The organism is Pseudomonas sp. AF32, from assembly GCF_022342325.2.
Taxonomy (GTDB): Bacteria; Pseudomonadota; Gammaproteobacteria; order Pseudomonadales; family Pseudomonadaceae; genus Aquipseudomonas; species Aquipseudomonas uvaldensis.
The window spans coordinates 1-113390 of record NZ_RQJK02000005.1; the positions used below are offsets into that span (position 1 = coordinate 1).

At 60.1% G+C, this 113390-nt stretch carries 109 protein-coding genes and 1 pseudogene (1 of these 110 running past the window's edge); 53 read left to right on the forward strand and 57 right to left on the reverse strand.

Going from position 1 to position 113390, the window contains the following annotated elements; genetic code table 11:
- The 4 genes from EGM97_RS06095 to EGM97_RS06110 all read left to right on the forward strand — a co-directional run.
- The coding region (locus tag EGM97_RS06095; protein ID WP_477788789.1) for an RHS repeat domain-containing protein at positions 1-1896 on the forward strand (1896 nt) is incomplete at its 5' end.
- Positions 1897-1904: 8 nt separating this feature from the next.
- Positions 1905-2324, forward strand: coding sequence for a hypothetical protein (locus EGM97_RS06100; protein WP_238965525.1), 420 nt, complete (start codon positions 1905-1907; stop codon positions 2322-2324).
- 179 nt (positions 2325-2503) lie between these two features.
- Complete coding sequence (locus EGM97_RS06105) at positions 2504-2902, forward strand: hypothetical protein (RefSeq protein ID WP_238965524.1); 399 nt, start codon at positions 2504-2506, stop codon at positions 2900-2902.
- On the forward strand, positions 2880-3296 hold the full coding sequence (locus EGM97_RS06110) for a hypothetical protein (RefSeq protein WP_238965523.1): 417 nt from the start codon (positions 2880-2882) through the stop codon (positions 3294-3296). The genes EGM97_RS06105 and EGM97_RS06110 overlap by 23 nt, the downstream gene beginning before the upstream one ends.
- 77 nt (positions 3297-3373) lie before the next feature.
- Here EGM97_RS06110 and EGM97_RS06115 read toward each other — a convergent pair whose 3' ends face one another.
- The 3 genes from EGM97_RS06115 to EGM97_RS06125 form a co-directional block, all read right to left on the reverse strand.
- Positions 3374-3739 carry a DUF6124 family protein gene (locus tag EGM97_RS06115; RefSeq protein WP_238965522.1) on the reverse strand — a complete coding sequence of 122 codons (366 nt, stop codon included), beginning with the start codon at positions 3737-3739 and terminating at the stop codon, positions 3374-3376.
- Positions 3740-4062: 323 nt separating this feature from the next.
- A complete protein-coding gene (locus EGM97_RS06120; protein WP_238965521.1) occupies positions 4063-5832 on the reverse strand; it encodes a bifunctional diguanylate cyclase/phosphodiesterase in 1770 nt (589 codons plus the stop codon).
- 127 nt (positions 5833-5959) lie between these two features.
- Positions 5960-8038, reverse strand: coding sequence for a carboxy terminal-processing peptidase (locus EGM97_RS06125; RefSeq protein WP_238965530.1), 2079 nt, complete (start codon positions 8036-8038; stop codon positions 5960-5962).
- A 139-nt stretch (positions 8039-8177) separates the two neighbouring features.
- Here EGM97_RS06125 and EGM97_RS06130 point away from each other — a divergent pair, with 139 nt between their 5' ends.
- Positions 8178-9140, forward strand: coding sequence for an NAD(P)H-quinone oxidoreductase (locus EGM97_RS06130; protein WP_238965520.1), 963 nt, complete (start codon positions 8178-8180; stop codon positions 9138-9140).
- Positions 9141-9231: 91 nt separating this feature from the next.
- Here the strand turns inward: EGM97_RS06130 and EGM97_RS06135 are convergent, their stop codons facing one another.
- Complete coding sequence (locus EGM97_RS06135) at positions 9232-10779, reverse strand: hypothetical protein (RefSeq protein WP_238965519.1); 1548 nt, start codon at positions 10777-10779, stop codon at positions 9232-9234.
- 278 nt (positions 10780-11057) lie between these two features.
- On the opposite strand from EGM97_RS06135, the gene EGM97_RS06140 reads away from it, so the two are divergent.
- From EGM97_RS06140 to EGM97_RS06150, 3 genes are all read left to right on the forward strand, one after another.
- Positions 11058-11303 (forward strand): hypothetical protein, encoded by a 246-nt coding sequence (locus EGM97_RS06140; protein WP_238965518.1) that lies wholly within the window; start codon positions 11058-11060, stop codon positions 11301-11303.
- Between the two features lie 139 nt (positions 11304-11442).
- Positions 11443-12126 (forward strand): hypothetical protein, encoded by a 684-nt coding sequence (locus EGM97_RS06145; RefSeq protein WP_238965517.1) that lies wholly within the window; start codon positions 11443-11445, stop codon positions 12124-12126.
- Between the two features lie 236 nt (positions 12127-12362).
- Positions 12363-12908 (forward strand): Ig-like domain-containing protein, encoded by a 546-nt coding sequence (locus EGM97_RS06150; RefSeq protein ID WP_238965516.1) that lies wholly within the window; start codon positions 12363-12365, stop codon positions 12906-12908.
- 25 nt (positions 12909-12933) lie between these two features.
- Here EGM97_RS06150 and EGM97_RS06155 read toward each other — a convergent pair whose 3' ends face one another.
- The 6 genes from EGM97_RS06155 to EGM97_RS06180 all read right to left on the reverse strand — a co-directional run bounded on the left by EGM97_RS06155 (position 12934) and on the right by EGM97_RS06180 (position 18306).
- Positions 12934-13587 carry an HAD family hydrolase gene (locus tag EGM97_RS06155; RefSeq protein WP_238965515.1) on the reverse strand — a complete coding sequence of 218 codons (654 nt, stop codon included), beginning with the start codon at positions 13585-13587 and terminating at the stop codon, positions 12934-12936.
- A 45-nt stretch (positions 13588-13632) separates the two neighbouring features.
- On the reverse strand, positions 13633-14622 hold the full coding sequence (locus EGM97_RS06160) for an ABC transporter ATP-binding protein (protein ID WP_238965514.1): 990 nt from the start codon (positions 14620-14622) through the stop codon (positions 13633-13635).
- On the reverse strand, positions 14619-15419 hold the full coding sequence (locus tag EGM97_RS06165; RefSeq protein WP_238965513.1) for an ABC transporter permease: 801 nt from the start codon (positions 15417-15419) through the stop codon (positions 14619-14621). The genes EGM97_RS06160 and EGM97_RS06165 overlap by 4 nt, the downstream gene beginning before the upstream one ends.
- The gene (locus EGM97_RS06170) at positions 15406-16242 is read right to left on the reverse strand and encodes an ABC transporter permease (RefSeq protein ID WP_238965529.1); all 837 of its coding nucleotides are present in this window, start codon (positions 16240-16242) and stop codon (positions 15406-15408) included. Before EGM97_RS06170 ends, EGM97_RS06165 begins: the two co-directional genes overlap by 14 nt.
- A gap of 5 nt (positions 16243-16247) precedes the next feature.
- A complete protein-coding gene (locus tag EGM97_RS06175; RefSeq protein WP_238965512.1) occupies positions 16248-17054 on the reverse strand; it encodes an alkaline phosphatase family protein in 807 nt (268 codons plus the stop codon).
- 184 nt (positions 17055-17238) lie between these two features.
- On the reverse strand, positions 17239-18306 hold the full coding sequence (locus EGM97_RS06180) for an ABC transporter substrate-binding protein (protein WP_238965511.1): 1068 nt from the start codon (positions 18304-18306) through the stop codon (positions 17239-17241).
- A gap of 352 nt (positions 18307-18658) precedes the next feature.
- Between EGM97_RS06180 and EGM97_RS06185 the strand changes: the two genes are divergently transcribed.
- A complete protein-coding gene (locus tag EGM97_RS06185) occupies positions 18659-19390 on the forward strand; it encodes a UTRA domain-containing protein (protein ID WP_238965510.1) in 732 nt (243 codons plus the stop codon).
- Between the two features lie 6 nt (positions 19391-19396).
- Here the strand turns inward: EGM97_RS06185 and EGM97_RS06190 are convergent, their stop codons facing one another.
- The 7 genes from EGM97_RS06190 to minC form a co-directional block, all read right to left on the reverse strand.
- Positions 19397-19579, reverse strand: coding sequence for a hypothetical protein (locus EGM97_RS06190; protein ID WP_238965509.1), 183 nt, complete (start codon positions 19577-19579; stop codon positions 19397-19399).
- Positions 19580-19702: 123 nt separating this feature from the next.
- Positions 19703-20992: a M18 family aminopeptidase gene (locus EGM97_RS06195; protein ID WP_238965508.1), complete on the reverse strand. Its 1290-nt coding sequence runs from the start codon at positions 20990-20992 to the stop codon at positions 19703-19705.
- Between the two features lie 100 nt (positions 20993-21092).
- Positions 21093-22196, reverse strand: coding sequence for a hypothetical protein (locus EGM97_RS06200; protein WP_238965507.1), 1104 nt, complete (start codon positions 22194-22196; stop codon positions 21093-21095).
- 47 nt (positions 22197-22243) lie between these two features.
- Positions 22244-22879, reverse strand: a complete 636-nt coding sequence (locus tag EGM97_RS06205) for an RluA family pseudouridine synthase (protein ID WP_238965506.1) — start codon at positions 22877-22879, stop codon at positions 22244-22246.
- A 102-nt stretch (positions 22880-22981) separates the two neighbouring features.
- Entirely contained in the window at positions 22982-23236 is a 255-nt protein-coding gene (gene minE / locus EGM97_RS06210; RefSeq protein WP_007960071.1) for a cell division topological specificity factor MinE, read from the reverse strand.
- Positions 23236-24048 carry a septum site-determining protein MinD gene (gene minD, locus EGM97_RS06215; RefSeq protein ID WP_024779631.1) on the reverse strand — a complete coding sequence of 271 codons (813 nt, stop codon included), beginning with the start codon at positions 24046-24048 and terminating at the stop codon, positions 23236-23238. The genes minE and minD overlap by 1 nt, the downstream gene beginning before the upstream one ends.
- A 201-nt stretch (positions 24049-24249) precedes the next feature.
- Complete coding sequence (gene minC / locus EGM97_RS06220; RefSeq protein ID WP_238965505.1) at positions 24250-24987, reverse strand: septum site-determining protein MinC; 738 nt, start codon at positions 24985-24987, stop codon at positions 24250-24252.
- A 118-nt stretch (positions 24988-25105) separates the two neighbouring features.
- Here minC and EGM97_RS06225 point away from each other — a divergent pair, with 118 nt between their 5' ends.
- Together EGM97_RS06225 and EGM97_RS06230 are read left to right on the forward strand one after the other, a co-directional pair.
- Positions 25106-26038, forward strand: a complete 933-nt coding sequence (locus EGM97_RS06225; protein WP_238965504.1) for a lipid A biosynthesis lauroyl acyltransferase — start codon at positions 25106-25108, stop codon at positions 26036-26038.
- Positions 26039-26074: 36 nt separating this feature from the next.
- Entirely contained in the window at positions 26075-27235 is a 1161-nt protein-coding gene (locus EGM97_RS06230) for a patatin-like phospholipase family protein (protein WP_238965503.1), read from the forward strand.
- A 190-nt stretch (positions 27236-27425) separates the two neighbouring features.
- Here EGM97_RS06230 and EGM97_RS06235 read toward each other — a convergent pair whose 3' ends face one another.
- The 6 genes from EGM97_RS06235 to puuE all read right to left on the reverse strand — a co-directional run bounded on the left by EGM97_RS06235 (position 27426) and on the right by puuE (position 33093).
- Positions 27426-28211: an outer membrane protein OmpK gene (locus EGM97_RS06235; protein WP_238965502.1), complete on the reverse strand. Its 786-nt coding sequence runs from the start codon at positions 28209-28211 to the stop codon at positions 27426-27428.
- A 389-nt stretch (positions 28212-28600) separates the two neighbouring features.
- A complete protein-coding gene (locus EGM97_RS06240; protein WP_238965501.1) occupies positions 28601-29899 on the reverse strand; it encodes a urate hydroxylase PuuD in 1299 nt (432 codons plus the stop codon).
- A 51-nt stretch (positions 29900-29950) separates the two neighbouring features.
- Entirely contained in the window at positions 29951-30454 is a 504-nt protein-coding gene (locus EGM97_RS06245; protein WP_238965500.1) for an ureidoglycolate lyase, read from the reverse strand.
- Positions 30455-30574: 120 nt separating this feature from the next.
- Positions 30575-31570, reverse strand: a complete 996-nt coding sequence (gene alc / locus EGM97_RS06250) for an allantoicase (RefSeq protein WP_238965499.1) — start codon at positions 31568-31570, stop codon at positions 30575-30577.
- Positions 31571-31639: 69 nt separating this feature from the next.
- Positions 31640-32155, reverse strand: coding sequence for a 2-oxo-4-hydroxy-4-carboxy-5-ureidoimidazoline decarboxylase (gene uraD, locus EGM97_RS06255; RefSeq protein WP_238965498.1), 516 nt, complete (start codon positions 32153-32155; stop codon positions 31640-31642).
- Positions 32152-33093: an allantoinase PuuE gene (gene puuE, locus EGM97_RS06260; protein WP_238965497.1), complete on the reverse strand. Its 942-nt coding sequence runs from the start codon at positions 33091-33093 to the stop codon at positions 32152-32154. The genes uraD and puuE overlap by 4 nt, the downstream gene beginning before the upstream one ends.
- 384 nt (positions 33094-33477) lie before the next feature.
- Here puuE and uraH point away from each other — a divergent pair, with 384 nt between their 5' ends.
- The gene (gene uraH, locus EGM97_RS06265; protein ID WP_238965496.1) at positions 33478-33831 is read left to right on the forward strand and encodes a hydroxyisourate hydrolase; all 354 of its coding nucleotides are present in this window, start codon (positions 33478-33480) and stop codon (positions 33829-33831) included.
- Positions 33832-33927: 96 nt separating this feature from the next.
- Here uraH and EGM97_RS06270 read toward each other — a convergent pair whose 3' ends face one another.
- From EGM97_RS06270 to EGM97_RS06290, 5 genes are all read right to left on the reverse strand, one after another.
- A complete protein-coding gene (locus EGM97_RS06270) occupies positions 33928-35346 on the reverse strand; it encodes a hypothetical protein (protein WP_238965495.1) in 1419 nt (472 codons plus the stop codon).
- A 331-nt stretch (positions 35347-35677) separates the two neighbouring features.
- Positions 35678-39394 (reverse strand): calcium-binding protein, encoded by a 3717-nt coding sequence (locus EGM97_RS06275; protein WP_238965494.1) that lies wholly within the window; start codon positions 39392-39394, stop codon positions 35678-35680.
- A 92-nt stretch (positions 39395-39486) separates the two neighbouring features.
- Positions 39487-40116, reverse strand: coding sequence for a LysE family translocator (locus EGM97_RS06280; protein ID WP_238965493.1), 630 nt, complete (start codon positions 40114-40116; stop codon positions 39487-39489).
- A gap of 64 nt (positions 40117-40180) precedes the next feature.
- Positions 40181-41530, reverse strand: coding sequence for an NCS2 family permease (locus tag EGM97_RS06285; protein ID WP_238965492.1), 1350 nt, complete (start codon positions 41528-41530; stop codon positions 40181-40183).
- 336 nt (positions 41531-41866) lie between these two features.
- Complete coding sequence (locus tag EGM97_RS06290) at positions 41867-42298, reverse strand: MarR family winged helix-turn-helix transcriptional regulator (protein WP_238965491.1); 432 nt, start codon at positions 42296-42298, stop codon at positions 41867-41869.
- Between the two features lie 81 nt (positions 42299-42379).
- On the opposite strand from EGM97_RS06290, the gene EGM97_RS06295 reads away from it, so the two are divergent.
- Positions 42380-43546 carry an aminotransferase-like domain-containing protein gene (locus EGM97_RS06295; protein WP_238965490.1) on the forward strand — a complete coding sequence of 389 codons (1167 nt, stop codon included), beginning with the start codon at positions 42380-42382 and terminating at the stop codon, positions 43544-43546.
- 127 nt (positions 43547-43673) lie between these two features.
- On the opposite strand, the gene EGM97_RS06300 is transcribed toward EGM97_RS06295, so the two are convergent.
- The 5 genes from EGM97_RS06300 to EGM97_RS06320 all read right to left on the reverse strand — a co-directional run bounded on the left by EGM97_RS06300 (position 43674) and on the right by EGM97_RS06320 (position 46435).
- A complete protein-coding gene (locus EGM97_RS06300) occupies positions 43674-44045 on the reverse strand; it encodes a glutathione S-transferase N-terminal domain-containing protein (protein WP_238965489.1) in 372 nt (123 codons plus the stop codon).
- A 102-nt stretch (positions 44046-44147) separates the two neighbouring features.
- Positions 44148-44693: a GTP cyclohydrolase I FolE gene (gene folE, locus EGM97_RS06305; protein WP_011333202.1), complete on the reverse strand. Its 546-nt coding sequence runs from the start codon at positions 44691-44693 to the stop codon at positions 44148-44150.
- Positions 44694-44770: 77 nt separating this feature from the next.
- On the reverse strand, positions 44771-45328 hold the full coding sequence (locus tag EGM97_RS06310) for a Smr/MutS family protein (RefSeq protein ID WP_053149863.1): 558 nt from the start codon (positions 45326-45328) through the stop codon (positions 44771-44773).
- Positions 45329-45402: 74 nt separating this feature from the next.
- Complete coding sequence (locus EGM97_RS06315) at positions 45403-45723, reverse strand: hypothetical protein (RefSeq protein ID WP_238965488.1); 321 nt, start codon at positions 45721-45723, stop codon at positions 45403-45405.
- Positions 45724-45844: 121 nt separating this feature from the next.
- Positions 45845-46435 carry a cysteine hydrolase family protein gene (locus tag EGM97_RS06320; RefSeq protein ID WP_238965487.1) on the reverse strand — a complete coding sequence of 197 codons (591 nt, stop codon included), beginning with the start codon at positions 46433-46435 and terminating at the stop codon, positions 45845-45847.
- Between the two features lie 254 nt (positions 46436-46689).
- On the opposite strand from EGM97_RS06320, the gene prmB reads away from it, so the two are divergent.
- On the forward strand, positions 46690-47598 hold the full coding sequence (prmB, locus tag EGM97_RS06325; RefSeq protein ID WP_238965486.1) for a 50S ribosomal protein L3 N(5)-glutamine methyltransferase: 909 nt from the start codon (positions 46690-46692) through the stop codon (positions 47596-47598).
- 170 nt (positions 47599-47768) lie between these two features.
- On the opposite strand, the gene EGM97_RS06330 is transcribed toward prmB, so the two are convergent.
- Both EGM97_RS06330 and EGM97_RS06335 read right to left on the reverse strand, forming a co-directional pair.
- On the reverse strand, positions 47769-48557 hold the full coding sequence (locus tag EGM97_RS06330) for a hypothetical protein (RefSeq protein WP_238965485.1): 789 nt from the start codon (positions 48555-48557) through the stop codon (positions 47769-47771).
- A 98-nt stretch (positions 48558-48655) separates the two neighbouring features.
- On the reverse strand, positions 48656-49609 hold the full coding sequence (locus tag EGM97_RS06335) for an alpha/beta hydrolase (RefSeq protein ID WP_238965484.1): 954 nt from the start codon (positions 49607-49609) through the stop codon (positions 48656-48658).
- A 126-nt stretch (positions 49610-49735) separates the two neighbouring features.
- Between EGM97_RS06335 and aroC the strand changes: the two genes are divergently transcribed.
- Genes aroC through EGM97_RS06350 form a run of 3 tightly spaced genes read left to right on the forward strand, consistent with a single transcriptional unit; the run spans position 49736 to position 52587 of the window.
- Positions 49736-50827, forward strand: coding sequence for a chorismate synthase (gene aroC, locus EGM97_RS06340; protein ID WP_238965483.1), 1092 nt, complete (start codon positions 49736-49738; stop codon positions 50825-50827).
- 34 nt (positions 50828-50861) lie between these two features.
- On the forward strand, positions 50862-52007 hold the full coding sequence (locus EGM97_RS06345) for an MFS transporter (RefSeq protein WP_238965482.1): 1146 nt from the start codon (positions 50862-50864) through the stop codon (positions 52005-52007).
- Positions 52008-52041: 34 nt separating this feature from the next.
- Positions 52042-52587: a 1,2-dihydroxy-3-keto-5-methylthiopentene dioxygenase gene (locus EGM97_RS06350; RefSeq protein WP_238965481.1), complete on the forward strand. Its 546-nt coding sequence runs from the start codon at positions 52042-52044 to the stop codon at positions 52585-52587.
- 133 nt (positions 52588-52720) lie between these two features.
- Here EGM97_RS06350 and EGM97_RS06355 read toward each other — a convergent pair whose 3' ends face one another.
- On the reverse strand, positions 52721-52999 hold the full coding sequence (locus EGM97_RS06355) for a DUF3509 domain-containing protein (protein ID WP_053149889.1): 279 nt from the start codon (positions 52997-52999) through the stop codon (positions 52721-52723).
- A 350-nt stretch (positions 53000-53349) separates the two neighbouring features.
- Between EGM97_RS06355 and EGM97_RS06360 the strand changes: the two genes are divergently transcribed.
- The 4 genes from EGM97_RS06360 to EGM97_RS06375 all read left to right on the forward strand — a co-directional run bounded on the left by EGM97_RS06360 (position 53350) and on the right by EGM97_RS06375 (position 56697).
- The gene (locus EGM97_RS06360) at positions 53350-55176 is read left to right on the forward strand and encodes a long-chain-acyl-CoA synthetase (protein ID WP_238965480.1); all 1827 of its coding nucleotides are present in this window, start codon (positions 53350-53352) and stop codon (positions 55174-55176) included.
- A gap of 95 nt (positions 55177-55271) precedes the next feature.
- Positions 55272-55790, forward strand: coding sequence for an ankyrin repeat domain-containing protein (locus EGM97_RS06365; RefSeq protein WP_053149895.1), 519 nt, complete (start codon positions 55272-55274; stop codon positions 55788-55790).
- A 114-nt stretch (positions 55791-55904) separates the two neighbouring features.
- Entirely contained in the window at positions 55905-56435 is a 531-nt protein-coding gene (locus EGM97_RS06370) for a hypothetical protein (RefSeq protein WP_238965479.1), read from the forward strand.
- A 70-nt stretch (positions 56436-56505) separates the two neighbouring features.
- Positions 56506-56697 carry a PLDc N-terminal domain-containing protein gene (locus EGM97_RS06375; protein WP_053149901.1) on the forward strand — a complete coding sequence of 64 codons (192 nt, stop codon included), beginning with the start codon at positions 56506-56508 and terminating at the stop codon, positions 56695-56697.
- Positions 56698-56747: 50 nt separating this feature from the next.
- Here the strand turns inward: EGM97_RS06375 and EGM97_RS06380 are convergent, their stop codons facing one another.
- From EGM97_RS06380 to gcl, 9 genes are all read right to left on the reverse strand, one after another.
- The gene (locus tag EGM97_RS06380; RefSeq protein WP_238965478.1) at positions 56748-57935 is read right to left on the reverse strand and encodes an MFS transporter; all 1188 of its coding nucleotides are present in this window, start codon (positions 57933-57935) and stop codon (positions 56748-56750) included.
- Positions 57936-58100: 165 nt separating this feature from the next.
- The gene (locus tag EGM97_RS06385; RefSeq protein ID WP_238965477.1) at positions 58101-59099 is read right to left on the reverse strand and encodes a sulfate ABC transporter substrate-binding protein; all 999 of its coding nucleotides are present in this window, start codon (positions 59097-59099) and stop codon (positions 58101-58103) included.
- A gap of 92 nt (positions 59100-59191) precedes the next feature.
- Positions 59192-60016: an ion transporter gene (locus EGM97_RS06390; protein WP_238965476.1), complete on the reverse strand. Its 825-nt coding sequence runs from the start codon at positions 60014-60016 to the stop codon at positions 59192-59194.
- Between the two features lie 20 nt (positions 60017-60036).
- Complete coding sequence (locus tag EGM97_RS06395) at positions 60037-60939, reverse strand: urea transporter (protein ID WP_238965475.1); 903 nt, start codon at positions 60937-60939, stop codon at positions 60037-60039.
- Between the two features lie 120 nt (positions 60940-61059).
- The gene (gene pyk / locus EGM97_RS06400) at positions 61060-62475 is read right to left on the reverse strand and encodes a pyruvate kinase (protein ID WP_238965474.1); all 1416 of its coding nucleotides are present in this window, start codon (positions 62473-62475) and stop codon (positions 61060-61062) included.
- Complete coding sequence (locus EGM97_RS06405) at positions 62465-63745, reverse strand: glycerate kinase type-2 family protein (protein WP_238965473.1); 1281 nt, start codon at positions 63743-63745, stop codon at positions 62465-62467. Before EGM97_RS06405 ends, pyk begins: the two co-directional genes overlap by 11 nt.
- Before the next feature lie 146 nt (positions 63746-63891).
- Positions 63892-64782, reverse strand: coding sequence for a 2-hydroxy-3-oxopropionate reductase (locus EGM97_RS06410; protein WP_238965472.1), 891 nt, complete (start codon positions 64780-64782; stop codon positions 63892-63894).
- A gap of 156 nt (positions 64783-64938) precedes the next feature.
- Positions 64939-65721, reverse strand: coding sequence for a hydroxypyruvate isomerase (gene hyi / locus EGM97_RS06415; RefSeq protein ID WP_238965471.1), 783 nt, complete (start codon positions 65719-65721; stop codon positions 64939-64941).
- Positions 65722-65857: 136 nt separating this feature from the next.
- Positions 65858-67633, reverse strand: coding sequence for a glyoxylate carboligase (gcl, locus tag EGM97_RS06420; protein ID WP_238965470.1), 1776 nt, complete (start codon positions 67631-67633; stop codon positions 65858-65860).
- A gap of 268 nt (positions 67634-67901) precedes the next feature.
- Here gcl and EGM97_RS06425 point away from each other — a divergent pair, with 268 nt between their 5' ends.
- The 3 genes and pseudogenes from EGM97_RS06425 to EGM97_RS06435 all read left to right on the forward strand — a co-directional run bounded on the left by EGM97_RS06425 (position 67902) and on the right by EGM97_RS06435 (position 69012).
- Complete coding sequence (locus tag EGM97_RS06425; RefSeq protein WP_238965469.1) at positions 67902-68333, forward strand: GlcG/HbpS family heme-binding protein; 432 nt, start codon at positions 67902-67904, stop codon at positions 68331-68333.
- A 78-nt stretch (positions 68334-68411) separates the two neighbouring features.
- Positions 68412-68627 carry a hypothetical protein gene (locus EGM97_RS06430; RefSeq protein WP_238965531.1) on the forward strand — a complete coding sequence of 72 codons (216 nt, stop codon included), beginning with the start codon at positions 68412-68414 and terminating at the stop codon, positions 68625-68627.
- Positions 68555-69012: pseudogene (locus EGM97_RS06435) on the forward strand (REP-associated tyrosine transposase). The gene EGM97_RS06430 and the pseudogene EGM97_RS06435 overlap by 73 nt, the downstream one beginning before the upstream one ends.
- A gap of 129 nt (positions 69013-69141) precedes the next feature.
- On the opposite strand, the gene EGM97_RS06440 reads toward EGM97_RS06435, so the two are convergent.
- A complete protein-coding gene (locus EGM97_RS06440) occupies positions 69142-69747 on the reverse strand; it encodes a TetR/AcrR family transcriptional regulator (protein ID WP_053149934.1) in 606 nt (201 codons plus the stop codon).
- 127 nt (positions 69748-69874) lie between these two features.
- Between EGM97_RS06440 and EGM97_RS06445 the strand changes: the two genes are divergently transcribed.
- Positions 69875-70789 carry a DUF808 domain-containing protein gene (locus EGM97_RS06445; protein WP_238965468.1) on the forward strand — a complete coding sequence of 305 codons (915 nt, stop codon included), beginning with the start codon at positions 69875-69877 and terminating at the stop codon, positions 70787-70789.
- 69 nt (positions 70790-70858) lie between these two features.
- On the opposite strand, the gene EGM97_RS06450 is transcribed toward EGM97_RS06445, so the two are convergent.
- On the reverse strand, positions 70859-71647 hold the full coding sequence (locus tag EGM97_RS06450) for an MlaA family lipoprotein (protein ID WP_238965467.1): 789 nt from the start codon (positions 71645-71647) through the stop codon (positions 70859-70861).
- Positions 71640-72938, reverse strand: a complete 1299-nt coding sequence (locus EGM97_RS06455; RefSeq protein ID WP_238965466.1) for a serine/threonine protein kinase — start codon at positions 72936-72938, stop codon at positions 71640-71642. Before EGM97_RS06455 ends, EGM97_RS06450 begins: the two co-directional genes overlap by 8 nt.
- Positions 72939-73311: 373 nt before the next feature.
- On the opposite strand from EGM97_RS06455, the gene EGM97_RS06460 reads away from it, so the two are divergent.
- The 3 genes from EGM97_RS06460 to EGM97_RS06470 all read left to right on the forward strand — a co-directional run bounded on the left by EGM97_RS06460 (position 73312) and on the right by EGM97_RS06470 (position 76449).
- The gene (locus tag EGM97_RS06460) at positions 73312-74166 is read left to right on the forward strand and encodes a glycine betaine ABC transporter substrate-binding protein (protein ID WP_238965465.1); all 855 of its coding nucleotides are present in this window, start codon (positions 73312-73314) and stop codon (positions 74164-74166) included.
- Between the two features lie 316 nt (positions 74167-74482).
- Entirely contained in the window at positions 74483-74794 is a 312-nt protein-coding gene (locus EGM97_RS06465; protein WP_238965464.1) for a DUF485 domain-containing protein, read from the forward strand.
- Positions 74791-76449: a cation acetate symporter gene (locus tag EGM97_RS06470; protein ID WP_238965463.1), complete on the forward strand. Its 1659-nt coding sequence runs from the start codon at positions 74791-74793 to the stop codon at positions 76447-76449. Before EGM97_RS06465 ends, EGM97_RS06470 begins: the two co-directional genes overlap by 4 nt.
- A 310-nt stretch (positions 76450-76759) precedes the next feature.
- Here EGM97_RS06470 and gltA read toward each other — a convergent pair whose 3' ends face one another.
- Positions 76760-78049: a citrate synthase gene (gltA, locus tag EGM97_RS06475; RefSeq protein WP_053149956.1), complete on the reverse strand. Its 1290-nt coding sequence runs from the start codon at positions 78047-78049 to the stop codon at positions 76760-76762.
- Positions 78050-78400: 351 nt separating this feature from the next.
- Here gltA and sdhC point away from each other — a divergent pair, with 351 nt between their 5' ends.
- The 11 genes from sdhC to EGM97_RS06530 all read left to right on the forward strand — a co-directional run bounded on the left by sdhC (position 78401) and on the right by EGM97_RS06530 (position 92526).
- On the forward strand, positions 78401-78787 hold the full coding sequence (sdhC, locus tag EGM97_RS06480) for a succinate dehydrogenase, cytochrome b556 subunit (RefSeq protein WP_172679607.1): 387 nt from the start codon (positions 78401-78403) through the stop codon (positions 78785-78787).
- Positions 78781-79149, forward strand: a complete 369-nt coding sequence (sdhD, locus tag EGM97_RS06485) for a succinate dehydrogenase, hydrophobic membrane anchor protein (protein WP_047698960.1) — start codon at positions 78781-78783, stop codon at positions 79147-79149. Before sdhC ends, sdhD begins: the two co-directional genes overlap by 7 nt.
- 3 nt (positions 79150-79152) lie before the next feature.
- Entirely contained in the window at positions 79153-80925 is a 1773-nt protein-coding gene (sdhA, locus tag EGM97_RS06490; protein ID WP_053149959.1) for a succinate dehydrogenase flavoprotein subunit, read from the forward strand.
- Between the two features lie 11 nt (positions 80926-80936).
- Positions 80937-81641, forward strand: a complete 705-nt coding sequence (locus EGM97_RS06495; RefSeq protein ID WP_039594133.1) for a succinate dehydrogenase iron-sulfur subunit — start codon at positions 80937-80939, stop codon at positions 81639-81641.
- A 262-nt stretch (positions 81642-81903) separates the two neighbouring features.
- Positions 81904-84735, forward strand: coding sequence for a 2-oxoglutarate dehydrogenase E1 component (locus EGM97_RS06500; RefSeq protein ID WP_238965462.1), 2832 nt, complete (start codon positions 81904-81906; stop codon positions 84733-84735).
- 42 nt (positions 84736-84777) lie between these two features.
- A complete protein-coding gene (gene odhB / locus EGM97_RS06505; RefSeq protein ID WP_232777464.1) occupies positions 84778-86001 on the forward strand; it encodes a 2-oxoglutarate dehydrogenase complex dihydrolipoyllysine-residue succinyltransferase in 1224 nt (407 codons plus the stop codon).
- Between the two features lie 103 nt (positions 86002-86104).
- The gene (gene lpdA, locus EGM97_RS06510; protein WP_238965461.1) at positions 86105-87541 is read left to right on the forward strand and encodes a dihydrolipoyl dehydrogenase; all 1437 of its coding nucleotides are present in this window, start codon (positions 86105-86107) and stop codon (positions 87539-87541) included.
- A 196-nt stretch (positions 87542-87737) separates the two neighbouring features.
- Positions 87738-88904, forward strand: a complete 1167-nt coding sequence (gene sucC, locus EGM97_RS06515) for an ADP-forming succinate--CoA ligase subunit beta (RefSeq protein ID WP_003179235.1) — start codon at positions 87738-87740, stop codon at positions 88902-88904.
- Positions 88904-89788, forward strand: coding sequence for a succinate--CoA ligase subunit alpha (sucD, locus tag EGM97_RS06520; protein WP_053149972.1), 885 nt, complete (start codon positions 88904-88906; stop codon positions 89786-89788). The genes sucC and sucD overlap by 1 nt, the downstream gene beginning before the upstream one ends.
- 493 nt (positions 89789-90281) lie before the next feature.
- Positions 90282-91595 (forward strand): branched-chain amino acid transport system II carrier protein, encoded by a 1314-nt coding sequence (gene brnQ / locus EGM97_RS06525; protein WP_238965460.1) that lies wholly within the window; start codon positions 90282-90284, stop codon positions 91593-91595.
- A 193-nt stretch (positions 91596-91788) separates the two neighbouring features.
- On the forward strand, positions 91789-92526 hold the full coding sequence (locus tag EGM97_RS06530; RefSeq protein WP_238965459.1) for a DUF599 domain-containing protein: 738 nt from the start codon (positions 91789-91791) through the stop codon (positions 92524-92526).
- A 75-nt stretch (positions 92527-92601) separates the two neighbouring features.
- On the opposite strand, the gene EGM97_RS06535 is transcribed toward EGM97_RS06530, so the two are convergent.
- A complete protein-coding gene (locus EGM97_RS06535; RefSeq protein WP_238965458.1) occupies positions 92602-92853 on the reverse strand; it encodes a hypothetical protein in 252 nt (83 codons plus the stop codon).
- 156 nt (positions 92854-93009) lie between these two features.
- On the opposite strand from EGM97_RS06535, the gene EGM97_RS06540 reads away from it, so the two are divergent.
- The 4 genes from EGM97_RS06540 to EGM97_RS06555 all read left to right on the forward strand — a co-directional run bounded on the left by EGM97_RS06540 (position 93010) and on the right by EGM97_RS06555 (position 96720).
- Complete coding sequence (locus EGM97_RS06540) at positions 93010-93474, forward strand: PaaI family thioesterase (protein WP_238965457.1); 465 nt, start codon at positions 93010-93012, stop codon at positions 93472-93474.
- Positions 93471-93932: a PaaI family thioesterase gene (locus tag EGM97_RS06545; RefSeq protein WP_238965456.1), complete on the forward strand. Its 462-nt coding sequence runs from the start codon at positions 93471-93473 to the stop codon at positions 93930-93932. The genes EGM97_RS06540 and EGM97_RS06545 overlap by 4 nt, the downstream gene beginning before the upstream one ends.
- Before the next feature lie 86 nt (positions 93933-94018).
- Positions 94019-95923, forward strand: a complete 1905-nt coding sequence (htpG, locus tag EGM97_RS06550; RefSeq protein ID WP_238965455.1) for a molecular chaperone HtpG — start codon at positions 94019-94021, stop codon at positions 95921-95923.
- Positions 95924-95991: 68 nt separating this feature from the next.
- Positions 95992-96720 carry a dienelactone hydrolase family protein gene (locus EGM97_RS06555; protein WP_238965454.1) on the forward strand — a complete coding sequence of 243 codons (729 nt, stop codon included), beginning with the start codon at positions 95992-95994 and terminating at the stop codon, positions 96718-96720.
- A gap of 161 nt (positions 96721-96881) precedes the next feature.
- Here the strand turns inward: EGM97_RS06555 and EGM97_RS06560 are convergent, their stop codons facing one another.
- Positions 96882-97742, reverse strand: a complete 861-nt coding sequence (locus EGM97_RS06560) for a pirin family protein (protein ID WP_238965528.1) — start codon at positions 97740-97742, stop codon at positions 96882-96884.
- A 178-nt stretch (positions 97743-97920) separates the two neighbouring features.
- Between EGM97_RS06560 and EGM97_RS06565 the strand changes: the two genes are divergently transcribed.
- Both EGM97_RS06565 and EGM97_RS06570 read left to right on the forward strand, forming a co-directional pair.
- Complete coding sequence (locus EGM97_RS06565; RefSeq protein WP_238965527.1) at positions 97921-98874, forward strand: amidohydrolase family protein; 954 nt, start codon at positions 97921-97923, stop codon at positions 98872-98874.
- A gap of 230 nt (positions 98875-99104) precedes the next feature.
- Positions 99105-99569: a DUF3859 domain-containing protein gene (locus EGM97_RS06570; protein ID WP_238965453.1), complete on the forward strand. Its 465-nt coding sequence runs from the start codon at positions 99105-99107 to the stop codon at positions 99567-99569.
- A gap of 193 nt (positions 99570-99762) precedes the next feature.
- Here EGM97_RS06570 and fabB read toward each other — a convergent pair whose 3' ends face one another.
- The 5 genes from fabB to EGM97_RS06595 all read right to left on the reverse strand — a co-directional run bounded on the left by fabB (position 99763) and on the right by EGM97_RS06595 (position 106702).
- Entirely contained in the window at positions 99763-100983 is a 1221-nt protein-coding gene (gene fabB / locus EGM97_RS06575; RefSeq protein ID WP_232777467.1) for a beta-ketoacyl-ACP synthase I, read from the reverse strand.
- An 11-nt stretch (positions 100984-100994) separates the two neighbouring features.
- Entirely contained in the window at positions 100995-101510 is a 516-nt protein-coding gene (fabA, locus tag EGM97_RS06580; protein ID WP_003204400.1) for a 3-hydroxyacyl-[acyl-carrier-protein] dehydratase FabA, read from the reverse strand.
- A 237-nt stretch (positions 101511-101747) separates the two neighbouring features.
- Positions 101748-103649: an ATP-binding protein gene (locus EGM97_RS06585; protein WP_238965452.1), complete on the reverse strand. Its 1902-nt coding sequence runs from the start codon at positions 103647-103649 to the stop codon at positions 101748-101750.
- Complete coding sequence (locus EGM97_RS06590) at positions 103646-104578, reverse strand: ABC transporter substrate-binding protein (RefSeq protein ID WP_238965451.1); 933 nt, start codon at positions 104576-104578, stop codon at positions 103646-103648. Before EGM97_RS06590 ends, EGM97_RS06585 begins: the two co-directional genes overlap by 4 nt.
- Positions 104579-106702, reverse strand: a complete 2124-nt coding sequence (locus EGM97_RS06595; RefSeq protein ID WP_238965450.1) for a TonB-dependent receptor plug domain-containing protein — start codon at positions 106700-106702, stop codon at positions 104579-104581.
- A 198-nt stretch (positions 106703-106900) separates the two neighbouring features.
- Between EGM97_RS06595 and EGM97_RS06600 the strand changes: the two genes are divergently transcribed.
- The 8 genes from EGM97_RS06600 (at position 106901) to EGM97_RS06635 (ending at position 113237) form a co-directional block, all read left to right on the forward strand.
- Complete coding sequence (locus EGM97_RS06600; RefSeq protein ID WP_053150010.1) at positions 106901-107926, forward strand: NAD(P)H-dependent glycerol-3-phosphate dehydrogenase; 1026 nt, start codon at positions 106901-106903, stop codon at positions 107924-107926.
- Between the two features lie 29 nt (positions 107927-107955).
- Positions 107956-108303: a DUF4389 domain-containing protein gene (locus tag EGM97_RS06605; RefSeq protein ID WP_238965449.1), complete on the forward strand. Its 348-nt coding sequence runs from the start codon at positions 107956-107958 to the stop codon at positions 108301-108303.
- On the forward strand, positions 108300-108752 hold the full coding sequence (gene sixA, locus EGM97_RS06610; RefSeq protein WP_238965448.1) for a phosphohistidine phosphatase SixA: 453 nt from the start codon (positions 108300-108302) through the stop codon (positions 108750-108752). The genes EGM97_RS06605 and sixA overlap by 4 nt, the downstream gene beginning before the upstream one ends.
- Before the next feature lie 57 nt (positions 108753-108809).
- Entirely contained in the window at positions 108810-109253 is a 444-nt protein-coding gene (locus EGM97_RS06615; RefSeq protein ID WP_238965447.1) for a hotdog fold thioesterase, read from the forward strand.
- 293 nt (positions 109254-109546) lie between these two features.
- The gene (locus EGM97_RS06620) at positions 109547-110341 is read left to right on the forward strand and encodes an alpha/beta fold hydrolase (RefSeq protein ID WP_238965446.1); all 795 of its coding nucleotides are present in this window, start codon (positions 109547-109549) and stop codon (positions 110339-110341) included.
- Positions 110338-111189, forward strand: coding sequence for an alpha/beta hydrolase (locus EGM97_RS06625; protein WP_238965445.1), 852 nt, complete (start codon positions 110338-110340; stop codon positions 111187-111189). The genes EGM97_RS06620 and EGM97_RS06625 overlap by 4 nt, the downstream gene beginning before the upstream one ends.
- Positions 111190-111330: 141 nt before the next feature.
- Positions 111331-112137, forward strand: a complete 807-nt coding sequence (locus EGM97_RS06630) for a DUF4892 domain-containing protein (protein ID WP_477788790.1) — start codon at positions 111331-111333, stop codon at positions 112135-112137.
- Positions 112138-112199: 62 nt separating this feature from the next.
- Positions 112200-113237 (forward strand): AI-2E family transporter, encoded by a 1038-nt coding sequence (locus EGM97_RS06635; protein ID WP_238965443.1) that lies wholly within the window; start codon positions 112200-112202, stop codon positions 113235-113237.
- A gap of 95 nt (positions 113238-113332) precedes the next feature.
- Here EGM97_RS06635 and EGM97_RS06640 read toward each other — a convergent pair whose 3' ends face one another.
- Positions 113333-113390: the 3' portion of a HAMP domain-containing sensor histidine kinase gene (locus EGM97_RS06640; RefSeq protein WP_238965442.1), read on the reverse strand. The gene runs 989 nt beyond the window's last position; only the last 58 of its 1047 coding nucleotides appear in the window; its start codon lies off the right edge, out of view; the stop codon is at positions 113333-113335.

Below are 113390 nucleotides of genomic sequence, written 5' to 3' on the forward strand. Positions count from 1 at the left end.
GGGCACCTGCTGGAGAAAACCGAGTTCGGTGATGACGGCAGCCAGAGAATCACCCGTTACCAGCGCGACGCGACCGGGCGGCTGCAGATCAAGACCCTGCCTGACGGCCAAGCGATCACGTACCGCTACGACGGGCTGGGGCGGCTGGTGGATGTCGACGACGGCAGCGACCATCCCCTGGCCTTCGAATACGACGCCCAGGACCGGCTCATCACCGAACACCAGGGCTGGGGCACCCTGCGCTATGGCTACGACGCCTGCGGACGCCTCAACCACCTGCGCCTGCCGGACAACAGCCAGCTCGACTACCACCACGCCGAGGGTGGCGCGCTCACCGCCATCGACCTGAACGGCGCACGCCTCACCGAACACCGCTACCAGGCCGGCCGCGAACGGCAACGCCAACAAGGCCTGTTGCTCAGCCAGTACGACCACGATGAACAGGGCCGCCTCAAGGCCCACACCGTGCTGCAAAACCAGCAGTCACAGTTCTGGCGCGATTATGCCTACAGCGCCAAGGGCAATCTCGAAGCGATTACCGACAGCCAGCGGGGACGGCGCGGTTACCAGTACGACGAACTGGATCGCCTGATCCGCATCGACCCTTCCCACACCGAACCCCCGGAACACTTCGCCCACGACCCGGCCGGCAACCTGCTGATGCAGGACCGCCCCGGCCCGACCACCCTCAAGGGCAATCGTCTGCTGATGGAGGGCGACCGCCATTATAACTACGACGCCTTCGGCAACCTGATCCGCGAACGCCGGGGCACGGTCCAGGCCCTGATCACCGAATACCGCTACGACAGCCAACACCGCCTGATCGGCGTCACCTCAGCGGACGGTCGCGAAACGTCCTACCGCTACGATGCCTTCGGCCGACGCATCAGCAAGACCGTGGATGGCTTGACCACGGAATTTTTCTGGCAGGGCGACCAACTCGTCGCCGAAAGCAGCAAACGCCACCACCGCAGCTACCTCTACGAACCGGGCACCTTCCGCCCCTTGGTAATGCTCGACGGCAAAGGCCTGAACACCTGCCCGTTCTACTACCACCTCGACCACCTGGGCACGCCCCAGGAACTGACCAACTACGGCGGCCAGATCGTCTGGTCGGCGCGCTACCACGGCTACGGCAAGGTCCGCGAGATCCAACACGGCGGCGGCGAGCGCTTGGACCAACCGCTGCGTTTCCAGGGCCAATACCATGACCTGGAAAGCGGCCTGCACTACAACCGCCACCGCTACTACAATCCGGAAACGGGCCGCTACCTGACGCCTGATCCGAGCAAACTGGCGGGTGGGCTCAATGGGTACCGGTACACCCTGAACCCGACGGGATGGGTGGATCCGTTGGGGTTGGTGGATTGTCCGGGGAAGGGTGGGTGTAGGCCGGCGGTTGGAGAGCAGGATCCGGCGGCGAAGGCTCAGGTGGATGAGGGGGAACCGCGGCTGCCTAAGCCAACCGTAGAAGAGTTGGCGGAGCAAGAAGTCAGACGTTTAGATCGGGAGCAGGGCATGCATATGGTCAGTAAACATAGCTTGGCGGTTTCCGATGAAGCCTGGAAGCAACGGGCAATTGACGGTACGGATCCCTCTACTGGCGTAACGCCTCGAAGTGAGAGAGGAAATCCAAGTTCAAGGTTCGCTAGCTGGGAAATGCAGCTCAAAGCTTACAATCTTGCAATTAGTCGTAAGGAAAATGGTCTCTCACCTTTTACGGGGCGGGATCCGAACAATAATCATGTTGTTAGAATGGATCTGCCAGGAGCAGGTGAGGGTTATATTCCAAATAGAAGAGATCCATCAAATCCAACACTTGTGACAATGGATAAATTTGAAATGAAATTCGATCCGGATACAGAGATTCCGTTTACGCTATATCCAATTAGGTAGGTGTGAAGATGTATATTGATCCTGGTACTGGGCTTCCATATGTACCGACGCCATCCTATTTTTTAGGATGTTTTGATATTTATGATCGGGAGGAAACTTTAGGTGTAGAGCTTGATAAATTTGATCCCAATGACGTATCAGATAGAGAGAAGCTGATTACTAACTACTCGTTGAAGGTAAGGCGGTCCTATCGGGAACGGTTTTTATTGTATAAGTGTTTAGAAGAAGCGCTCTTGGATGATAGCTATGATTTTCATGCATTGCTGAAGCACGACCCTGAAGAGTATTCATCATTCCCTGATGGTTGGGAGGAAATGGACGATCCTCGCGCTTTTTTTGCGGACATATATAGGTTAGCTAGCGATGTCTGGAACGACGATATCCGCAAGGCTGAAGCTGAAGACAGATCTACTTGGAATTACATATAGAAGCACTTCGCTCTCTGGCACTAAAAGGCCCTACATAGTGGCAAATGGTGTGTTTTGGAATATGGCACGTATTTTAATGGGGATGTAAAGGGCAGCGTTAATTTATGCGGGTGCTATTGGCTTGCCTCAAGGGTTACCAGCTAAAAGCTGGCGTGAATTTATAAAATAAAAGTGGTGATGTGAAAAAATCTAATAGGTATGGCTCGTTTCTCCCTGATGAAAATTCATCAGAAAACGTAACCGAAAAAGTAGAGCTTCCCAAGGAGAGGAGGTGGAACGCTAATTGCTCTACAAAGTTCAACAGTTTTAGAATGCAGCATCAAGCAATGCATGAGGCGCTAAGTCGGGAGGCTCGAAAACTTCCACGATTTACGGGTGAGGACAGAAGAGGTAATCCAGTCGTGCGTATGTATATGCCAAATGTTGGGCAAGGGTATGTGCCAAATGTCAATGATTGGCAAAACCCGATATTTCAAAGCGAAATTAATGTGTTCGAAGTCAGGTTCGATTATGAAACACTACGTCCGGTCACCGCTTATCCAGTAGGAGGATTCGATGTTGATGCATCCGTTTCTTGAGCGTCCATATGAGCCTCAGCTAGATCATTTTCTGGGTGGGTTCGAGATATATGATTGCGAAGAGGGGCTGGGCGAGGAATTGTTGAGATATGATCTAGAATGTGTTGAGGATCGGAAAGAGTTGATTTACAGGTATGTTATTCATCGTTTCAGAAATTTAAGCTATCGACATAAATTTGTTTTTTTTCGTGTGCTAGCAATAGCTCTTGATGATCCTGAGTATGACTTCCGTGAAGTGTTTGAACACGACGTGGTTTCACATTCATCTCTTCCGCCTGGGTGGGACAAGATGAAAGATTGCAGGATCTTTTTTGAGGATATTTATAGATATTTAGCAAAAGAATGGAGTGACGATCTCTACAAGGCCAGCCAAGAAGATCCATTGACATGGTAGCTTGGATATAGTTATTCGCGAACTAGAAAAATCTTGTAAACAAGATATTTCTAGTTCGAAGGTGCGTAGTCCCTCGTCTACCTCACCTCAACAATATCCAAAACCCGATTCGCCAACAGTTCACTCAACTCAATCACCTGCTGAATCCCAAGCGCAACATGCCGCCGCGAACCCTCAAGATCGAACGCCAAATCACTGATCATTGCGTTCGCCGAAGCCAGATTTTCACTGAGACTCGCAAGCAAACACTCTGAATCCACATCAGAAGCAATGCGAAAAATGCTATTGGGATTGTCGGATGTTTCGTCCTTGGCCTTGGGTTTCAGATAGAAGTCCAAGGCACGCGTAGCCGCGTCGTCGAGTTTCTTGTTGCGGGCCGATTGAGCGTGAGCGCGGGATGTGGTGTCGTCAACCGCTGGGGGATTTGGAGTAACTTTTGCCATGTCCTTAGGTTCCTGTAAGTGATGCTGGCACCACCTCGCGACTAAACGAGAGGGCGGCAGCTGTACGCAGGTTAGTCGACCGGTGAACCTAAGAATCCCGGCGCGCCCGAGGGCGCCCTGCGCACAGCCACCATCAATACAGGAACAGCAAAGCCTGTGCGACAGGGACCTGATACACCTTAGGTTGAGACGGGCGACTAAACCCGATCACTGATGAGCAGTGACAGGGCTCAAACTACCGACGCGGCCCAAAGCGCACAAGCCGGCGGATTCTGGCGTAGTTGTAGGTAATGGCGCAAGACGATGTCGGCACCTACCTCCGCTCAACTCACCGCCCCCTCCACCGGCTCAGCCTCCACCAAATACAAACTCCCCCCCAAAATTTCCTTCGCATGATGCTTAGCCTGCGAAGCCAGTTCCGCCAACTGGCTCGCATCCAGTTCCTCGCAAGCGTCCGGTCGCAAATGCACCACCCCGATCGACAACGACAGCAATCCGAACTCCTGGCGAACGCCCTGTCGATTCAATGCGGTAAAGCAGCCGGCCTCGAGGTGCTCAGGCCGATAGAACCGGCGGCAGTAGGTCTGGAAGTCGCTCAATAACTGATTCAGGCGCTTGCGCCAGTCTTCCGGGCCGAGGACCAGCAGGAAGTCGTCGCCGCCGATGTGACCGACGAAGTCGCGGCTGGGGTCGATACGTTCGTTCAGGCACTGGGCCAGGCAGAGCAGGACTTCGTCGCCCCGGCCGTAGCCATAGATGTCATTGAAGGGTTTGAAGCTGTCGATGTCGACGTAGCAGATTACCGCTTCCTGCCGTTGTTGCAGCAGGCGCGTCAGGCATTGTTGGATCGGGACGTTACCCGGCAGCAGGGTCAGCGGGTTGGCGTAGCGGGCTTGTTGGATTTTCAGCTCGGTGATGAGCTTGAGCACGTCGATCACGCGACCCAGCCCCAGGTACCCCCCGTTGAGGGTGATGATGAAGTCTTCTTCGATGCGTTGCCGGGCGCGGCTGGTGATGAGGCGGCTGACCTGTTGCAACGATTGATTGAGTTCCACCGCCAGGAAGTCATCGCTCATCAGGCGGCTGATGGGTTTGCGGGCGAACAGGTCGGTGGCGAAGGGCTTGAGCAGCGCATCGGAGAGCGAGTGGCGGTGGACGATACCGCAGGGGCGGTCCTGGTTGTCCAGCACGGCCAGAGAGTTGAGGTTGGCCTGGCGCCGGAAAGCGTCGAGCACGGTGGCCGTGGGGGTGTCATGGGCCACGGCCGGTTGTTCGTTGAGCAGGGCGCCGAGGTCGTTGACCTCGTCGTTCAATGACACCACGCCGCTGTCCTGCCTGGGCATCAGCGCCCTGGCGTCTCGGGACGGTTGTTCCTGGGGGCGGGCCAGCAAGTATCCCTGGACCAGGTCGACGCCCATCTCCATCAGCACCGCCAGTTCCTCCGGCAGCTCGATGCCTTCGGCGATCACCTGGGACCGCGAGGTACGGGCGATTTTCAGAATCGAACCGACGAACTCGCGCTTGAGAGCGTCCTGGTGAATGCCATCGATGAAATGCCGGTCGATTTTCACGTAGTCGGGACGAAGTTCTGACCACAGCCGCAGGCTGGAATACCCGGCGCCAAGGTCGTCCAGGGCAATGGAGAAGCCCATTGCGCGGTAATGATGCAGGGCGTTTTGCAGCAGTTGGAAGTCGTCGATCGGGGTCTGTTCGGTCAGCTCGATCACCACCTGACTGGGCGGTATGCCGAAATCCTGCAACAGTTGCAGCGTGCGGCCGGTCTGGTGCGCCGACTCCAGCAAGGATTCGGGCGAGACGTTGAGGAACAACTTGCCCGGCAGGTTCTGCTCGTTGAAACGTTGGCAGGCGCTGCGCCGACAGGCCAGTTCCAATTCACTGAGGCGTCCGGCCTGGCGGGCCACGGAAAGCAGTGCAATGGGGGAGTGCAGAGGGCTGTTGGACGGTCCTCGGGTCAGCGCTTCGTAACCCAGGATACGCCGTTCGGAAAGGCAGACGATTGGTTGGAACAGGCTGTGCAAACCGCTTTGAGCCAGAATTGAACTCAAGGCACCCAGCTGTTCGGTCGTGGTCATGGCAATCTCTGGCGATAAAAAAAGGACGGGGCACCGCCTCAGGGGGCGCCCCGTCCTGTATTTCACGACAGAATGATGTCAGTTTGATGACGCTCCGAGGAGCGGTAGCATTAAATGGCTATCATCCTCAGTGCTTGGCAACCGCCGTATTGAGTTTCAGGTAATCCAACAGAATCCGACCGGTCTCGCTCAAGTAGGCGTCATCTTCCGGCTTGGTTTTTTCCGGTTCGGTGATGAGGTCTTCGTCCTCTTTTTTCAGCTCCTTGAGCGGTTCTTCACCCTTGGCCTTGCGTCGCAGGTTTTCCATCGCCAGTTGCTTGGCCTCGATGTCGGCATGCTGCGCGCGACGGTCGGCTTCGTTGAGGGTGACGGTCTTCTCGGTCATCAGCTTCTGCGCCAGGGCCAGCTTGTCGCGGATGAACACGAACTCCGCGTCCTGGGCCGTACGGGCGTCATGCTCGGACTTGAGTTGGGCCAGGAACGGTTTGAAAGGGTCCGCGGCCGGTTTGATCGCAGGGCGGATGGTGTCCCATGGCATGGCTTCGGGCAGGGCGCTTTCACCGATTTCCTTGGTGTCGATGATCGACGGGTAATCGATGTCAGGCAGCACGCCCTGGTGCTGGGTGCTCTGGCCGGACACCCGGTAGAACTTGGCCAGGGTCAGCTTCAGTTCGCCGTGGTTGAGCGGCTGGATAGTCTGCACCGTGCCTTTGCCGAAGGTCTGGCCGCCAATGATCAGCGCCCGGTGATAGTCCTGCATGGCGCCGGCAAAAATTTCCGAGGCCGAAGCCGACAGACGATTGACCAGCAAGGCCATCGGCCCTTTGTAGAAGGCCCCCGGATTCTCGTCTTCCAGCACGTCCACACGGCCGTCGGCATTACGCACGAGCACCGTCGGGCCCTTGTCGATGAACAGGCTGGTCAGTTCGGTGGCTTCCTGCAAGGAACCACCGCCGTTGTTGCGCAAATCGATGACTACGCCGTCGACCTTTTCCTTCTGCAGTTCGGTCAGCAGTTTCTTGACGTCGCGAGTGGTGCTCTTATAGTCCGGATCACCGGCGCGGAATGCTTTGAAGTCCAGGTAGAAGGCCGGGATCTCGATGATGCCGAGCTTGTAGTCCCTGCCATCCTGCTTCAGGTTCAGGACCGATTTCTTGGCCGCCTGTTCTTCGAGCTTCACCGCTTCACGAGTGATGGACACGATCTTGCTGGTCTGGTCGTTCGGCGCATTGCTGGCTGGAATGATTTCCAGGCGCACCACCGAGCCTTTCGGACCACGGATCAGCTTGACCACTTCGTCCAGGCGCCAGCCGACCACGTCGACCATTTCCTTGTTGCCCTGAGCGACGCCGATGATCTTGTCCGCCGGGCCGACCTGTTTGGTCTTGTCGGCAGGTCCAGCCGGGACCAGTCGCACGATCTTGACCTGATCGTTGTCGCTCTGCAGCACCGCGCCGATGCCTTCCAGGGACAGGCTCATGTTGATGTCGAAGTTTTCCGCGTTATCCGGCGACAGATAGTTGGTGTGCGGGTCGTAGGACATGGCGAAGGTGTTGATGTACGCCTGGAAGATGTCTTCGGCGCGGGTCTGGTCCAGGCGGGCCAACTGGTTCTTGTAGCGCTTGGTCAGGGTTTCCTGGATCTGCTTGGGATCCTTGCCGGCGATCTTCATGCGCAGCACTTCGTCCTTGACGCGTTTGCGCCACAGGTCGTCGAGCTCGGCAGTGCTTTTGAGCCAAGGGGCATCCTTGCGGTCGACCAGCAGGGTTTCCTTGGTGTTGAAGTCGATTTTATCGACGCCTTTGTTCAGCTCGGCGAGGGCGTAGTCCAGACGCGCCTTCACACGATCCAGGTAGCGCTTGTAGATGATGAACCCGGCGTTCAGGTCGCCGCTCTTGAGGAAATCGTCGAACTGGGTCTTCCACTTGTCGAATTCAGCGATGTCGCTCGCCAGGAAATAACTGCGCGAGGGATCGAGGAGCTTCAAGTAGCTGTCGTAGATGATGACGGAGCGTGCATCATCGAGCGGCGGCTTGCTGTAGTGATGGCGCTTGAGCAACTCAACGACGTTAAGGCTGGCAATGACCTCGTCGCGATCGGGTTGAAGCTTGTCCCAGCTGTTGGCTGCGAACGTATCGCTCGACAGTGGCAACAGGCCTAGGCCAATGACAAGCGCGAGGGCGGTACTGGGGAACAGGTGCTTCATACTGATTCGACGCAAGGACAATTGATAACGCATATTAGGCCGTCTTTGAAGTCGCCGGTTCCATGTGGCCCGGGCGCATAATGCAAGAAAGCCCGGTGTAACAGCAGCGGGCCCAGTCGAGACTCACTATGGAGGCACCGTGAAAGCATTGCAAGGCGTTGAAGGCCAAGTGGTATGGGCTGATGAACCAAGTCCTGCGTGTGATGCAGGGCAAGTTCGCATCCGTGTGGCGGCGGCAGGCCTTAATCGGGCCGATTTGTTGCAAAAAGCCGGGTTGTATCCGCCGCCGCCCGGTGCCAGCCAAGTGCTCGGGTTGGAATGTTCCGGGGTGATCAGCGAAGTCGGGCCGGGCTCGTCCTGGCAGGTAGGCGACCGCGTTTGCGCCTTGCTCGCCGGGGGCGCAATGGCTGAGGAAGTGGTGGTCGATGGCCGGCATGTGCTGCCGGTGCCAGAAGGGTTGTCATTGGCTGAAGCCGCCGCGCTGCCTGAGGTCTACAGCACGGCATGGCTGAATCTGTTTCAGCTGGCTGCGCTCAAGCCGGGCGAGAAAGTGCTCCTGCACGCCGGAGCCAGTGGCGTTGGATCGGCCGCCATCCAGCTGTGCAAGGCGTTCGGCAACCCGTGCTGGGTCAGCGTCGGTTCGGCTGACCGGCTGGCTTATTGCCAAGCGTTGGGGGCCCAGGGTGGCGTGGTGCGCACCGAAGACATCGAGCAATTGGAGGCCTTCGGTCCCTTCGATGTGATCCTCGACCCAGTGGGCGCCAGCTACGCCCGGCTCAACGTGAAACTTTTGTCAGTTGACGGGCGCTGGGTGTTGATCGGTCTGATGGGCGGGCGGGAAACCCAGCTGGACCTGGCGAAGATCCTCGCCAAGCGGATCCAGTTGCTGGGCTCGACCTTGCGCAGCCGTGACGATGCGTTCAAGGCCGATCTGCTGCGTGACCTGGGCGAGCAGGTGTGGCCGTTGTTTGCCGATAAACGTCTGAACCCGCAGTTGGCCGAGACCTTTGCGGTAAAAGATGCCGGGGCGGCATTTGACAGGCTGGCCAGCAACCAGGTCTCGGGTAAGTTGGTATTGTTGATCGATGAAAGTTTGAGCTGATTAAAGTGGTATCTGATCCTCATGACCGTCCCGGCGGCCATGAGGATCAACCCTCGACGACCGCTCTTGGAGGCCGCGCTGCTGCATCCCGTTACCGACCAGGCGAGGCAATATTGATTCTCAGGACTTGCGAGAACATGCGTTGCTCGCTGCTGTTGTTACGGACTATCGAATAATTGACCAGCACTGTTTTTCCGCTGTTTTCGGTGATCCATGTGTCGGGGATATTGAATACGTTGGCCTGGCCAGGGGTCATGCTCTGTGATTCGGTGTCGTGCGTCATGACACCGGTCCAACGCGCCCTGATGGAGTAGCCGGTCAGGCTGTCATTGTCCACGGTCACCTGGGAGGCTGAATACCTTGGAGGCGGTAACGGATGAACCGTTTGCGGGTCGATATGCAGCGTCAATCGCGATGACTCTATCGTTTCCCCGATACCTTTCTCTTTGACCGAATAGCCGACCTCAACGGATCGACCGATATTGTCAACGACCTCCAGTCGAGGAACCGGAATCAGCCTTTTTCCGGGAGGATCGCCCACTTCGATAATTGGGCTGTTGTAGTTGACCCGACCGTGCCAGCGCACCCTGATGGTATCGGTGGCATGCATATCGGTGTAGTGAGGGACTTCGACATCCACATGAGCGTCAGTGTAGATGTCGCTCATTTTCAGATGATCGCCTGCGGTGTTATAGGTTTTGGGTACCTTGGGTTTGATTTTTCCAGGTAGCTCGGGCAGCACGGCCTGGTCAGCGGCGTTATAAACGAACGTGGCGTCCTCCGAGGCGGTGGTCGGCAAGGTAAGACTAATGATGGGCACGACAATTCCGCCGGTTCGTTCATAGTATTTCCGTTGGTCGATTTGTGCGTTCTCCAGACCTGGACCGATATAAAAGAAGGCTTGAATCGGTAATGTCCCTGGCTGATTTTCAGGCCAGGCTTTGATTCGTAATTCGTTATGATCGGCTAAAGCCTCAGTGGGGATTAGCGAACGAACCCGAATGGCCTGATTGAAGGCTTGGACTGCCTCAGCATCCAGGCTGTTCGTTACCATAAAGGCGCAGGAGTGGGCAGTTTTATATGGCGTGGCTGTTTGATAATGAGCCACCCATTGCTCGGCTGTGACGATGCTCTGTTCACGACAAGGTATGCTGTCAGGAAATACTCTAGGCGGAACAATACTGTCCCTGCAACCATATTGCCCTGCCGCATCCCGATAGAAAGTAGCGCCGTCGAGTGGGAAATAACAGATGATTTCCGGCCTGCTTTTGTCGGGAGGCGCATTCAGGTAAGGATAGAAGATAAGGCCGTTGCCGCCATACCAAGGTACACGAACGAATTTTGCATCCGCTCTCAAGTAGGAAAAAGAAACTGCATCGGTCTTTTTGGAAAAGTCGCTGTGGTCCCAAGGGTCATAATTGTCGCTGGTTTTTGTAATTCGTAGTATCACCCCTGAACAGAGAAAGGCCGGTGTAGTTGGCGCTCCGCAGTCGGCGGCAGTATTTTGATAAGCCGCCGTCAGGTTTCTGGCTGTTTCTTCGCCGCTACTTGGATAAGTTGGGCTGTCCAGGGTGTTTGATTGATGGGGAGGAAGTTGTGCGCAGCCATAAAATAAAAAGAGTGTAAGCGCTGCGAGCAAAAATTTTATTGCCCGAGATAAAGATAACTTTTCGTTGGATGTGCTTGTTCATGTTGCGCTTCTGCCGTAAAGAGGAGGCTCAGAGTGAACGAAGCGTTATTACCAACGAATCACGACTTGACGTCTACTGTCAGAAATAACAGGCACCATCCGTCGGATAAGATAGATGACCTGTAAAGTCTGACAGTAGACGCCCCGATTAAAACTTTCCTAAATGGGGCCTGGGGTGGCTGGGTGTAGCACTCTTATCATTCTCCACCAGCAGCAGAGGTGTCGTGATGGCTACCAGAGAGCTCCGCCTGTCTATGGCAGAAGTCGAGACCAGCAATAAATCACCTGAAGTTGTTGTCGAGTTCTACCTCGATAATGCACTTCAATTCGCCACGTTTGTTTCTTCGTCGGTAAAAGATGGCGCCTACGATACGGTGCACGTCAAGGCTGATGCCGATGACGATGGCGACCTGGACACGCAGGACGAAACGATTCTCCTGGAGCTTGCCACTGCCTTTTCCAGATTCAAATAACGATGCCGCCATTTGCACGGGCCTGTGGGAGCAAGGCTTGCCCGCGATGCGGCGTCCATGAACTGGCCGGTTAGCGAGGCATTTCTACCTCGAACAAACCTGGCTCTCGCAGAACATGCCTCCTTCCAGAGCGATGGCAATGAAAAAACTGTCACTGAGTGTCGTGGGCATCGCGCTGCTGCTGGGATGCAGTACGCCTTCAAGGCAGTTGCATACGAACGATGCCGATGCGCTGGGCGCGCAAACAGCGATCGATCTGACCACTCGTTATCATAAAAAAGTGCTCGCTTGCGACTCCGCTCGGCCAGCTTATTTGTGCTCGGGCATCATGCTCAGGGGAACGGTTGCATCGGAATCATTCTTCCCTTGGAACCCAAGTCCGCTGTCGGTCAACAGTGGCGGCGTGTCATTCTCGTTTCTTCGAGAGGATGCGAAATACATCCGCCTGAGCTATGGCTATGCCAATGGCTTTATCTTCCGGCCTTATCTTGATTCCGTACGGGCAGCCGTCCAGCCAGACGTATTGTGTTCCTTTCCTGTGGATAGCTGGACGCTGGACAGAGACGAGAAAGGTTGCGGACAGTATCAGGCATTTCCTGGCAGTAGTCGGGAATGCCAATCCCAGGGGATTACCACTGCTGCGCAATGGCTGGCGCACTATCAATCTGTGCCGTCGCAACAACGCCCACCGCATCAATGCGGCTTCAATGTTCGCGAGGTCCTTGGTGGTGCTGCGGCAAGTGCGTTCCACGCCAGCCTCGAAGCACGGGCGCTGGGTTATGACGATACGAGTATGCGCCTGTCCAGAATGAACTGCGCTTAGCCACTTGGGCCCAGAATATTGGTGGTGACCTACCTGTCGAAGCCCTTTTTTACACGTCCGGCGGGCTGACCGGCGCACAAACTGACCAGCGAAATTTTTACCTTGAAACCCACAAATGGGTTCCGATTATCGCTTTGACATTGCCAGCGGCACCGACGGGGAACGCGACGTTTGCCTATCGCAGCACCGATCAGGCTTTTTTCCCGGGGGGACCGCTTTCAGTGGGGCAAGCGCCGATGGCGCTGAACGGTTTCAGGATCTTCGCATCGTGGCCGCAGACCGGGGGCGATGCCATGGACAACGCGCTGACTCGCAGGGCTGTGGGGGGGACACCGCCGTACCGGTATGTGTCCAGCAATCCCCAGGTAGCATCGGTCACTCCCGGCGGCAAGGTGACAGGCATAAGGCGAGGCAACACGGTCGTTACCGTATCTGACTCGAGCACGCCGGCACAGTCATTAACCTACCCCGTGCAGGTGAGCAATACCTGGCTGTTGGGCGTCGTGCAGCCAGGCACTTTCAGTGGGGTCGCGGACTTTCATCGCTGGCTGATCGCATCGGGGGGATTCGTGATCAACAGCAGCGGGCAATTTCAGAATCTCGAGCGCCTGTATGCACAGCCTTTTCCCCTTCCCCGTGGCAGATATTGGCTGGGCGAGCATGGCGGCGCTTGCCCGGCGGGCTATTACACCTACTACCATGCGGAACAGACCAATGCGCTCGCCTGCGCCCTGCCTGGAGAGCCAAGCGTAACCGGCGCGCTGTATGTAATACCTCATTGAGCTGTGGTAGTGCCTGAATCGCCAGCTATTTCCATTGGTGAATCGGCCATCCGGCTTTCTCTGCCTGTTCACGCAACATCGGGTCCGGGTTCACCACATGCGGATGATCCACTCGCAGCAATAACGGCAAATCATTGCGGGAGTCCGAGTAAAAACTCGCGCCTTCCAGGTTTTCTTCCTCGGCATCCAGCCAGTCCAACAATCGAGTGATCTTCCCTTCACGGTAAGTCAGGGTGCCTACGGTCTTGCCGCTGTACACGCCGTTGACCACTTCGAGGTCGATGGCCAGGATCTCGTCGATGCCCAGGCGTTCGGCAATCGGTTTGACCAGGTGGGTACCCGAGGCCGAGATCACCAGGATCCGGTCGCCGGCCTTGCGGTGTTCGGCGATGGCCTTGGTGGCGTCGCTGAAAATGATCGGTTCGATGAAGTCCTCTACCCACGGCGTCACCAAGTGTTCGATTTCTTCCGGCGTGCGACCGATCATCGGTTCAAGGCTGAAGTCCATGTACTCTTCCATGCGCAGCTTGCCGTGGCTGTAGGCGTCCATCAGCTCGTTGTTGCGGCGCATGAACGACTCGGGATCAACCCACCCCAGGCGCCCCATCTGCTCGCTCCAGAGGGTGGCGCAATCGCCGTGGATCAGGGTTTCGTCCAGATCAAAAATTGCCAGGGCCATCAGCGTGTTTCCCTTTTCAAGTCAGCTTCAACATCAACAAAGCCATCAGGCTACCTCACACAGCGCCGAAGGATCGATGGAAAGTGTCAGTCGGGCACCGTCGGGATGCAGGTCGGCGGCCGAGCGATTGAGCACGTCCACTACCAACTCCACGCCACGGGCCTCGACCCGGTAGCGGATCACGTTGCCCAACAGGCTGTGGCTGCGGATCAGTGCATCGGCCTCGCCGTTGCGGTTCAGCTCGATGGCTTCGGGGCGAATCGCGATGCGACTGCTTACCGGCCGTTGCAGCAGCCGGGTGGCGCTCTCGGCATCCAGCAGGTTGTAGTTGCCGATGAAGCCGGCAGCAAAGACATCGACGGGGGCAGTGTAAAGCGTCTCGGCATCGCCACTCTGTACGATTTTTCCCTGGTTCATCAGGAAAATCCGATCAGACATGGTCAGGGCTTCTTCCTGGTCATGTGTGACGAAAATCGTGGTCAGGCCCAGTTCGCGCTGGATCTGACGGATCTGTTCGCGCAGGTGTTTGCGAATGCGTGCATCCAGTGCCGACAACGGCTCGTCCAGCAGTAACAGGCGCGGCCGGGTCACCAGGGAGCGGGCAAGAGCGACGCGCTGGCATTGCCCGCCGGAGAGTTGATGAGGATAGCGAGCTGCAAACTCATGTAACTCCACCAGGCGCAGGATTTCCGATACCCGCTGGCGGCTGTCCTCGGCCTGGATCTTCTGCATGCGCAGGCCAAACGCAACGTTCTGTTCGACGGTCATATTGGGGAACAGGGCGTAACTCTGGAACACCATGCCGATGCCGCGCTTTTGCGGGCTCAGGGGAACGATGTCCTGGCCGTCCAGCAGGATCTGGCCGGCATCCACCGCCGTCAGACCGGCGATGCAGCGCAGCAGCGTGGATTTGCCGCAGCCGGAGGGGCCGAGGAGAGTGACGAATTCGCCCTTGCCGATCTCGCAGTTGATATCGCTGAACACCGGCGTGCCGCCGTAGGTCTTTTGCAGGTGTTGGACGCTGACGTAGCTCATTGGCTTTTGTCCTTGTTCAAGATGTTGGCCGCCCAGGTCAGGACCAGTACGAAGAAGAAATAGGAAATCACCAGTGCGCTGGTGAAATGGCCACTGCTGTTGCGCATGTTGTTCAGGTAGACCTGCAGGGTTTCATAGCGGGTGCCCACCAGGATGTTGGCGAACACGAACTCGCCGAACAGGAACGAGAACGACAGCAGCAACGCCACCATCAGGCCCTTGCGCAGGTTTGGCAGCACCACCAGCAAGGCTGCCTGGAACGTACTGGCGCCGAGCAGTTGGGCGGCATCCATCAGGTCACGCAGGTTGATGGCTTGCAGGTTATTGGTGATGGCCCGGTACATGAACGGCAGGGCGACGGTGAAGTAGCAGCCGATCAGGATCCACGGCGTGCCCACCATCGCCAGCGGCCCGGAACCGTAGAGTTGCAGCAAACCCACCGACGACACCACCGGCGGTACGGCGAAGGGTAGCAGGATCAGGATGTTCATCAGCGCGTCGAGTTTCGGGAAGTGGTAATGCACCACGAACAGCAGCGGCAGGATCAGCACCACCGAGAGCACCAGCGCTCCGACGCACACCACCAGTGATTGACCGAAGGCCGCCAGGAAACGCGGATCGCTCCACAGCTGCACATACCATTTGAAGGTAAAGCCGCTAGGCAACACGGTGGCCGACCAACTGCTGGCGATGGAGTAGATCAGCGTACCGACCAGGGGCAGCAGCAGGACAGCAAACAGCAGGTATACCACCGTCCGATGATAGAGCCCGGCAGGCCCCGATTCAGCGCGCGACATGGTAGCTCCTCTTGAGCAGCAACTGATGGATGACGGTCACCAGGGTCATCAGCGCCACCAGCACCACGGCCAGGGCGCTTGCCATGTTCGGGTCCAGGGAAATGTCCCCGGACACCATGGCGGCGATGCGAATCGGCAGGACGTTGAAGTTACCGGTGGTCAGCGCATAGACCGTGGCGTAGGCGCCGAGGGCGTTGGCCAGCAGGATCACGAAGGTGCCCAACAGCGCCGGGGTGAGCACCGGCAGACCGATGTGCCGCCAGAACTGCCAGCCGCTGGCCCCCAGCAATGCAGCCGATTCGCGCCAGTCTTCACGTAGCGCATCGAAGGCCGGATAGAGCAGCAACACGCCCAGGGGAATCTGGAAGTAGGTGTAGAGAATGATCAGACCGGTTTTCGAGTACAGGTTGAAATCCTCGATGATCCCGGCCTGTTTGAGCATGAGGGTGATGCTGCCGTTGAACCCCAGCAGAATGATGAAGGCGAAGGCCAGGGGTACACCGGCGAAGTTACTGGTCATGTTGGCGAAGGCGGTGACGAAGTTGCGTAGCCGCGAATCGACCCGGCGCAGCGAGTAGCTGCCGAGCACGGCGATGATGATGCCGAATACGCTGGACCAGAAGCTGATCTCCAGGCTGTGCTGGATCGCCTGGCGATAGAACTTCGAGTTGATGATCTTGCTGAAATTGGCCAGACCCCAACCGAATTCTTCCGACTCCAGGCTGTTGATCAACACCCAGAGCAGCGGTGCGATCTGGAACACGATAAAGAAAATCGCGAAGGGCACCAGGCACAACGCTGCCAGCCATTTGCCGCGGGTCATGGCATTCACTTGAGCAACTCCTGGCAATACGGTTTGTCGTGGTCGACGCCCAGCAACTGGCAAATGGTGCCGCACAGCTCGATCTGGCGAGGGGCCACGCCCGGGTCGAGGCTGAAGCCGTCGCCCAGGACAAACAACGGTACTTCCCGTTCTTCGGTCAGCAAGCCGTTGTGGGAGCGATCGTTGTTCATACCGTGGTCGGCGGTCACCAGTACCTGATAGCCGGCGTCGAGCCAGGCTTGCAGGTAAACCGCCAGGTTGATGTCGGCCGAGCGGGCGCTGTTGCGGTATTGCGGGGTGTCGAGGCCGTGTTGATGGCCGGCGTCGTCGATGTTCATCGGATGCACCAGCAGGAAGTTGGGCGTGTAGCGCTGGCGCAGATGCTCGGCATCGGCGAACAGGTGGGAATCGGGATAATGGTCGTTCCAGTAAAAATGCCCGTACTGGATCGGCAGGTCGGGATTGTCGGTATGCCGGTCGCGAGCCGATATGAACGGCGAGGCGTTGTACAGTTCGCTGATCCAGTGATAGGCCGCCGCTGCCGTGATCAATCCGGCGTCGGTGGCGTAGTGGAAAATGCTGCGCTGGTTCGACAGGCGCGAGACGTTGTTGTGCACGATCCCGCTGTCGATGGGCCCGACACCGGTAAGGATGCATTCGTAAAGAGGGCGGGACAGGGCGGGCAGTTCACATTCCAGTTTGTAGAGCGCCGCGCGTCCTGCGCTGACATATGCCTGCAGATGCCCCATGGCATGCCGCGCGACTTCGTAATTGAGGCCGTCGAGCACCACCAGGATGACATTGTGCTTCATAGGGACCGGGACTCCGGACAGGAACCAAAGATCTCGGACTCATCGCAGCCCCTGTGGGAGCGAGCCTGCTCGCGATAGCGCAGTGTCAGTCGACTTCAATGTTGAAAAGTAGACCGCTATCGCGAGCAGGCTCGCTCCCACAATGGGATCTCCGTTGGATATCCGAGCGGGGCTGACTGCCGCCTCACTTCATCTCGACGATCACGGTTTCCTGCCAATCCTGCGGCAGCTTCTTGGACGTCTTCTCCCACGCATCCGCGTCCTTGATCGGCGTCACATGCTTGTACTGTTCGTTGGGCAGCAGCTTGGCCTTGACCTCTTCAGGCAGTTTCAGGTGTTCGGCGCGGATCGGACGGGCGTTGCCCTTGGCCAGGTTGATCTGACCGGCGTCGCTGAAGATGTACTCACGGGTCAGCTTGGCGGCGTTCGGGTGTTTGGCGTATTTGTTGATGATGGTGGTGTAGCCGGAAATGACCGAGCCATCGGACGGAATCAGCACGACGTAGTCATCCGGGTTGGCCATCTTGGCTTTGTAGCTCAGGCCGTTGAAATCCCAGACCACGCCCACTTCGACTTCACCCTTTTCCATGGTGGCGATGGTCGGGTTGGCCATGGACAGGCGTCCTTGCTTGGCGAGTTCGGCGAACATCAGCAAGGCCGGTTGCAGGTTCTTTTCGTCGCCGCCGTTTGCCAGGGCGGCTGCCAGCACGCCGTTGGCGGCCTGGGCCGCAGTGCTCACGTCACCGATGGAAACCTTGTATTTGCCGCCTTTCAGGTCGGCCCATTTGGTAGGCACTTCGGAGCCGTGCAGCAGCTTCTTGTTGACGATGAAGGCAATGGTGCCGGTGTAGGCCAGGGCCCAGTTACCGTCCTTGTCCTTGGCCCAGTCCGGAACCTGTTCCCAGGTGCTTGGCTTGTAAGGCTGGACCACGCCCTGCTTGACCGCAATCGGGCCGAAGGCCGCGCCCACGTCACCGATATCGGCGCTGGCGTTGTCTTTCTCGGCGGCAAACTTGGCGATCTCCTGGGCCGAGCTCATATCGGTGTCGATGTGCTTCAGGCCGTAGAGTTTGGCCAGGTCATCCCAGGTGCCTTTCCAGTTCGCCCAGTCGTCGGGCATGCCGACGCTGTTCACGGCGCCTTCCGCTTTCGCAGCGGCTTCCAGATCTTTCAGATTGGTCTCAGCGGCCATGGCGGTGGTGCACAAGGCGATGGTCGAGCCTAACAGTGATGCCAGGAAAAGCTGTTTCATCCGTAGCTCCTATGGGCGTTTTCAACGCTGCGATTGCGGTTGTGTTGGTCTAGGTCAGCAATACCTGAGCCAATTTAAGCGGCCCCTGTGACAATTTGATGTCGATGCGGGAGGGGAGCACTTCTGCCAGGCTCGTGCAGGATGACTGCGAGTTAAGCGTAGACCATGGTTAAACGGCTGATCTGAAAGGGCTTGGCTATGATTTTGCAGGAAGTGTCGAATGACCGTCCGGCAGGTCTGTCATCTGCCAGTCATGTGCAATGCCTAGGCTTGCAGAGATGAAAAGAGGGGTCGCTGGGTCCACGATCCTGCCCGAAAACAGTGCTGGTCTAGTCCAGATAGGTAACGTTTGATGCGCATCGATGCAACCAAGGCGGTGACAACCATCGGGCAGGTCCTGCAAGAGCAGCTTGAGCACGGATTGCTGGCCCCCGGCAGCAAGTTACCGGCCGAGCGCAAGCTCAGTGAGTTGTTCGGGACAACGCGCATCACCGTGCGTGAGGCTTTGTTGCAGCTCGAAGCCCAAGGGCAGATCTACCGCGAGGAACGTCGCGGCTGGTTCGTCTCGCCGCCGCGCCTGGCCTATAACCTGATGCAGCGCAGTCATTTCCACGCCATGGTGGCGGCCCAGGGGCGAGTGCCATCTACCCAGGTGATTTCGGCGCGCCTGCAACCGGCGTCGGCGGCGGTGTGTGCCTGGTTGCAGTTGCCGGCGTTGTCGAGCGTGATCCAGATCTGCCGCGTGCGGCGTATCGATGAGCGGCTGGTGCTCTATGTCGAGCATTACCTGAACCCGCAGTACTTTCCCGACATCCTGGCGTTCGACCTTAACCAGTCCATGACGGAGTTGTACGCCCATCATTACGACCTGCATTACGGCCGGGTGAAATTTGAAATCGTCCCCACGTCCTTGCAGCCGGAAGCAGCGGCGGCGCTGAAAGTGTCGGTCGGTAGCCCCGGCTTGCGAATCGCACGGGTCAACTACGATCAGCATCAACGACTGATCGACTGCGACCTGGAGTTCTGGCGACACGATGCGATCCATGTCGGGGTCGACGTGCCGGAGCAGCCAGCCATGGCCTGACGAGTGTTACAGCGACTCGTTGAGTTTGGAGAGGATCCGGAACAACACTGTGGCGAGGATCAGCAGCATGCCGATCCACATGGCAAAGACTCCGACGTTCTTGTCTCGGAAGTTGAAGCCGATGGCCAGCAGGACCATGCCGGCGAGGATGGGTACCAGCATGGCGTGAAACGCAGACATCGAGATCATGACGACAGCCTTACCCAGGAAGGAATAAGGTCAGTTTAGTTGGGGTTTGCTCAGGGTGGGGTGATGTACATCAACCCACCCTGATTGTGCAGGCAAGCTCCCTCGCCACAGGGGCCGTTGTGCCTACGGCAACTCGCGACTCGCGTAGAACGCACTCAACACTTTCACCAGGTGGGCCAGGTCGTGGCTGCCGCACAGTTCACGGATCGAGTGCATGGCGAAGGTTGGCAGACCGATGTCCACGGTACGCACGCCCAGTTGGCTGGCGGTGATTGGCCCGATGGTCGAACCGCAGCCCATGTCGCTGCGCACCACGAAGCTTTGCACCGGCACCTCTTCGGCCATGCACAGATGGCGGAAGAACCCGGCGGTTTCGCTGTTGGTGGCGTAGCGCTGGTTGGAGTTGACCTTGATCACCGGGCCGGCGTTGAGCTTGGGGCCGTGGTTGGCGTCGTGTTTGTCGGCGTAGTTGGGGTGGACGCCGTGGGCATTGTCGGCAGAAACCAGCAGTGATTTCTGGATGGCCCGTACGAATTCCTCACCCTCGGGGAGCAGGCGGCGCAGCGTCTGTTCCAGCATCGGACCATCGGCACCACAGGCCGAACAGGAGCCGACTTCTTCATGATCGTTGCACACTAATACGCAGGTTTCTTCGGTATCAGCTTTCAGCAAGGCTTGCAGGCCGGCATAGCACGACAGCAGATTGTCCAGGCGCGCACCGGCAATGAAATCGCCATGCAGGCCAACGATGGCAGCGCTTTGGGTGTCGTAGAAACTCAGCTCGTAATCGAGCACCACATCGGCGTTCAGGCCATGTTCGCGAGCCAGTTGGTCGGTGAGCACGGCACGGAAGTCGACGCGCTCATCGCCGGCGAACTGGGCGAGGATCGGCGGCAACTCGTTCTGTGGGTTGATGGCCCAGCCCTGGTTGGCCTCGCGATTGAGGTGGATGGCCAGGTTTGGAATCGTGGCGATCGGCGCCTTGAAATCGATCAGTTGGCTTTCGACCTTGCCATCACGGCGGAAGGTCACGCGTCCGGCCAGGGACAGGTCACGGTCGAACCACGGCGCCAGCAACGCGCCTCCGTAGACTTCCACGCCCAACTGCCAGAACCCGTGGCGTTGCAACTCAGGCTGCGGCTTGACCCGCAGGCACGGGCTGTCAGTGTGGGCGCCCACCAGGCGGATGCCGTCGTGCAAAGGCGCATTGCGCCCCAGTTTGAAGGCGATGATCGAGGAGTCGTTGCGCGTGACGTAATAGCGCCCGTTGGCCTCGGTGGCCCAGGTTTCGCGTTCATCGAGACGTTGATAACCCGCCGCTTCAAGGCGCTTGGCGAGGCTGGCGGTGGCATGGAACGGGGTAGGGGAGGCCTTGAGAAAGTCGATCAGGCCCTGGTTCAACTCTGCGCGCATAAATAGCTCCAGACAGCAATGGTCGGGAGTTTACCCCATCGTCCGTCTGCGTTGCAGACCCATTCCCCGGTGCTGTTCAAGCCCGGGAGGCGGATATGGATCAGCGCGACGTGGCAACTTGTTCGCGCAGGTAAGCCAGGATCAGGGGCTTGTCCTGGGGCTTCAACGGCTTGGGCAAGTGCTTGGGCCAGTGTTCGAACTGACCGAACAGCTGTTCCTGATGCTTGGGGTCCAGGCGCAGGATCTCCCGTGAGGCCGAGTCCCACCAATGGTGCCTGCAAACGTCATAGTAGGGATTTTCAGGCGCCGCGCTGCCATACAACAGATCTCGGCCTATCCGGCGCAGGCTTGCGCGTTGTTTGCGCAGTTTCCATTTGATCTTCAGGCGCCGCCAGGCAGACGGGAACGGTTTACTGCGGGGCACTTCAGCACAACGCTCCACCAGGCGAGAACTGAACGCTTCCCCGTATTGTGCGAAGAAATGCGCTTGCATGGCATGGAAGAAGCGTTTTTCGGCGAAGTAATGCAGCACTTGGCTGTTGGTTTCGCCAATGGGCTTGTCTCGTAAGGTGAAAGAAATGGCGATCTGTTCGATGGTATGGATATCGAAGCCATCTGCGGTCCACTCATCGATCCGTTCGACGGCCTCGGCAAGCAACGAAGCGTCGCTATCGGTCACGCCGCACAGTCCGCTGTTGTAGAGCTTGAAGCCGTTGCCCCGGCTCACGCCGTGGGCCAGCAGGTACTTGCCGAGCTTGAGGTAGTCCTTGCGCTCGCAAACGTAGTCCCAGTCATACTCGAAGCTGTCCATCAGGTAGTGCCCTGGCTGGATTTGCTTGAACAGGAGGTCGGGGTCGTCGAGGAACAACGTATCGGTGTCGACGAACAAGGTTTTTTCGGCGAGTGTCAGCCCTGCCGCAATGGCGCAGGCCTTGCGTCGATGCACGTAACCATGATCGCCTTGCCATTGCTGCAGCAATTGAGGGTTTAGCGCAATGGTTTCGACGGGCCAACCGAGATAGTCCTCGGGCCGATCCGTCAGAATCCTGATGGTTGGCAACGTCGAGGGGCGGGCGTGTTTCAGGGCTGTCAGGATGCTGAACTTGGCTTCGTGCCGGTACGCCTGTTTGTCGCCGTAGACCAGGTACAGCAATTGGCGAGGGACTTTTTCTACCGGTGTTCCTTGGAAATCAATGACCTGCATGCAGAACTTTTCTCGGGTAAAGACGTTTTGGCTGGCGCGTTGGAGACTTAGAAGGGCGCCGGGTACTCGAAGCGCAGGCGCTCGCCACTTTGTGGGTGGGTGAAGCTGAGCATGCTGGCATGCAGGCACAGGCGGGGCCAGGCGGCCAAGGCTTGCGGGTGGGCGTACAGACCGTCACCCAGCAGCGGATGGCCGATGGACAACATATGCACACGCAACTGGTGAGAGCGGCCGGTGATCGGGGTCAGTTCGACCCGGCACCACTCGCCGCAACGCTCCAGCACCCGCCAGAAAGTCAGGGCATGTTTGCCGTGCTCATGGTCCACCACATGACGGGGTTTGGTCGGTGGGTCGTAGCGCAAGGGCAAGTCGATGCTGCCGCTGTCCAGTGTCGGCTGGCCCCAGCACAACGCGGTATAGGCTTTTTCGGTTTCGCGATCATGAAATTGCCGGGACAGTTCGCGATGGGTGTCCGGGTCGCGGGCCAGCAGAATGATGCCGGACGTTTCCCAGTCCAGGCGATGGACGATTCGCGCCTCTGGATAGCCATTTTCCTGCAAGCGGGTAATCAGGCAGTCCTTGTTGTCATCGGCCCGACCGGGTACGGACAACAAGAGGGTCGGCTTGTCGACCACCAGGACGGCGGCGTCCTGATGAATGATGCGGATGTTGGACAGGGGCATTGAAAACAGTCTCGGTACAAACGCCAACGGCGGCTCGGATTCTGCTCTCTACCTTGTACAGGGAGGGCAGGACCCGAGCCGCCGTGGCTCCCGCAGGATCGATCAGCGATCCGGCAGGGTGATGTTGAGTTCCAGAATCGAGCAGCTGCCCTGGCTTTCCAGCGCGACATGCACGTCATCGTTGCCGATGTTGACGTACTTGCGGATCACTTCGACCAGTTCCTTCTGCAAGGAAGGCAGGTAGTCCGGGGTGCTGCGTTGGCCGCGTTCGTGCGCCACGATGATCTGTAGACGCTCTTTCGCGACCGAGGCGGTACTGGGCTTTTTGTTGGCACGAAAGAAGTCAAAAAGGTTCATTACCTACCTCCAAACAGGCGCTCGAAGAATCCCTTCTTCTCGACGTTGAGGAACCGGTGTTCCAGGTCTTTGCCCAGCAGGCGGTCCACGGTATCGCTGTAGGCCTGGCCAGCGTCGCTCTGGTCGTCGAGGATTACCGGGACGCCCTGGTTGGAAGCCTTGAGCACCGCCTGGGATTCCGGGATCACGCCCAGCAGCCGGACGGCGAGGATTTCCTTGACGTCTTCGACGCCGAGCATTTCGCCCTTCTCGACACGCTCCGGGTGGTAGCGAGTGATCAGCAGGTGTTCCTTGATCGGCTCTTCGCCTTTCTCGGCGCGGCGGGATTTGCTCGCCAGCAGGCCCAGCATGCGGTCGGAGTCACGTACCGAGGACACTTCCGGGTTGGTCACGACGATCGCTTCGTCAGCGAAGTACATGGCCAGGTGGGCACCTTTCTCGATACCGGCCGGGGAGTCGCAGACCACGAATTCGAACTGCTCCTTGAGCTCCATCAGGACCTTTTCCACGCCTTCCTGGGTCAGCGCGTCCTTGTCACGGGTCTGGCTGGCGGCCAGCACGTAGAGGTTTTCAAGGCGCTTGTCCTTGATCAGGGCCTGTTGCAGGTTCGCTTCACCGTTGACCACGTTGACGAAGTCATAGACCACGCGGCGCTCGCAACCCATGATCAGGTCCAGGTTACGCAGGCCGACGTCGAAGTCGACGATGACAGTTTTGTGGCCGCGCAGAGCGAGGCCGGTACCGATAGCGGCGCTGGTGGTGGTCTTACCCACACCACCCTTGCCGGATGTAACCACGAGAATCTTGGCCAAGGTGTTTCACCCCTAAGGAAAAAGGACGTTGTCGGTCCCTGAAAAACATCTCTAGAGAACGGCGGCAATTGGACAGGCTTGGCTGGAACAGGGCTCTGGGCGGGATTTACCTCCGGTAAACACTGCCTGGTCCTGTTTCCTACGTCGTTTCAGCCGTTTTCGCTACGTTTTAGAGATGCTTGGAAAATGCGGCAGTATCCGTTAAAGCCGAATGATGTTCAACACGTCGCCCGACAGGCTGACCTGGACACCGGCCCCCCACAGCGGGTCGCGGCGTAAATCTTCGGAAACCTTGTACTGCCCGGCGATGGAGAGCAGTTCAGCGCTCAACTGCTGGCAGAAAATCCTGGCTTTCGTGTCGCCCTTGACGCCGGCCAGCGCTCGGCCGCGCATCGGGCCGTATACATGGATGTTGCCATCGGCCAGAAGTTCCGCCCCCGGGCTCACCGAGGACACCACGACCAGATCGCCACCCTGGGCATAGATCTGCTGTCCGCCGCGCACCGGCGAGGTGATGACGCGGGTCGGCTTGACGGTAGGCTCCGGCGGTTTCTCCGGTTTTTTCACCGCTTCGGCAGGCGCTGGATCCAACAGCCGCTCCCGGGCGCCTGACGGTGGCAGGACGGGGATGTCGATGGCGATGGCGGCGGCGATGTCCTCGATGCGACTGGCACGAATCGCCAGGGTGCGCAGGCCATGCTGGCGGCAGACGCGCATCAGGCCGGGCAGGTCCACCGCGCCTTCGTTGGGCGGCAGCTTGTCCAGGGCCAGTACCAAGGGAGCATTGCTGAAAAAGTTCGGGGCTTGCGCGACTTTTGCCGTGAGCTGTCGGTCGAGGCCCTCCAGGTCGTTGCGGGCCAGCTCCAGCACCGTAATGGCGAGCATGCTGCCCTTCAGCTGGAACACGGGATCTTGGTCTAGCGGTTCGGTTTGGCTCATGGTCGGCGTACAACGGCTTGTCACTAAAAGTGCCGAGACTTATAACGAGATCGTCCGCCAGCCGCAAGCCGGGTCGAACGATGTAGAATGCGCGGCCCATGTCTTTATGGAAGCTGTAATGGATCGCCCGCGTTTTCAAACCGCTTTTTTTCATCCGCGTTTCTGGCTGCTCTGGTGCGGCCTGGGGCTGTTGTGGCTGATCGTTCAGTTGCCTTATCCGTGGCTGCTGCGGGTCGGTCGGCTACTGGGTGGATTGATGTATCGGGTGGCAGGCGACCGGCGGCGCATTGCCCGGCGCAACCTGGAGTTGTGCTTCCCGGAGAAGTCCGAGGCTGAACGCAAGCGTCTGCTGCGGGAGAACTTTGCCTCTACCGGTATCGCTTTTTTCGAAATGGCGATGAGCTGGTGGTGGTCGCGTTCGCGTCTGGCGAAGCTGGCTCACATCGAAGGCCTGGAGTATCTCAAGCAGGCCCAGCGCGACGGCCAGGGCGTGATCCTGATGGCCTTGCACTTCACAACACTGGAAATCGGCGCTGCATTGCTTGGCCAGCAGCACACCATCGACGGCATGTACCGCGAGCACAAGAACCCCTTGTTCGATTACATTCAACGGCGGGGCCGTGAGCGACACAACCTCGACTCGCTGGCGGTCGAGCGTGACGATGTCCGCGGCATGCTCAAGTTGCTGCGCGCCGGTCGGGCGATCTGGTACGCGCCGGACCAGGACTACGGCGCCAAGCAGAGCATTTTCGTTCCGCTGTTCGGCATCCAGGCGGCGACGGTCACGGCTACCAGCAAGTTCGCCCGGCTGGGCAAGGCGCAAGTGGTGCCGTTCATCCAGGAGCGCCTGGCCGATGGCAGCGGCTATCGTCTGGTGATCCAGGCACCGTTGGATGATTTTCCCGGCGAGACCGAGGAAGCCGATTGCATCCGCATCAACCAATGGGTGGAGCAGTCGGTGCGTGGCTGTCCCGCGCAGTACCTCTGGGCCCACAGGCGCTTCAAGAGTCGTCCACCGGGTGAACCAAAGCTGTACGACAAGCGCGGTTGAACCTGTAGTCCATATCCATGAGCACGGAGCGTTGCGATGACCCCAGCTGAACCGGTGACAGGATTGATTCTTTCCGGCGGCGGGGCTCGGGCGGCGTATCAGGTAGGTGTCTTGGCGGCCATTGCCGAATTGTTGCCGGACGGCGCGCAAAATCCATTCCCGGTGATTGTCGGCACCTCGGCCGGGGCGATCAACGCCGTCAGCCTGGCGAGCGGGGCGATGGATTTCAAGATGGCGATCGAACGCCTGACTGCGTTCTGGCAGGCGGTGCGCAGTCATCAGGTCATGCGCAGTGACTGGCGTGGCGTGATCGTCCAGGCAACGCGTTTCATCACCCACAGCCTGCTGGGCCTGGGCGCCAAGCTGCCAGTGGCGCTGATCGACAGTTCGCCGCTGCGTGAATTGCTTCAGGCCCAATTTCACGCGTCAGGAATCGAGCAAGCCATCGCCGAGCAGCAACTGCGCGCCGTGGCGGTGACGGCGTTCGGTTACGAGTCCGGCCATGCCATGACCTTCTATCAGGGCCGTGGCACCATCGAGGCCTGGCTGCGACACCGACGGGTGGGCGTACCGGCCTTGTTGTCGGTCGAGCACCTGCTGGCCAGTTCGGCCATCCCCTTGCTGTTTGCGCCGGTCAAGATTGGCCAGGAGTATTTTGGCGACGGCGCGGTGCGCCAATCGGCGCCCATCAGCCCGGCGTTGCACCTGGGGGCGAACCGGGTGCTGGTTATCGGCGTGAGCGGCAACCCCCGTGGCCCAGGCGCGCAGCCGCCGGTGGAACGCAGTTACACCGGCCAGCAACCGACGCTGGCGCAGATCGGCGGGCATATGCTCAACAGTACGTTCATCGACAGCCTGGAAAGCGACATCGAGTTGCTCCAGCGTCTGAACGGGTTTAGTCATCTGCTGCCTGATAACGTGTCGCCCCATGCTCTGGGTGCCGCACCGGTGGACGTGCTGGTGATTTCGCCCAGCCAGCCGATCGATGAAATCGCCGCCCGCCATCGCCAGGAGCTGCCCCGCGCATTGCGGGTCTTCCTGCGGGGGCCGGGCGCGACCAAGACCAGCGGCGCGGGGGTGTTGAGTTATCTGTTGTTCGAGGCGGGGTATTGCAGCGAGTTGATCGAGTTGGGCCGGCAGGATGCGCTGGCCCAGCGGGAGGAGTTGGTTCGGTTTTTGGGGTTGGCTGGTAGCTGATGCCAGCAGGCCCGCCGCTATTGCGAGCAGGCTCGCTCCCATAGGGATTCAGGGTGGGCATTGAATCTGAAGCAACACAAAGCCCATGTGGGAGCGAGCCTGCTCGCGATGACGGTGGCACATTCAACTGCTATGCAAGCTGACCCGCCGCTATCGCAAGCAAGCTCCCACATGGACTGTTGTGGATCCGTCAGAAATGGTACTTCAGCAAAAAGCTGGTAGTGCTCTGATTGGTCTTGAAGCTGTCGGTGTCTTCGATCGCGTATTTGTTCTTCCAGTAGTCGTACTCCACACCCACATAGAGTTGCTTGGCACCCAGTTTCAGCGCCTTGCCCAGGTCATATTTGACCTGCGGGACGATGTGCAGGTTGGCGTGGTAGGTGCCTCTGGCGTTGGTATCGTTATCCACCACCCAGTCGATGAAACCGTCGATCAGGATGTCGGAGGAACCCACCGGCAGGGTATAGGCCCAGACGGGTGTGATCTGCCAGACGTCGTCGCCGGGGCGGGAGCCTTCGGTCTGACGGTTGTAGAAATTCAACTGGAAGTAGTCGAAGCCGGGGATCGACAGGTCGAAGCCAGGGCCGATCAGGTAGGACTCGTTGTCACCTTCGCCAAACTCATAGGTCATGGCCAGCAGCACATCCTTGATCGGACCCGCCTCCAGCTTCTGATCGAAGATCTTGCCGAACGACAGGCGCGGGCTGAACTCGCCGTAGTACGTGTTCGGCCCGGAGTTGCTGTCCTTTTGGCCGTTGTAAAAGATCCGGTCGAGGAAGAAGAAATTGTCGCCGTATTTCCAGGCGTCGGCGTGTTCGAAGGTCACGGTCTGCTGGATGCGCGGGTTGATCTGGAAATCCTTGCCGTACAGGTAGGTCAGGCTGTTGTTCTGCCACTGCAGCAGATCGTCGGCCATGGCCTGGCCGCCGGCCAGCAAGGAACCTGCAAATATCAGGCTGGTGCACGTACGTTTCATTCGGTTTGCTCCCAAGGTCGGTGGTTTTTTTAAATCAGCGCTCTGGTGTGGCGCCTTTTGCCACGGATAAAACATCCGTTCGGTCAGCTTTCTGCTCGTGGCAGGGGCTGGCAGGATTGAGCCGAAGCCAGTCATGACTGTCGGCAGGATCAGGCGTTGGACGTTATTGGAATTGGCCGGATTCGAGCGGCCGCGCAGGATACGGGCTTGCACCGAAGGGCTCAAGTGCCTCCGGGCGGCGTGTCTGCGGCGAATCCGAAGCGTGAGGGCGGGGCTGGGTCATCGGTTGCATTCCTCTTGTTGTTATTGTCGAGGCGCAGGCGGTCGCTGACGGGCGACCGGCGATGTGCCGGTTGCCTGTCAGCGGTATAACGGGTGATTGCCAGTGCTTAGTTGGTCCGTGCGCCCTGGCTGATCCACGCACCGATCAGGTCGCGTTCCTGTTGGGTCATCTGGGTGATATTGCCCAGGGGCATGATCTGGGTGGTCACGGCCTGGGCCTGGATGCGGGCGGCCTGTTGCTGGATCTGCTGCGGCGTATCGAACATCACCCCGCCGGGCGCTGTGCTGAACAACGGGCTGGTGGGCTTGGCCGAGTGACAGACCGAGCAACGTTCCTGGATCACGCTATGGACTTTCTCGAACGACGGGCCCTGGGCGTTGGAGGCCTGGGTTGGAGCAGCAGGGGCGGTTGCTGCGGGTTCAGGCTTGGCACCTCCACCCACGGCGGTTTCCGGCAACGGTTGGTACTCGATGACGCCCGGTGCCTTGGCCACGTCCGGTGCAGTGGGCGGTGCCTTGGGGCCTGTGACGTAAGCCAGGCAAATCATCGCCAGGGCGCCAACCGGCAGGGTCCAGGCAAACCGGTTGCTGTCGTGGCGCGTATTGAAGTAGTGACGCACCAGCACCGCCGCCACCGCAATCCCGGCCAGGATCAACCAGTTGTATTGACTGCCGTAGGTGCTCGGGAAGTGGTTGCTGATCATGATGAACAGCACCGGCAGGGTGAAGTAGTTGTTGTGGCGCGAGCGCAGCAGACCTTTGGCCGGCAATGCCGGGTCCGGGGTGCGGTTCTCGGCGATGGCGGCCACCAGGGCGCGCTGCGCCGGCATGATGATGCGAAACACGTTGCCGACCATGATCGTCCCGATGACCGCCCCGACATGCAGGTAGGCTCCGCGACCGCTGAACACCTTGCTGAACCCGAAGGCGGCAGCAATCAACAGCACGAACAGGATCAGGCCGAGCAGGGCAGGGTATTTGCCCAGCACCGAGTCGCAGAGGAAGGAATAGACGAACCAGCCGACAAGCAACGAGCCGAGTCCCAGGGCGACCCCCTCGGCGCCGCTCAGGCCGCTGCCGGGGGCCAGCAGGTAGACGGTCGGGTTCCAGTAGAACACCAGGCACAGCAGCACGATGCCCGACATCCACGTGAAGTAGGCTTCCCACTTGAACCAGTGCAGGTTCTCCGGCATGGACGGTGGCGCAAGCTTGTATTTTTCCAGGTGGTAGATACCGCCACCGTGGATGGCCCACAAGTCGCCGGCCAGGCCGCTCCTGGGGTTGACGCGATTGAGGTTGTTTTCCAGCCAGACGAAGTAGAACGACGCGCCGATCCAGGCCACGCCAGTGATCATGTGAACCCAGCGCACGCTCAGGTTCAGCCATTCCAGCATATGTGCTTCCACAGTGTTTACCTCTCGCCCGTCACGCTTGTTCTCGCGTGATCGGACCTTCTCTTATTGGTGGGGATCGAGGATCAAACACTCATCCTCTATGAAGAAATGCTCATCGCAGTTATTGCCTGTGCCACTGCGATCAACCACCAGGAAGTCATCCCGCTTTTCGATCGTCAGCACCGGGTGGTGCCAGACGCCGCGATGGTAATTGATGCCCTGCCTGCCGTTGGTGACGAAGGCGCGGACCAAGCCTGATACAGGTGCATCGCCAAGTGGCGCGACCACGATCAGAAAGGGGTTGCCGAGCAGCGGAATGAAAGCCTGGCTGCCCAGCGGATGGCGCTCCAGCATGCGTACGGTCAGCGGCATTTCCAGCGCATCGGCGCGGAAGATGCTGATGATCGCCTTGTCGTCCGGCGTCGCGGTCTCAACCGTCGCCAGGCGATGGAAGCGCATGGTCGAACCGTTGTTGATCATGAAGTGATCGCTGCCGTCGGTTTCGATCACGTCACCGAACGGGGCGAAGGCTTCTTTGGTCAAGGGTTCGATCTTGAGTGTGCGCATGCTGGTCTTCTTAATCCAAATTCTGTGTTGTTGGTTCGATTGCTATCGCGAGCAGGCTCGCTCCCACAGTGGAACGCGGTCAAATGTGGGAGCGAGCCTGCTCGCGATTTGGGTTCACCCTTACTTCGCGACCTTGCCCAGGACCCGCAGGCGACTCACGCCACCATCCGGGAACACATTCAAACGGATGTGGGTGATCGGGCCCAGGGCCTTGATCTGCTCGGCGAAGGTGTGTTCGGCGTGCATTTCCAGCTTCTGGCTGGGCAGCAGCTCACGCCAGAACAGCGATTGGGTTTCGATCTGGCTGTCGGTACCGCCTTTCACGAACGCGCCCTGGATCGAGCAGCTGTCCGGATAGTTGCCCTTGAAGTGCAGGGTGTCGACGATGACTTTCTCGACGATGCCGGCATGGCCCAGGGCGACGATGACCCAGTCGTTGCCGGGGGTGCGGCGGCGGGCGGTCTCCCAGCCATCGCCCATGTTCACGCCACGGCCCGGGTTGAGAATGTTGCTCATGCGGCCGAAATGCTCGTCGGAACACGCCAGGGCACGCCCGCCGTTGAGGGCGGCGGCCAGGTCGACCTGCTCGTTATCGCCCACGGCCGACCAGTCGCGGTAGGGAATGCCATACACACGCAGACGCGCAACGCCGCCGTCGGGATAGATGTTGAAACGCAGATGGCTGAAAGCCTGGTCGTTGGCGATTTCATGGTAGTGGTGGCTGTCGCCTTGCAACTCCACGGCTGCAAGCACTTCGGTCCACTGGGTGTTCTCGTCCGGCTCGCCTTCCGCCAGGAAGCAGGCTTCCAGGGAGGCAGACGGTGGGTAGTTGCCGGTGAAGAACGAGGTGTCGATGTCCACGCCCTTGATCGAGCCCGGCACGCCCAGGCGGATCACGGCGCTGTCGTAGCCTTCGAAGCGCTTGCGACGCGATTCCCAGCCATCCATCCACTTGCCGTTGTCGTCGAATACGCCCTCTTTCCAGACGGCGGGGGTGGGCTGGAACAGACGGTTGGCGTCGGCGAACCAGTCATCGGTGACCGAGATGATTTTGGTGCCCAGGCGGGCGTCGGCCAGGTTGACGAATTTCTCGAAAGGTACGGCGTAAGCTTTCATTCTTCTTGTCTGCCTTTTGATAAGTTGGCTGGGGATGCTTGCCTGGCCCTGGATCAACAGGGCGGCTCGCTATAGGGTCAGTAGTCGGAACAACGCGATCTTGTTGATCTCCGCCAGCGCGCACTGGAACTCGGTGTCCACCGGGTTGTGGATGCGCGTTTCGAACGCCGCGAGGATCTGATGCCGGTTGCTGCCTTTTACCGCCATGATGAAGGGAAACCTGAACTTGGCTTTGTAGGCGTCGTTCAGCTCGGTGAAGCGCTGGAACTCTTCGGGCGTGCACTGGTGAATACCGGCGCCTGCCTGTTCGTTCGTGCTGGCTTCGGTCAGTTGGCCCTGGACAGCGGCTTTGCCGGCCAGGTCCGGGTGAGCGTTGATCAGGGCCAGTTGGCTGGCATGATCGGCGCTCAGCAGGATATCGCTCATACGCTGGTGCAGGGTTTCGATCTCGTCGATCGATGGGTCCTGACCCAGGTCGAAAGCTTTTTCGGCCACCCATGGCGAGTGCTCGTAGATGTCGGCGAAGGCCTGGATGAAGGCTTCACGGCTCAACGTGGAAGGCTTGAGGGTCTGGAACGCAGTCATTTCGTCCCCTCCGTCCTGGAAGCGCCAGGATGCGGATGGACCTGCTGCCAGTGGCGGGCAATGTCCACGCGACGGCTGAACCACACCTGCTCATGACCCTTTACATACTCAAGGAAACGCTTGAGGGAGGCGAGGCGGGCCGGGCGGCCAATCAGGCGGCAATGCAGTCCGATGGAAAGCATCTTCGGGGCTTCGGCGCCTTCGGCATACAGGATGTCGAAGGCGTCCTTGAGGTATTGGAAGAAGTCGTCCCCTTTGTTGAAGCCCTGCACCTGGGTGAAGCGCATGTCGTTGGTGTCCAGCGTATAGGGGATCACCAGGTGCGGCTTGCCGGTGGGTGTGTTGGGTTCCCAGTAGGGCAGGTCGTCATCGTAGGTGTCGCTGTCATAGAGAAAACCGCCTTCTTCCATGACCAGCCGGCGGGTGTTGGGGCCGGTGCGACCGGTGTACCAGCCCAGCGGGCGTTCGCCGGTGATTTCGGTGAGGATGCGGATCGCTTCGAGCATGTGCTCGCGTTCCTGGGCTTCATCCATGTACTGGTAATCGATCCAGCGGTAACCATGGCTGCAGATTTCATGACCGGCGGCGACCATGGCGCGGATCACGTCCGGATGGCGCTGGGCGGCCATGGCCACGGCGAAGATGGTCAGCGGAATGTCGAACTCCTTGAACAGCTTGAGGATCCGCCAGACCCCGGCACGGCTGCCATACTCATACAGCGATTCCATGCTCATGTTGCGTTCGCCCTGCAGCGGTTGCGCCGCGACCATCTCCGAGAGAAAGGCTTCGGACTCCTTGTCACCGTGCAGGATATTCCGCTCGCCACCTTCTTCGTAGTTGAGCACGAAGGACAGGGCAATGCGGGCGTTGCCCGGCCAGTGGGGATGGGGAGGGTTATTGCCGTAACCGATCAGGTCGCGTGGGTAGTCAGCGCTCACTGCAGTCTTCCTTCTTGTTCGAACCATGTAGGTGACGCCTGATGATGAGGTTCGGGCTGGCGTCACGACGATGGGGTGATTGTATACAACTTTATGCGCGCTTTGTAAGCCTGATTTTTTGCCTTTTTCACCCAGGCACCGGGTTCATCTGCACTGCAAGAAATCTGCCCGTTTGGTCAGTTAGCCGGAGGAAAGTCATTGTATCCATTGGTTTGACCGCGGATTGGGATGCAGGGACGGGGGAAAGCGGTGCAGGGCAGATATCGGTTTTTTATTGTGTACAATTTTCTCTGGAAGTGTCTTAATTCAACCATCGCCGTCCCGTCTCATGCTCCGAAACGGTGCGGCTTGTCTTTTTAATCGATCAGGAGGCGCGCGCAATCAATGGGACGTTTGACCACTCACGTTTTGGATGCCGCACACGGTTGCCCGGGTAGCTCGATCAAGGTCGAGTTGTATCGCGTGGAAGGTTCGCAATTGCAATGGGTCGCCAGCGCGCTGACCAATGACGATGGCCGTTGCGATGCGCCGTTGTTGCAAGGCGAGGATTACCGATCCGGTGTCTATCAGATCCAGTTTCATGCCGGGGATTACTACCGCGCCCGTGGCGTCCAGCTGTCCGAGCCGGCGTTCCTGGATGTGGTGGTGCTGCGCTTCGGTATCTCGGCCGAGCAGGACCATTACCACGTGCCCTTGCTGATTTCGCCCTACGCTTATTCAACCTATCGAGGCAGCTGATCCCCCAAGCAGCTGCCTTGCCCTGGAAGCGACTGCGCATAGAGCTTCTTTGGTTTTTGCCCGCTCACACTGCGGGCTTTTTTTTGAGCGGTGTAATTACAGCCTGGCGTTGTCATCCCGGATGATGAACACAGTGTCCGCAATGCCTGGATGGATTTCCGAACCGCCCTTGAGCCAGACGATCTTGTTGGCAGCGTGGGCGTCCCTGACCACTTTCGCAGCGGCTTCACCCAACTGGTTTTCCAGGAGGATGCCGGCGGTATTGGGATCCGTATAGGACGGCAGGGAGATCTTCGGGATTCTGGTGCGGTGCAAGCTCATGAAAAATACATAGTCATGCCCCGCTCGTTGGAATACCAAGGCCGGAAAACTACTGAAAGAACTGGGTTCCATGACGGTATAACCGTTGCGGGCCAGGAGTCCGGCCATAAAGCGCTTGAAGTCCACCGGTGAATAGGTCGTGAGGAAATAAAGCCAGTGGCGCTGGAACCGCAGGGGATCGAAGTCCAGCCGATCCAGCGTTCCGGTGGCGGAGGGAGCGGGCAGGGCTATCGCGCGGGCAGTGCCTCTGGACGACGAAGAGGTGGGAAGAATCGGAAGCATCAGTAACGGATCGGTCCATTGCGGATGCGGTGATGGGGTTGCGTTGTTCCGACTGTCGATCATCTGCTGGAGCGCGTTCAAACCTGCCGCGTCGGCGAAGGGCGAGGCATTGGCAAGTTCGAATTGCCTTCTTGCAATATTTTCCAGGGTGACGGTGGTGACCTCTGGAAAATCCTCCCTGACGTAAGTCGTCAGCGGCTTTTCGAAAGGGAGCCTGGTGTCGATTTCCCAGTGATTGTCCGGCGGAACGCGGGTCACGCTTCTGGGTTGCTCGTCGGGCGTGTGCCTGAGGATGGCCTCCAGCAAGTCAAAATCATAGGCGGGATGCATGGGCGATTGAATGTACGCGCCAGGGTACTGGCGTGCATCAATGCGGGTCAGCACTTTGTAGTGGACATTGCCTAGAGTGATGTACTCCCGCACCGTGAACCGTGGGTCGATTCCCCATTGCTTCGTGAATGCCGAGGTACTTTGTGTCGCTGCTTCGTTTTGTGAAGTGGTCGCACGCGCACGCTTGGGCGCGACCGCTTCCGCAGACTCATCATCCGACAGCCTGTGGAGCATGACGGGGTTGAGGTCACTGCCGTGCGTCACGTCGCGTTGCGGAATCAGGCGCCAGAGGAGGCTGCCTTGCACCTGCTCCAGGCGCGGTCCGGAGGCGACGAGTTCGGTGCTTAATCGGGCTCTGAAATTCTGTTCGGCGTCGCGTCCCAGGAGCACCGTTCCGCCCTCTGCAAGCTCGACATAAGTACGGGTCCTGAATGTCCGGATGCCGGAGGTTGGGTCTGGATCCGATAACATGGGGACCAGTTCGGGTGAGAGGTAATAGCGGTCCAGCGGTATCGAGAGCGTGGTATCGCCGAGGGCTGTTTGTGATGCGATTTCGGCGATGTGGATGGTTGGAGGCGGCAATTCGGGGGACTCCGGCGGTCGCCCGGTCGGTGAGAGGAGGGGCGGTTCTGTTCCTTCTCCCCTCATGGGAATCCTGACCATGGCTTCCTGGGTTGTATCGCGGCTGGGGTGGGGGCTTTCAGGGGACGAGGTCGGGATATTGGGACGGGTATTTCGTCTTGGACTCATTGAAAATGTCTGCTCTTGAATTTGGAAAGATGATTGATTCACGTAGCCGTGAGGCCTGTCGGCTGACAGGCCAAGGGCTTGAAGATGGTCCGGGAAAACGAACAGGCGGGTGCACTACATATGTATAGGGCGCCTGAAAGAAGCTTCGGGAGTGCTGGGACGGCTAGGTATGTTGGCGCGACGCGCCACCCAGTGAGAGAGGCCAACTCAATCGGGAGAGTCTGATGCCAAGGAGCGCACTCAGTACCAATCTGCGAGCGAACACCGCCGAATGTCCCAGCGTGAAGCTCTCCATCAATTCCACGCATTTCGCCCGCAATGAACGCAGTGCGTCATCATCCATCGGAGGCGTTCGATCGAGGCCTTCCCGGACCAGGTCCCGATAGACCTTGAGATGGTGGTCGCACAGGTTTGTCTTCCTCAGGTTCGCCACTTCAATGACGCGGGGCTCACCGGTATCGAATATCCACTTGCGGGTTTCAAGGTCGTAGCTCAACGTGCCGGCAGACCCATCCTTGACCGCCATGTGATAAACCTTGAGTCGTCTGGATGTCAGGCTCGACAGTTCACCGGTCAATGCTGCGCCAGGATCGGTAAGAGGGGACAAATACCGACCATCGAGCGCTTCCACATAAACCCGGCCGAACAGGCTTTCGACCGCATGAACGACGCCCTGCGCGGTGATGACTCTTATTTGGTCGACAAGATCATGCTCTTCAGGAATGGCAAGATGAATGACCGTTGTGCCAATCCGCAGCAGGTTGCCGGACAGTTCTATCTCCACTTGACCGAGGCCAGTGGCGTCGAGCTCCCAGGTGGAGGCCTGGGCCAACCGTGGTTTTGCGCCGGCCAGCGCACCTGGCGTGGACAGGCGTAGCGTCATGTTCGGGCTCAGGTGGACGAGGTACGTGGAGCCTTCGCCAATCAGGACTTCGATGCCCGTCTGTAGCGCGGGGGTGGTGAGCATGGCGCAGGTTGCCCGATTGCGCAGGTGATAGGGCTGTTTGTCCAGGGGGGGCAGCCAGGTGTATTGCTTTTTGGTTGGGGCCAGGGCTGACAGTGACGCTTCTGTTTTCCACGCCATCGGCGCTTTATCCGTGAAAGGCTTATCCAGCAGCAGGCTATAGTCGGGTGAGGGTTGGACCAGGCGATAGGACGCGCCATCTTTCATGACAAGAATAAACGTGTGATGTGAACTCAAGGCGGAAAACGCCCGTCGGTTCACCTCCACCTTCCGTGCGCTGTAACGTTCATCGGAACTCGCCAGGTTCTTCAGGACGACCTGCCTGTTTCCAAAGTGAAGCGTCAGGCCACATTCGCCATATCTGACGATGTCCCCTTCATCGTTTTGTGTGATATGCGCGCTGTAGTGGGCTTCGACGCGTGTCAGCTCCGCGTGCATATAGTCCAGATGGAGCGTTGTGGAAAACCGGCTTTTTTGTTTGACCTTGAGCGTCGTGAGCTCAATGAAACGTGAAACGAAAAAGCTCGAATCCTTGTCGTGGGCGATCTGTTGCTCCCCATCAGCGTTCAAAATGGCCGGGTTTCCGGGGGTGCCTGGCTGCACCATGACAGTTTCAATGTCGAGCGGGCCACCATGCTCGATCATCTCGGGCAAGTCCGGGACCAGATGGTAGCCATCCTTGGTCATGAACATCAGCCGATCGTTTTGCAGGCCCCTTGGATACTCAGTGTCTTCATAGACGTTCCTGATGATGACGGTGCGAAATTGCCAATCATTGGCGTCGAAGCATGACCGGATCACCAGGTTGCCTGATTCGATTCTCCAGCTTTCAATCAGGTCGGCCCTCCAGTCCAGCGCAATGGTGCTGTGGCCCGCGCCGTCTTCGGTGATGAAGACACAGCCCGGCTTATGAGCGATGGCATAGGCATCGTCACCAGGACCGCCGTCGGCATCACGGTTATTTCCACCGAGAATGAATATCCGGTCATCGCCCGCACCGGCCTCGATGGAATCATTGCCACGGGATTTGATGATGTTTACGTCAGCGGTACCCCTGATGACATTCGCGCCGCCTTCAGGGATCTCTACATTTTCGATGCTTTCAAGCTCAGCGTGGCGAGCGTGACCGCTCTCGGTGTCAGGACTGGTGGGAGTGATGAACGACACGTGCCCGGCGTCCAGGTCGACCTCGTAGCCCGATCGCGGTTTCTCACGGTCGCTGGCACGGCCCGATAAAACGAGAGTGTCATTGCCCAAGCCGCCGACAAGGCGGCTGTGGGTTTCATGGAGGGTTTCGGTGGCCCCCTCGAAGATGAAGACGTCATCCCTGGTGCCGCCGGTGAGTTGTTTTACGCCTGCTCCGTAATGGAAGACATTGGGTTTGTCTTCGGCACCGAGCACCGTGTCGTCGCCACCGCCGATATACCAGTGGATACCCTTGTGTTCAGCTGACGATACAACCACAGCACCCGGCGTTTCGGCCGTCACACCGCGGCGTGCATCGATCCGGTCGTCGTTGTCCTTGATCCTGGGACGTACCGTCGTCGCCTGGTATCCCTCGCCCGTCCACCAATTCCAGGTGTTGTAGGTCACCGGTTCGAGTTCCACGGTGAATTTGCCGTTTACGATGGCCTCCGTGCTGTCCTTCAGCGGACCCTTGAGCAAGTTCAGGGCGCTGGCCTGGAGCAGCTTCGAATGCCCGGCGGTGGCCTTGGCGATGGTGTAGCGATCCTGGATATCCCGATCAGGACTGATCGTCCAGAAGGCAAACCAGCCCGTGCGCAGGCGCTCCTGTACGGTGAGGTCTATATAGTCGTCGATTTCATCGACTTGACGAATCGCCCCCCAGACTTGCGACCCAACTACCAGGATGAGCCCCGCGGCAAGACCCATGGGACCGGCTGAGCCGAACCCCGCCAGTGCCGCCAGACCGATGGTGACAGTCATGGCGGCGCTGGTGACGCTCAACGCGGCGCTGACATAATGATCGATCGCCTCTTTCCCGGTAGCGTTGGCGGCGGCCTTGAAAGCGTCGACAGCGGCGACGATGTCGAAAGGCAGTGTCAGGACGCTGGCAATCAAGCCGCTTCCACGGGCCAGTTTCGTGGCGAAGGTCGTTTTAGTGAAATCACCGAGGGAACGCTGACCGGCCTTGATCATCTGGGTGGCTTGTCGGGTCACGGCGGCTTCGACACCGATCGACGCCACTTCGGCGGCCACGCTGCTGCCATTGAAAACGGTCTGGTAGGCATCCTTGTTGCGAATGGCATCTTGCAGGCCCCGCAGGCCGCTGTAGATACCGAAGGCCTGGAGCCCCAAACCCGTGGGAATGAGGACATTGCTCCTGGTTTTGCTCATCCAACGCAGTGGCTGCTGCGTAAATGCCTGGAAATCCAGCTTCTGGGCGGCTTTCAAGAGCTTTTCCAGCGGGGAACGATAGCTGGAGGGCGCCGTCACTGTTTCAGCATTCTCCCTCAACAATGGGAGCGCGGCGCGTAGGCGCTGACTCGCTATTTCGAACAGCAACGTCGGCAGCCGATAGTCGTCTGTGTCGGTGGTCAGTCTCAGGCGGGTTTCGATAGCAGGCGCGCTGAATTGCAAAGCGTCCACGAAGAAACGATTGGCAATGCGGAAAAACGTATTGTCCCCGTTCAGAGGCTGCCCATCAGCCGTTGCTCCCAGTGCATCGAGGGCTGAGCGGGTCACCGTTACGGAACCGATGTGCAGCGGGCCATAAAGTCGATCGACGACTTCAAGTTGGGCCCGCCTGTGCAGGTGTTCCGACGAAAGCGTTACGTTATCCACAGCGTTGAAGTGGAGTGTCTCGACGGTGTGTTCGTTTGCGTGTAAGCCCATGTCCGAAATGACGACGGTAGGCTTGTCGGGAAGGGAGCTGGGCTGGAGAGCCTTGGCCATGGTGAACGTCCTTGTTCAACGATGATTGAGGGCTCTATGTAAGGGATTTTCCTGAGGAGAGTATAGGAATGGGTTGTTGCCGCATTTTGCGCTCAGTGAGTGGACATCAAGGACAGCGCCCCCGCGCCTCCGAATAATCCCGCGCTGATGCGATTGAACCAACTCTGGCCCTTGCCCGTGCGCAGATACCGCGCCGCGCCGTGGGCACCGAGGCCGTAGGCCAGCTTGCAGAGCAGGTCGAGGACGGTCCAGGTGGCTATCATCACCAGCAGTTGCGGCAGGAACGGCTGCTCGGCGCTCAGGAACTGTGGCAGGAACGCGGCGAAGAAGAGGATGTCCTTGGGGTTGCTGGCGCCGAGCACGAACGCCCGACCGAACAGTGCGCGAAATCGTGGGACGGTAGCAGCCTGGGGCACTTCGGCGCCCCGGGAGGGTTGGCGCGATTGCTGCCAGCTCTGCCAGGCCAGGTAAAACAGGTACAGCGCGCCGACGATCTTCAAGGCACTGAACAACTTTTCCGAGGCCAGCAGCAGCGCACCGAGCCCCAGCGCGGAAGCGCTCAACAGGCAGATCGAGGCGAACACGCCGCCCAGGAACGCCGGGTACGAGCGGCGCAGGCCGTAGTTCAGGCTGTTGCCGATCATCAACAACGACAGCGGGCCGGGAATGAGGATCACCACCAGGGCTGCCCCGCTGAACAACAACCAGGTTTCCAGATTCATTGTTTTACTCCTGATGTACAAAAGCCCCGCCCGAAGGGGCGAGGCGGGTGGATCGATGCATCGCCTACAGGAAGACGAACTTGGCGATGAAAATCGCGCAGAGCGCCCATAGGCTGACAGAGATGTCCTTGTGTTTGCCGGTGCAGGCCTTGAGCACCACATAGGTAATGAAACCCAGCGCGATGCCGTCAGCGACCGAAAAGGTCAGAGGCATCATGATGGCGGTGACGATGGCCGGAATGCTGTCGGTCGGTTCGTCCCATTCGATGTGGGCCATACCGCCCATCATCAGCATGGCGACATAGATCAAGGCTCCGGCGGTGGCATAGGCAGGAATCATCCCGGCCAGTGGCGCGAAGAACATGGCGGCAATAAATAGCACGCCGACGGTCACCGCGGTAAGTCCCGTCCGGCCACCAGCGGCAACGCCGGCGGCGCTTTCCACGTAACTGGTCACCGGCGGCACGCCGACCATGGCGCCAAAGACACTGGAAGCACTGTCGGCCTTCAAGGCGCGAGACAGATTCTCGATCCGACCGTCGGCCTTCACCAGGCCGGCGCGCTGGGCGACGCCCATCAAGGTGCCGGCAGTGTCGAACATGTGGACGAACAGGAAGGCCAGCACCACGCTGATCATGCTGACGTTGAATACACCCGCCACGTCCATTGCCATCCAGGTCGGCGCCAGGCTGGGCGGTGTCGACATGACGCCGTTGTATTGCACCAGCCCCAGGCCCCAACCCGCCAGGGTCACGGCGATGATGCTGATCAGGATCGCACCGAACACGCGGTGGTAGCTGAGCACCGCGATCATCAGGAAGCACACGGCGGCCAGCAGCGGGCCGGGTTCACGCAGCGAGCCGAGTTTGATCAACGTGGCCGGACTGTCGACGATGATTCCGGCGGTCTTCAGACCGATCAAGCCGAGGAACAACCCGACCCCGGCGCCCATGGCGAACCGCAGGCTGACCGGAATGCTGTTGAGCAGCCATTCCCGGATCCGTGACAACGTCAGGACCATGAACAGCACACCGGAAACGAACACCGCGCCCAGGGCGGTTTCCCAGTTGTAGCCCATGGTGCCGACTACGGTGTAGGTGAAAAACGCATTCAGGCCCATGCCTGGCGCCAGGCCCACCGGCCAGTTGGCGTACAGGCCCATCAACAGGCAACCCAGGGCGGCGGCGATGCAAGTGGCGACGAACGCGGCGCCATGGTCGATGCCGGCGTCGGCCATGATGTTGGGGTTGACGAAAATGATGTAGGCCATGGTGATGAAGGTTGTCAGGCCGGCAATCAGCTCGGTCTTCACCGTGGTGCCATGCAAGCTGAGTTTGAAGAGGCGTTCCAGCCAGCCACTGCTTGATGGCGGCGAGAGATCCAGCGTTCGGGCTTCGGGTTTGCGGCTTTCCACAGCGAATACTCCTCAAGAGTTTTATTGTTATTTCCAGCGCCACGCCCCCTGAGGGTGGCTGCAGCGCTTTGAGGCAGGTAAGGCTGGCGAAGTGTTGACCTCGTGGTCAGAAACTCGCACGAGGCGAATTATGCTTTTGTATACAAATAAAGCAAATAATGTTTTTGGTTTTGTGGACGAAATGTTGGGCGATAGGGATATATCGCTCTTGAGGCACTCATCGCGAGCAGGCTCGCTCCCACAGGGATAGCGTCGCCGAGCACACATCCGTCAGCACCACGGTCCACTGTGGGAGCGAGCCTGCTCGCGATAGCGCCAGCCCAGGCAACCTCTGAACTAAGCCTTCCCCAACCCCAGGTTCACCGCCAGCCACCCATTCACCGCCTCTTCCCCAGCCTCGGCAAATACCCGCTCCAGCAATTTCACCTGCTCCCGACGCAACGCCTGTTCGAACCGCTCACCCTCGGCGGTCAGTGCCAGCAGTCGCTTACGCTTATCGGTTTCGGACGCGACGCTGTCCACCAAGTGCATCTCCATCAACTGCCGCAGCGGCATGTTCAGCGCCTGCTTGCTCACGCCGAGCAGGGCCAGCAGTTCTTTCACGCTGAGCGACGGGTAACGGGCGATGAAGAACACGATCCGCTGATGCACTCGACTCAACCCGCGACGTTCGAGCATTTCGTCGGCTTTGGCGGTGAATGCCTGGTAGCCGAAGAAAAACGCTTCCATCGCCATTTGTTGGGAGGATGGGTTTTTAAGGTCAATCATGTTGACGTATCCAGGAAGGTCGGAGTAATTTCGGTCAATAAGTTTGACTCATTTTCCCAATGCCTTGCTACAGGTGGTCCCATGGCTTTTTCCGAACGTGTCTCGCGCCTCAAAAGCTCTTTGATTCGAGAAATCCTCGCGGCGGCGCAGCGGCCGGAAGTGATGTCGTTTGCCGGAGGCCTGCCGGCAGAAGCCATGCTCCCGAAAGTGGAGTGGGAAGCCATGCCGCTGTCCATGGGCCAATACGGCATGAGCGAAGGCGAGCCGGCCTTGCGCGAAGCCCTGGCAGCGCAGGCGCGAGCGTTGGGCGTGGCCTGTGAGGCGAGCCAGGTGCTGGTGGTCAGCGGCTCCCAGCAGACCCTCGACCTGGCGGCAAAACTGCACATCGATGTCGGCACCGAAATCATGCTGGAAGCGCCGACCTACCTGGCGGCGCTGCAGATTTTCCAGCTGTTCGGGGCTGCTTGCATCACGGTGCCGCTGGAGGCCGATGGCCCCGACCTGCAGCAACTGCGAGCCCGGCTGGAGCAGCACCGACCGGCCTTCATCTATCTGATTCCTACCTTCCAGAATCCGTCGGCGGTGCGCTACAGCGAAGCCAAGCGCGATGCGGTGGCGGCGCTACTGGATGAGTTCGGCGTGACCTTGATCGAGGACGAACCTTACCGCGAGCTGACGTTCGACGGCGGTAGCGCCACGCCGATTGTCAGTCGCTTGAAAAAGGCCAGTTGGATTTACACCGGCACCGTCTCGAAAACCTTGTTACCGGGGTTGCGGGTCGGCTATCTGATCGCCAGCCCGGACCTGTTCCCGCATTTGCTGCGGCTCAAGCAATCGGCGGACCTGCACACCAACCGAGTCGGCCAATGGCAGGCACTGCAATGGATCGGCACCGGGCGGTATCACAGCCATCTCAGTGAGTTGAGGGACTTCTACCGGGATCGTCGCGACCGGTTCCAGGCGGGGCTGCAGACCCATTTTGCCGACATCGCGGACTGGAACGTGCCCCAGGGCGGGCTGTTTTTCTGGCTGACCCTCAAACGACCCTTGGACACCCGCACCTTGCTCGGCGCCGCGCTGGCTGCCGACGTGGCGTTCATGCCGGGCGAACCGTTCTTCCCCGAGCCGGACAAGCACCCTGGGCATCTGCGGTTGAATTTCAGTCACATTGACCCGGCGCGGCTGGACGAAGGGCTCCAGCGGTTGGCGGGGGTGGTGCGGGAGGCGATGGCTGCGCAAGCTGCCTGAATATCTGTAGTGACTGGGCTGGCCTCATCGCGAGCAGGCTCGCTCCCACAAGGGACCTGCGATCAACGCCACGCTCTGTGGGAGCGAGCCTGCTCGCGATGAGGCCGGACCAGCCAACAAAAAACCATCAGACCGCCGAAAACCGCTTATCCAGATAATCAATGATCACCTTGGACTCATACATCCAGGTGGTCTTGCCATCTTCTTCGATGCGCAGGCACGGCACCTTGAGCCGGCCACCTTGTTCCAGCAGCGTCTGGCGGTCCTGCTCATTGTTTTTCGCATCGCGCAGGGCCACCGGCACGTTGAGGCGGCGCAGGGTGCGGCGGGTCTTCACACAGAACGGGCAGGCATGGAACTGATACAGCGTCAGGCCACGCGCGGCCTGGTCGACCTGTGCCTGGACATCGGCCGGACGCTGTTTTTTGCTCGGGCGGGTGATGAAATCCAGAAAGATAATCAGCTGGCCCAGGCCAACTCGAAGCGCTTTGACGATCACGGTACAAGCCTCGCGGCACGGAAGAAGAGGGCGCGCAGCTTACCTGATTTTCACAGGCGAAAAAAAACCGGCGATCGATGCCGGTTTTCTTCGTAAGACGGGTTACTTGATGAGGCTGAGGAATTCGCTGCGGGTCGCGGCGTTTTCCCGGAACTCGCCCAGCATCACCGAAGTGATCATCGAGGAGTTCTGCTTCTCCACACCGCGCATCATCATGCACATGTGCTTGGCCTCGATCACCACCGCCACACCCAGGGCACCGGTCACCTGCTGGACCGCGTCGGCGATCTGGCGGCTGAGGTTTTCCTGGATCTGCAAGCGACGGGCGTACATGTCGACGATTCGCGCCACCTTCGACAGCCCCAGCACCTTGCCGCTCGGAATGTAGGCAACGTGGGCCTTGCCGATGAAAGGCAGCAGGTGATGCTCGCACAGCGAGTACAGCTCGATGTCCTTGACCAGCACCATTTCGCTGTTGTCGGAGCTGAACAAGGCGCCGTTGGTGACCTCTTCGAGGGTCTGTTGATAACCACGGCAGAGGTACTGCATGGCCTTGGCAGCGCGCTTGGGCGTGTCGAGCAGGCCCTCGCGGGAGACGTCCTCGCCCAGTTGGCCGAGAATCGCGGTGTAATTCTGTTCCAGAGACATGAAACTACCTGTGGGATTTTACGCAAAGGGCAAGGGTACGGTGGCGGACACGGCGCTGCAAGCTCGGTAATCACGGGCTACTCGTCGCGACCTTCCATCATGGTGCGCTTGAGCATCACATACACCGCCCCGGCGCCGCCGTGTTTCGCCTGGCAGGAGGTGAAGCCCAGTACTTGCGGATGCTGGCGCAGCCAGGTGTTGACGTGGCTTTTGATCATCGGTCGCTTGCCGTCCAGCCGTACGGCCTTGCCGTGGGTGACGCGCACGCAGCGGATTTCGAATTTCGTCGCTTCGGCCAGGAAGGCCCAGAGGGTTTCCCGGGCTTTTTCCACGGTCATGCCGTGCAAATCCAGGCTGCCTTCAAACGGGATCTGCCCGACCTTGAGCTTGCGCATCTGGCTTTCCTGGACGCCGTCGCGGGCCCACATCAACTCGTCTTCGGGACCCACGTCGATCACGAATTGATCGGACAAGCCATCCACGGTGGTGGCATCGGCGCGCACGGTAGCGGCCTGGCGCAGCTTGGCGATCTGAGCACGATCTGCCTTGGGTTTGCCGGTTTCGGCACGATCGTGTTTGATCGGTTTTACGCCCTGGATCGCACTTTTGAACAGGGAAAAGTCGTCGTCTTGCATGTCAGCCTCCGCGAAGGCCGACCAGTTTACCCAAGTCCCGCGGGATCGGGCGCGACAAAACGTCGAATGGCGGGTCAGTCGTGCTTTTTCATCAGGTGGGGAGCCATGGCCAGCTCCAGGGATTGACGGGCGCGACGGCGGCAGCGGCGCCAGAGCCAGATGCCCAGCCACAATACCAGCAGACCGACCGCCAGGATGATCGATGAACCGACCGGGGTAGCGTTCAACTCGCCCAGCGCGGGCGGGCGGCCCAGCAGGCTGGCGGCACCGGCCATGGCCAGCAGGATACCCAGCGTTGCCAGGAGCGCGGCGATCGCCGCACCGACACGAAACCGCCAGTTGCTCGGGCCTTTGGGCCGCAAGCGACGTGCGTCAAAACCATCGGATATCTTCATTCCGACCTTCCTCAGTGGGTATCGGCCCTTCGACCGGAAGATGCTCGGGTTGTTCCGGGGGCCAGGCGAATGAGAGGCTTTTGCGGATGAGCGGCGGAACGGGCCGCTCATCGAAGAACATTCAGATGAGGTCGTGGGTCAGGGCCAGCGTGGCGAAGTTGTCCGCCATGATCGCCATCTCGGTCTGGTGCACATGTTCGGCACTGAGCACGCCGCCCTTGTGCGGCAGGTCGCGGGTGGCACAGGCGTCCTCCACCAGCGTGCAGCGAAAACCGAGGTTCTTGGCAGCGCGCACGGTGGTGCTGACGCTGGAATGGCTCATGAATCCGCAGACGATCAGGTCCAGTGGGCCGAACTCTTCCAGGCGTTTTTTCAATTCGGTGCCGTGGAAGGCGCTTGGCAATAACTTGCCGATAACGGTTTCGTCGCCCTGGGGTTCGAGCCCCGGGATGAACTCGCCGCGTTCGCCCTGAGGGTCGAAGAGCCCGCCATGGGTGCCCAGGTGACGCACATGCACGATCGGGCGGCCGGCGGCACGGGCCGCGCGGAGCAATTGCTTGATGTTCGCGACCGCTGCATCCATGCCGCTCAGGGCCAGGGGCCCGGCGAGGTATTCCTTCTGGGCATCGATGATGATCAGGGTCGCTTGACTCAGGTTGGCCGCCGCGTAACCACGGCCGCTGAGTTGAAACATCGTTTTTGGAACGGACATTCTGGGGCTCCTTCGGGTGGGGCTTTTGCGACATTGTCCTCTGGCTGAGCGGTTCTGTGAATCGCTTCCATCGCAAGGGCCGCCGTTGCTGGCCTACAGCCTTGTCAAGATGCCTGTGGTGTTCAATAGGTAGCTCAAAAAATGGAAAGATCCTACGGTCGCCCTGGCGTTTTTCGGTCGTCCTTGAGGCCGGTTTGGGTGAGGGCGTGTTTGGCTGTTAGACTCGCCAGTCGTTTTTTCTGGAGTTTGCCGCCGTGATCACTTCCCGCCTTCGCACCCTGCGCGACCATATCCGTTGGGCCGTCAGCCGTTTTCATGGGGAGGATCTGTTTTTCGGCCATGGCACCGACAACGCCTGGGATGAAGCCCGGCAATTGGTGTTGGGCGCGCTGCATCTGCCTTGGGAAATCTCTGACAGCTACCTGGACTGCCGGCTCGAAGACGATGAGCTGGTCCATGTACAGCGCCTGTTGCATCGACGTATCGCCGACCGCATCCCGACGGCTTATCTGCTGGGGGAGGCCTGGTTCTGCGGAATGTCTTTCATCGTCGACGAGCGCGTGCTCATTCCGCGCTCGCCCATCGGTGAGTTGATCGAGAAACGCTTCGAGCCCTGGCTGGCCCAGGAGCCTGCGAGAATCCTCGACCTTTGCACCGGGTCGGGCTGCATCGGCATCGCCTGTGCCTACGAGTTCCCGGAGGCCGAGGTGGTGCTGGCGGACCTGTCGTTCGAAGCGCTGGAAGTCGCCAACCAGAACATCGAGCGTCACGGCGTCGACGAGCGTGTGTTTACGGTGCAGGGCGATGGTTTCGACGGTCTGCCGGGGCAGCGTTTCGACCTCATCGTGTCGAATCCGCCCTACGTCGATGCGGAAGATTTCGCCGACATGCCCCAGGAGTACCAGCACGAACCGGCGCTCGGGCTGGCTTGTGGCGACGATGGCTTGAACCTGGTCCGCCGGATGCTGGCCGAGGCGGCCGATCATTTGACCGAGAAGGGGTTGTTGATCGTTGAAGTGGGCAACAGCCAGGTTCACGTCGAAGCGCTGTATCCGGAAGTCGATTTTGCCTGGCTGGAGTTCGAGCGCGGCGGCCATGGCGTGTTCATGCTCAGCGCCGAACAGTGCCGCCAGCATCAGGCGTTGTTTGCTTCGCGGGTTTGACCCGAGTGAGCTGACGGAACTGTCCTTGTGGCGAGGGGATTTATCCCCGTTGGGGTGCGAAGCGCCCCCAAACCTGTCCACGCGGTGTAGCAGGAAATTTGCGGGGGCTGCTGCGCAGCCCAACGGGGATAAATCCCCTCGCCACGGGTTATGTTTCAAGCAGCCCTCAATCAGTGCCGCGTCGCAATCCAGATCAACAGCCCCGCCTGGAACATGGCAAAGGCCACCAGGCAGGTGATGGTGAAACGCAGGCCGGCGTCTTCGCGCTTGAACTTGGAAACCCGTTCTTCCTGCTTCTGCAGTTTGACTTCCTGTTCCGCCAGGTTCTGCTCGGCTTGTTGCAGCATCTGCGCGGCTTCGAGGATTTCCACGAACTGCACCTTCTCGGTGTTCCAATCCCCCACCAGGTCACCGACCTGGACTTGCTTGACGCTGCCCTTGAGATGCTGGGCGTCGGCGTAGACCACCGCAAAACCATGGGCCTTCAGGAAGTGATCGCGGCGCAGGCGGGTGTCTTCGTTCAGGGCGTCCTTGTTATTCAGGTCGGTGCCTTCCACTCGATAGCCCGACCAGCGTTTCTTGGCCCAGGTGATGGCCTGGGCGGCGAGGAAGCGGCCAAGGCCGCGATTCAACGGCTCGACTTGCAGGCTGTCAGGAGAAAAATGCAGGCGTTTCTCGACATGGTCGGCCCAGACGTCCAGATGATTCTGCTCCTTGCGCACCCGCTGGCCCGGCAACTGAACGCTCATGCGCAGCAAACTGCGCTCCTTGCTGTGGCGCTCGGCATAGTTGAATTCGACGAACCGCAGCGGCCGCGCACCCGTGGCACGGTCGGTCTTGAGCGGGGCCAGCCGGAGCATCTTATGGTGCTCGGCCTGCACGTCCGCCCAAGGCAGCTCCGCCACTGCTGGGGCGGGCGTCTCGGCGGTGGTGTCGGGTGTAGCTTCAGTGTCAGTCATAACGGCGAAATCCTGTCCAGGCCGGCTTGTCGACAGTCAATGCGCTGTCCGACACCGGTTTATCGGCCATTCTCGTCAGGACTTCAGTGCCAACTTGTTCAATGGGGCGCGATCGAGCCGATAAAACCCACGATGCGGGTGCCCAGCTCGGCCGCGAGGGGCAGGTTGGGGTCCTTGTAGGAGTCCAGTTGCCGTTTCACGTCGTTGGGCACGATGCGCATCACGTGGTTCATGCCTTCAATCAGTGCCAGTTCGGCGTCGGGTTTGGCGGCCTTCAATTGCCTGGCGTCCTCGACGCCGACCTGGATGTCATGGCTGCCCTGGACGATCAGCGCCGGTACTTTAAGCGCGGCGAAAGCTTGGGCGGGGTCCTGGCGAAACAGCGAAATCAGGTACGGCTGGACGCTGGGGCGAAAAATGAATTGCAACTGCGCCGGCACGTTCCCATCCAGACGGCCTGCCTTGAGGCTGTCGAGCAGTTCGTTACTGCGCAGCATCAGGGGCGGCGGCAGGCGCTGGCTCAGTTGTTGGCGCAGCACCTGATCGATCGGCCGGGCGCTGCCGGACAGCGAAATCACCGCCGCCGCATGGGCCCGGGGCGCGGCGAGGCTGGCAATCAGCGCGCCTTCGCTGTGGCCCAGCAGAATCAACGGGCCCATCCGCGGGTCGGCGGCGAGTTTGCGGCTCCAGGCCACGGCATCGGCCACGTAGGCTTCGACGCTCAGGTTGCGTTCGTCCGGCGTTGCGGCAAGGCTGGCGGCCACGCCGCGTTTGTCGTAGCGCACGCTGGCGATGTTGTGCCTGGCCAGTACCCAGGCCAGGCGCTTGAGGCTGTCGTTGCGACCGCCCTCGGGGTTGTTTCCGTCACGATCCGTAGGACCCGACCCGGAAATGATCAGGACAACCGGCACCGGTGTGTCGGACTTGGGCAACAGCAACGAGCCGAACAGCTCGCCGTTGCCCGTGTCGAGGCTGATGGGACGTTGCAACACCACGGCCTGGGCCAGGCCGGAAAAGAGGGTAAGGCACAAAACAAGCAGCTTTAACATCATCAAGCCATTAGTTGCGAAGGTGCCGGTTGGACTGGCGGCCACCGATAAGGTTCGAGGATGAACTAAGCCGGGAGCCTGCGTATACTGGCGGCCATTACGAATCGGCGATTTCTCGGAGCTCCCTGCATGTCCGGCAATACCTACGGCAAGCTGTTCACTGTCACCACCGCGGGCGAAAGCCATGGCCCGGCGTTGGTCGCCATTGTCGACGGCTGCCCGCCGGGCCTGGAGATTTCCCTGGAGGACCTGCAGCGTGACCTGGACCGCCGCAAGCCTGGCACCAGCCGCCACACCACCCAGCGCCAGGAGGCTGACGAAGTCGAAATCCTGTCCGGTGTGTTCGAAGGCCGTACCACTGGCTGCGCCATCGGCCTGCTGATCCGCAACACCGACCAGAAGTCCAAGGACTACTCGGCCATCAAGGATCTGTTTCGCCCGGCCCACGCCGACTACACCTACCACCACAAGTACGGTGAGCGCGACTACCGTGGCGGTGGCCGCAGTTCGGCTCGGGAAACCGCCATGCGCGTGGCGGCCGGGGCGATTGCCAAGAAGTACCTGGCCAGCCAGGGCATCGTGATTCGCGGCTATATGAGCCAGTTGGGCCCTATCGAAATCCCGTTCAAGACTTGGGACTCGGTGGAGCAGAACGCGTTTTTCAGCCCCGATCCGGACAAGGTGCCGGAGCTGGAGGCCTACATGGACCAACTGCGCCGGGACCAGGATTCGGTCGGCGCGAAGATCACCGTCGTGGCCGAGGGCGTGATGCCGGGACTCGGTGAGCCGATCTTCGACCGCCTCGACGCCGAACTGGCCCACGCGCTGATGAGTATCAACGCGGTGAAGGGTGTGGAAATCGGCGCCGGTTTCGCCTGTGTTTCCCAGCGCGGGACCGAGCACCGCGACGAACTGACCCCCGAAGGTTTCCTGAGCAACAACGCCGGTGGCATTCTCGGCGGAATTTCCTCGGGTCAGCCGATCGTGGCGCACCTGGCCCTCAAGCCCACGTCCAGCATCACCACGCCGGGTCGTTCCATCGATATCCACGGCAACCCGGTGGAAGTCATCACCAAGGGCCGCCACGACCCGTGCGTCGGCATCCGTGCCACGCCGATTGCCGAGGCGATGATGGCGATCGTGCTGATGGATCACCTGTTGCGCCACCGTGGCCAGAACGCCGATGTGCGGGTCGCCACCCCGGCGCTGGGTCAGCTTTGATGGCTGACTGGCCGAGCGCCGTGGCCTGACGGGCATGGCGGCACTGCCGTACTGGCGGCTCTCCAGTTTCTACCTGTTCTATTTCGCGTTGCTCGGATCGACGGCGCCGTTCCTGGCGCTGTATTTCGATCACCTGGGGTTCAATGCGGCGCGCATCGGCGAGCTGGTGGCGATTCCCATGCTGATGCGTTGCGTGGCGCCGAACATTTGGGGATGGCTGGGGGATTACACTGGCCAGCGCCTGGTGATCGTGCGTTTTGGTGCGATCTGTACGCTGCTGACTTTTTCGCTGATCTTCATCCACAAGAGCTACGCCTGGCTGGCCATGGTCATGGCATTGCATGCCTTCTTCTGGCATGCCGTGCTACCGCAGTTCGAAGTCATCACTCTGGCTCACTTGAGCGGGCAAGCGTCGCGCTACAGCCAGATTCGCCTGTGGGGCTCCATCGGCTTCATCATCACGGTGGTTGCGCTTGGGCGGTTGTTCGAATGGTTGAGCCTGGACATCTACCCGGTGGCGCTGGTGCTGATCATGAGCGGTATCGTGCTTGCCAGTTTCTGGGTGCCCAATGCCCAGCCGATGCAAGGGCCGCGTGTGGCAGGGGATGGCTTTCTGCGGCAGTTGTGCAACCCGGGCGTCCTCGCGTTTTATGTCTGTGTCGGCCTGATGCAGGTGAGCCATGGACCGTACTACACCTTCCTGACCTTGCACCTGGAGCACCTGGGCTACAGTCGCGGCTTGATCGGTGTGCTCTGGGCCGTTGGCGTGGTGGCTGAAGTCCTGATATTCCTGTTGATGAGCCGGATCCTGGCGCGATTTTCCGTGCGCCGGGTGCTGTTGGCGAGCTTTCTGCTGGCGGCATTGCGCTGGTTGCTGCTGGGATCCCTGGCGGAGTTCCTCTGGGTGCTGCTGTTTGCCCAGGTTTTGCACGCCGCCACCTTCGGCAGCTTTCACGCCGCCGCCATTCATTTCGTGCAACGTAGTTTCGGTCCACGCCAGCAAGGTCAGGGCCAGGCGTTGTACGCGGCGCTGGCCGGAACGGGCGGGGCGTTGGGTGCGTTGTATTCCGGCTACAGCTGGACCGCCCTGGGTGCCAGCTGGACGTTCAACATCGCCAGCCTCGCGGCCTTTGCGGCAGCCGTCCTCATTGCCGTACGCATGCAAGAAGACAGGCCATGAGCCTTCGAACCGTTAATTTGCTGGAGCCATTGTCATGAGCAGCCTGTCCGTTTATCACGTCTCAAGTCCCGAGATCCCGAACAAGGTGTTGACGCATTTCGAGGACATCGTCGCGACCCTGGCTGAGAAAGGCATTCGCTTCGATCGCTGGCAACCCACGACGAAACTCCAGGCCGGTGCCAGCCAGACTGAGGTCATCGCGGGTTATCAGATGCAGATCGACGCATTCAAGGCCGAGCGTAGCGATGTCTCGGTGGATCTCATCAGCCTCGACAGTGACTACCCGCAAAAAGCCGAACTGCGCGCCAGGTTTCTGAGGGAGCATTGCTATGCCGGGGAAGAGACACGGTTCTTCGTCTCGGGGCGTGGCTTGTTCAGCCTGCATCTGGACGACTACGTGTATGCGGTGCTGTGTGAAAAGAACGACTTGATCACCCTGCCGGCCGGCACACCACACTGGTTCGACGCGGGCGAACACCCGCATTTCATGGCGATTCGCTTGCGCGACGATTCCAGGGGGTGGGAAGAGACGTTCACCGGCGATGAAATCGCCAGCCAGTTCCCGATTTTAGAAGACTGAAACCTGTGGGAGCGCCTCCCGCAAACCATGTGGGAGCGGGCTTGCTCGCGAAGGCGGAGTGTCAGAGACAAATGCCTCAACTGACCCATCGCTATCGCGAGCTCGCTTCCCTCAGTCACTGTTTCCAATCTATTCAGGCGCTGTGGTAGGTCGGCAATGCGAAGCGATGCTGACTCTGCAGCAGGGTGATCTGTGGCAGCTCGCTGGCCTGTTCGGCCAGGTCACGACGGATTGCGCTGATGGCCCAGGACAACTGGTCCCCGGCGTGCAACTGAGCGTAGGAAATCGTGCGTTTGAACAGTTTGCCTTCGCTGTTGCGCAGGGTCAGCAGAATGCCGCCATCCGGGCGTGCCTGTGTGGTGACTTCGTAGTTGGAAAACAGGGATGCAAATTTTTCTTGAATCATATTCATGTGACTGCTCCATGGTGTGGCAAACCGTGGAGAACCTGTTGCAGCGTCTGTGCCAGTCTGTGGCTGGCACTAAAATCCTTTAAAAACAATAAGTTATAAACCTCGCTGTTTTTCGCTTTCGTGCATCTTGCATGAATGGCCATCGTGCATCCTGCATTTTGCGTGGTCTGGCAATTATTTTTGGAACCAAATGAGCCTCCGGCGCTCACGCTTCGCCTGCGCCGAGCAATGGATACAAAACATTGCAAAAACCGCATGTACAGCGCCGGAATCCCTGGCGTAATTTCGAGCGCAAATCACTTCCATCCGATGCCAAGAACCGAGGCCCGCGAGGTCGAACGGGGAGTTTCATGAGTCGTACACCCAGCGACGCCATTACCTGGGGCATGATGCTGCGCAAGCTGCCCACCCTTGCCAGGGCCATTCCCCGGATCGTCAAGGGCCTGAAGCTTGCCAACGTGCGGGATCCGGCCCAGCCGTGTGGCCTGGGGTGGTGTTTCGAACAAGCCGCGCAACGCAATCCCCTGGGGCCGGCATTGTTGTGGGGTGACCTGTCCCTGAGCTATATGCAGGTCAACGAGCAGGCCAATCGCATGGCCCATTACCTCTTGGCACAGGGCATCGGCAAGGGGGATTGCGTTGCTGTATTCCTGGAAAACCGTCCGCAACTGCTGGTGACGGTGCTGGCCGTGGCGAAGGTCGGGGCGGTCAGTGCCATGGTCAATACTTCGCAGACGGGAGATGCACTGGTGCACAGCCTGGCGCTGGTCGCGCCAGTCGCGGTGGTGGTGGGGGACGAGCGCGTCCCGGCCTACAACGACGTGCGAAGCCGAACCGCACTGTCGAGCGCTCGCACCTGGTGGGTCGCGGATGAACAAGGCACAGGGGTTCCCGAGGGATTCGTCGACCTGATGGGCAGCAGCCAGGGCTATCCGGGCGACAACCCGTCCAGCAGCCGGCAGGTGTTTTTCAACGATCCCTGTTTTTACCTCTACACCTCGGGCACCACCGGGTTGCCCAAGGCCGGCGTGTTCCGCCACGGTCGCTGGATGCGCACCTCCACCAGCTTCGGCTTGATCGCCCTGGACATGCAGCCGCACGACATTCTCTATTGCACCCTGCCGCTGTACCACGCTACAGGGCTGTGTGTCTGTTGGGGGGCGGCGATTTGCGGTGCCTCGGGGTTCGCCATCCGGCGCAAGTTCAGCGCCAGCCAGTTCTGGAGCGATGTACGCCGTTATCGGGCGACCACCCTGGGGTATGTCGGTGAGTTGTGTCGCTACCTGGTGGATCAGCCCGCCAGTGTCGAAGACCGCCGGCATGAAGTCAGGAAGATGATTGGCAACGGCTTGCGTCCAGGCGTCTGGTCGACCTTCAAGACGCGTTTCGGCATCGAGCATATCTGCGAGTTGTATGCCGCCAGCGACGGCAACATCGGTTTTACCAACGTGCTGAATTTCGACAACACCGTCGGTTTCTCCCTCATGGGCTGGGAGCTGGTGCGGTACGACCACGACAGCGGGACGCCGTTGCGCAACCTGCAAGGGCGCATGCAAAAGGTGCCCAAGGGGCAACCGGGCCTGTTGCTGGCGAAGATCGACGACAAGGCGCCCCTGGACGGCTATACCGATCCGGCCAAGACCGAAAAAACCGTCTACCGGGACGTCTTCGTGCCCGGCGACCGTTATTTCAACACCGGTGACCTGCTGCGCAATATCGGCTTTGGGCATGGGCAGTTCGTCGACCGCCTGGGCGACACGTTCCGTTGGAAAGGTGAAAACGTCTCCACCACGGAAGTCGAAAATGTCCTGCTGCAGCATCCGCAGGTGGCCGAGGCAGTGGCCTACGGTGTGGAAATCGCCGGCACCAACGGGCGCGCCGGCATGGCGGCGATCACCCCGGCCGAATCCCTGGCGACCCTGGATTTCAGCGAGTTGCTCCAGTTCCTGCAAGGCCGGTTGCCACCCTATGCGGTACCGCTGTTCTTGCGTATCAAAGTGAAGATGGACACCACCGGCACTTTCAAATATCAGAAGACCCGCCTGCGCAGCGAAGCGTTCGACCCTTGCGTCACGGGCGAGGAGCCGGTCTATGCCTGGTTGCCCGGCACCGGAACCTACGTGCGTGTCGACCGGCAGTTGGCGACGCAGATCCAGGGTGGGCAATACCGCTATTGATTCCGGCTATGGCCGGTACAGGGAAAAAGAGGATGACAGGGCAGGAGTCCCCCCGGAAACTAGCCGCTTTGCAAAGACCCGAATGGAGTGTTCTCATGCCCGATACAAGCCGTCAGATGACCCCGGAAGAGGCAGCGGAATTTGCCGAGCAGGTATTCAACGTGGCACGCCAGGGCGACGCCGCCATGATGGCCGCGTTGTTGAGCAAAGGCCTTCCGCCCAACCTGCGCAACCACAAGGGCGATACCTTGTTGATGCTGGCCGCTTATCACGGACACGTGGATACGGTGAAAGTGTTGCTGGAGCACAAGGCTGATCCGGAAATACGCAACGACAATGGCCAGAGCCCGATTGCCGGCGCGGCCTTCAAGGGCGACTTGGCCGTGGTTACGGCGCTGGTGGAGGGCGGCGCCCAGGTGGAAGGCGCTTCCTTCGATGGCCGAACGGCGTTGATGATGGCGGCGATGTTCAACCGGGTGCAGATCGTCGATTACCTGATCAGCAAAGGCGCAGACCCGAAAGCCAAGGACGCCAATGGTGCCTCGGCCCTCGATGCGGCCCGGACCATGGGCGCGGTGGATACCACGGCGCAGTTGGAAAAACTGATCGGCTGAACCTCCATGGCTCTTTTGGCATCGGTTGTGGGAGCAAGCTTTGCCCCCACAACCTGATCCCTCCGCGAATGGGGTATCCTGCGCGGCTTAACTCTCATCGCCACAGGATTCACCATGAAAGCCGCACTCATCGAACTCATCAGCAAAATCAGCTCCGGTTGCCTGGGCGATGCCGACATCGAGAGGATTGCGGACGAAGCGGCCCAGGCTTATGCCGATCCGGTCGCATTTCTGGCAGCCAATCCGGATATCAATTACGACGACACCTTTCCGATTCCACTGGGTGAGTGGGTCGTGGTGGGCAGCCTGCCGGACACCGTGCTGTTCCAGGCCGACACCTATGTGCAATTGTTCGAACAGATCCTCGCTTCGTTCGGCCCCGGCGTGGCGTTCAACCTCAAGCCCAAGCAACTGGCAAAGACTGAGCCGCTCACCGCGCTCAATCGCATCCAGATCCAGATGAGCAGCCTGAACAAGGAAAACGGCGGTTACGTGCTGATGAACTTCAGCCAGTTGCTCGACGATGAATTGCAGATGGTGTTGGTGTACGGCAACGATGTGCCGCGTGTGCTGGAACTCTGTGCCGAGGTCGGCATTGCTGCCGCGCCGGCCCTGGAAGCGCTGAAGGTCGCGGTTCACGTTTAAGCAAGAAAACGGAACCCTCATAGGGGCGCCGCTATCCTAAGAGTGCATGTCACCATTTGGGAGCGACACCATGGGTTCCACTTTCAACGGCCTGATAGGCCTGATCATCCTGGCGCTCGATATCTGGGCGATTATCAATGTGCTCAAGAGCGGCGCCGGAACCGGCGCGAAAGTGCTGTGGGTGCTGCTGATCCTGCTGCTGCCGGTGCTGGGACTGATTATCTGGGCAATCGCCGGGCCGCGAGGCAACGTACGGGTCTGACCTCGTCCTGAAACGGCCCGGCGGCTTGCGCGCCGCCGGGCTCCACCTTGTCAGGCTGTTGCCAGCGAGTGTTGGCGCGAAGTGCCCAAAAAGCGCAGCAAGGCCAACAGCGGGAAGGCACTGCCGACGATCACCACCCACAGCCAGCCACCGTGCTCATAGACCGCACTGGCAATCGATGAACCGAAGGCGCCGCCGACGAAGATGCTGGTCATGTACAGCGCGTTGAGGCGGCTGCGGCTTTTGGCATCGAGGGCATAGATGGTGCGCTGGCCCAGGACCATGTTCATCTGTACGCAGAAATCCAATACCACGCCCGTGACCGCCAGGCCAATGACGCTGTAGAGCGGATGGATGAACGCGGGCAGAAAGCTCAGGCTGGCAAAGAGCATCGCCAACAGCGAAGCGATACGGGTGTGGCCGGCATCCGCCAACCGACCGGCAATGGGCGCGGCGATGGCCCCGATGGCGCCAACCAGGGCAAACAACGCGATCTCGCTCTGACTCAGGCCATGGTTGCGCGCCAGCTCCAGGGGCACGGCGGTCCAGAACAGGCTGAAGGTGGCGAACATGCAGGCCTGATAGAAAGCCCGCTGACGCAGCAGCGGTTGCTGGCGCAGAAGGGTGCCGAGAGAGCCCAGCAATTGTCCATAGGTAGCGCTGTGGTCAGGCTGCCGCTTGGGCACGGTGAACGCCAGGACGATGCTGATGGCCGCCATCAAGGCCGCCGCGCTCATGAACATGGCCCGCCAGCCGAAATGATCGGCGACGACGCTGGAAACCGGCCGCGCCAGCAGAATCCCCAGTAGCAATCCCCCCATGATTGCGCCGACCACCCGGCCGCGGGACGCTTCCGGCGCAAGATGCGCAGCCAGAGGGATAAGGACTTGCACCGAGACCGAACTGAACCCCACCAGCAGTGACACCAGCAGAAACACGTTCGGCTGCTCGGTGAAGGCGGCCCCCAGCAGGCTGGCAATTGCCACCACCGTCGTGAGAATCATCAGCCGCCGGTTTTCCAGCAGGTCACCCAGCGGAACCAGGAAAAACAGGCCAAGGGCATAACCGATCTGGGTCAGCGAAACGATCAGACTGGCCATGGTGCTGGTCAGGCCGACGTCGGGAGCGATCAGTTCGATGATGGGCTGGGCGTAGTAGATGTTGGCAACGATGGCTCCGCAGCAGAAGGCAAACAGCAGAACCATGCCTCGGGTGAGGGCGGGTGGATGAGCACTCATGGCAATCTCGACAGCAGGGAAAGGATGGTCGTGAGGCTAAAGCGTTGCGCGGCTCTGGAACAGGCTTTGTGGCTGATACCAGACATGCCTGCCATTGATGGACGAGAGAATTTATTTGTGGCGAGGGGATAAATCCCCTCGCCACAATCGCTTTCTGAGCAGCTCCTATTGTCCGCTATAGATCTGGTCGAAAACCCCACCGTCATTGAAGTGAGTTTTCTGCACCGTGCGCCAGTCGCCGAAAGTTTTTTCCACCGATAGGAAATCCACTTTCGGGAATCGATCGGTGTATTTGGCCAGGACGGCCGGATCCCGTGGACGCAGGTAGTTGGCAGCCGCAATTTCCTGGCCTTCAGGCGACCACAGGTACTTGAGGTACGCCTCGGCGGCCTCGCGGGAGCCTTTTTTCTCGACGACCTTGTCCACCACGCTCACCGGTGGCTCGGCTTCGGCGGACACGCTTGGGTAGACCACCTCGAACTGATCGCGGCCGAATTCGCGGGCGATCATTTCGGCTTCGTTTTCAAAGGTCACCAGTACATCGCCGATCTGGTTGGTCATGAACGTCGTGGTCGCGGCGCGGCCACCGGTGTCCAATACCGGGGCCTGCTTGAACAGCTTGCCGACGAAGTCCCGGGCCTTGGTTTCATCGCCACCGTTCTTGAGCACATAGCTCCAGGCCGACAGGTAGGTGTAGCGGCCATTGCCGGAGGTTTTCGGGTTCGGCACGATCACCTGCACGCCATCCTTGAGCAGGTCGGGCCAGTCTTTCAGGGCCTTGGGGTTGCCCTTGCGCACGATGAACACCGTGGCCGAGGTGAACGGGGCGCTGTTGTTCGGCAGGCGGGTGACCCAGTTGTCCGGCACCAGTTTGCCGTTGTCCGCCAGGGCATTGATGTCGGTGGCCATGTTCATGGTGATGACATCCGCCGGCAGGCCGTCGATCACCGAGCGTGCCTGCTTGCTGGAGCCGCCGAAGGACATCTGCACCGTGATGTTTTCGTTGTGCTCGGCCTGCCAGTGCTTCTGGAAGGCTGCGTTGTAGTCCTTGTAGAAATCGCGCATCACGTCGTAGGAGACGTTCAGCAAGGTCGGGGCGGCGTGGGCCAGGCTGCCGAAGGTCAGGCCGGCGGCGAGAAGGGTGGCGCCAAAGAGGTTCTTCACTGCGAATTCCTTTTTATCGAAAGGGGGTTCCGGGCAACCGGCTGACACTAGCGGCTAGCCAATAGACCTTCAAGCATCAAAAAGTGCTTTGCTTATTCCAGTTTCTTGAACAAGGCGTTGCCGCAGCGGGAGCAGAACGCCGCACCGTGCTCGTGATTGTTTTTGCTGCACACCGGGCAATCATGCTTGAGCTGGTCGCCGCGCATGGCCGTGGCCAATTCGGCTGTAAAGATACCGGTCGGCACGGCAATGATCGAATAACCGGTGATCATCACCAGCGATGAGATCACCTGGCCCAGCGGGGTCTTGGGCACGATGTCGCCGAAGCCCACCGTGGTCAAGGTCACGATGGCCCAATAGATGCCCTTGGGGATGCTGGTGAAACCATGCTCCGGCCCTTCGATCACATACATCAGCGTGCCGAACACGGTCACCAGCGTCGAGACGCTGACCAGGAATACGATGATTTTCTGCTTGCTGCCGCGCAGCGCCGACATCAGGTAGTTGGCCTGCTTGAGGTAGGGGCTGAGCTTGAGCACCCGAAAAATCCGCAGCATGCGGATGATCCGGATGATCAGCAGGTACTGGGCATCGCTGTAATACAAAGCCAGGATTCCGGGCACGATCGCCAACAGGTCTACCAGACCGTAGAAACTGAACGCATAGCGCAGGGGCTGGGGCGAGCAGTACAGGCGCAAGCCATATTCAACGAGAAAAATGAAGGTGAAGCCCCACTCGATATAAGCCAGCAGCGCCGCGTAGTTCTTGTGCACGGTGTCGATGCTGTCGAGCATCACCGTCACGAGGCTGGCAAGGATGATCAACAGCAATACGCTGTCGAAGCGCCGGCCGGCCACGGTGTCGGTCTGGAAAATCATGATGTAGAGGCGTTCACGCCAATTGTTGCTGCTGTCCATAACCTTCGCTCGAGTCAGAATCAGCGAAGCCTAGGTCGATTGTCTCGCAGAGTGCAAGGCGTGGTGTCGAGACGGATCTGGCGCCAGGCCCGAACCGTGGCGCGAACCAGCCAGCAGGCGAGGATAAACGGGGCGGTCAGCGGCGCCAAGCCGAGGGCGGCAAAGCCCGGCGCAAGCAGCAGTGCCAGAACGATTCCCGCCAGCGGCAACCAGGGCTGCTCTCGCTGTTGGCTGAGGGCCAACGCCACCAGTGCGCAGTTGTAGCTACCGAGTCCCAGCAAGGCTTGCTCGCTGTCGTGGTGCAGCCAGGTAAATACAAACCCGGCCGCCGATCCGAACAGTGCCCAGCCGGCGGCACGACGGTCCGCAACCAGCAGGCCAGCCGCAATCAGCGCGCCCGCCAGTGGGTGATCGAGAAACATCACCTGGCCCAGGCCTTTCAATGGGGCGGCCAACAGATTGAGCAGCGTCGCATCAACCGGCACGGACAGGGGTAGCGTTGGGGCGAGACTCAGCAGCCACCAACCGAGCCCTACGAAGGGCGCGGTGTAGGGGGGCAGGCCGTGCGGAGCCCGAGTGCGATGCAGCCACTGTTGGGTCAACATCGCGCTGAGCCCGCCGCCGGCAATGATCAAGGGCGGCAACAGGGCCGACCAGGGCAAGGCAAGGCTCAGCAGCAACCCCAGCAGCACGCCGTTGTAGCTGAACAGGCCGGCCTGTCGATCGGCCTTGGCGTAGCCGCGCCGTTGAGCGGTGAGCAGCCCGGCCACGCCCCCCAGCAATGCGCCGCCGAAAAGGGACGGAGCCGTGAGCAGGATTGCCAGCAGGCACAGCAGGCCGCACAACGGATGGCGCTGGAGGAAGATCTGGCTGAAGCCGTTGAGCAGGGCGGTGGCCCAGTCGGGGCAATGGGTGTTTTGCATGTTTGGGTGTCTGATAGACCGGGTTGACCTCATCGCGAGCAGGCTCGCTCCCACAGGATTTTTGAGCGCCGCAAGTCCTGTGTGGGAGCGAGCCTGCTCGCGATGAGGCCGGTACAGGCGCTAGATCAACGTCTCGATACGCAACGAGTTGGTCGACCCCGGCTTGCCAAACGGTACGCCCGCCGTGATCAGCAGGGTGTCGCCACGCTGGGCCATGCCTTGGGCCTGAGCGATTTCCAGCGCGGTGGAACAGACTTCGTCCACCTGCCGCAGCCGATCGTTGACCACCGAGTGCACGCCCCAGGCCACCGTCAGGCGCCGCGCTGCTTGAAGGTTCGGCGTGAGGTTGAGGATCGGCACGGTGGGCCGCTCCCGCGCCGCCCGCAAACTGGAGCTGCCCGACTCGCTGTAGTTCACCAGCACTGCCACCGGCAGGACATTGCTGATACGGCGGATCGCGCAACTGATGGCGTCCGACACCGTGGCCTCGGCTTTCGGCCGGCTGACATCCAGTTGTGCCTGGTAGTCCGGCCCGTTTTCCACCTGGCGAATGATCTTGCTCATCATCTGCACGGCTTCCAGCGGATACTCACCCGAAGCCGTTTCCGCCGACAGCATCACCGCATCCGCGCCTTCGGCCACGGCGTTGGCGACGTCGGTGACCTCGGCCCGGGTGGGCGCCGGGGAGAAGCGCATCGATTCCAGCATCTGGGTCGCCACCACCACCGGTTTGCCGAGGGCGCGGCAGGTGCCGATGATGCGCTGCTGGATCTGCGGCACGCTTTCGGCCGGGACTTCGACGCCCAGGTCGCCGCGGGCAACCATGATCGCGTCGCTCAACTCGGCGATTTCCCGCAATTGAGTGACCGCTGAAGGTTTCTCGATCTTCGCCATCAGGAACGCCTTGTCGCCGATCAATGCGCGGGCTTCGCGGATGTCCTCGGGGCGCTGCACGAACGACAGGGCCACCCAGTCCACGCCCAGTTCCAGGCCGAAGCTCAGGTCACGGCGGTCCTTGGCCGTCAGCGGGCTCAGGTCGAGTACGGCCTGGGGCACGTTCACACCTTTGCGATCTGACAGCTCGCCTCCGTTGAGCACCTCGGTGTCGATGGCATCCGCATGCCGGGCGATGACGCGCAGACGCAGCTTGCCGTCATCCAGCAGCAAGTCCATGCCCGGCTCCAGGGCCGCGATGATCTCCGGATGGGGCAGGTTGGCCCGCCGTTGATCGCCGGGCGTGGCATCCAGGTCCAGGCGGAACGCTTGGCCGCGTTGCAGTTGCACCTTGCCCTCGACGAAGCGACCGACTCGCAGTTTCGGGCCTTGCAGGTCTATGAGGATGCCCAGCGGATAGTTGAGTTGCTGTTCGACCTCTCGAATCCAGTGGTAGCGCCTGGCGTGGTCGGCATGCTCGCCGTGGCTGAAGTTCAGGCGGAAGATGTTCACGCCGGCCTCCACCAGTTCGCGGATGTCGTCCTTGCCACGGGTTGCGGGGCCGAGGGTGGCGAGGATCTTGACCTTTTTGTCAGGCGTCATGTGTGGGGTTCTCGAGAATCAGAATGGCGCGCAAGTCGTTGACGTTGGTGCGGGTCGGCTCGGTGACGATCAGCGCGTCCAGCGCGGCGAAATAACCATAGCCATTGTTGTTGTCCAACTCGTCGCTGGCGTTCAGGCCCAGCTCGGCGGCGCGCTGGTAGCTGTCCGGGGTCATGATGGCCCCGGCGTTATCTTCGGAGCCGTCGATGCCGTCCGTGTCGCCGGCCAGTGCGTAGATGCCGGGGTAGCCCTTGAGGCTGTCGGTCAGGCTCAGCAGGAACTCGGCATTGCGGCCACCGCGACCGTTACCGCGCACAGTGACCGTGGTTTCGCCACCGGAGAGGATCACGCACGGCGCTGCCAGGGGCTGGCCATGCTGAACGATTTGCCGGGCGATACCGGCGTGGACTTTCGCCACTTCCCGCGATTCACCTTCCAGGTCGCCGAGGATCAACGGGCTGAAACCGGCCTGGCGAGCCTTCACCGCGGCGGCCTCCAGCGATTGCTGGGGACGGGCGATCAGTTGGAAGTGGCTGCGGGCCAGGCTCGGGTCGCCGGGCTTGACGGTTTCCGATTCAGGACTCAGCAGCCAGTGGCGCACCGAGGCCGGGACTTCGATGTCGTAGCGCTTGAGGATCGCCAGTGCTTCGGCCGATGTGCTGGGGTCGGCCACGGTAGGGCCGGAGGCGATAACCGTGGCGAGGTCGCCCGGTACATCGGAAATCGCGTAGGTGTAGACCGTCGCCGGCCAGCAGGCCTTGGCCAGGCGGCCGCCCTTGATGGCCGATAGATGCTTGCGCACGCAGTTCATCTCGCCAATGGTGGCGCCGGACTTGAGCAAGGCTTTGTTGATCGACTGTTTGTCGGCCAGCGTGATGCCGGCGGCCGGCAGCGCCAGCAAGGCCGAGCCGCCTCCGGACAGCAGGAAGATCACCCGGTCGTCTTCATTCAGATTGCTGACCAGTTCCAGCACCCGCCCAGCCACCGCCAGCCCTGCGGCGTCGGGCACCGGGTGGGCGGCTTCCACCACCTCGATTCTCTGACAGGGTGCGCCATGGCCGTAGCGGGTCACCACCAGGCCGGTGACTTCACCCTGCCAGCAACGCTCGACCACCTGCGCCATCGCGGCGGCGGCCTTGCCGGCACCGATGACGATGACCCGACCGCTGCGGTCGGCGGGCAGGTACTGTTCAAGGACATGCTGCGGATGCGCCGCGTCGATGGCTGTGGCAAACAGCTCGCGGAGCAGTTGTTGCGGATCGACCGACATGGCGGGCTCCCGTTCTTATTATTTGAATTCAACGCAGAACCCTTGTGGGAGCGGGCTTGCTCGCGAAAGCGGTGTGTCAGTCAATACTCAGTGACAGGTCGATTGCTTTCGCGAGCAAGCCCGCTCCCACAGGGTTTTATGGTGGTTCAGTTATCGCGGATCGAGAAGTTGGCCATATGCTCCAACCCCTTGATCAACGCCGAGTGATCCCAGTTGCTGCCACCCATCGCTGCGCAGGTGCTGAATACCTGTTGGGCATTGGCGGTGTTGGGCAGGTTGATGTTCAACTCCCTGGCGCCTTGCAGGGCCAGGTTCAGGTCCTTCTGGTGCAGGCTGATGCGGAAGCCCGGGTCGAAGGTGCCCTTGATCATGCGCTCGCCGTGCACTTCGAGGATCTTCGACGAGGCAAAACCGCCCATCAGCGCTTCGCGAACCTTGGCCGGGTCGGCGCCGTTCTTCGAGGCGAAGAGCAGGGCTTCGGCCACGGCCTGGATGTTCAGCGCCACGATGATCTGGTTGGCGACCTTGGCGGTCTGGCCGTCGCCGTTGCCGCCCACCAGGGTGATGTTCTTGCCCATGGCCTGGAACAGCGGCAGGGCGCGTTCGAATGCAGCGCTGTCGCCGCCGACCATGATACTCAGGGTCGCGGCCTTGGCGCCGACTTCACCGCCGGACACCGGGGCATCGAGGTATTGCGCGCCTTTTTCGTTGATCTTCGCCGCGAACGCCTTGGTGGCGGAGGGGGAGATCGAACTCATGTCGATCACTACCTTGCCCGCGCCGACACCGGCCGCCACGCCATCGGCGCGAAACAACACGTCGTCGACCTGGGGGGTGTCGGGCACCATGACGATGATGAACTCGGCTTCCTGGGCAACCTCTTTCGGATTGGCCAGGGCCACGGCGCCGCCGGCCAGCAAACCATCCGGGGCCTGGTCGTGGTGCTGGGACAGGAACAGGCTGTGCCCGGCCTTTTGCAGGTTCAGTGCCATTGGGTGGCCCATGATGCCGGTGCCGATGAATCCGATTTTAGCCATGGGAAAATCCTCTTGTTGTTATCGCCGCTCAGGCAAATGGAGAACTGCTTTTCTGTGGGAGCGGGCTTGCTCGCGAAAGCGGTGTATCAGTCACAGATGTGTTATCTGACCCACCGCTTTCGCGAGCAAGCCCGCTCCCACAAGGAAAGATCCGTGTCAGATCGCGTTATGGGTCTTCAGCCATCCCAGGCCCGCTTCGGTGGTGGTCAGTGGTTTGTACTCGCAACCAACCCAACCCTGGTAACCGATGCGGTCCAGGTGTTCGAACAGAAAGCGATAGTTGATCTCGCCCGTGCCCGGCTCATAGCGCCCTGGGTTGTCCGCCAGTTGCACGTGGTTGATCTCGGCCAGGTGCGATTGCAGCGTGCGGGCCAGATCGCCTTCCATGATTTGCATGTGGTAGATGTCGTATTGCAGGAACAGGTTGGTGCTGCCGACCTGTTCGCGGATCGACAGGGCCTGGGCCGTGTTGTTCAGGTAGAAGCCGGGGATGTCGCGTGTGTTGATGGCTTCCATCACCAATTTGATGCCCGCCGCTTGCAGCTTTTCGGCCGCGTACTTGAGGTTGGCGACGAAGGTTTTCTCCACCAGGCTTTCGTTGCAGTTCTGCGGGCGAATCCCGGACAGGCAGTTGACCTGGGTATTGCCCAATACCTTGGCATAGGCGATCGCCAGGTCGACGCCGGCGCGAAACTCCTCGACCCGGTCCGGCAGGCAGGCGATACCGCGCTCGCCCTTGGCCCAATCGCCGGCGGGGAGGTTGAACAACACCTGGGTCAGGCCATTGGCATCGAGCAGGGCCTTGAGCTCGGCGGAGCTGTAGTCGTAGGGGAACAGGTATTCCACACCCGTGAAACCGGCCTTGGCGGCCGCTTCGAAACGGGCGAGGAAATCCTGCTCGGTGAAGAGCATGGACAGGTTGGCTGCGAAACGGGGCATGGTGGTCTCCTGTGAATATTTTCAAGGCCCCCTGTGGGAGCGGGCTTGCTCGCGAAAGCGGTGTGTCAGGTGACATATGTGTAGCTGATACGCCGCTTTCGCGAGCAAGCCCGCTCCCACAAGGGAACGTCAGTGCTCAGTCAAGCAACGAAATAGCCGTCGGCGCATCGTTACCCACCAGCGCCAGGTCTTCAAATTCGTTGACGGCGTTGATTTCGGTGCCCATGGAAATGTTAGTCACCCGCTCCAGAATGACCTCGACAATGACCGGCACCTTGAACTCCTCGATCATTTCCTGGGCCTTGCGCAACGCCGGTTGAATATCGGACGGTTCGAACACCCGCAGCGCCTTGCAGCCCAGCCCCTCGGCGACGGCGATGTGGTCTACGCCGTAGCCGTTGAGTTCCGGAGCGTTGAGGTTGTCGAAGGACAGCTGCACGCAGTAGTCCATGTCGAACCCCCGCTGGGCCTGGCGGATAAGCCCGAGGTAGGAGTTGTTCACCACGACATGGATATAGGGAAGCTTGAACTGTGCGCCCACCGCCAGTTCTTCGATCATGAACTGGAAATCATAGTCACCCGACAGCGCCACGACCTTGCGATTCGGATCGGCCTTGACCACCCCCAGTGCGGCCGGAATGGTCCAGCCCAGGGGACCGGCCTGGCCGCAGTTGATCCAGTGGCGTGGCTTGTAGACGTGCAGGAACTGCGCCCCGGCGATCTGCGACAAACCGATGGTGCTGACGTAACAGGTGTCCTTGCCGAACACCTGGTTCATCTCTTCGTACACACGCTGTGGCTTGACCGGCACGTTGTCGAAATGCGTCTTGCGTTGCAGGCTGGCCTTGCGCTGTTGGCAGTCGCGCAACCAGGCGCTGCGATCCTTTAATTTGCCGGCGGCTTGCCATTCGCGGGCGACTTCGAGGAACACCGTCAGCGCCGAAGCCGCGTCGGAAACGATGCCCAGGTCAGGCGTGAAGACGCGACCGATCTGGGTGGGTTCGATATCCACATGGATGAAGGTGCGTCCCTCGGTGTAGACATCCACCGAGCCGGTGTGGCGGTTGGCCCAGCGATTGCCGACGCCCAGCACCAGATCCGACTTGAGCAGCGTGGCATTGCCATAGCGATGGGAGGTTTGCAGGCCGACCATGCCGACCATCAACGGGTGGTCGTCCGCAATCGTGCCCCAGCCCATCAGCGTCGGGATGACCGGGATGCCGGTCAGCTCAGCAAACTCCACCAGCAGTTCGCTCGCATCCGCATTGATGATGCCGCCGCCAGCCACCAGCAGCGGACGCTCGGACTGATTGAGCATCGCCAGGGCTTTTTCGATCTGCACACGGTTCGCTGCCGGTTTAGCCAGAGGCAACGGTTGGTAGGCGTCGATATCGAACTCGATCTCGGCCATCTGCACATCGAACGGCAAGTCGATCAACACTGGGCCTGGGCGGCCGGAGCGCATCTCGTAGAAGGCTTTTTGGAATGCATAGGGCACCTGGCCGGGCTCCAGGACGGTGGTCGCCCACTTGGTGACCGGTTTGACAATGCTGGTGATGTCCACTGCCTGGAAATCTTCCTTGTGCAGACGAGCGCGAGGGGCTTGCCCGGTGATGCACAGGATCGGGATCGAGTCGGCGGATGCGCTGTAGAGCCCGGTGACCATATCGGTACCGGCAGGGCCTGAAGTGCCGATGCAGACGCCAATGTTGCCGGCCTTGGTGCGGGTGTAGCCCTCGGCCATGTGCGAGGCACCTTCAACGTGGCGAGCGAGGACGTGATCGATGCCGCCTACTTTTTGCAGGGCCGAGTACAGCGGGTTGATCGCGGCACCCGGAATACCGAAGGCAGTGTCCACGCCTTCACGGCGCATCACCAGGACGGCGGCTTCGATTGCTCTCATTTTGCTCATTGGTTTGTGCCTCTTGCTTGTTGTAATTGTATACAAGTTGCTTTGCGCTGGAGTTTATTCACGGTAAGCGGTGCAGGTCAATCCATTTCCTCAAGCATCTGTTTTATTTGGTCCGGAGGTCGATAGCCGCGTCTTTTCGTCGATTTTCGATTTTGTGATGAGCTTTGTGTATACAAGAATGTTCTTTATTGTGCTCTATTCTTTGTGTACGGTTTTCCTCGGATTGCAAACCGAAAGGCTCTCCCATAACAAAAGAAGGACAGCACCCATGAATGCTCTAACCTTGAAAGTCGCGGTCAACCTGACCGGCCAAGCCCTTGCCGCAGGCCGTGAAACCCACTGTGCACCACTGACCGTCGCGGTGCTCGACAGGGGCGGTCACCTGATCGCCCTGCAACGCGAGGATGGAGCCAGCCTGCTGCGCCCACAGATCGCCATCGGCAAGGCCTGGGGCGCCATCGCCCTGGGCAAAGGCTCCCGCCTGCTCGCCCTCGACGCCCAGCAGCGCCCGGCCTTCATCGCTGCCTTGAACAGCCTGGGGCAGGGCAGCGTCGTGCCGGCGCCGGGTGGGGTGTTGATCAGGGATCAGGACGGAACGGTGCTGGGCGCCGTGGGCATTAGTGGCGATACCTCGGATATTGATGAGCAGGTGGCGATTCGGGCGGTGGAGGGGGTTGGGTTGGTGGCGGATGCGGGGTAGTTGTTTGATTTTGTGGTGAGCCGACTGGCCTCTTCGCGAGCAAGCCCGCTCCCACACAGGTTTCGGTGGCGGACACAAATGTTTGAACACCACGGCCCCCCTGTGGGAGCGGGCTTGCTCGCGAAAGCCATCGACCAGACACATCCAGCTAAAGAGTCAGGCAACGATGCCGCATTCACAGCACTAGCCTTTCAGAACTTCATTGAAAGGAGGCCGATGCAATGCCTGAACGATCAGCTTCACATCGCCTGCGTATCGGTCGATATGCAGAACAAAACCGCATTTATTTACTGACAGCTAATACGCGCAAGCGTGAGCCTGTCTTCCAGGATTATGGTCTGGCAGATTGGTTATTCGCCAATTCAGGGATGTGCAAAGGCAGGGCATTGCCGACTCCCTCGCATTTGTTGTCATGCCTGACCATTTCCACTGGTTGGTCCAATTGCATCGTGGGTCGCTGGGGGAGTTGATGTGTCGGATGAAATCCTTAAGTGCCAAAGATGTAAATGAGGCAGTTGGCAGCACGGGGAGCCTCTGGCAGTACGGGTACCATGACCGTGCGTTACGGCGGGATGAGGACTTGGTGAGGCTGGCTCGGTATGTAGTTGCCAATCCATTGCGGGCGGGACTGGTGGAGCGGCTTGGCGACTATCCGCTGTGGGATGCCATATGGGTATGACCTGAAATCGAGTTGCCGCCATTCGCGAGCAAGCCCGCTCCCACAAGGCCGGTGGCGGGCACAAAATGTCTGAACACCGCGGATCCCCTGTGGGAGCGGGCTTGCTCGCGAAGAGGGCCCAGAACTACATCAGTCTGGCTCACACCCCTTCAAAACCAGCCGAATAATCGTCTGCGCCGCCGCTTCATAATCGGCTTCGTCCAGCTTCGCCTTGCCGGTCACGGCGCTGATCTGCCAGTCGAAATCGGCATAGGTCTGGGTGGCGGCCCAGATGCTGAACATCAGGTGGTGGGGGTCGATGGGGGCGATCTGGCCGCGGTCGATCCAGGTCTGGATGCAGTCGATGTTGTGCCGGGCCTGGGCGTTGAGTTGTTCCACCAGGTCGGGGCTCAGGTGTGGGGCGCCGTGCATGATCTCGCTGGCGAAGACTTTCGAGGCGAAGGGCAGGTCGCGGGAGATGCGGATCTTGGAGCGGATATAGTGGCTCAGCACTTCGCTGGGCACGCCGTCGGCGTTGAACGGCGTTGACGCCTGGAGGATCGGCTCGATGATACTGGCCAGAACCTCTCGGTAGAGGTTTTCCTTGGATTTGAAGTAGTAGTAGACGTTGGGTTTGGGCAGGCCGGCTTTGGCCGCGATGTCGCTGGTCTTGGTCGCGGCGAAGCCCTTGTCGGCAAATTCTTCGCTGGCGGCACGCAGGATCAGTTCTTTGTTGCGCTCGCGGATAGTGCTCATAAACCCAGGGGTTCCTTGCCTGTTCTGGCGGTGGCGCATGGTAGCACCGGCCTTGTGAACGGCTCAACAATGCCCCCGGATGGCGCTTGCGCTATGCTGCGCAGCATTTATGACCAAGGAGCTTTCCATGGCTGGAAGCAGTTTGCTGGTGCTGATCGACGACATCGCCACCGTACTCGACGATGTAGCATTGATGACCAAGATGGCCGCCAAGAAAACCGCCGGCGTACTGGGTGATGACCTGGCGCTCAACGCCCAGCAAGTCTCAGGCGTGCGTGCAGAGCGAGAGCTGCCGGTGGTCTGGGCGGTCGCCAAGGGCTCGTTTCTCAACAAGCTGATCCTGGTGCCGTCGGCCCTGGCCATCAGTGCTTTCGTGCCTTGGCTGGTGACGCCACTGCTGATGGTGGGGGGCGCTTACCTGTGCTTCGAAGGGTTTGAAAAACTCGCCCATAAATTCCTTCACAGCCCCGCCGAAGACCAGGCCGAACATGCCCAGCTGGTCGAAGCCGTGGCGGATCCGGCAGTCGATCTGGTGGCCTTCGAAAAGGACAAGATCAAGGGCGCGGTGCGCACCGACTTCATCCTGTCGGCGGAAATCATCGCGATTACCCTGGGCACAGTCGCTGATGCACCGCTGACTCAGCAGGTGATTGTGTTGTCGGGTATCGCCATTGTCATGACAGTCGGCGTTTATGGCCTGGTGGCCGGGATCGTCAAGCTCGATGACCTGGGACTGTGGCTGACCCAGAAGCCGGGCCAGGCCGCCAAAAGCATCGGCGGCGCCATCCTGCGCGCCGCCCCTTACATGATGAAGAGCCTGTCGATCATCGGCACGGCGGCGATGTTCCTGGTCGGGGGCGGCATCCTCACCCATGGCGTGCCGGTGGTGCATCACTGGATCGAAGACGTAGCGGCCAGCGTTGGCGGTGCAGGGTTTATCGTGCCGATGTTGCTCAATGCAGTGGCAGGGATTGTCGCGGGGGCGGCGGTGCTGGCAGGTGTGTTGGCGGTGGGCAAGGTCTGGAAAGTGCTGAAGCACTGAGGTTAACAACGCATCACCCATGTGGGAGCGAGCCTGCTCGCTCCCACATGGGTTTCTGGATAGACAAAATTACTCGGCTATCTGCAACTTCCGCGACTCGGTGTAAACGTACCGCACCTTTTCATACTCGAACGGCGAGTTCAGCTGGCCGTAGCGGAAGCTGGTCTGGTAGCGCTTGTCCACGCCGCGTAGCAGAAGCAGTTCCGGGTGGTTCGAACTGACCTCCGAGACGTTGAGGAAGTTGATCGCCGATTCGGCCGTATAGTCCACCAGCAGACCCGACGTATCCCGCAGGTTGGACGGGCCGAAGATCGGTAGCACGAAGTACGCTCCGGCAGGCACGCCATAGAAGCCCAGGGTCTGGCCAAAGTCCTCGCTCTGGCGCGGCAGGCCCATGGCCGTAGCCGGGTCCCACAGGCCGGCGATGCCGACGGTGGTGTTGAGCAGCAGGCGCGCCGTGGTTTCCATCGAACGCTTGCCCTTGAATTGCAGCAGGCTGTTCATCAGGTTCGGCACATCCCCCAGGTTATTGAAGAAGTTGCTGATCCCGGTGCGCACGAAACTCGGGGTGACGTAGCGATACCCGTCAACCACCGGCAGGAACACCCATTGGTCGAAGCGATAGTTGAAGTGGTAGACGCGGCGGTTCCAGGATTCCAGCGGGTCATAGACGTTCAGGGCGCTGAGCGTGGAGCGTTCGAATTCGCGCTGGTCCAGTCCGGGGTTGAACTTGAGTTTGGTCAACGGTTCCTTGAAACCGTCGCCATCCACCACCACGGGATCGTGGGCCTTGCTGTTGTCGGCGTAGACGACGCCTGCACTCATCAGGGCGGCGATAAGCAGGAGATATTTAGCCACGGAAGAACTCCAGCATGGCGTCGCTGTTGACGCGGTAGTTAAGGTTGCCGCAATGGCCGCCCAGTGGATAAACCGTCAGGCGGTCACCAAAGGTCTTGCGCAGGAAGCCCAGGTCGCCGGGGCCGAGGATGACGTCGTCGGCGTTGTGCATGACGGCGATCTTCGAACTCTCGTGCAAGTAATCCTTCAGTGCGTAAAGACTGACCTGATCGACCAGTTGCAGCAGGCTGCCGCCGTCGGTGCGCGCACGCCACATCGGGATCACTTGTTCGGTGAGGTAGCAGTCGAAATCACATTGCAGGGCACGTTTGAGGAATGGCGTCAGGCTGGTGCTTTCAGTGATGGGGAATTTGGGCGGGGTGATCAGGCCGCGACGGTTGATCAGGTCCGAGGTGAATGCGATATCGGCCGCCGAGAAACGGAACGAGGTACCGATCAGCATTGCCATCTGTTCATTGCTCAGGTGTTGCTTGGACTGCTGGAAGTCATACAGCAAGGCGTCGTTGAGGTCGATGTAGCCTTTTTGCTGGAAGTAGCGGGTCAGCTTGTTCAACACCAGTTCATAAAAGGTGGTGGTGCTGTTGATGCCTTTCACCTCGGTCTGGACCAGTTTGTCCAGGTTGGTGATCGAGGTGTAGAGGTTCACCGGCGGGTTCAGCAGCAGCACTTTCTTGAAGTTGAAGCTGCGGCGGGTTTCGTCCAGGTGCGCGACGAAGGCTGCGTCCAGGGCGCCGAGGCTGTAGCCGGTAAGGTAATACTCGGTCACCGGCACCTTGGGGTTCTGGGCGCGCACGGCCTGCATCACCCGGTACATGTCCTCGGCGTCTTCCTTGGTGATGCCGGGGGTGGCGAAGCGCGAGGCGGAACTCATGAAGTCGAAGCTGGTGGGCGACGACAGCTGCACCACGTGGTAACCGGCCTTGTAATAGAGCCGCTTGAGGTATTCGTTGAGGGTGCTGTCGTAACGGGCACCGGTGCCGGCGATCAGGAAAATCAACGGTGCCGGCTTGTCCTGGGTGGCCATGCGGTAGGTGAGGCTTTTTACCGGCCAGAAGTTGTCCGGCAGGATGAACTCGCGTTCCGGGCGCAGGGTGACGCTGTGGTCCGCCTGGTTGATGTCTTCGATCAGCGGCAGATCAGGGCGCAGGTCGGGCGGCGTGGTGGCGATAGTCGCCTCGAACGGGTTGGTCAAGGGGTAGCCATAGCTGGCGGCGTCGATATCCGCCGCCAGCGCGGACGCACTCAGGAGAAGGCCGCCGGTGAGGGCGGCGAAGCGCAAGGAACGGAGCATGACTGGATCCCTTAGAGGAAGGTGCCGAATGGAGTTCGCAGGCTATGACCACCGAAGTGAAGCCAAGTGCCACGACGGGCATCAACAGGCGTGAGCGGGGGGCAATAGCAACGGGACGATACACGTTGCGCTCGGTTGGTGGCTAGTTGCCTTCGCGTTGTCGCAAACGGCGTCCCCCATGTCGTTTCCCGTTGTTTCGATGTCGCTGGTAGAGCAGGTCCCGGATCGGCGCAGGCCGATGATCGACGGGTCAGTACTCCACTGATGTTCGATCCGGTTTGGCAGGCGAGCGTGATGGGGGCGCTGAGCACCATAACAACACGTTGATGTCGCTCGGCATCCGTCGGGCGCAGCACTTTCGGGGAAGTAAACGATGAAGATGCGACGACTCTTGGGCGCAGGTGCCGCACTGGTACTGGCGATCAGCTCCACCCTGGCCAGTGCCGAAACCAAAACCCTGAGCATCGGTTACGTTGACGGCTGGTCCGACAGCGTTGCGACGACTCACGTGGCGGCAGAGGTCATTCAGCAGAAGCTTGGTTATGACGTGAAGCTGCAGGCCGTCGCGACCGGGATCATGTGGCAGGGCGTGGCCACCGGCAAGCTCGATGCCATGCTCTCGGCCTGGTTGCCTGTGACGCACGGTGATTACTGGGCGAAGAACAAGGATCAAGTGGTCGACTACGGCCCCAACTTCAAGGACGCGAAAATCGGCCTGATCGTACCGGAGTACGTGAAGGCGCAATCTGTCGCCGATCTCAAGACCGATGAAAGCTTCAAGAAGCGCATCGTCGGCATCGACGCCGGTTCAGGCGTGATGCTCAAGACCGAACAGGCGATCAAGGACTACGACCTGACCGGTTATCAACTCAAGGCCAGTTCCGGCGCCGGCATGATTGCCGAACTGACCCGGGCCGAAAAGAAAAACGAATCCATCGCCGTCACTGGCTGGGTGCCGCACTGGATGTTCGCCAAATGGAAACTGCGCTTCCTGGAAGACCCGAAAGGTGTCTACGGCGCGGCTGAAACGGTGAACAGCATCGGCAGCAAGGAACTGGCGACCAAGGCGCCGGAAGTGGCCGAGTTCCTGAAGAAGTTCCAGTGGTCGTCGAAAGATGAAATCGGTGAGGTCATGCTGGCAATCCAGGAAGGTGCCAAGCCGGACGCTGCCGCCAAGGACTGGGTTGCCAAGCACCCGGACCGTGTCAAGGAATGGACTGGCAAATAATCCCGCCGGTCTGGCTGTATCGAAAAACCGCATGACTGCGTGTCATGCGGTTTTTTTGTGTCCTGCAAATATCAAATCGACGCATAACTACTGTGGGAGCGGGCTTGCTCGCGAATGCGGTATGTCAGTCACCCCTTACTTCACAGGCCTACCGCAATTCGCGAGCAAGCCCGCTCCCACAGGGATTTGCGAAAGTTTTTGCGGGAAATTGGCAAAACCGTCATGTCGTTCTAATACTAAGGTCGTCTGGAACCTGGCCTTGAGCCGCATAGAGTAGAGTCGTTCCAACTAAAGTCGTGCTGCGAGGATAAAAACAATGAACGACAGCATTTACCTATCGATTCAAAACAGCCCGCGCTTCAAGGAGCTGGTGAAAAAAAGGGAAAGGTTCGCCTGGATTCTTTCGGCGATCATGCTGGGGCTGTATTCCGGCTTCATTCTCCTGATTGCCTACGGGCCACACATACTCGGGGCCAAGATGTCGCCCGAGTTGACGATCACCTGGGGTATTCCCATCGGGGTCGGTCTGATCGTCTCGGCCTTCATCCTGACCGGTATCTATGTGCGGCGCGCCAACGGTGAGTTCGATGAGCTGAACAATGCGATTCTCAAGGAGGCTCAACAATGATCCGGCGTCTAATGGCTCTTTTGAGCATCGCAGCGTTCGCTCCGGGTGCCTGGGCGGCTGAAGCCCTGACCGGGGCTGTGCAGAAGCAACCGCTCAACGTTTCCGCCATCATCATGTTCGTGGCGTTTGTCGGCTTGACCCTGGGTATCACCTACTGGGCGTCCAAGCGCAGCAAGTCGGCCAGTGACTACTATGCGGCAGGCGGCCGGATCACCGGTTTCCAGAACGGCCTGGCAATCGCTGGCGACTACATGTCGGCGGCATCCTTCCTGGGGATTTCCGCGCTGGTGTTCGCTTCGGGCTATGACGGTCTGATCTACTCCATCGGTTTCCTGGTGGGCTGGCCGATCATTCTGTTCCTGATCGCCGAGCGCCTGCGCAACTTGGGTAAATATACCTTTGCCGATGTGGCCTCCTATCGCCTGGGTCAGAAGCAGATCCGCACCCTGTCTGCCAGCGGTTCGCTGGTGGTGGTGGCGTTCTACCTGATCGCGCAAATGGTCGGTGCCGGCAAGCTGATCCAGCTGCTGTTCGGCCTCGACTACCACGTTGCGGTCGTCCTGGTGGGTATCCTGATGTGCCTCTATGTGTTGTTCGGCGGCATGCTGGCGACCACCTGGGTACAGATCATCAAGGCGGTGATGTTGCTGTCGGGCGCTTCGTTCATGGCGCTGATGGTCATGAAGCACGTCAACTTCGACTTCAACATGCTGTTCGCCGAAGCGGTCAAGGTTCACCCTAAAGGCGAGGCGATCATGAGCCCTGGCGGTCTGGTGAAGGATCCGGTCTCGGCCTTCTCCCTCGGCCTGGCCCTGATGTTCGGTACCGCTGGCCTGCCGCACATCCTGATGCGCTTCTTCACCGTGAGCGACGCCAAGGAAGCGCGCAAGAGCGTGCTGTATGCCACTGGTTTCATCGGTTACTTCTACATCCTGACCTTCATCATCGGCTTCGGCGCGATTCTGCTGGTCAGCACCAACCCGGCCTTCAAGGACGCGACAGGTGCCTTGCTTGGCGGCAACAACATGGCGGCGGTGCACTTGGCCAACGCCGTGGGTGGCAGCGTCTTCCTCGGCTTCATCTCGGCCGTTGCCTTTGCCACCATCCTGGCGGTCGTCGCCGGCTTGACCCTGGCCGGCGCCTCGGCGGTGTCCCACGACCTGTATGCCAGCGTGATCAAGAAAGGCAAGGCCAACGAGAAGGATGAGATCCGCGTCTCGAAGATCACCACCATCGCCCTGGCGGTGCTGGCGATTGCCTTGGGTATCCTGTTCGAGAAGCAGAACATCGCTTTCATGGTGGGCCTGGCGTTCTCCATCGCGGCGAGCTGCAACTTCCCGGTGCTGTTGCTTTCGATGTACTGGAAGAAGCTGACCACCCGTGGCGCCATGATTGGCGGTTGGATGGGCCTGGTCAGCGCCGTGGGCCTGATGATTCTTGGCCCAACCATCTGGGTGCAGATCATGGGCCACGAGAAGCCGATCTACCCGTATGAATACCCGGCGCTGTTCTCGATGATCATCGCGTTCGTGGGTATCTGGTTCTTCTCCATCACCGACAAGTCGACGGCCGCCGACAACGAGCGGGCGCTGTTCTTCCCGCAGTTCGTGCGTTCGCAGACTGGCCTGGGGGCGAGCGGGGCGGTTAACCATTAAGATCTAAGCGACAAGCTTCACGCTTCAAAGGAAATACCCCGGTCGAGAGGCTGGGGTATTTTTTGTACCTGGTTTAAGGAAGGGGGCAGGTCTATCGTCATCGCGAGCAGGCTCGCTCCCACAGTTGATCTGTTGTGAACACAAAACCTGTATTCACTGAAGAACCCTTGTGGGAGCGAGCCTGCTCGCGATGACGTCGGTTCTTCCGCTGAGATTTTAGAGGCAGAAACAAAACAGCCCCCGCTCTTATATAAAAGAAGAAGCAGGGGCTGTTTCGATGCCGCTTGAGACTCAGTGCAAGACCTGGGTCTTACTTGCGATCTTCCAACTTGGTGATGTCACGCGACTCGTAGCCGGTGTACAGCTGGCGTGGACGGCCGATCTTGTACGGGCTGGAGAGCATTTCCTTCCAGTGGGAGATCCAGCCCACGGTGCGCGCCAGGGCGAAGATCACGGTGAACATGCTGGTTGGAATGCCGATCGCCTTGAGGATGATCCCCGAGTAGAAGTCGACGTTCGGGTACAGCGAGCGCTCGATGAAGTACGGGTCGGTCAGGGCGATCTCTTCCAGGCGCATGGCCAGTTCGAGTTGCGGATCGTTCTTGATGCCCAGTTCTTTCAAGACTTCGTCGCAGGTCTGCTTCATCACGGTGGCGCGTGGGTCGCGGTTCTTGTAGACACGGTGACCGAAGCCCATCAGCTTGAACGGATCGTTCTTGTCCTTGGCCTTGGCGATGAACTTGTCGATGTTCGAGACATCGCCGATTTCATCGAGCATGGTCAGCACCGCTTCGTTGGCACCGCCGTGGGCCGGGCCCCAGAGTGCGGCGATACCGGCGGCGATACAGGCGAACGGGTTGGCACCCGAGGAGCCGGCCAGGCGCACGGTGGACGTGGAAGCGTTCTGCTCGTGGTCGGCATGGAGGATGAAGATCCGGTCCATGGCCTTGGCGAGCACCGGGCTGATCGGTTTGATCTCGCACGGGGTGTTGAACATCATATGCAGGAAGTTCTCTGCATAATTGAGGTCGTTGCGCGGGTACATCATGGGTTGGCCCATGGAGTACTTGTAGACCATGGCTGCCAGGGTCGGCATCTTCGCCACCAGGCGGATCGCGGAGATTTCGCGATGCTGGGGGTTATTGATGTCCAGGGAGTCGTGGTAGAAGGCCGAGAGGGCGCCGACAACGCCGCACATGACGGCCATCGGGTGGGCGTCGCGACGGAAGCCGTTGAAGAAGGACTTCAACTGCTCGTGCACCATGGTGTGGTTCTTCACGGTGCTGACGAACTGGGCCTTTTGCTCTGCGGTCGGCAGCTCGCCGTTGAGCAGCAGGTAGCAGGTTTCCAGGTAGTCCGATTTTTCAGCCAGTTGCTCGATCGGGTAGCCGCGGTGCAGCAGGATGCCGTTATCGCCGTCGATGTAGGTGATCTTCGATTCGCACGAGGCGGTCGACATGAAACCTGGGTCGAAGGTGAAACGGCCCGTGGCCGTCAGGCCGCGGACGTCGATTACATCGGGACCAACGGTGCCGGTTAAAATGGGCAGCTCGACGGGGGCTGCGCCCTCGATGATCAACTGCGCTTTTTTGTCAGCCATGTGGCCTCCTATTAATGCTTGGAATCATCAGACAGACCCCCCACGCAGGGCCCGCACCACTATAGTGAGATAAATCCGAATGTCAATTTGCCTAAAGTCTTGCTCCAGAAGGCTTTAACCTGACTTTTTCCTCGAAATTGCCTGCCGTTTACGCCTTTTGCCGCCCATGTGCAATGCGCCATCAGTGGAAGGTGAACGCGTTGTCATTAGTAACCTAACTGTCTATACTCGGCAGCCGACCGCCAGGGGCTTTTGGGCCAGCTTTGCTGGGGGTCGTCACTCCCTGGGTGGTGAGTACCTGACCAGTGCGCGCCGCAACAACTTTGCCCTGATTCTTAGGGGCTCTTCAGTGTGAAAAAAGCCGTGAAAAGCCAACGACCTGTAAACCTAGACCTAAGGACCATCAAACTCCCAGTCACTGCTTACACGTCCATTCTTCACCGTATCTCCGGTGTCATCCTCTTCGTCAGCCTGGCCATCATGCTTTATGCATTGGACAAGTCGCTCGACTCGGAAGAAGGCTTCGGTCAGGTGAAAGCGTGTCTGACCAGTCCGCTAGCCAAGCTAGTGATTTGGGGCATCCTGTCCGCCTTGCTGTATCACCTGGTCGCCGGTGTGCGCCACTTGATCATGGACATGGGCATCGGTGAGACGCTGGAAGGCGGCAAGCTGGGCTCGAAAATCGTTATCGCCGTTTCCGTGGTGGTAATTGTTCTGGCAGGAGTCTGGATATGGTAACCAACGTCACGAACCTTTCGCGTTCGGGCCTCTATGACTGGATGGCGCAGCGTGTGTCTGCGGTCGTTCTCGCGGCTTACTTCATTTTCCTGATCGGATATGTCGTAGCAAACCCTGGCCTGGGCTACGCCCAATGGCATGAACTGTTCGCAAGCAACTGGATGCGTATCTTCAGTCTGCTGGCCCTCGTCGCACTGGGCGCTCACGCCTGGGTCGGCATGTGGACCATCGCCACCGACTACCTGACGCAGATGGCGTTCGGCAAGTCGGCGACTGCCGTACGTTTTCTCTTCCAGGCGGTATGCGGCGTTGCGATGTTCGCTTACTTCGTCTGGGGCGTACAGATTCTCTGGGGTATCTGATCCATGGCTAACATTCCAACTATTTCCTTCGACGCCATCATCATTGGCGGCGGCGGTGCCGGCATGCGCGCAGCGCTGCAACTGGCACAGGGCGGTCACAAGACTGCCGTGATCACCAAGGTTTTCCCGACCCGTTCGCACACCGTGTCCGCCCAGGGCGGCATCACCTGCGCCATCGCTTCGGCCGACCCGAACGATGACTGGCGCTGGCATATGTACGATACCGTCAAGGGTTCCGACTACATCGGTGACCAGGACGCTATCGAGTACATGTGTCAGGAAGGCCCGGCCGCCGTGTTCGAGCTGGACCACATGGGCCTGCCGTTCTCGCGTACCGAAACCGGCCGTATCTACCAGCGTCCGTTCGGTGGTCAGTCCAAGGACTACGGCAAGGGCGGCCAGGCTGCGCGTACCTGCGCGGCGTCCGACCGTACCGGTCACGCCCTGCTGCACACTCTTTATCAAGGCAACCTGAAAGCCGGTACTACGTTCCTGAACGAGTACTACGCCGTTGATCTGGTGAAGAACCAGGACGGCGCTTTCGTCGGCGTGATCGCCATCTGCATCGAAACCGGCGAAACCACCTACATTCGTTCGAAAGCCACCGTGCTGGCGACCGGCGGTGCAGGCCGTATCTACGCTTCCACCACCAACGCCCTGATCAACACCGGCGACGGCGTTGGCATGGCCCTGCGTGCCGGCGTGCCGGTGCAGGACATCGAAATGTGGCAGTTCCACCCGACCGGCATCGCCGGCGCCGGTGTACTGGTCACCGAAGGCTGCCGTGGTGAAGGCGGTTACCTGATCAACAAGCACGGCGAGCGTTTCATGGAGCGTTATGCTCCGAACGCCAAGGACCTTGCCGGTCGTGACGTCGTGGCCCGTTCGATGGTTAAAGAGATCATCGCCGGCAACGGTTGCGGTCCGAATGGCGACCACGTGATGCTCAAGCTGGACCACTTGGGCGAGGAGGTGCTGCACAGCCGCCTGCCAGGCATCTGCGAACTGTCCAAGACCTTCGCTCACGTCGACCCGGTCGTCGCGCCAGTTCCGGTCGTTCCAACCTGCCACTACATGATGGGCGGCGTTGCCACCAACATTCATGGTCAGGCGATCACCCAGGACGCTGAAGGCGTGGACCAGATCATCCCTGGCCTGTTCGCGGTGGGTGAAGTGGCGTGCGTATCGGTTCACGGTGCCAACCGCCTGGGCGGCAACTCGCTGCTCGACCTGGTGGTCTTCGGCCGCGCTGCCGGCCTGCACCTGGAGAAAGCGCTGACCGACGGTATCGAATACCGCGACGCCAGCGACACCGACATCGACGTGGCCCTCAAGCGTCTGGCCGGTCTGAACGAGCGTACCGAAGGCGAAGACGTCGCCACCCTGCGTCGCGAGCTGCAAAGCTGCATGCAGAACTACTTCGGTGTGTTCCGTACCGGTGAGTACATGCAGAAGGGTATCGCCCAGCTGGCGCAATTGCGTGAACGAATCGCCAACGTGAAGATCAACGATAAGTCACAGGCGTTCAACACTGCACGTATCGAAGCGCTGGAGCTGCAGAACCTGCTGGAAGTGGCCGAAGCCACCGCCATCGCGGCAGAAACCCGTAAAGAGTCCCGTGGTGCCCATGCCCGCGAAGACTATGAAGACCGTGACGACGAAAACTGGCTGTGCCACACCTTGTACTTCCCGGGTGAGAAACGTGTCGCCAAGCGTGCCGTGAATTTCTCGCCGAAGACTGTTCCGACTTTCGAACCTAAAGTCCGGACTTATTAAGGGTGACCGCTATGTTGCAAGTCAGTGTTTATCGCTACAACCCTGATCAGGACGCCGCGCCGTTCATGCAGGATTTCCAGGTCGATACCGGTGGTAAGGACCTGATGGTGCTGGACGTGCTGGCCCTGATCAAGGAACAGGACGAAGGTTTCTCCTATCGTCGTTCCTGCCGCGAGGGCGTTTGCGGCTCCGACGGCATGAACATCAACGGCAAGAACGGCCTGGCCTGCATCACGCCGTTGTCTGCCGTGGTAAAAGGCAACAAGTTGATCGTTCGTCCGCTGCCAGGTTTGCCGGTAATCCGTGACCTGGTCGTCGATATGAGCATCTTCTACAAGCAATACGAGAAGGTGAAGCCATTCCTGCAGAACGACACGCCGGCTCCGGCCATCGAGCGTCTGCAGTCCCCGGAAGAGCGTGAGAAGCTCGACGGTCTGTACGAGTGCATCCTGTGCGCCTGCTGCTCGACCTCGTGCCCATCCTTCTGGTGGAACCCGGACAAGTTCCTGGGCCCGGCCGCCCTGCTGCAAGCGTACCGCTTCCTGGCAGACAGCCGTGACACCAAGACGTCCGAGCGTTTGGCGGCATTGGATGACCCGTTCAGCGTATTCCGCTGCCGCGGGATCATGAACTGCGTCAACGTCTGCCCGAAAGGCCTGAACCCGACCAAGGCCATCGGTCACGTACGTAACATGCTGCTGCAAAACGGCGTGTGATTCAGCTGCTGTACCCGTAGAACCGCTGTACCCGTAGAGGCTAGGGCGCGGGCTTCAACCCGCGTCGTAGCATAACCAGAACAGCCGCTCACAAAGCGGCGGTTCTTATTTTTGAAGAAATGAGACAAGCAGGGGCATCCGGGCTGGTACCCGGACTATCAGCGTGATCCTAAGTGGCTTGTTTTAGTCGCTGCACTCGGACTTCTGCAAGTTTGCTCGGTGTTTTCGCCGGTGGTGTTCCCCTAATCGAGGGTGACCAAGCATGCAAGAAAGCGTGATGCAGCGCATGTGGAACAGTGCCCACCTCTCCGGTGGTAACGCTGCCTATGTGGAAGAGCTCTACGAGCTCTACCTGCACGACCCTAACGCTGTGCCAGAAGAATGGCGCACCTACTTTCAGAAGCTGCCCGCCGACGGTAGCTCTGCCACAGATGTTTCGCACTCGACGATTCGCGATCATTTCGTGCTGCTGGCGAAGAACCAGCGCCGCGCCCAACCGGTATCTGCCGGCAGCGTGAGCAGTGAGCACGAGAAAAAGCAAGTCGAAGTGCTGCGATTGATCCAGGCCTACAGGATGCGAGGCCACCAGGCAGCCCAGCTGGACCCGCTGGGGCTGTGGCAGCGTCCTGCACCTGCAGACCTGTCGATCACTCATTACGGCTTGACCAATGCCGATCTTGATACGACCTTCCGTGCCGGCGACCTGTTCATCGGCAAAGAGGAAGCGAGCCTACGCGAAATTCACGAAGCGTTGCAGCAGACATATTGCCGCACCATCGGCGCTGAGTTCACGCACATCACCGATTCCGAGCAGCGCCAGTGGTTCCAGCAGCGTCTGGAAAGCGTGCGCGGGCGTCCGACGTACTCCGCCGACATCAAGACCCATGTGCTGGAGCGCGTGACGGCCGGTGAAGGCCTGGAGAAATACCTGGGCACCAAATACCCGGGCACCAAGCGTTTCGGCCTGGAAGGCGGCGAAAGCCTGATCCCGATGCTCGACGAGCTGATCCAGCGTTCCGGTTCCTATGGCACCAAGGAAGTCGTCATCGGCATGGCCCACCGTGGCCGTCTGAACGTGCTGGTCAACACCTTCGGCAAGAACCCGCGTGAGCTGTTCGACGAGTTCGAAGGCAAGAAGAAGGTCGAGCTGGGCTCCGGTGACGTGAAATACCACCAGGGTTTCTCGTCCAACGTGATGACCACCGGTGGTGAAGTCCACCTGGCCATGGCGTTCAACCCGTCCCACCTGGAAATCGTTTCCCCGGTGGTCGAGGGTTCGGTTCGCGCCCGCCAGGATCGTCGCAACGACCCGACCGGTGAGAAGGTCCTGCCGATCTCCATCCACGGTGATGCGGCATTCGCTGGCCAGGGCGTGGTCATGGAAACCTTCCAGATGTCGCAAACCCGCGGTTTCAAGACCGGCGGCACCGTGCACATCGTGATCAACAACCAGGTCGGTTTCACCATCAGCAACCCGCTGGACTCGCGCTCCACCGAGTACGCCACCGACGTCGCGAAAATGATCCAGGCGCCGATCCTCCATGTGAATGGTGATGATCCGGAAGCCGTGTTGTTCGTGACCCAGCTGGCTATCGATTACCGCATGCAGTTCAAGCGTGACGTGGTGATCGACCTGGTCTGCTACCGTCGTCGCGGCCACAACGAAGCGGACGAGCCAAGCGGCACCCAGCCGCTGATGTACCAGCAGATCACCAAGCAGCGCACCACCCGCGAGCTGTATGCTGATCGCCTGATCCAGGACGGTGTACTGGATGCCGAGCGCGTCCAGGCCAAGGTCGACGAATACCGCAACGCGCTGGACAACGGCCTGCACGTGGTGAAAAGCCTGGTCAAGGAGCCGAACAAAGAGTTGTTCGTGGACTGGCGCCCATACCTGGGTCACGCCTGGACTGCACGTCACGACACGCGTTTCGACCTCAAGACCTTGCAGGAACTGTCCGCGAAGCTGCTGGAAATTCCGGAAGGCTTCGTGGTCCAGCGCCAGGTCGCGAAGATCTACGAAGACCGTCAGAAAATGCAAGCCGGCGGCCTGCCGATCAACTGGGGCTACGCCGAAACCATGGCGTACGCGACCCTGGCGTTCGAAGGTCACCCGATCCGCATGACCGGCCAGGACATCGGCCGCGGTACGTTCTCGCACCGTCATGCCGTCCTGCACAACCAGAAAGATGCCAGCACCTACATTCCGCTGAAGAACCTGTACAAGGGCCAGCCGTTGTTCGACCTGTACGACTCCTTCCTGTCGGAAGAGGCCGTACTGGCATTCGAATACGGTTACTCGACTACCACGCCGAACGCGCTGGTGATCTGGGAAGCCCAGTTCGGTGACTTCGCCAACGGTGCACAGGTCGTGATCGACCAGTTCATCACCAGTGGCGAGCATAAGTGGGGTCGTCTCTGCGGCCTGACCATGCTGTTGCCGCACGGCTATGAAGGTCAGGGCCCCGAGCACTCCTCGGCGCGTCTGGAGCGTTACCTGCAATTGTGCGCCGAGCACAACATCCAGGTGTGCATGCCAACCACGCCGGCACAGATCTACCACTTGCTGCGCCGTCAGGTGATTCGTCCGCTGCGCAAGCCTCTGGTCGTCCTGACACCGAAGTCGCTGCTGCGTCACAAACTGGCTGTTTCGACGCTCGAAGACCTGGCCGACGGTTCGTTCCAGACCGTTATCCCGGAAATCGATGCCCTGGACCCGAAAAAGGTCGAGCGCATTGTTCTGTGCAGCGGCAAGGTCTACTACGACCTGCTGGAAAAACGCCGTGCCGAAGGCCGTGAAGATATTGCCATCGTGCGTATCGAGCAGCTGTACCCATTCCCTGAGGACGACTTGAAGGAAGTCCTGGCGCCTTACACCAATGCCAAAGCGGCTGTCTGGTGTCAGGAAGAGCCGATGAACCAGGGCGCGTGGTACTGCAGCCAACACCACCTGCGTCGCAGCATCAGCTACCTCAACAAGTCGCTCGTACTCGAATACGCGGGCCGTGAGGCTTCTGCTGCACCGGCATGTGGTTACGCATCGATGCACGCCGAGCAGCAGGAACAACTGCTGCAAGACGCGTTTACCGTTTAACGCCTTCGCGCACCTGAAACCGAATTTAAGGAACCAAAGACAATGGCTATCGAGATCAAAGCCCCCACTTTCCCGGAATCGGTTGCCGATGGCACCGTTGCCACCTGGCACAAGCAACCGGGCGACGCCGTCAAGCGTGACGAACTGATCGTCGACATCGAGACCGACAAGGTCGTGCTGGAAGTGTTGGCCACCGCAGACGGCGTGCTGGGCGCGATCGTCAAGAACGAAGGCGATACCGTCCTGTCCGACGAAGTGCTGGGCTCGATCGTTGAAGGTGGCGCTGCAGCCGCTGCTCCTGCCGCCGCGGCTGCTCCTGCCGCTGCCCAGGCTGCTGCTCCAGCTGCCGATGGCGAAGACGATCCGGTTGCCGCGCCTGCGGCCCGCAAGATCGCTGAAGAGAATGGCATCAACATCGCTTCCGTTGCCGGCACCGGCAAGGGTGGTCGTGTGACCAAGGAAGACGTGGTTGCCGCCGTGGCTGCCAAGAAAGCCGCTCCAGCCGCCGCTCCGTCCAAGCCTGCCGCGCCAGCTGCCGCCGCTCCGGTGTTCGCTGCCGGTGATCGTGTTGAAAAACGCGTTCCGATGACCCGCCTGCGTGCCAAGGTTGCCGAGCGTCTGGTCGAAGCCCAGTCGAACATGGCGATGCTGACCACCTTCAACGAAGTGGACATGACCGAAGTCATGGCACTGCGTTCGAAGTACAAGGACCTGTTCGAGAAGAGCCACAACGGGGTACGCCTGGGCTTCATGTCGTTCTTCGTCAAGGCTGCCACCGAAGCGCTGAAACGCTTCCCGGCGGTCAACGCGTCGATCGACGGTTCCGACATCGTCTACCACGGTTACGCCGACATCGGTGTGGCTGTTTCCAGCGACCGTGGCCTGGTGGTGCCGGTACTGCGCAACGCCGAGCTGATGAGCCTGGCCGAAATCGAAGGCGGCATCGCCACCTTCGGCAAGAAAGCCCGTGACGGCAAACTGTCCATCGAAGAGATGACCGGCGGTACGTTCACCATCACCAACGGTGGTACATTCGGTTCGATGATGTCGACCCCGATCGTCAACCCGCCACAAGCGGCGATCCTGGGTATGCACAACATCATCCAGCGTCCGATGGCAATCAACGGTCAAGTCGTGATTCGTCCGATGATGTACCTGGCACTGTCCTACGATCACCGTCTGATCGACGGTAAAGAAGCCGTGACGTTCCTGGTGACCATCAAGAACCTGCTTGAAGATCCGGCTCGCCTGCTCCTGGATATTTAAAAAGCAGCTACAAGCTGCAAGCGCCAAGCCTCAAGCCCACTGCGGGCGAGGTTTGAGCTTGTAGCTTGCGGCTTATAGCTTGCAGCTAAAAGGAATCTTTTTCATGACTCAGAAATTCGACGTGGTAGTGATTGGTGCGGGCCCTGGTGGCTATGTAGCGGCCATCAAGGCTGCGCAACTTGGCCTGACCACTGCCTGCATCGAGAAATACACCGATGGTGAAGGGAAGCTGGCCCTTGGCGGTACTTGCCTGAACGTCGGCTGCATTCCTTCCAAGGCGCTGCTGGACAGTTCCTGGAAATACAAGGAAGCGAAAGAAAGCTTCAACGTCCACGGCATCTCCACCGGCGAAGTCAAGATGGACGTCGCAGCGATGGTTGGCCGCAAGGCTGGCATCGTCAAGAACCTGACTGGCGGCGTTGCTACCCTGTTCAAGGCCAACGGCGTGACCTCGATTCAGGGCCACGGCAAGCTGTTGCTGGGCAAGAAAGTCGAAGTGACCAAGCCCGACGGCTCGGTTGAAGTGATCGAAGCCGAGAACGTCATCCTGGCTCCGGGTTCGCGTCCGATCGACATCCCACCGGCTCCAGTCGATCAGAAAGTGATCGTCGACTCCACCGGCGCCCTGGAATTCCAGTCCGTGCCGAAGCGCCTGGGCGTGATCGGCGCCGGCGTGATCGGCCTGGAGCTGGGTTCGGTATGGTCGCGCCTGGGTGCGCAAGTGACCGTGCTCGAAGCCCTCGACACCTTCCTGATGGCCGCCGACACCGCGGTTTCCAAGGAAGCGCTGAAGACCCTGACCAAGCAAGGCCTGGACATCAAGCTGGGCGCTCGCGTAACCGGTTCGAAAGTCACCGGCGAAGAAGTTGTGGTCAACTACACCGACGCCAACGGCGAACAGACCATCACTTTCGACAAGCTGATCGTTGCAGTGGGCCGTCGTCCGGTGACCACCGATCTGCTGTCTGCTGATTGCGGCGTGGTGATCGACGAGCGTGGTTTCATCGCGGTCGATGACCACTGCGCAACCGACGTACCGGGCGTCTACGCCATCGGTGACGTGGTTCGCGGCATGATGCTGGCCCACAAGGCTTCCGAAGAAGGCATCATGGTCGTCGAGCGCATCAAGGGCCACAAGGCCCAGATGAACTACGACCTGATCCCATCGGTTATCTACACCCACCCGGAAATCGCATGGGTCGGTAAAACCGAGCAGACCTTGAAAGGCGAGGGCGTCGAGGTTAACGTCGGCACCTTCCCGTTCGCCGCCAGTGGCCGTGCCATGGCAGCCAACGATACCGGCGGTTTCGTGAAAGTCATCGCCGATGCCAAGACGGATCGCGTGTTGGGCGTTCACGTCATTGGCCCGAGCGCTGCCGAGCTGGTACAGCAAGGCGCGATCGCGATGGAATTCGGCACCAGCGCTGAAGACCTGGGCATGATGGTCTTCTCCCATCCGACCCTGTCCGAAGCCTTGCACGAAGCGGCCCTGGCCGTAAATGGCGGCGCCATCCACGTGGCCAACCGCAAGAAGCGTTAATCGATAATAAGAAACCACGGCGGTTCGGCCCGTCGTGAGCCTTGCGAGCAAGACTCACCGCGGAATGTCCGCTGGACGCAGTCTTGCGTAGCTCTGCCGGTTCACCGGAAGGCTACGCAAGCAGCAGTCACAGGTGGTGCGGCACTAAACTGGTGCAGCACCGAATGCGCAGTACCTAACGAAGACGGTAATAAGCATGAATCTTCACGAGTATCAGGGTAAGCAGCTGTTCGCTGAATACGGCCTGCCAGTATCCACAGGCTACGCGGTAGACACCCCGGAAGCGGCAGCAGAAGCTTGCGACAAAATCGGCGGCAGCGAGTGGGTTGTCAAAGCCCAGGTTCACGCCGGTGGTCGCGGTAAAGCGGGCGGCGTAAAGCTGGTTCGCAGCAAAGAAGACGCCAAAGCCTTCGCACAGCAGTGGCTGGGCAAGCGTCTGGTGACCTACCAGACTGACGCCAATGGTCAGCCGGTCACCAAAATCCTGGTTGAATCGTGCACTGATATCGCTAAAGAGCTGTACCTGGGCGCTGTCGTAGACCGTTCGAGCCGCCGCATCGTGTTCATGGCTTCCACCGAAGGTGGCGTGGACATCGAGAAAATCGCTCACGACACTCCAGAAAAAATTCTGAAAGCCACTATCGATCCACTGGTTGGCGCTCAGCCATTCCAGGGGCGCGAGCTGGCATTCCAGCTGGGCCTGGAAGGCAAGCAGGTCACTCAATTCGCCAAGATCTTCGTCGGTCTGGCCAAGCTGTTCCAGGACCACGACCTGGCACTGCTGGAAGTGAACCCGCTGGTGATCAAGGCCGACGGCGACCTGCACTGCCTCGATGCCAAGATCAACATCGACGCCAACGCCATGTACCGTCAGCCTAAGCTGAAGACTTTCCACGATCCGTCCCAGGACGATCCGCGCGAAGCGCACGCTGCCAAGTTCGAACTGAACTACGTAGCCCTGGAAGGTAACATCGGCTGCATGGTCAACGGTGCCGGTCTGGCCATGGGTACCATGGACATCGTCAACCTGCACGGCGGCAAGCCAGCCAACTTCCTCGACGTGGGCGGCGGTGCTACCAAGGAACGCGTAACCGAAGCGTTCAAGATCATCCTGTCCGACACCAATGTCGCAGCAGTACTGGTCAACATCTTCGGCGGCATCGTTCGTTGCGACATGATTGCCGAAGGCATCATCGGCGCGGTGAAAGAAGTCGGCGTGAAAATCCCGGTTGTTGTTCGCCTTGAAGGCAACAACGCTGAGCTGGGCGCTAAAGTACTGGCAGAAAGCGGTTTGAACATCATCGCTGCTACCAGCCTGACCGACGCTGCTCAACAAGTCGTCAAAGCTGCGGAGGGCAAATAATGAGCGTCCTGATCAATAAAGACACCAAGGTTATCTGCCAGGGTATTACCGGTTCGCAAGGTAGCTTCCACACCCAGCAAGCCATCGAATACGGCACCCAGATGGTTGGCGGCGTAACTCCGGGCAAAGGCGGCACCGAGCACCTGGGCCTGCCTGTCTTCAACACCGTCAAGGACGCTGTTGCTGCCACTGGCGCTACCGCCAGCGTGATTTATGTTCCGGCTCCTTTCTGCAAGGATTCCATCCTGGAAGCGGCGTTCGGCGGCATCAAGCTGATCGTGTGCATCACCGAAGGCATCCCGACCATCGACATGCTGGAAGCCAAGGTCAAGTGCGACGAGCTGGGTATCACCCTGATCGGCCCTAACTGCCCAGGCGTGATCACCCCAGGCGAGTGCAAGATCGGCATCATGCCAGGTCACATTCACTTGCCAGGCAAGGTCGGTATCGTGTCCCGTTCCGGCACCCTGACTTACGAAGCCGTGAAGCAGACCACTGACGCCGGTTTCGGTCAGTCCACCTGCGTCGGCATCGGTGGTGACCCGATCCCGGGCTCCAACTTCATCGACATCCTGAAGCTGTTCCAGGAAGACCCGAAGACCGAAGCGATCGTGATGATCGGTGAGATCGGCGGTTCCGCTGAAGAAGAAGCCGCAGCCTTCATCAAGGCCAACGTGACCAAGCCGGTTGTGTCCTACATCGCAGGCGTGACTGCTCCTCCGGGCAAGCGCATGGGCCATGCTGGCGCAATCATCTCTGGCGGCAAAGGCACTGCAGACGAGAAATTCGCTGCGCTGCAAGACGCAGGCGTGAAAACCGTGCGTTCGCTGGCAGACATCGGCAAGGCCCTGGCCGAGCTGACTGGCTGGGAAATGAAGAAGTAAGCTTCGGCTGACCTTCTCGTTCCAGCAACAAAGGCCACCTTCGGGTGGCCTTTGTCGTTTCTGGTATTGGAAAACCTTATAGGTAGCTATGGGTTTTTGTGGCGAGGGGATTTATCCCCGCTGGGCTGCGAAGCAGCCCCCAAGCAATCGAGCGCGGTTTATCTGGAGGATTGCGGTTACCCTATTGGGGCTGCTTCGCAGCCCAGCGGGGATAAATCCCCTCGCCACAAGAAGCCTGCCCTGTTCCTGAAGAAAAGGGACAGGTGGAAAAATAGATACGTAAACGCGACACGGAAATGTCGTGTATCGGATACTTCGCCCCTTAACAGTGCGTTTGTCGCTCAAATTCGTTAGGCTAGCGTCCATTTTTGCGCTCGCGGCTCACAAGGAAGCGGCGCGCTAAACGGGTCGGTCTTATACGGATCGACAGCATTTCCCTCACCCATAAGGGAAATCCCTCTCTAAATTCCGATTCAGTAGTGTGGTTTCCTTAATGAAAGTGTTGAAAGGCCAGGACATCCTGGCGCTTGGTTTCATGACCTTTGCCCTGTTCGTCGGGGCCGGTAACATCATCTTCCCGCCTATCGTCGGTTTGCAGTCCGGGCCTCATGTCTGGATGGCGGCGTTGGGCTTCCTGATCACCGCGGTCGGATTGCCGGTCATCACCGTCGTTGCGCTGGCCAAGGTCGGTGGGGCGATGGATGCCTTGAGCAGCCCCATCGGCAAGATCGCCGGTGGCCTGCTGGCGGCAGTCTGCTACCTCGCTGTCGGCCCGCTGTTCGCCACGCCACGCACCGCCACCGTCTCGTTCGAAGTCGGCCTGGCGCCGTTGACCGGTGAAAGTCCGCTGGCGCTGTTTCTCTACAGTGCCGTGTATTTCCTGGTGGTGTTCTTTATCTCGCTTTATCCGGGCCGGCTGCTTGACACTGTCGGACGTTTCCTCGCGCCGCTGAAGATCATCGCCCTGGCCGTACTGGGTATCGCCGCGTTTGCCTTGCCCGCCGGCGATATCGGCGTGGCAACGCCGGAGTACGTGGCGGCGCCGTTCTCCCAAGGGTTCATCAATGGTTACCTGACCATGGACACCCTCGGGGCGCTGGTATTCGGCATCGTCATCGTGAACGCGATCCGTTCCCGTGGCGTCGAGTCGCCGGCCCTGATCACCCGCTACGCCATCATTGCCGGGCTGATCGCCGGAGTGGGCCTGGCGTTGGTCTACGTCAGCCTGTTCCGCCTGGGCTCGGGCAGCCACGAGGTGGCCATGGGCGCGACGAATGGCGCCGCGGTGCTGCATGCCTATGTACAACATACGTTTGGTGGTCTGGGCAGTGGTTTCCTGGCCGTGCTGATCTCCCTGGCCTGCCTGGTGACCGCGGTCGGCCTGACCTGCGCCTGCGCGGAATATTTCAGCCGCGTCCTGCCCCTGTCCTATCGGACGCTGGTGGTGATCCTGGCAGCGTTTTCGCTGCTGGTGTCCAACCTGGGCCTGACCAAGCTGATCGCATTCTCGATCCCGGTTCTGACCGCGATCTACCCGCCGTGTATCGCCCTGGTGGCCCTGAGCTTCTGCAAGGACTTCTGGCACGAGCAGGGTCGTATCGTTGGCCCGGTGATGCTGGTGTCGCTGCTGTTCGGCCTGGTCGACGCCCTGAAGGGTGCCGGGCTGGCGGATTGGATGCCTTCGCAACTGGCCCATCTGCCTCTGAGCGAGCAGGGACTGGCCTGGCTGGTGCCTTCGGTGATGACTTTGGCGGTGGCCGTGGTCTGTGATCGCCTGCTGGGCAAGCGCAGCGAAGCGCTGGCTTAAGCGACCCACCGGCAGGAACTGAAATGCCCCGTATCAATCGATACGGGGCATTTTTTTTGGATGCCGTGTCTTTTTTCGTGAGCTAACGTCGAAGCACTGTCCTGAAAAGTTTACATAGCCCATTGTGGGAGCAAGCCCATTCCGACAGGGTTCACTGCAAGCTGCTCCATGTTCATGTCATACAAGGAATCGAATGTCATTCATCCAAGCCAATCTGACTCATCTTCTCGCCGCCGTCTGGTTCATCGTCTGCTGGGGCGGCTATACCCGTTATGCCACGTGGAAGGCCCGTGATACGGCCTGCCTGGCCAGTGTGATGCATCTGTATCGGGAAGACTGGATGCGCCGGATGTTGCTGCGCGAAAACCGTATTGCCGATGCCAGCGTGATTGGCAACCTGGAGCGCAATGCCTCGTTCTTCGCCTCCAGCACGCTGATCATCCTGGCCGGTATTCTGACGGTACTGGGGGCGTCGGATCGGGCGGTGTCGTTGCTGGCGGACCTGCCGCTGGTGCAGCAGGCTTCCCAAGGGCTGGCGGAAGTCAAATTACTGTGCCTGGCCTTGGTGTTTGTCTACGCGTTCTTCACCTTCAGCTGGTGCATGCGTCAATACAACTTCGCGGCGGTCCTGGTGGGGTCGGCACCGATGATCGGTGAAAGACATGTGTCGGAACAGGAGCGCAGGGCCTTTGCATTACGGGCGGCGCGGGTGATTTCGATGGCGGCCAACCAGTTCAACTTTGGCCTGCGTTCTTATTATTTCGGCATGTCCATGTTGGCGTGGTTCGTCAGCCCCTGGTTATTCATGTTGATGAGCGCCGGTGTGGTGTTCGTGCTTTACCGTCGGGAATTTCATTCCGATGTGCTGGATGTCATGGTCTATACCCCGACTGAGGCTCCCCCCGCCGAAGTGACCAAGGACGTGGTCTGAGCGACTGGGCCAAGCTGAATGGAAGACAAAAGAAAACCCGCACCAGGCGGGTTTTCTTTTGTGGCTAAAACCGTATCAGTTGGTTTTAGGCGCGGTGGCAGGGGCTTGTTCCTGCGTGGCGGCATTGTTCGATTCGGCCTGATCTTTGGCGGCTTCGGCGTTTTCTTTTGCCGCTTCGTTCACTTTATCCTGTGCTTCGCCCATTTTTTGCTGAGCTTCTTGGGAATGTTGGGCGGCATCTTGAGCTTTGTCCTCGGATTTTTTATCGCAGGCAGCGAGACCGAGGGAGGCGGTCAACATCAAGGCAATAGCTAAAGTCTTACGCATGGGGTGTTTCTCCTTATGGAAATAACTACTGGCCTTTTGAGCCACCCCCCACGGGTAAGTTCCTCTTTTGCGACAGATATATAACTCCGTGTTGGAACGGAACTTTATCGCATTGCCGGTTTTGCGCTTGCGTCACTTATAAAGGGCCTTGATCGAATGGCTGAAAACCCCATTTTTGAGCGTGCGACCCGTTTTTTATCCGCACTGCGGCACTGTCAGGTGCTGGGTTTGAAGTTGCACAGCGCCAGCGAGGAAGGGCTGACGCTGGTGCTGCCTTTCAGCCCCCGGATTGTCGGCAACCCCCTCACAGGCATCATCCATGGTGGTGCATTGACGTCATTGATGGATACCGCGTGCGGCATGTCGACCCTGTGCGTGCTGCCTGAGTTCGAGGTCTGTCCGACCCTCGACCTGCGTATCGATTACATGCATGCCGCGGCGCCAGACAAGGACGTCTACGGCTTCGCCCAGTGTTATCGGGTCACGCCGGACGTGATCTTCACGCGGGGTTTTGCCTATCAAGACGACCCCGAACAGCCCATCGCCCACGTGGTGGGTACATTCATGCGCCTGGGCCAGCATGCCAGGGGCCTCGGCAGGGCCGGGGCAGGCAAGTCATGACTGATCTTATTCGCGAACAATTGCGCCAAGCCTGCGAGCAAGGCGACTATGGGCTATTGATGGCCTCGATCCCTTATGCACAGTTGATCGGCGCCGAATGCATCCGACAGGGCGATGAGCTGCTGTTTCGCCTGCCGGCCAGCCCGGAAAACATTGGTAACCCTTTATTGCCTGCGATCCATGGCGGTGTCATTGCCGGTTTCATGGAGCTGTCGGCGGCCGTTCATCTGCTGATCGTCACCCGCACGCCGGGTGTGCCGAAAATCATCGACTTCTCCCTGGATTACCTGCGCGCCGGGCAGTTTCGCGACACCTATGCCAAGTGCCAGGTCTGGCGCCAGGGGCGACGGGTAGCCAACGTGGCCATCACGGCCTGGCAGGACGACGCGGCCGGGCCCATCGCGACCGCGCGGGCGCATTTCAAGATCCAGGAGCCCGCAAAGCCGACCCACCCTTGAAATTATCAGGGGCGCCCCCACCTTGAGGTCATCCCGCCGCCGACTCAGCGAGGCGGACACCACCATCCACTTGGAGTTTGATGACAATGAGCGTGGAAACTCAAAAGGAAACCCTGGGCTTCCAGACCGAGGTAAAGCAACTGCTGCACCTGATGATTCACTCGCTGTATTCGAACAAGGAAATTTTCCTTCGCGAGCTGATCTCGAATGCCTCTGACGCTGTCGACAAATTACGTTTCGAAGCCCTGTCCAAGCCAGAATTGCTGGAAGGCGGCGCTGAGCTGAAAATCCGCGTGAGCTTCGACAAGGACGCGAAAACCATCACCCTGGAAGACAACGGCATCGGCATGAGCCGCGAAGAGGTGATCACTCACCTGGGCACCATCGCCAAATCCGGCACCGCCGACTTCATGAAGAACCTGACCGGTGACCAGAAGAAGGATTCCCACCTGATCGGTCAATTCGGCGTCGGTTTCTATTCCGCGTTCATTGTGGCCGATCATGTCGAAGTCTTCAGCCGCCGTGCCGGCCTCGCCGCGAGCGAAGGTGTGCACTGGTCGTCCAAGGGCGAAGGCGAGTTCGAGGTTGCCACCCTCGACAAGGCCGATCGCGGAACCCGCATCGTGCTGCACCTCAAGTCCGGCGAAGACGAGTTCGCCGATGGCTGGCGCCTGCGCAACATCATCAAGAAATACTCCGACCACATCGCGCTGCCGATCGAGTTGCCGAAGCAGGTCGCCGCTGCCGAGGGCGAAGAAAAGCCTGAAGTGGAATGGGAAACCGTCAACCGCGCCAGTGCCCTGTGGACTCGCCCACGCACCGAGGTGAAGGATGAGGAATACCAGGAGTTCTACAAACACATCGCCCATGATTACGAGAACCCGCTGAGCTGGAGCCATAACAAGGTCGAAGGCAAGCTGGAATACAACTCGTTGCTGTACGTGCCGGCCCGCGCACCGTTCGATCTGTACCAGCGCGAAGCCCCTCGTGGCCTGAAGCTGTACGTGCAACGTGTATTCGTGATGGACCAGGCCGAATCGTTCCTGCCGCTCTACCTGCGCTTCATCAAGGGCGTGGTGGACTCCAACGACCTGTCCCTGAACGTCTCGCGGGAAATCCTGCAGAAAGATCCGATCATCGACTCCATGAAGTCGGCGCTGACCAAGCGTGTGCTGGATATGCTGGAGAAACTGGCGAAGAACGAGCCCGAACAGTACAAGAACTTCTGGAAAAACTTCGGTCAGGTAATGAAGGAAGGTCCGGCCGAGGACTTCGCCAACAAGGAAAAAATTGCCAGCCTGCTGCGTTTTGCCTCGACCCAGGGCGACGATGGCGAACAGATCGTCGGCCTGGCCGATTACCTGGCCCGCGCCAAGGAAGGCCAGGACAAGATCTACTACCTCACCGGTGAGACCTATGCCCAGGTCAAGAACAGTCCGCACCTGGAAGTCTTCCGCAAGAAAGGCATCGAAGTGTTGCTGCTGACCGACCGCATCGACGAGTGGCTGATGAGCTACCTCAACGAGTTCGATGGCAAGAGCTTCGTCGACGTGGCCCGTGGCGACCTGGACCTCGGCAACCTGGATTCGGAAGAAGACAAGAAAGCCGCCGAAGAGATCGCCAAGAGCAAGGAAGGTCTGGTCGAGCGAATCAAGACGGCCTTGGGCGATGCGGTCAGCGAAGTGCGCGTGTCCCACCGCCTGACCGACTCTCCGGCGATCCTGGCCATCGGTGAACAGGACCTCGGCTTGCAGATGCGTCAGATTCTCGAAGCCAGCGGCCAGAAAGTCCCGGACTCCAAGCCGATCTTCGAATTCAACCCGGCTCACCCGTTGCTGGAGAAGCTGGACAACGAACAGAGCGAAGAGCGTTTTGGCGATCTGTCGCACATCCTGTTCGACCAGGCGGCCCTGGCCGCTGGCGACAGCTTGAAGGATCCGGCGGCTTATGTTCGCCGCCTGAACAAGCTGTTGGTGGAACTGTCAGCTTAATCAAGTGCAGGAAAAACCCGCTTCGGCGGGTTTTTCATTTCAGGTGTTCGATTGAAGAGGAGTCTGTCATGAGCCAGATCACGGTTCGCTCACTGGTCTATCAGATCGAAGGTCAACGTTATGAAAGCCGTCTGGCCTTCGACATCAACCAGCAGGGCCCGCGTCCGGGCCTGTTGATGGCGCCGAACTGGATGGGTGTAGGGGCGGGGGCCGAGGAGATCGCCAAGTCGGTGGCGGCCAACGGGTACGTGGTGTTGATTGCCGACCTGTATGGGCAGACGGTACGGCCGACCAACGCCGATGAAGCGGGGGCGGCAATGATGCCGCTCAAGAATGATCGGGCCATGCTGCGCAAGCGCATGCAGGCCGCGCTCGAACAACTGCAAAGCCAGGGCGAGGCGCCGGTCGATGCGTCGAAGCTTGCCACATTCGGTTTCTGCTTCGGCGGCTGCTGTGCCCTGGAGCTGGCCCGTACAGGCGCGCCGCTCAAGGCGGCCATTTCGTTTCACGGCACTCTGGATACGCCGGATCCCGCGGATGCGCGCAACATCCAGGGCGCGGTACTGGTGATGCACGGTGCGTCCGATCCTTTGGTACCCAAGGAACAACTGCCGGCTTTCGAAGACGAAATGAATGCCGCCGGGGTGGATTGGCAACTGCTCAGCTACGGCGGGGCGGTGCATTCGTTTACCGATCCACAAGCCAATGTGCCGGGCAAAATGATGTACGACGCCAAGGTCGCCAACAGGGCGTTCAGGTCAATGCATAACTTGCTGGATGAGGTGTTCAAGGATTGAAATCCGGGACTGGATCCGGGGTTGCCTGTAGTCTGATCCAACGCTATCGCGAGCAAGCTCGCTCCCACATTGACCGAGTTGTTCGCAGCATTTGCTAACCACATCGGTCCACAGTGGGAGCGAGCTTGCTCGCGATGGCTATCTATCAGGCAGTGCAGGATTCAGGGTAACTCAATCCGTTCATTTTCCCCCGGCACGGTCGGCCAATCCCCGGCCGCCCAGCGTCGACGGGCTTCGTCGATCCGGGCCGGGTCGCTGGAGACAAAATTCCAGTTCATCCGTCGCGGCCCGTCCAACGACGCGCCACCGAACAGCACGGCATGGCAATCGCTCTCGGCATACAATGTCATTTCCGCCCCGGCCGGCAGTATTACCAGCGAATGGGGTTCAACCGGTTCTCCCTCCAGTTTCGCTTCACCACTTAACACATACAGTGCCCGTTCTTCATGCTCGGTGGGAATCAGCAGAGTCGTCGCGGTCTGCAGGTTCAGTTCGGCATACAGCGTAGGAGACAACACCGGTACCGGCGATTCCAGGCAGAAGCCTGACCCGGCGATCATGCGGATACGGATCCCCAGAGTGTCGCTGACCGGCAAGGTGCGGGCCGGATGATGGCTGTAGTGCCCCGGTCCTTCTTCATGGGATTTGGGCGAGGCCAGCCAGACTTGCAAGCCGTGCATGACGAAATCACTGCCCAACAGTGCCTCGGGTGTGCGCTCCACATGGGCAATGGCGCTGCCGGCGGTCATCCAACTGACGTCTCCGGCCTCTACCACCTGATCGGAACCGAGGCTGTCCTTGTGCTGGAGTGTGCCTTCGAACAGGTAGGTGAGGGTGGACAGCCCGATGTGGGGGTGTTGGCGGATATTCATGCCTTTACCGGCCGGATAGGTGGTTTGCAGCATGTGGTCGAAAAACACGAAAGGTCCCACGCTGCGGCACTTGGCGGACGGCAGAGGACGGAGAATCGGCTGGCCTTCGACATCTTCTGCACGGGGGCGAACGGTCAGGGACGTGGTCATGGTGTCTTCCAGATTGAGCAACGGAGGCGGTGAGCATAACCCGGTGCCGCCGATGATGGCACAGGCGACTTGAACCCCGGCGGGAAGCGCGGGGTCTATGCTGCTCATGGCCTGTGGAGATTACCCGTTGATCCGTCTGATCATTGCCTGGCTGCTGGTGGTTTTCAGCGTTACTGCCATGGCCCGCGAATATGCCTACAGCGATGCGCACCTGCATTATGTCGATTTCTTCCAGGAAACTGCCGGGATGCCTGAGCTGCTCAAGGCGATGGCTGACAATCGCATCGAGCACGTCATGATTTCCGGCATTCCGGTGGCCAAGAAATGGCATGAAGACGAGCCCAAGCGGCCACGGTATTACGCCGGTGACGATGCGGACGCCTATTGGTACAGCGCCACCGATGTGATCGTCGCGGCGGCGGTGAACAAACTGACGCCTGAACAACGCAAGCACTTCCATCCTTTCCTGTCGGGCTTCAACCCCAACGACAAGAACTCCGCCGCCCACATTCAGCGCATGCTCGATCTGTATCCCGGGTTGTGGCAGGGCATCGGAGAGGTGTTTACTCGGCACGACGATCTGACCGCGCTGACGTCGGGCGATACCCCGAGGGCCAACAACGAGGCGATGACCCGGATCTACCACTTGGCGGCGGAGAGCGACCTGCCGGTGATGTTGCATTCCAACATCACCTCCAAGCGTGAGAAAAATCCACTTTATCTGCCGGAAATCGAAGAGCCGTTGCGTAACCATCCCCACACGCGGTTCATCTGGGCTCATGCCGGCACCAGCATGGAGATCCACCGGCACCAGACCCGACTGGATTTCCTCTTGCCAACATTGAGTCGGATGCTGGAGGCTTACCCGAACTTGTACATTGACCTGTCCTGGAGCCTGCTGACGCCGTATTTGCTGGACGAGGCGGGCGAGCCCCGTCCGGAGTGGGTCGAGTTGGTGGAGCGCTTCCCTGACCGCTTCATGGTGGGGTCGGATGTGGTAGGACGTTTCAACAAACTGGGTCAGGAGCTGCACAGCTTTGATCCGTTCCTGGATGCGTTGCCCGAAGAGGTGGCGAGGAAGGTAGCGCGAGATAATTTCCTGGCGGTGTTGCCGCGTTCCGCCCCCAGATGAGAAACACTTTGTGGTGAGGGGATTTATCCCCGCCGGGCTGCGAAGCAGACCCAAAACGGTCGACTCAACTAATCAGATGGTCCAGTTGTTGGGTTTGGGGCTGCGTTGCAGCCCAGCGGGGATAAATCCCCTCGCCACAATAGCCTTGCAGGGGCATGTAAATCTGCTTTGTCATCAGTCTGTCACGCCCGCGTCATACCCTCGCGCTCATCTCAATCAAGGAGCGCACCATGCAATTCAGCCGTTCAAGCGCACTGTTGGCGCTGTTGTTGACCTGCGGCCTGGCTCAGGCCGAAGTCCGTGTCGAAGGCCCGGTGGAATATGGCGTTTTTGAAGGGGCGCAAGCCGAGCTGCAATCGGGAGAGCGGGTGTTGCGGCGCAGCAACGAACCTATTCGCCAGACCGAAACCGTACCGGCGAAGCTGGGCACCAAGTTTGGCATGCGCTATCAGTTGGTCGGCAAGGTGGCCGATGACCAGCCTTTGACACTTCTGTATTTCACTCCGGGCATTCGGACTGCCGATGGGGTGCTCCATGACAAATTCGAAGTCACCCAGAAGCTGGTACCCGGCGCGCCTCAGGACGTGATGGCTTATGAATTCACCGAGAGCCATGAAGTGGTGCCGGGCGAATGGCGGTTCATGGTGTTCCAGGGCGATCGGTTGCTGACGCAGCAGCGCTTTGTGGTGCGCTGACTCCCCGACCACCGCAAACCCCCTGTGAGAGCGAGCCTGCTCGCGATGACGGCAGCACATTCAACATCACTGCAAGTTGATACACCGCTATCGCGAGCAAGCTCGCTCCCACAGGGGACTGCGGTGAGTTGAAGACGCAAAAAAAAAACGCCCCGAATCAGTCGGGGCGTTTTTCATGACGAAGCAGCGGGGCTTACTTGCCCTGCCAGCGCTTGAGTACCAGGGTGGCGTTGGTGCCGCCGAAACCGAAGCTGTTGCTCATCACGGTGTCGATTTTGGCGTCTTCACGGGTCTTGGTCAGGATCGGCAGGTCGGCCACTTCCGGGTCCAGCTCGTCGATGTTGGCCGAACCGGCGATGAAGTTGCCTTCCATCATCAGCATGCAGTAGATCGCTTCGTGAACGCCAGCGGCGCCCAGGGAGTGACCCGACAGGCTCTTGGTGGAGCTGATGGCCGGGGCCTTGTCGCCGAACACTTCACGCACACCTTTCATTTCCGCAACGTCACCGACCGGGGTCGAGGTGCCGTGGGTGTTCAGGTAGTCGATGGGGGTATCCACGGTGGACATGGCCATCTGCATGCAGCGAATAGCACCTTCGCCGCTCGGGGCCACCATGTCGTAGCCGTCGGACGTGGCGCCGTAGCCAACGATTTCGGCGTAGATTTTCGCGCCGCGGGCCAAGGCGTGTTCCAGTTCCTCGACCACCACCATGCCACCACCACCGGCGATGACGAAACCGTCACGGTCGGCATCGTAGGCACGCGAGGCTTTCTCGGGGGTGTCGTTGCGCTTGCTGGACAGGGCGCCCATGGCATCGAACAGGAACGACTGGCTCCAGTGTTCTTCTTCACCGCCGCCGGCAAAGACGATGTCCTGCTTGCCCATCTGGATCTGTTCCATGGCGGTACCGATGCAGTGTGCACTGGTGGCGCAGGCCGAAGCGATGGAGTAGTTCAGGCCCTTGATCTTGAAGGGCGTGGCCAGGCAGGCGGAAACGGTGCTGCTCATGGTCCGGGTGACACGATACGGGCCGACGCGCTTGACGCCTTTCTCGCGCAGGATGTCCAGTGCTTCCATCTGGTTGAGGGTCGAGGCGCCGCCGGAACCGGCAATCAGCCCGGTGCGCGGGTTGGACACCTGCTCTTCGGTCAGGCCCGAGTCAGCGATGGCATCCTTCATGGCCAGGTAGGCGTAAGCCGCTGCATGGCCGACGAAACGGTAGATCTTGCGGTCGATCAGCTCTTCGAGGTTGAGGTCAATGGAGCCGGAAACCTGGCTACGCAGACCCATTTCGGCGTATTCCGGGTTGAACCGGATGCCCGGGCGACTTGCACGCAGGTTAGCGGAGACGGTCTCTTTGTCATTGCCCAGGCAAGAAACGATGCCCAGACCAGTGATAACGACGCGGCGCATGCGGATAACCCTTAGAAGTTGTCAGTGGAGGTGAAAACGCCGACCCGAAGGCCTTCGGCGGTGTAGATCTCGCGACCGTCGACAGCCACCGAACCATCGGCGATGGCCATGTTCAGCTTGCCCTTGAGGACGCGTTTGATATGGATGTTATAGGTGATTTTCTTCGCGGTCGGCAGGACCTGACCGAAGAACTTCACTTCGCCCGAGCCCAGGGCGCGACCGCGGCCCGGCAGACCCTGCCAGCCGAGGAAAAAACCGACCAGCTGCCACATGGCATCCAGGCCCAGGCAGCCCGGCATTACTGGATCGCCTTCGAAATGGCAGGCGAAGAACCACAGGTCCGGAGTGATATCCAGCTCGGCGACCAATTCACCTTTGCCGTACTTGCCGCCCTCTTCGCTGATATGGGTGATACGGTCCACCATCAGCATGTTCGGGGCGGGCAGTTGCGCGTTACCTGGGCCGAACAGCTCACCGCGACTGCAGCGCAGCAGATCTTCCCGGGTAAAGGCGTTTTGTTTGGTCATGCGAGCTCCTCAATAATCCCATGCGGCAGGGTGGGGCGAATCTTCCCGGCCGATCGAAGCGTTCATGCCTCGCATCGGCAGCCTACCCATAGACTATTGCGTTGTAGTGAAAGTCACAGCGCAGAGGCAAATGAATGAACACCTGTGCACTGAAATATTAATTCAAGCCTCCAGTCGAGGCTCGTCGGGTGCCTAAGACTGCCGCACTTTCGCTTTCCACGCCAGCCACACGGGTTACTAATGCACCCAACGCTGCATAATTTGCTGCAGATCAGTTCTTTTGAACGGTTTTGCGAGGTAATCGTTCATGCCTGCCGTCAGACAGGCTTCGCGGTCGCCTTGTAGCGCGTTGGCCGTCAACGCGACGATCGGCACCGTGCCGCAGCCCGGCAGCTGGCGTATCTGTCGCGTGGCCTCGTAGCCATCGACGAGGGGCAGCCTGCAGTCCATCAGAATCAAGTCGAACATCAGGCTTTCGGCGCTGCGTATGGCCTGGGCGCCGTCGGAAGCGATGCTCACGGCGAAGCCCAGGCTGCGCAACATGGCTTCGATCACGGTCTGGTTGACCGGATTGTCCTCTACCAGCAGCACATGACGGCCTTCGCCGTCTCCCTTGTCGCCCGGCAATCGCGGCGCCAGGACCGGTGGGCTCTGCGTGGACAACGCCAGGGGAATTTCCAGGGTAAACACCGAACCCTGGCCTTCTTCGCTCTGCGCCCGCAGGGTACCTCCCATGCGTTCGGCCAGGGTCCTGGCGATGGGCAGGCCCAGGCCGGTGCCGCCATAGCGTCGGGAGATGGAGCTGTCCGCCTGCTGGAAGGCGTCGAACATGCGTTCCAGGCTTTCGGCCGGAATGCCAATGCCGCTGTCGCGTACCGCGCAGGTAAACCACAGCAGTTCGTGATCCAGGGCCTGCCACTGGCATTGCACGGTAACGCGGCCTTGCTCGGTGAACTTCAGCGCGTTGCCGATCAGGTTCACCAGAATCTGTCTGATCCGCGTCGGATCGCCTTGTACCCGCAAGGCATGCATGTCGTCGGGAATCAGCAAGTCCAGGCCCAGTTTGCGTTGTGCGGCGCTGTGCTGGAAGGACTGGGCACAACTGCTCACCAGTTCCGCCAGGTTGAACGGGATGTGCTCCAGCTCCAGGGCCGAGCGTTCAATGCGCGAGAAATCGAGGATGTCGTTGATTACCTTCAACAGGTGTTCGGTGGATTCCGAAGCCAGCGCCGTGTACTCCTGCTGCTCCTCGGTCATCCGGGTGGTTTCCAGCAGTTGCAGCATGCCCAGCACACCGTTCATGGGGGTGCGCAGTTCATGGCTCATCATCGCCAGGAACTCGGACTTGGCACTGTTGGCCTTTTCCGCTTCTTCGCGGGTCTTGATCAACTGTGCCATGGCCTGGTGCTGTTCCCGGCTGGCTTGCTCCAGCCCGTCGGCCAGGTTGTTGATATGGCGCGACAAGGCCCCGAGTTCGGCGTCGTCGACGATGGGCAGGGGCTTGCTGTAGTCGCCCTGCTGGATGGCCTTGACCGCATCGCCGATGTCGCGGATCGGCCGGGACAGGTTCAAAGCCAGGCGGCGCGCCACCAGAAAAGTGAAGAGCAAGGCGAACAGCGCCAGGATCGCGGCCTTTAGCAGAATCTCCTGTTGCCGTTGGCTGAAGGCGTCGCTGGACATGCCGACGACTACCCGCCCCAGGTAATCTTCGCCGGGCGTCTCGGCGGTCGGGTTGTTGCCTTGCAGGAAATCATTGTTCAGGGCGATGCGTTGCAGGCGCACCGGTGCCTGGAAGACTTCGATTTGCTGGGAGTGGCTGCGGTTCTGCGCCGGCTGTTCGACATACACCAACACCCGGTCCGTGGCGTCCTGGACTTCCAGGAAGCGCACGTGGGGCGTGGCCAGGGTGGCGGTGAGCAGACTTTCCAGCACCTCGTTGTTACCGGAGATAACCCCGTATTCCGTGGCCGGGGCCAGTTGGTTGGCGATCAGTTGGCCGGTGTGATTGAGTTCCTGGCGCAAGTCCTGGATCCGCACGAAGGTAAAGAAACTGATCAGCAGCACGGTCAGCAGCAACGCCGGGCCGAGGGAGATGAGCTGGGTGCGGGTATTGATATCCCAACGGCGACGCAAGGTCATGGGCGTTGTTCTCCTTCGGCCAACTGCGAAGCGACGGATTCGGTATCGATCGGTTCGATCCCCAGGGAACGCGCAACCTGGCGGTTACTCAAGACTTTGAAGCGGGGCGGATACAAGGTGCGCGGCCAACTGGAGGCGGGACGGTCAAGCAACTCGTCGAGAATCGCCAGCCAGTCTTCCTGGTCGCTGTAGGTGCTGGCCAGGCTGCCGGCCTTGACGAAGGCCGCGCTTGGCCCGATTAACGCACGTTGCCTGGCATAGCTGCTGAGCAGCAGGTTCTTCACGGTCTTGGGGTTGTACAAGTCGGGGTCATCAAGGCCCAGCAGCACATCGCTCTGGCCCAGCAGGTCTTGCAGGGGGCGGCTGTCATTGGTGTCGTCCCAGCGCTCGGTGACGATCTCCAAGCCCAACGGTGCCGCGACCTGGCGAATTTCCTTGAGCAGAAACTCACTGTGGCCGTCATACAGCACCCCGACTCTGCGCACCTGCGGGAGAACCGAGCGAATCAGCCGCAATTGTCGCGCCACGGGAGGATCGCTCCACAGCAGGCTCAGGTGAGGGGGTGTCGTTTCACCCAGGCGATCCCGCGCTTGCAGGCGGCTGATCCGCAGCACCAGCGTGGCCGGTCCTTGATGGGCTTGCAGGCGCCAATCGAGGCTGGGTAAATCCAGCAGGACCAACCGGGTATCAGCGGGCAACTTGTCCGGCGCCGGCAGGTTCGCCAGCGGGGTGAACCGCACGGTGTCTTCCGGACGCAGGGCTTTCAAGGCCTGGGTGAAGGATTGCACGCCGGGGCTGTCCTGGGCGCCCGTGAGCAGGATCTCGGCGGCCCGGGCCTCTATCACCGCCAACCAGCCGGCAAGCACCAGGCACAGCGCCAGCGGCAGGCGGCCGGAAAATGGCCTGGTGGGTGATCGGCCCCGGAACATCTAGAAGGACAACTCCGCGCTGAAATAAAGGACGTGCCGGGAGTCGTAGCGGTTATCGACGAACGTGGTGGGCTGATTGTCCAGGCGCTCTTGCAGGACCCCCGCCAGTTCCAGGTTGGCCTTGCCCAACGGGATGCGGCGGGCGAGGCGGGTATCGACCCGTTCGAAGCGATAACCGTTGAGGGCATCGGCGGCGTAATAGAACACCGAGCTGTTCCAACCCTGGCCCCAGTCCCGCAGCCAGCCGGCCGATCCGCTGTTGCGGGCGGTCAGTTGTTCGTCGAGGGGGTTGCTGGCCAGCGCATCGACATAGGCATAGGTCAGCCGCAGGCGGTCGGCGTTGGTCAGGCGCCAGTCGAGCTGGGTTTCGGCCCCGGAAAATTGCGACTCATTGGAGTTGCTGGCGATGTACTGGTTGTTGCGCAGCGGTTCGCTGATCATGCCGGTGATTTCGTCGTGGAACAGCCTCACGTCCACCGACAGGCCCACATCCATGAAGTAACCGTTGTAGCCCAGTTCCCGGGAACGCATGTGCTCCTGATCGAGGTTCCCCGGGCCGCGGGTCTGGACGAAATATCGGGCGCTGCTGCGGCCGAAGGCGCCGGGCTGGAGGTTGGTGACCTGGTAACTCCAGTTGACGTTGTTCTCGAACATGTCCGGTGAGCGCACCGCTTCGGAGTAAACCGCCCGCAGGCCATGGCGTGGCGTGATCAGGTAGTTGACCGCCACCCGCGGCGTCAGCGAACTGCCGGTCAGGCGGGTGTCTTCGAACATGGCACCGCCCTGCAGCAGCCAGTGCTCGGTGGCTCGCCATTCGAACTGGCCGAACAGCCGCCAGGTGGTGTCATCCAGGGTGCCGTTGAAATAGGTCTCGGAGTCGGCCCGGTCGTAGCGATAATTCGCCCCGGTGACCAGTCGCAGGCTGTCGGACAGGCTCAGCGTGTCCTGGATTTCCAGGTCGTAGCGCGATTCCCGGGCACTCTGATCGATATCACCGCACAACGTCCGCGATGCACCGTTGCGCCACTGATCGAGCACCTGGTTGGCCAGTGCCTGTTCCTGCGCCGTACCGGGCGGTGCACCGGTATTGGTGTAGGTGGGCATGTTGCGCGCCAGCTTCTCGGCGTAGTTGGGGTTGAGCTGCCAGAGATCGGTCAACTGTGGACTGAAGGACACCTCGGCATCACAGGCGCGCCAGGTTTGCTGGCGATCCCAATGCTGGAACGAGCCTTGTACATAAAGGCTGTGGTCGGGGTCCAGGTCCAGGTTCCAGCGCAGCGAACCGGCATAATCCTTGGCAATGACGTCGGAGTTATCCCCAGCGGCCGTGATCCCGGCAAATACTGGCCTGTAGGTGTAGGGCCGCTGGTTGGTCCCGTCCTTGGCGTTCAACTGCCAGTCGATGCTCTGCTGCTCGTCGAGGGTCTGGCTGACCGACAGGTTGAAGCGGTTCAAGCGTCGGCTGTCGCGGTAGTCGGCGCCGTTGCGGTTGCTGTCAAAGCCATCGTCTTCCTGGCCGGACAGCGAGAGCCGCATGTCACCGCCATCCCAGCCGCTGCCCTGGCTGGCGTACCAGTCGCTGATACCCCGTTGGCCCCGGGTCATTTTCAGCCGGGTGCCGTGGCTGTCGGCCGGGGCGCGCGTGATGATATTGACCACCGCCATCAGCGCGTTGGCGCCGTAGCTGACGGTGTTGGGGCCGCGGAAGACTTCGATTCGCTCGATGTCTTCCATGGCCACCGGAATGTCGCTCCAGTCCACTGTGGCCAGGCCAGCGCGGTACACCGAGCGGCCATCGATCAACACCTGCATGCGACGGGCCTCGCTGGCGTTGGTGCCGTGGTAGTTCACGGTGGGCTGGTTGCCGCTCAGGTTGCCGACCATCATGCCCGGCACCAGGCGCAACAGTTCGCTGATGTCTCGGGCGCCACTGGCTTTGATCAACTCGCTGTCCAGCACGGTCATACTGCCCGGCACCGCTGCCGGCGATTGCTTGAGTCGCGTCGCGGTCAGGACTTGAGGCAGGGGCTGGCTGTCGACAAACAAGTCGTCGGCCCATGCAGGCGGGCTGATGAGCAGCGCCAATAGCAGCGACGAACCTGGGCGGAGGGGGCCAACGGACACGGTATAGCCTTTGGGTAGCAGACGGATGGCAGGCATGTTAACTGAGCTGAGCGACTTTTCCAGTTGGGTTGATAGCATTTTCCTAGCAATTGGTGGTCAGCTTCCTACAACTGCGGGTCTTCACAGAGGGCTGGTCGGCATCCGGCCGCTCCGTATAATGCCCGGCATCGCCACTTGGTATGGATGAACGGATTGCATATGACTGAACAGCGCCCGATTGCGGTTCTGGGGGGCGGAAGTTTCGGTACCGCCGTGGCCAATCTGCTGGCCGAGAACGGCCACGCTGTACGCCAATGGATGCGAGACCCCGAGCAGGCCGAGGCCATTCGGGTCAATCGCGAGAACCCGCGTTACCTCAAGGGCATCAAGATCCGTCCGGAAGTGGAGCCCGTGACCGACCTGCAGGCGACACTCGACGGCAGTGATCTGTTTTTCGTCGCCTTGCCGTCCAGCGCCTTGCGTTCGGTGCTGGCGCCCCATGCCGAGCGCTTGAGCGGCAAACTGCTGGTCAGCTTGACCAAGGGCATCGAGGCCCAGACGTTCAAGCTGATGAGTGAGATTCTCGAAGACATCGCCCCCAAGGCGCGGATCGGGGTTATCTCAGGGCCGAACCTGGCGCGGGAAATCGCCGAGCACGCCTTGACCGCCACCGTGGTGGCCAGCGAAGACGAAGAACTGTGCCAGCGGGTCCAGGCTGCCCTTCACGGTCGTACCTTCCGGGTTTATGCCAGTGCCGACCGTTTCGGTGTGGAGCTGGGTGGGGCGTTGAAGAACGTCTATGCCATCATCGCCGGCATGGCGGTGGCGCTGGGGATGGGTGAGAACACCAAGAGCATGCTGATCACCCGGGCGCTGGCGGAAATGACCCGCTTTGCCGTCAGCCAGGGCGCCAACCCGATGACCTTCCTCGGGCTGGCCGGCGTGGGTGACCTGATCGTGACTTGTTCGTCGCCCAAGAGTCGTAACTACCAGGTCGGTTTCGCCCTTGGCCAGGGCCTGAGCCTGGACGAGGCCGTCTCCCGGTTGGGGGAAGTGGCCGAAGGGGTCAATACCCTCAAGGTGCTCAAGGCCAAGTCCCAGGAGACGGGTGTCTATATGCCGCTGGTCGCCGGGCTGCATGCGATCCTGTTCGAAGGGCGCACGCTGGAGCAGGTCATCGAACTGTTGATGCGCGGCGAACCCAAGACCGACGTCGATTTCATTTCCACCAGTGGCTTCAACTGAGCCTCTGCGATACAGGACAGGAGCGAACCATGAACGATCCCAGGGGCGAAGCCCAATACGAGTCCATTCTGTTACGTGTGTTGTGGATGATCATCTACCTGTTGGTCTGGCAGGTGGCGCAATTCATCCTCGGCGCCGTGGTACTCGTGCAATTGATTTATCGGCTGATCTACGGCGCACCCAGCGCCAGCCTGATGAACTTCGGCGACAGCGTGAGTCAGTTCCTGGCCCAGATTGGCCGATTCGGTACCTTCCACAGTGACCAGAAGCCCTGGCCGTTCGCGGATTGGCCAACCCCGCGTGCGCCGGAAGGGGAAGCGCCGCATGCCGTGGCGCCGGCTCCGCATCCGGTCCGGGACGAGGAGCCCAAGCTATGAACGTATGGGTATTGCGCCATGGTGAGGCCGAGCCTCACGGCTCCCGTCCCGATCCCGAGCGGACGCTGACCGCTCACGGTCGCGAAGAAGTGTTGCGCAGCGCCGCCGAGCTGATCGGGCGACCGTTGACCGCGATTTATGCCAGCCCCTACGTGCGTGCCCAGCAAACCGCGCAACTGGTGCGAGAGGTGCTGGGTTTCGAACCGGAACTGCTCACGGTTGACTGGCTCACCCCGCAAACCCGGCCGCAAACCGTCCTGGAACACCTCATGGACCGGGATAATGTGCTGGTGGTCAGTCATAACCCGCTGGTGGGCAGCCTGCTCGGCCTGGCCCAGCACGGTCATCTGCAACAACCTGAGCAGGTGCACACAGCTGGGTTGGCGGAGTTGGAAGGCGACTTGCCGCTGGCCGGCGCGATGACGCTCAAGGGCATCAAGCACCCCTGACTTGCTTCTGCAGATATTGAACCCTGCGCAAAATAACAACATGAAGGAAAGGCAACGATGAGTCTTTGGCGCACCACCCCCAACATCGAGCAACTGAACGCCGCGGGTAAGAACACCATCAGCGAGGTGCTGGACATTCGTTTCGAATCGTTCGACGACGAGTCGCTGACCGCCAGCATGGTCGTCGATCACCGCACCCACCAGCCGTTCGGCCTGCTGCATGGCGGGGCGTCGGTGGTACTGGCTGAAACGGTCGGATCCATGGCCGCCTATCTGTGCGTGGATACCAGCAAATACTATTGCGTGGGCCTGGAGATCAACGCCAACCATTTGCGTGGCGTGCGCAGCGGCCGGGTGACGGCCACGGCCCGGATGATCCACCTGGGTCGCACCACCCAGGTCTGGGACATTCGCCTGACCAACGATGACGGCAAGGTCAACTGCGTGTCACGGCTGACCATGGCGGTCGTTCCGTTGGGAGAGCAACCGCCGTCGCGTTGAGGTCTGTATCGCAGAATGCGGGATCTTGTGGCGAGGGGATTTATCCCCGCTGGGCTGCGAAGCAGTCCTGCATTCAGGCGACTCGGTATATCAGCTGATCGAATTGGCTGGTTTAGGGGCGCTTCGCACCCCAACGGGGATAAATCCCCTCGCCACCTAGACCTTGCTCAGTTTCAAAATCCGGCCGCCCATAGCCCAATCCCGACTGTCATCATTCCTGTCATTTACGGTCATTGCCGCCCCGCAGGGTTGTGCGGACAATCGGCTCCAGTTTCCTCGATGGATTGGCCGTCATGCCGCAACACATATTCTTCGCCCACGCCAATGGTTTCCCTTCGGCCACCTACGGCAAACTGTTTGCCGCGCTGGCGCCGCAGTTCCAGGTGACGTACCTGGAAACCCATGGCCATGACCCGCGTTTTCCGGTCGACGACAATTGGCACAATCTGGTGGACGAGCTCATTCATCATCTGGAGCAGCAACCGCAGCCGGTGTGGGGTGTCGGTCATTCCCTCGGTGGGGTGCTGCACCTGCATGCCGCGTTACGTTGCCCCCAGTTGTACCGCGGCGTGGTCATGCTCGATTCGCCGGTGCTGACCCGCGCCGATCAATGGGTGATCCTGGCCGCTAAGCGCCTGGGCTTCATCGACCGCCTGACGCCGGCCGGTCGCACCCTGGGGCGACGCGAGGAATTCGCGGATCTGGACTCGGCCCGGCAGTATTTTTCCGGCAAGACACTGTTCCGTGGCTTCGATCCGGATTGTTTCGACGCCTACTTGCAACATGGTCTCCAACCGGTCGGCGACCGGCTGCGACTGCGTTTCGACCCGGCCACGGAGATCAGCATTTATCGCGGCGTGCCCCACACCAGCCCTGGTCGGCCCCGCAAGCTCAAGGTGCCGTTGGCGGTGGTGCGCGGTCGCCAGAGTCGCGTGGTGATGCGTCATCACACTCGCACGGTGGGGCGCATGCCCCGTGGCGAAGCCTTGAGCATGCCGGGCGGGCATATGTTTCCCCTGGAACGTCCCCTGGACACGGCGAACCTGCTCAAGGATCTGTTTCAGCGCTGGGAGGGGCACAGTGCATGAATACAGTCGAGGAAGTGCGCCTGAGCCTGCCTCACATCGAGCTGGCCGCCCACCTGTTCGGGCCGGAAGACGGGCGTCCGGTGATCGCCTTGCACGGCTGGCTCGACAACGCCAACAGCTTCGCGCGCCTGGCTCCCCGGCTCGAAGGCTTGCGCATCATTGCCCTGGACATGGCCGGCCACGGTCATTCGGGGCATCGCCCGCCCGGTGCCGGTTACGCCTTGTGGGATTATGCCCATGATGTGCTGCAGGTCGCCGAACAACTGGGTTTGCAGCGTTTCGCCCTGCTGGGGCATTCCATGGGGGCCATCGTGTCGCTGGTGCTGGCCGGGTCATTGCCGGAGCGGGTGACGCACCTTGGGCTGATCGACGGTGTGATTCCCCCTACCGCCGCGGGCGATAACGCAGCCGAACGCATGGGCATGGCCTTGCAGGCGCAGTTGGATTTGCGGAAAAAAGCCAAACCGGTCTACAAGACCCTCGACCGCGCCATCGAAGCCCGCATGAAAGGGCTGGTGGCCGTCAGCCGCGAGGCGGCTGAGCTGCTGGCCCAGCGCGGGCTGATGCCGGTGCCCGGTGGGTACACCTGGCGCACCGATAACCGTCTGACCCTGCCGTCGCCGCTGCGCCTGACCGACGAACAGGCCATGGCCTTCGTCGGACGGGTCGGCTGTCCTGCCCATCTGATCGTGGCGGCCGAGGGCATGCTCGCCCGCCACCCCGAGTTGCTGGAGCGTCTACCCTTCAGTCATGAGCAGTTGCCTGGCGGCCATCATCTGCACTTGAACGATGAATCCGGTGCGGCGCTTGTAGCAGACTGTTTCAATCGGTTCTTCACCGTTTCTTGACTTGCGACGGGCAACTGTCGAGGCTGGGCGAGTTGAAAGGGAGACAACCATGACAGATCGCTGCTTACCCGCCTCACGGCCCAAGGTCGAAGCCGGGCTTGTGCAAGCAAGCCGGGCCAAGTCGATCCAATGAAATCATCCATCCCATCATTTGCACTGCTGGTGCTGGCCTGCCTGGGCCCGGCCGCGTTTGCCGCCGACGTGCCCGGTAGCCAGGACCTTGCGCGCGTGCCGCGCCTGCCCGATGCGCGGATCGTCGATTACCGGCAAGGCCGGGACCAGGAGCGGATCTACCCGCTGGGCGCGATCCGCAAGATCAGTGGCCAGTTGCGTTTCGACGGTCAGGTCGATGCCCGTGGCAACACCACGTCGGTTACCTACGAGTTGCCGCCGGAACATTCCGCCACCCAAGGGTTCACCGCCGCTCGCGAAGCGTTGCAGAAACAGGGCGCCGAATTGCTGTTCTGGTGCCAGGCCCGCGACTGCGGCGAAAGCAGTCTCTGGGCCAACGACGTATTCGGCAATGCCAAGCTCTACGGTGCCGACAACGGCCAGGCTTACCTGCTGCTGCGCCTGGCGCCGCCGACGGACAATACGCTGATCGCGCTGTACGGGATCACCCGCGGTAATCGCAAGGCGTACCTGCACGTCGAGCAGTTCGAGGCAAACGCGCCCCTGGGCGACTTGCTGCCGACATCTGCCACGTTGTTGCGCCAGCTCAAGGACACCGGCGTGCTGGACTTGCCGCGCCTGGTTGGCGATCCAGACGAAGCCTGGCTGCGCCTGCTGGCCCGGGCGTTGAACCTGGACACTGGCCTGCGGGTCAGCCTCTCGGGACCCAAGGCCGAGGCCTGGCGAGAGGCGCTGGCGAGCCAGGGGGTGCGGGCGGCGCGGATGGAGGCCGCCAGTGGCGATACCGCGGGCCTGCACCTTGAGCTGCTGCGATAAGCTGTTTCGGGCAACGGGCTGCTGGCCGTTGCCTCGACCCTGTTCTTTTTCCGAGACCCTACATGCTTAATAACGATCGGCTGTTGGTGCAGATCCTGCTCCTGGTGTTGTTCGGCGCAAGCCTTTGGGTGATGGCGCCGTTCTGGTCGGCGCTGTTCTGGGGCGCGGTGCTGGCGTTCGCCAGTTGGCCGCTGATGCGCCTGTTGACCCGCTGGCTCAATGGACGCGAATCCCTGGCGGCGGGACTGCTCACCCTTGGCTGGATGTTGTTGGTGGCGGTACCGCTGGTGTGGCTGGGTTCCAACCTGGCCGACCATGTGCGCGACGCGACGGCATTCATCCGGGACGTGCAGGTCGACGGCCTGCCGGACGCGCCGCAATGGCTGGCCGGCTTGCCGCTGGTGGGCGGGCGGCTGATGGCGATCTGGAACAGCATCGATCAGCAGGGCGCGGCAATGATGGTGTCCATCAAGCCGTACCTGGGACAAGTGGGTAACTGGCTGCTGGCGCGCAGCAAGCAGATCGGCGGTGGCATCCTCGAACTGACCCTGAGTATTGTGTTAGTGTTCTTTTTCTACCGTGACGGCCCGCGGCTGGCGGCGTTTGTCCACAGTTTGCTGGAGCGCCTGATCGGTGACCGTGCCGGTTACTACATCGAGCTGGTGGCCGGTACGGTGCAGCGGGTGGTCAACGGCGTGATCGGCACCGCCGCGGCCCAGGCCGTGCTGGCGCTGATCGGCTTCCTGATTGCCGGGGTACCGGGTGCGCTGGTGCTGGGGATCGTCACTTTCCTGCTCAGCCTGATCCCCATGGGGCCTCCCCTGGTCTGGATCCCTGCCACGGCCTGGTTGGTGTGGAAGGGCGAATACGGGATGGCGGTGTTCCTGGGCATCTGGGGGACGTTCATCATCAGCGGCGTGGACAACGTACTCAAGCCCTACCTGATCAGCCGCGGCGGGAACCTGCCGCTGGTCATCGTGTTGCTGGGGGTGTTCGGCGGGTTGATCGCGTTCGGCTTCATCGGGCTGTTCATCGGCCCGACCTTGTTGGCCGTGGCGTACAGCCTGTTGACGGACTGGAGCAAGAGCCAGGCGCGGTAGTGGTCTGGCGCATGGATCTTTACTGCGAGGGGGCAAACTCCTTTGCCAAAAAAACAGGCCGCCACGTTCAGCACGGTCAGGTCGTGGTGGATAACTCAGGCGCGAGGCAGGCGGATGACGGCCGTCAATCCGCCGCCTGGGGTTTCTTCCAGG

What these genes read in the sequence shown, in the direction of transcription:
- minC (WP_238965505.1), bottom strand. Translation starts at nt 24,987, where the DNA reads ATGAGCCAAACCGAACCGCTAGACCAAGATCCCGTGTTCCAGCTGAAG.
- EGM97_RS06545 (WP_238965456.1), top strand. Translation starts at nt 93,471, where the DNA reads ATGACTGATCTTATTCGCGAACAATTGCGCCAAGCCTGCGAGCAAGGC.
- EGM97_RS06455 (WP_238965466.1), bottom strand. Translation starts at nt 72,938, where the DNA reads ATGCTCCGTTCCTTGCGCTTCGCCGCCCTCACCGGCGGCCTTCTCCTG.
- EGM97_RS06355 (WP_053149889.1), bottom strand. Translation starts at nt 52,999, where the DNA reads ATGAATATGATTCAAGAAAAATTTGCATCCCTGTTTTCCAACTACGAA.
- EGM97_RS06195 (WP_238965508.1), bottom strand. Translation starts at nt 20,992, where the DNA reads ATGCGCGCAGAGTTGAACCAGGGCCTGATCGACTTTCTCAAGGCCTCC.
- EGM97_RS06140 (WP_238965518.1), top strand. Translation starts at nt 11,058, where the DNA reads ATGGCTACCAGAGAGCTCCGCCTGTCTATGGCAGAAGTCGAGACCAGC.
- EGM97_RS06470 (WP_238965463.1), top strand. Translation starts at nt 74,791, where the DNA reads ATGATCCGGCGTCTAATGGCTCTTTTGAGCATCGCAGCGTTCGCTCCG.
- EGM97_RS06430 (WP_238965531.1), top strand. Translation starts at nt 68,412, where the DNA reads ATGTTTGAACACCACGGCCCCCCTGTGGGAGCGGGCTTGCTCGCGAAA.
- sdhA (WP_053149959.1), top strand. Translation starts at nt 79,153, where the DNA reads ATGGCTAACATTCCAACTATTTCCTTCGACGCCATCATCATTGGCGGC.
- EGM97_RS06540 (WP_238965457.1), top strand. Translation starts at nt 93,010, where the DNA reads ATGGCTGAAAACCCCATTTTTGAGCGTGCGACCCGTTTTTTATCCGCA.
- EGM97_RS06330 (WP_238965485.1), bottom strand. Translation starts at nt 48,557, where the DNA reads ATGACTGACACTGAAGCTACACCCGACACCACCGCCGAGACGCCCGCC.
- EGM97_RS06495 (WP_039594133.1), top strand. Translation starts at nt 80,937, where the DNA reads ATGTTGCAAGTCAGTGTTTATCGCTACAACCCTGATCAGGACGCCGCG.
- EGM97_RS06170 (WP_238965529.1), bottom strand. Translation starts at nt 16,242, where the DNA reads ATGACCCGCGGCAAATGGCTGGCAGCGTTGTGCCTGGTGCCCTTCGCG.
- sixA (WP_238965448.1), top strand. Translation starts at nt 108,300, where the DNA reads ATGAACGTATGGGTATTGCGCCATGGTGAGGCCGAGCCTCACGGCTCC.
- EGM97_RS06150 (WP_238965516.1), top strand. Translation starts at nt 12,363, where the DNA reads ATGGCGCTGAACGGTTTCAGGATCTTCGCATCGTGGCCGCAGACCGGG.
- EGM97_RS06235 (WP_238965502.1), bottom strand. Translation starts at nt 28,211, where the DNA reads ATGAAACGTACGTGCACCAGCCTGATATTTGCAGGTTCCTTGCTGGCC.
- EGM97_RS06245 (WP_238965500.1), bottom strand. Translation starts at nt 30,454, where the DNA reads ATGCGCACACTCAAGATCGAACCCTTGACCAAAGAAGCCTTCGCCCCG.
- EGM97_RS06570 (WP_238965453.1), top strand. Translation starts at nt 99,105, where the DNA reads ATGCAATTCAGCCGTTCAAGCGCACTGTTGGCGCTGTTGTTGACCTGC.
- EGM97_RS06100 (WP_238965525.1), top strand. Translation starts at nt 1,905, where the DNA reads ATGTATATTGATCCTGGTACTGGGCTTCCATATGTACCGACGCCATCC.
- EGM97_RS06605 (WP_238965449.1), top strand. Translation starts at nt 107,956, where the DNA reads ATGAACGATCCCAGGGGCGAAGCCCAATACGAGTCCATTCTGTTACGT.
- EGM97_RS06345 (WP_238965482.1), top strand. Translation starts at nt 50,862, where the DNA reads ATGGCGGCACTGCCGTACTGGCGGCTCTCCAGTTTCTACCTGTTCTAT.
- EGM97_RS06440 (WP_053149934.1), bottom strand. Translation starts at nt 69,747, where the DNA reads ATGAGCACTATCCGCGAGCGCAACAAAGAACTGATCCTGCGTGCCGCC.
- EGM97_RS06380 (WP_238965478.1), bottom strand. Translation starts at nt 57,935, where the DNA reads ATGAGTGCTCATCCACCCGCCCTCACCCGAGGCATGGTTCTGCTGTTT.
- EGM97_RS06205 (WP_238965506.1), bottom strand. Translation starts at nt 22,879, where the DNA reads ATGCCCCTGTCCAACATCCGCATCATTCATCAGGACGCCGCCGTCCTG.
- EGM97_RS06390 (WP_238965476.1), bottom strand. Translation starts at nt 60,016, where the DNA reads ATGGACAGCAGCAACAATTGGCGTGAACGCCTCTACATCATGATTTTC.
- EGM97_RS06555 (WP_238965454.1), top strand. Translation starts at nt 95,992, where the DNA reads ATGAGCCAGATCACGGTTCGCTCACTGGTCTATCAGATCGAAGGTCAA.
- EGM97_RS06615 (WP_238965447.1), top strand. Translation starts at nt 108,810, where the DNA reads ATGAGTCTTTGGCGCACCACCCCCAACATCGAGCAACTGAACGCCGCG.
- sdhD (WP_047698960.1), top strand. Translation starts at nt 78,781, where the DNA reads ATGGTAACCAACGTCACGAACCTTTCGCGTTCGGGCCTCTATGACTGG.
- uraD (WP_238965498.1), bottom strand. Translation starts at nt 32,155, where the DNA reads ATGACTGCGTTCCAGACCCTCAAGCCTTCCACGTTGAGCCGTGAAGCC.
- sucD (WP_053149972.1), top strand. Translation starts at nt 88,904, where the DNA reads ATGAGCGTCCTGATCAATAAAGACACCAAGGTTATCTGCCAGGGTATT.
- fabA (WP_003204400.1), bottom strand. Translation starts at nt 101,510, where the DNA reads ATGACCAAACAAAACGCCTTTACCCGGGAAGATCTGCTGCGCTGCAGT.
- EGM97_RS06230 (WP_238965503.1), top strand. Translation starts at nt 26,075, where the DNA reads ATGACCCCAGCTGAACCGGTGACAGGATTGATTCTTTCCGGCGGCGGG.
- EGM97_RS06200 (WP_238965507.1), bottom strand. Translation starts at nt 22,196, where the DNA reads ATGCAGGTCATTGATTTCCAAGGAACACCGGTAGAAAAAGTCCCTCGC.
- EGM97_RS06620 (WP_238965446.1), top strand. Translation starts at nt 109,547, where the DNA reads ATGCCGCAACACATATTCTTCGCCCACGCCAATGGTTTCCCTTCGGCC.
- EGM97_RS06110 (WP_238965523.1), top strand. Translation starts at nt 2,880, where the DNA reads ATGTTGATGCATCCGTTTCTTGAGCGTCCATATGAGCCTCAGCTAGAT.
- aroC (WP_238965483.1), top strand. Translation starts at nt 49,736, where the DNA reads ATGTCCGGCAATACCTACGGCAAGCTGTTCACTGTCACCACCGCGGGC.
- EGM97_RS06365 (WP_053149895.1), top strand. Translation starts at nt 55,272, where the DNA reads ATGCCCGATACAAGCCGTCAGATGACCCCGGAAGAGGCAGCGGAATTT.
- EGM97_RS06635 (WP_238965443.1), top strand. Translation starts at nt 112,200, where the DNA reads ATGCTTAATAACGATCGGCTGTTGGTGCAGATCCTGCTCCTGGTGTTG.
- EGM97_RS06600 (WP_053150010.1), top strand. Translation starts at nt 106,901, where the DNA reads ATGACTGAACAGCGCCCGATTGCGGTTCTGGGGGGCGGAAGTTTCGGT.
- EGM97_RS06275 (WP_238965494.1), bottom strand. Translation starts at nt 39,394, where the DNA reads ATGGCCAAGGCTCTCCAGCCCAGCTCCCTTCCCGACAAGCCTACCGTC.
- EGM97_RS06410 (WP_238965472.1), bottom strand. Translation starts at nt 64,782, where the DNA reads ATGGCTAAAATCGGATTCATCGGCACCGGCATCATGGGCCACCCAATG.
- sucC (WP_003179235.1), top strand. Translation starts at nt 87,738, where the DNA reads ATGAATCTTCACGAGTATCAGGGTAAGCAGCTGTTCGCTGAATACGGC.
- EGM97_RS06585 (WP_238965452.1), bottom strand. Translation starts at nt 103,649, where the DNA reads ATGACCTTGCGTCGCCGTTGGGATATCAATACCCGCACCCAGCTCATC.
- EGM97_RS06145 (WP_238965517.1), top strand. Translation starts at nt 11,443, where the DNA reads ATGAAAAAACTGTCACTGAGTGTCGTGGGCATCGCGCTGCTGCTGGGA.
- EGM97_RS06120 (WP_238965521.1), bottom strand. Translation starts at nt 5,832, where the DNA reads ATGACCACGACCGAACAGCTGGGTGCCTTGAGTTCAATTCTGGCTCAA.
- gcl (WP_238965470.1), bottom strand. Translation starts at nt 67,633, where the DNA reads ATGAGCAAAATGAGAGCAATCGAAGCCGCCGTCCTGGTGATGCGCCGT.
- EGM97_RS06225 (WP_238965504.1), top strand. Translation starts at nt 25,106, where the DNA reads ATGGATCGCCCGCGTTTTCAAACCGCTTTTTTTCATCCGCGTTTCTGG.
- EGM97_RS06155 (WP_238965515.1), bottom strand. Translation starts at nt 13,587, where the DNA reads ATGGCCCTGGCAATTTTTGATCTGGACGAAACCCTGATCCACGGCGAT.
- EGM97_RS06310 (WP_053149863.1), bottom strand. Translation starts at nt 45,328, where the DNA reads ATGCAAGACGACGACTTTTCCCTGTTCAAAAGTGCGATCCAGGGCGTA.
- gltA (WP_053149956.1), bottom strand. Translation starts at nt 78,049, where the DNA reads ATGGCTGACAAAAAAGCGCAGTTGATCATCGAGGGCGCAGCCCCCGTC.
- EGM97_RS06350 (WP_238965481.1), top strand. Translation starts at nt 52,042, where the DNA reads ATGAGCAGCCTGTCCGTTTATCACGTCTCAAGTCCCGAGATCCCGAAC.
- EGM97_RS06395 (WP_238965475.1), bottom strand. Translation starts at nt 60,939, where the DNA reads ATGCAAAACACCCATTGCCCCGACTGGGCCACCGCCCTGCTCAACGGC.
- EGM97_RS06590 (WP_238965451.1), bottom strand. Translation starts at nt 104,578, where the DNA reads ATGTTCCGGGGCCGATCACCCACCAGGCCATTTTCCGGCCGCCTGCCG.
- lpdA (WP_238965461.1), top strand. Translation starts at nt 86,105, where the DNA reads ATGACTCAGAAATTCGACGTGGTAGTGATTGGTGCGGGCCCTGGTGGC.
- EGM97_RS06315 (WP_238965488.1), bottom strand. Translation starts at nt 45,723, where the DNA reads ATGAAGATATCCGATGGTTTTGACGCACGTCGCTTGCGGCCCAAAGGC.
- EGM97_RS06370 (WP_238965479.1), top strand. Translation starts at nt 55,905, where the DNA reads ATGAAAGCCGCACTCATCGAACTCATCAGCAAAATCAGCTCCGGTTGC.
- EGM97_RS06165 (WP_238965513.1), bottom strand. Translation starts at nt 15,419, where the DNA reads ATGTCGCGCGCTGAATCGGGGCCTGCCGGGCTCTATCATCGGACGGTG.
- brnQ (WP_238965460.1), top strand. Translation starts at nt 90,282, where the DNA reads ATGAAAGTGTTGAAAGGCCAGGACATCCTGGCGCTTGGTTTCATGACC.
- folE (WP_011333202.1), bottom strand. Translation starts at nt 44,693, where the DNA reads ATGTCTCTGGAACAGAATTACACCGCGATTCTCGGCCAACTGGGCGAG.
- EGM97_RS06115 (WP_238965522.1), bottom strand. Translation starts at nt 3,739, where the DNA reads ATGGCAAAAGTTACTCCAAATCCCCCAGCGGTTGACGACACCACATCC.
- uraH (WP_238965496.1), top strand. Translation starts at nt 33,478, where the DNA reads ATGGGACGTTTGACCACTCACGTTTTGGATGCCGCACACGGTTGCCCG.
- EGM97_RS06185 (WP_238965510.1), top strand. Translation starts at nt 18,659, where the DNA reads ATGCGCATCGATGCAACCAAGGCGGTGACAACCATCGGGCAGGTCCTG.
- EGM97_RS06190 (WP_238965509.1), bottom strand. Translation starts at nt 19,579, where the DNA reads ATGATCTCGATGTCTGCGTTTCACGCCATGCTGGTACCCATCCTCGCC.
- EGM97_RS06445 (WP_238965468.1), top strand. Translation starts at nt 69,875, where the DNA reads ATGGCTGGAAGCAGTTTGCTGGTGCTGATCGACGACATCGCCACCGTA.
- EGM97_RS06560 (WP_238965528.1), bottom strand. Translation starts at nt 97,742, where the DNA reads ATGACCACGTCCCTGACCGTTCGCCCCCGTGCAGAAGATGTCGAAGGC.
- hyi (WP_238965471.1), bottom strand. Translation starts at nt 65,721, where the DNA reads ATGCCCCGTTTCGCAGCCAACCTGTCCATGCTCTTCACCGAGCAGGAT.
- EGM97_RS06360 (WP_238965480.1), top strand. Translation starts at nt 53,350, where the DNA reads ATGAGTCGTACACCCAGCGACGCCATTACCTGGGGCATGATGCTGCGC.
- EGM97_RS06335 (WP_238965484.1), bottom strand. Translation starts at nt 49,609, where the DNA reads ATGATGTTAAAGCTGCTTGTTTTGTGCCTTACCCTCTTTTCCGGCCTG.
- EGM97_RS06320 (WP_238965487.1), bottom strand. Translation starts at nt 46,435, where the DNA reads ATGTCCGTTCCAAAAACGATGTTTCAACTCAGCGGCCGTGGTTACGCG.
- EGM97_RS06530 (WP_238965459.1), top strand. Translation starts at nt 91,789, where the DNA reads ATGTCATTCATCCAAGCCAATCTGACTCATCTTCTCGCCGCCGTCTGG.
- EGM97_RS06290 (WP_238965491.1), bottom strand. Translation starts at nt 42,298, where the DNA reads ATGATTGACCTTAAAAACCCATCCTCCCAACAAATGGCGATGGAAGCG.
- odhB (WP_232777464.1), top strand. Translation starts at nt 84,778, where the DNA reads ATGGCTATCGAGATCAAAGCCCCCACTTTCCCGGAATCGGTTGCCGAT.
- EGM97_RS06295 (WP_238965490.1), top strand. Translation starts at nt 42,380, where the DNA reads ATGGCTTTTTCCGAACGTGTCTCGCGCCTCAAAAGCTCTTTGATTCGA.
- EGM97_RS06160 (WP_238965514.1), bottom strand. Translation starts at nt 14,622, where the DNA reads ATGAGCTACGTCAGCGTCCAACACCTGCAAAAGACCTACGGCGGCACG.
- EGM97_RS06625 (WP_238965445.1), top strand. Translation starts at nt 110,338, where the DNA reads ATGAATACAGTCGAGGAAGTGCGCCTGAGCCTGCCTCACATCGAGCTG.
- EGM97_RS06500 (WP_238965462.1), top strand. Translation starts at nt 81,904, where the DNA reads ATGCAAGAAAGCGTGATGCAGCGCATGTGGAACAGTGCCCACCTCTCC.
- EGM97_RS06375 (WP_053149901.1), top strand. Translation starts at nt 56,506, where the DNA reads ATGGGTTCCACTTTCAACGGCCTGATAGGCCTGATCATCCTGGCGCTC.
- EGM97_RS06465 (WP_238965464.1), top strand. Translation starts at nt 74,483, where the DNA reads ATGAACGACAGCATTTACCTATCGATTCAAAACAGCCCGCGCTTCAAG.
- fabB (WP_232777467.1), bottom strand. Translation starts at nt 100,983, where the DNA reads ATGCGCCGCGTCGTTATCACTGGTCTGGGCATCGTTTCTTGCCTGGGC.
- EGM97_RS06180 (WP_238965511.1), bottom strand. Translation starts at nt 18,306, where the DNA reads ATGAAACAGCTTTTCCTGGCATCACTGTTAGGCTCGACCATCGCCTTG.
- EGM97_RS06175 (WP_238965512.1), bottom strand. Translation starts at nt 17,054, where the DNA reads ATGAAGCACAATGTCATCCTGGTGGTGCTCGACGGCCTCAATTACGAA.
- EGM97_RS06425 (WP_238965469.1), top strand. Translation starts at nt 67,902, where the DNA reads ATGAATGCTCTAACCTTGAAAGTCGCGGTCAACCTGACCGGCCAAGCC.
- minE (WP_007960071.1), bottom strand. Translation starts at nt 23,236, where the DNA reads ATGAACCTTTTTGACTTCTTTCGTGCCAACAAAAAGCCCAGTACCGCC.
- EGM97_RS06565 (WP_238965527.1), top strand. Translation starts at nt 97,921, where the DNA reads ATGGCCCGCGAATATGCCTACAGCGATGCGCACCTGCATTATGTCGAT.
- EGM97_RS06280 (WP_238965493.1), bottom strand. Translation starts at nt 40,116, where the DNA reads ATGAATCTGGAAACCTGGTTGTTGTTCAGCGGGGCAGCCCTGGTGGTG.
- htpG (WP_238965455.1), top strand. Translation starts at nt 94,019, where the DNA reads ATGAGCGTGGAAACTCAAAAGGAAACCCTGGGCTTCCAGACCGAGGTA.
- EGM97_RS06125 (WP_238965530.1), bottom strand. Translation starts at nt 8,038, where the DNA reads ATGAAGCACCTGTTCCCCAGTACCGCCCTCGCGCTTGTCATTGGCCTA.
- EGM97_RS06405 (WP_238965473.1), bottom strand. Translation starts at nt 63,745, where the DNA reads ATGTCGGTCGATCCGCAACAACTGCTCCGCGAGCTGTTTGCCACAGCC.
- alc (WP_238965499.1), bottom strand. Translation starts at nt 31,570, where the DNA reads ATGAAAGCTTACGCCGTACCTTTCGAGAAATTCGTCAACCTGGCCGAC.
- pyk (WP_238965474.1), bottom strand. Translation starts at nt 62,475, where the DNA reads ATGACGCCTGACAAAAAGGTCAAGATCCTCGCCACCCTCGGCCCCGCA.
- EGM97_RS06460 (WP_238965465.1), top strand. Translation starts at nt 73,312, where the DNA reads ATGAAGATGCGACGACTCTTGGGCGCAGGTGCCGCACTGGTACTGGCG.
- EGM97_RS06535 (WP_238965458.1), bottom strand. Translation starts at nt 92,853, where the DNA reads ATGCGTAAGACTTTAGCTATTGCCTTGATGTTGACCGCCTCCCTCGGT.